This window comes from Enterococcus italicus (assembly GCF_023743875.1).
GTDB classification, from domain to species: Bacteria; Bacillota; Bacilli; order Lactobacillales; family Enterococcaceae; genus Enterococcus_G; species Enterococcus_G italicus.
Genome location: NZ_JAMRVB010000001.1, coordinates 497,883 through 613,225, shown reverse-complemented (window position 1 = coordinate 613,225; position 115,343 = coordinate 497,883). Strand labels below are relative to the sequence as shown.

Below are 115,343 nucleotides of genomic sequence, written 5' to 3'. Positions count from 1 at the left end.
TTCATTTTTTTACCTGTTCGCTGTAACGTCACATCCATGCCGCGTTCAAATGTTCCTGAACAAATTCGCACAAAGGCAATACGGTCACGATGGGCCGGATTCATATTTGCTTGAATTTTAAAGACGAATCCTGAGAATTCTTCCTCATCTGGACGAATCAATTCGCCATCGACTGTCATATTGCTATGCGGCGCAGGTGCGAATTTTAGGAATGTTTCTAAAAATGTTTGCACACCAAAGTTCGTTAATGCCGAGCCAAAAAAGACAGGCGTTTGATTTCCTTTTGCGATTTTTTCAACATCGAATGTATCGCCAGCTTCTTTCAATAATTCAACCTCTTCTAATACTTGATGATATAAGCTGTTCTCAGTTAATGCATGATTGCCTGAAAGTTCACCATTCGCATCTAACTTAACAAAGCGTTGATCCCCATATTGCTCAGGACGATAAAATTCAATGCGCTCATTATAAATATCATATAATCCTTCTAATCCCCGTCCCATACCAATCGGCCAATTCATTGGGTAAGACTCAATATCCAATAGTTCCTCTAATTCTTCTAATAAGTCTAATGGTTCCCGACCATCACGATCCAACTTATTGATGAAGGTGAAAATTGGGATTCCTCTTTTTTTCACGACTTGAAAAAGTTTCTTTGTTTGCGCTTCAATCCCTTTGGCACTATCAATAACCATGACGGCACTATCCACTGCCATCAGTGTTCGATAAGTATCTTCAGAGAAATCCTCATGTCCTGGCGTATCTAAAATGTTCACTTTTTTATCTTGGTAATCAAATTGCATCACTGAACTTGTCACAGAAATCCCACGTTGTTTTTCAATTTCCATCCAGTCAGATTTGGCAAAATTGCCTGTTTTTTTTCCTTTTACAGTTCCTGCTTGGCGAATAGCGCCGCCAAATAATAATAACTGCTCTGTGATAGTCGTTTTCCCAGCATCAGGATGGGAAATAATCGCAAATGTTCGCCGACTATCTACCTGTTCTTTTAAATTTGTATTTTTCATATAGTGTCACTCGTTAAGAGCACTTGCCTCCTCTTATAGCTTGTCTTACTTACACAACTGATTTAGTATAGCATGATTTGAATGGTAAAAAAAGATTCCCTTTAGCAAGTAGCTTTTTCTTTTAAATTTTATTGGCGGTAGTAATAGGTTTCTGGTGAATAGTTTCCGCCTTGTTGCCCTATGACAACTCGTGGTCTAGATGTATCCGAGCGATCGCCGTCAGGATTTTCAAAGCCAATTTTAAATAATCCTAAGGCTGCACCTGTCGTACCATCAGTCAAACTGGCATATGGAATCGTACTCGTTTGATCCGAATTTTCCACGCCATGGACAGTTAAATTCTTATTTGTAGACCCGTCAGAATAAATAATTAACGTATCTTCTGTACCATTTTCCCACGTACCTACTAAAGAAGAAAAATTATTATTGTTAATTTCTTCAATATTTAAATCTGTTTCAGCTTGGTTTTCAGATGGTTCGGTTACCAACTATTGACTACTGGTACTTGTTACTGAGGTAGTTGAAGTAGTGCTAGTCAGTTCACTTTTTGAAGTCGATGAACTCGTTTCTTCGGCACTTTGACAGCCACTTAGTAAAAGTACTGGTACAAATAATAAAAATAGTTTTTTCATGTCCCTTCCCCCTAATTCGTGTTCTTGATTTTACCCATTTAATAAGATTAATCGCCTTATCTTTATTTTACTATATGAGTTGTGATATGGCGAAGTACAAAAAGGACGTGTGACAAACTTCTGTCACACGCCTTAACATACATAACCGATTTATAAAAGCTACTCTTTCAACACTCAGTCGAAAACTTGAGAAGCAATTTTCGGAATTTCGCGATTTATTATTGAAAGCTTACTGGATAAGCCCTAATCTTTCTGCAATTTTTTCATCTTCTTGGCTCGTCATCCTCGAAGTCTTTTTTAAAGAAGCGACGTTCCTCCTCGGGCTCTTCATTTTCCTCTTGAATTTCGCTAAAGACAACTTTTATTTTTAAGACACGGCTTCCTTCCATTTCTTCGGAAGTTAGCGTTATATTATCAACCTTAAATGATAACTTTTCACCTTCATCAGGAATCGTTCCTAATGCTGTAATCAAGTAGCCAGCCATCGTATCAACATCCGACATGTGCAAATTCGTTCCAAATAATTCATTGAACTCATCAATTAACATTCGACCTTGGATAAGGTATTCTCGATCTGATATTTTCTCATATAGATTCTCAACTTCATCTGTTTCGTCGTCAATCTCGCCGACAATTTCCTCTAATAAATCTTCCAACGTCACAATCCCTACTACACCACCATATTCATCTAATAGGATAGCCATTTGGTTTTGTGTTCGCTTCAATTCATATAATAAATCATCAATAAAGACAGTTTCTGGGACAAATAGTGGTTCTTGCAAGATTTCTTGTAGCACTAATTGATCAAAACCAACTTTGTAAGCTGCTTTTAATAAATTTTTGGTATGCAAGACACCAATGACTTTATCTTTGTCTTCATTATAGACTGGAATTCTAGAGAAGTTTTCTTGTAAGACTCTGGTTAAGATTTCACTTACTGAATCATTTATGTCTACCATAAATGCATCCGTACGAGGGACCATTACTTCACGAGCTACTTTTGTATCTAAAGAAAAGACACCTTGTAACATTTCAAGTTCGTCATCCTCTAGGACACCTTCTGTTTCAAGCATATAACGCATTTCATCACGCGTCATTTTTTCGTCTACATCATCAAATTTCATTGGGGTAATTCTAGCCAATAAGCTTGTCGAAGCCGACAGCAACCATACGAATGGTTTCATCACGATTCCTATTGCTTGAATCACTCCTGAGGTAGCCTGTGCAATTTCTTCTGATTTGTTTAATGCCACTCGTTTTGGATAAAGCTCACCAAACACAATTGATACGTAGGTCAAAATAGCTAAAATAATCAGATTTGCAAGACTCTTTGCAGCAGATGTGCCACCTAGCACTGGTGCCAACTTATCCGTCAAACTCTCTGCCAAGGAAGCCCCTGACAAAATGTTTACTAAGGTAATCCCAACTTGGATTGTCGATAAGAAATTGGTGGGATTTTCAAGAATCTTCAACAACTTTTTGGATTTAAGATTTCCCTCTTCTGCTTTTTGTTCCACACGATTTTTGTTGATGGATACAACAGAAATTTCGGCGGCAGCCAGAAAAGCATTGATTAGTGTTAAAACAATCAAAATTAAAATTTGCGCTAAAAGCGACTGACTCTCGGGGTCAGCATTCATAGTTTTTTCTCTCCTTATTCATAAAAAAATAGTAAAAAAAAGCATGGATAAATCCACGCTAAAATCGTATCATAAAGATTCTTTCTTTGCAACAGAATCCTTTTTGCCATCGTCATCTTTATGACTTCTGGCATCTTGAATCATTTTATAAACAAAAACAATAATAGTCCGACAGATTGCATAAAAAGGTACGCCTAGAAAGATACCCAGTAAGCCTGCTAAATTACCAGCTACTAGCAAAACGATGATGATTGTTAATGGGTGAATGGCGAGTGACTTGCCGATAACATTCGGATAGATGATGTTTCCATCTAATTGTTGCACGACTAAAACTACAATACAGCACAACAATGCTTTGAATGGATCATTGAAGATTGTTACCAAAACAGCTGGTAATAGACCGATATACGGACCCAGATAAGGAATCAAGTTAGCAAAACCAGCAATGACCCCAAATAAGAAGGCATAATCGACACCAATCAGCCAATAACCTAAAAAAGTAAAGGTTCCGACAAAAAGACATTCAATCGCTTGACCACTAATATAATTCGAGAGTGTCTTATTAAGCTGTCCCATCAAGTCTGACACTTGGGAGCTACGTTTTGGTGATAAGACTTTTTCGACGTTTGGTACAAATTTATGACCATCTTTTAACATATAAAACAAAATAAATGGCGCGGTAATCACTATCATCGCCGCATTGGCAATTGTCGATACGATTGAGCCCAAGCTACTAGAAAGGCCACTTAAAAAATTTTGCAAAATTGATCCATATGAAAGATTAAATTTATCAAGTTCCTCCATCACATCCACTTTTTTTAACCACTCTGTTTGTGAAATATTATAGAGCCAACTTTCCACATCTGAAACAAATGATGGGATATTTGTCGCTAGTTGGGCAATTTGGTTGACCAAATTCGGAATAACACTGACAACAATCAAGACTAGTGCCACTATTAGTAAAATAAATACTAGGGCAATCGCTAAAATTCGTTTAAAGTGGAACCGCTCTGTTAATAAACTAACCACTGGGTTTAAGACGTAATACAAAAACCCTGCAATTAAAACAGGTATAAATAAGGTAGAAAAAAATGTTCCTACTGGTTGAAATAAAAACCCAATCTTACTCAGTACGTAGATGAGTGTCGCACCAATCAAAATTTCTACAGACCAAAAAAGCAAATGTTGTCTCTTTTTTGAATTTAGCAATAGACTTCCCCCTTTTATAGGCTTTATTATATGTTATTTAGGCATAAAAGAAAACTTTAGAGTCAATTTTCTACTTCTTTACAGTGTGAGAAAAAAAAGTGTATAGTTATCCTAATAAAACGATGAGGTGACCAGATGATCATAAGACAAACAAAAGATACATTAAGCCAAATATATTTGGATGCATTAGCTTTACGAAAAGAAGTCTTTGTAGATGAACAAAAAGTGCCAGTAGAGCTAGAAATCGATCAAGATGAAGCACATGCGATTCATTTCGTATTGTATGAAGCAAGCCAACCGATAGCGACAGCGCGTATTCTAGAAAAAGCGAATGGTGTGGCAAAACTACAACGGATGGCTGTCAAAAAAACTGCTAGAGGAACCGGCAATGGTGCACTACTAATAAAAGAAATCGAAAAAAGATGTGAAGAACTAGCATTTACTCGTATTGAATTAGGCGCACAAGTAACCGCGGAAGGATTCTATCGAGCACTGGGCTTCAAACCCTTTGGTGACTACTTTCAAGATGCAGGTATCAAGCATATTGCTATGCAAAAAGTACTCATGGAGTAAAGTTGATGTGGCTAATTCATCGTATAGCGTCAAAAAAATAGCTATTAGCAAAAAGACCATAGAACCTAAAAGTTTAAGAAACAACTTTCGAATTCTATGGTCTTTTTGCATGTAGCTGAACACTTCTGTCTCAGCCTTCTGGACTACTTTCATAGTCGATTATCTTTGTGACAATTGCTTATAGCGATCATACCAGATATCAACATACCCTTCAGAAAACGGCCCTTCCCCATTATTTATCCAATCAACCAAAATTTTGACATTTTCTTTCAAAATAAAGTCAATATCACGAGGATAGTGCATCATCTTCTTGTGTAACTCGTATTCATCGACGTCAAGTAGGCGCTTTTCACCATCAGGAAATACTTTAATGTCCAAATCATAGTCAATGTATTTTAGTGCTTCTTCATCCAAAAGATAAGGCGAAGCTAGATTGCAATAATAAGAAACACCTTTTTCTCGAATCATCGCAATGACATTGAACCAATATTTTTTATGAAAGTATACAATGGCTGGTTCACGTGTAACCCAACGTCTACCATCTGATTCCGTGACCAACGTATGGTCATTTAATCCAATCATTGAATATTCGCTTGTCTTCAATACCATGGTATCACGCCACGTTCGGTGCAAATTGCCATCGTGTTTGTAGCTTTGAATGCTGACAAACTCTCCTTCTTTCGGAACTCGCATAGCAACCCTTCCCTCAGCGAAACATCAACGCAATAGTTTAGTGGAATCCACCAATATCAGTAATATTATAACAATAAAAAATTTTTTTGCCTAGCACTATTCTTTATTGTTTCCCATTTTTCTTCAATTGCTCGACAAGTTTCTGTTGGGGCTTTGGAAAGACATAATTAGCGAAGTCCTTTTGTTTAACCCAATTTAGCTCTTGGCTTACATCTTGACCAACTTTGCGACCATAAAACAAAAGTACGTGCCATTTTAAGTGACTAAAGATATGGGTCACTTCTCCTAAATGCCGTGTTTGCCAAATGACATCACCATAATCTGAAAATGGCTCAATCGTCTCCTCTGCGACTAGACCTAGATCAAGCTGCTGATCACTTTTATCCCATGTACGCTGAATAGTCCGGTACTCATCCTCTGATACCTCTTGCATTGGAAAGAGCCACATATTGGCTAATAAACCTTCAGATGGTCGCTTCACTAAGGCAAACTCATGGTCCGCATTCTCAATCGCCGCAGCCAAATAATACAGGTTCTTTGGTTTTTGTTTTTTTGATTTAACAGGAAAAGCAGTGGTCTGCTCCGTTTTATACGCATAACAAAAATCGATAAGCGGACAGCGCTGGCAATCTGGAGAAGTCGGCGTGCAAATACTCGAGCCTAAATCCATAAAGGCTTGATTCATCTCTCCAGGTTCCACCGGCGATAATATATCGCGCACATACGCGTCAAACACTTTCCGTGTGCTGGCTTTTGCGATGTCGTCAGTGATGCCAAATAGACGACTGGTGACGCGCATCACATTGCCGTCAATAGCCGGCTCAGCAATGCCAAATGCAATACTTGCAATCGCACCTGTAGTATACGGCCCAATTCCCTTTAATTCACGAATCTCCGCGACCCTTTTTGGAAATTGACCCCCATACTCAGTGACAATTTGTTTGGCCGCGACTTGTAAATTCCTAGCTCGTGAATAATAGCCTAACCCTTCCCAGACTTTTAGTAATTTGTCTTCCGGTGCATTAGCTAAGTCCTGAATGGTAGGAAATTCTTTCATAAAGCGGTAATAATAACCAATGACCGTTTCAACTCTGGTCTGTTGGAGCATAATTTCTGAAATCCAAATCGCATAGGGATCTCGGTATTCCCGCCAAGGTAATTGGCGCTTCTCGCGATGGTACCAAATTAAAAAGGCCTCTTGAAAAGCGCTAATAGTTGCTTGTGACCAGTTCATTTTATTCTGACTCATCTATACATTCCCTATCTATAAACTCTTGAATCTGCTCGATTGCAAATCCTTTCGCATATAAGCCTTGTTTTACTTTTTGTCTTCTTTTAACGAGCGACAAACGCTGATTTTTGCGCCAAAGCAACCAGCCCGCCTTCTCCAACGCCAAGTTTTCTTCTTGTTCATCTTCTTCAATCTCTATCTGTCCCATCACTTGTTCGATAACTTGAGATTGATAACCTTTTTGAAGCAAGCCTAACCGAATTTTTTGCAGTCGTTCGCGATGACTTTTGTGATGAATGCGCTGATTTAATTTCATCGCCGTACGAAGTGCTAAGTCAACTTCACTTTGCTCGTCAAACAATTGGAGCGCATCTTGAATAATTGTTTCTTTTATCCCTTTTTGCTTCAGTTTTTGTTGAATTTGCTTTGGTCCTTTATCGGATAACGCAAGCTGAGTGCGGACATAGCTCTGCGCATAAAAAGTATCGTCAATCACCTGTAGTTCCGCGAGTCGCTCGATAATTTTTTTGCGATTTTCACTGGTAAATTCCTTTTCTTTCAAAAAGCGGTCGACTTCTTGGACTGTTCGCAATTGATAACTAATATAGTTTAAAGCAAGTTGCAACCCGCGATCATAGCTCGCCTTATACACAAGCTTGTCCCACTCGTCTGAGCTAAGTTCATTGTCTTTTATTAAGCGAAATTCCACTAGCAAATCTTCTGAGACAAGTAATGAAACATCATTGTCAAATTCTACTTGGTAGCTATCTTTTTTATGTTTGCTTACCTTTATGACTTTCATGCGCCCAACTCCAATCCTTTTTCAGTGTACCATATTTTTTTCGGCTCGGCATGTATGTTACAATTAGAAGAATACAATTTCAAAGGAGCTTTCAATGATACAAGCAGCAATCAAAAAAGGGCAAACAGTCCAACTAAAAATCAAACGATTAGGCATAAACGGGGAAGGAATCGGGTATTTTCGTAATCTAATTCTATTCATTCCAAACGCCCTACCTGGTGAAGAAGTCGTGGCGACAGTAACCAACGTTTCGCAAAAATTTGCTGAAGGCCAAGTCACTAAAATTGTCAAAAAAAGCCCCAATCGTATCACACCACCTTGCCATGTTTATGAAGAATGCGGGGGCTGTCAACTACAACATCTATCCTACAACAAGCAACTGGTATTTAAGCGGGATTTACTAAAGCAAGCACTGCAAAAATTCAAACCAAAAGGCTACCAAGAATTTGACTTACGACCAACGATTGGCATGGATGATCCTTGGCATTACCGTAATAAAGCTCAATTCCAACTAAGATATTCTAATAAGCGTCAACGAATTGAAGCTGGACTCTATCGTCCGAATAGTCACGAACTAGTGCCGATTGATGATTGCTTAGTTCAAGAGCCGCAAACGCAGCAAGTCCTAAACACAACGGTCCAACTCTTAAACAAATACAACGTACCTGTTTATGACGAGAAGAAAAACAGCGGCATCTTTCGGACATTGATGGTGCGAATTGGTGTCATAACCAATGAACTACAACTTGTCTTTATTACCAATTCAGAAAAATTTCCATCCAAACAAGCACTAATAAGAGAACTGACGACTCGTTTACCAAACGTCGTATCAATCATGCAAAATATCCAAAACAAAAAGACTTCGCTCGTAATGGGTGAGAAAACGGTCAACCTTTGGGGCAAAGATACAATTGAAGAACAAATCAACGAAGTAACGTTTGATTTATCCGCACGCGCCTTCTTCCAATTAAATCCTTATCAGACAAGTGTTCTCTATCAAGAAGCCATTCGTGCTCTTGACTATCAGTCGTCAGATACTGTCATTGACGCCTATTGTGGTGTCGGAACAATTGGTTTAAGTGTCGCCCCATTTGTTAAACAAGTCCGTGGCATGGATACCATTTCGCAAGCAATTACCGATGCCAAAAAAAATGCCCAACGAAAAGGACTTACAAATACGCACTATGAGACTGGCACCGCTGAAGATCTGATTCCAAAATGGGTGAAAGATGGCTACCATGCAGATGCCATCGTCGTTGACCCACCACGCACCGGTTTGGATGACAAATTATTACAAACCCTCTTGCGTCACCCTAGCAAACGGTTGGTCTATGTCTCTTGTAACGTCTCCACCCTTGCACGTGACCTCGTACAACTGGCAAAAGTCTATCGTGTTGATTATTTGCAATCTGTCGATATGTTTCCCCAGACTGCTCGCTGCGAAGTCGTCGTAAAACTAACTAAAAAATAGGTTGTAATAAAAGCGTCTAGCTCCGCGCAATAAGTCAGAAATTCTAAAAATTGCTCTTCAAATTTTTAAGAAGTTTTGACTTATTGCAAAGAGAGCTACTTTTAGAACAATTCTTAATTAGGTTGTGACAATAGCAGTTTTGTACTGCAAAAAAAACCATAAACGCCAAAAGTTTGAGACATAACTTTTTGGATTTTACGGTCTTTTTGCTTCGTGTTGCATCATTCTGTCTTGTTTTTTTACAACATATCAAACAAACTAAGTTGGTTTTCATCTGGTAAATCTTTTAAGACACCATTATCTGTCATGTATTCAATCAAGGTTTTCGAAACTTTCCCCCGATTCGCTAAATCTTCTTTAGATAAGAATGGACCATCCTTACGCGCTTCGACGATTTGCTTAGCAACACTTAGCCCCAAACTAGGAACAGCGCGAAACGGTGCAATCAATGTATCACCATCAATAACAAAGTTTTCAGCATCTGATTTATATAAATCAATCATCCCAAAGTTATACCCTCGCTCTAGCATTTCATTACAAAGTTCAAGTACGGTCAAGAGATTTTTTTCTTTGGTCGAGGCATCCATTCCTTTGTCATTGATTTCTTTCATCAAATCTTTCACTGCTTGTTTTCCCTTACTCATCGCCACCAGATCAAAATCGGCCGCGCGAACTGAAAAATACGCACAGTAATAAAGAATCGGGAAATACACTTTAAAATATGCAACCCGTAAGGCCATCAACACATACGCCGCAGCATGGGCTTTCGGGAACATATATTTTATTTTTAAACAAGAATCAATGTACCACTCTGGCACATTTTGTTTGCGCATCTCTTCTTGCCAATCATCAGGAATACCTTTTCCTTTACGGACACTTTCCATGATTTTAAACGCTAGCCCATCATCCAAGCCCGCATGAATTAAGTAAACCATAATATCATCCCGACAGCCGATGACATTGGCTAAGTTCGCCTCACCACGACGAATCAACTCTTCAGCGTTGCCTAACCAAACATCGGTTCCATGTGATAAACCAGAGATTTGTAATAATTCCGCAAACGTTGACGGATGGGTTTGCTCAAGCATACCTCGGACAAACCGTGTTCCAAATTCAGGAATACCTAACGTCCCCGTCTTTGAATAGATAGCCTCTTGCGTTACACCTAAGACATCTGTCCCTTCAAAAATTTTCATCACTTCGGGGTCATCAGTCGGAATGGTTTTCGGATCAATTCCAGATAAATCTTGTAACATACGAATCACTGTCGGATCATCATGACCGAGAATATCAAGCTTTAAGATGTTGTCATGAATGGAATGGAAATCAAAGTGAGTGGTTTTCCATTCCGAGTGAATATCATCTGCCGGAAATTGAATCGGTGTGAAATCATACACGTCCATATAATCAGGAATAACAATGATTCCCCCTGGATGCTGACCGGTCGTTCGCTTGACACCCGTCGCACCTTTAGCGAGTCGGTCAATTTCCGCACCACGAAAATGCAAATTGTGGTCTCTTTCATAGCCTTTTACAAAGCCATACGCCGTTTTGTCAGCAACCGTACCAATCGTCCCTGCACGATACACATAATCTTCACCGAATAAGACTTTTGTATAATTGTGGGCTTCAGGTTGATATTCACCAGAAAAATTCAAATCAATATCTGGTACTTTGTCGCCATGGAAACCTAAAAAGGTCTCGAAAGGAATATCATGACCGTCTTTTTTAAGTCGTGCATCACATTTCGGACATTTCTTTTCAGGCATATCGAATCCTGAGCCAAACGAACCGTCTTCATAAAACTCAGAGTACTGGCAGTTTGGACAATAGTAATGCGGAGCTAATGGATTCACCTCAGTAATACCAGTCATTGTTGCTACAAAACTAGAACCGACTGATCCCCTAGAACCTACAAGATAGCCATCTTGATTACTTTTATGCACCAATTTTTGAGAAATAAGATAGATAACAGAAAACCCATTACCGATAATCGAATGCAATTCTTTTTCGAGGCGTTTTTCTACGATATCTGGCAAAGGATCACCATACAATTCTTTGGCTCGAGTATAACTTAATTGCGTAATTTCTTCTTCAGAACCAGGAATTTTAGGCGTATACAACTTATCTTTGACTGGCACTACTGTCTCACATCGGTCGACTAACGCATTCGGATTGGTCACAACGACCTCTTGTGCACGCTCACTACCTAAAAAGTCAAACTCTCGCAGCATATCATCAGTTGTACGGAAGTGCACTTTGGGTAGACTATGACGATTTAAAGGATTGGCCCCACCCATGGAATTAATCAGTATTTTGCGATAGATACTGTCTTCTTCATTCAAGTAATGGACATTTCCGGTCGCTACTACCGGTTTATTTAATTCATCACCAATTTGTATTAAGTTAGTAATAATTTCTTCCAAATCAGCTTCGTTTTTTATTAATTCTTGCTCAATTAATGGTGCATACACGGGTTTTGGCATGATTTCAATATAATCATAAAATTCTGCCAGCTTTTTCGCAGCTTCGACCCCTTTTTGCATCATCGCAACAAAGACCTCTCCTTTGTCACAGCCTGATCCGACAATCAATCCTTCACGCAGCTTGACTAATTCAGAGCGTGGAATTCTAGGAACCTTATCATGGAAATAAGTGACATTGGACATTGAGATTAATTTAAATAAGTTTTTCAACCCTTTTTGCGTCTGTACCAAAATCGTCGCATGAAATGGTCTCGCCGCCCGATAACTATTTTCTCCGCCGACATGGCGATTAAGGTCTTCATGTAAAAACATCTTGTGATGCTCCATTGCCTCTTTCACAAAAATCCAAGCCAAATGCCCTGTCGCTTCCGCATCGTAAATCGCACGGTGATGTTGTTCGAGACTTACACCGAATTTTTTTGACAAGACACCTAAACCAAACCGTTTAAATTCCGGATAAAGGTAGCGGGCTAGCTCGAGTGTATCAATCACGGGATTTTCCGCTTCAGGAATACCATATTTTCGATAACTAGTATTCAAAAAGCCCATATCAAATGACGCATTATGTGCGACCAAAACCGCTCCTTCTGAAAATTCGCGAAATAGACGCAATACTTCTTCTTCCGATTTTGACCCACGAACCATTTCATCCGTAATTCCAGTCAAATTGATGGTAGTATTCGATAATGGGTGCCCAGGATCAATAAATTCATCAAAAGATGCTTCTACATTCCCTTTGTGCATTTTCACCGCGGCTAATTCAATAATCGTATCGTAAACAGCTGACAGTCCCGTTGTCTCCACGTCAAAGACGACATAAGTTGCATCGGCTAGTGGCGTTGGTTTTGGATTGTATGCCACTTGGACACCGTCATCGACAATATTTGCCTCTACCCCGTAAATCATTTTAATTCCGGCTTTTTTAGCTGCTTGGTGAGCATCAGGAAAAGATTGTGCGCCTCCATGATCGGTAATAGCGATGGCTTTATGTCCCCACTTAGCTGCTTGGGCCACGAAATCTCCGACTTTATTTGTTGCATCCATTTGGCTCATATTGGAATGCACGTGTAGTTCAACCCGTTTTTGATCCTCAGGTGCACGATCGACTCGTTGTGCATGAGTGACTTCCACCAAATCTTGGGCATTCATGACCAAATCACGCATAAACGTATCTTCTTGGATGCTTCCTCTGACTTTTAGCCATTTTCCAGTTTGAATTGCATCAAATATCTGTTCATCTTTTTCACCAGATGAGAACTTTTTAACAATAAAGGAAGACGTGTAGTCAGTAATTTTTAAAATCAAAATTTTTCTTTTCGATCGTAATTCGCGGACTTCTTTATCGAAAATGTAGCCTTCGATCGTAATTCTACGCTCTTCTTCCAAAATATTGCCCATTGGTGTAATTAATTCTTCTTTCGGAATAGCTCTTCCTAACGCAATCGGACCATCATAGGCTGGACCATCTTTCTCTGCGGCTTTGGCTCTTTGTTCATGCAAAGCAACTGCCTCTGCAGCTTGCTTCATAAAAATTTCTTGTTGGTTTTTTTTGCGTTCCTCGTGCGCCTCTAAATCTTGCAGTGCTTGTGTTTGATCAAATTCTGCGACAAAGCGCAATTTCGGAAAGCCAGCTTGTTGAAACAGCTGAGCTAAGGTTGGAAAATACTGCTGCATTACTAAAGAGATAGCCGATTCATTGGCTACTTTAATGGTCACCTGATCATTTGCAACAGTGGGAATGCAGTCTTTTACTACCTGCTGAATAAACGGTGTAGCAAATGGTTGGTTTTCATTAATAAATTGCCAATACTCAACTAACTGTGTGCCATCATAAGCATGATTTGTCGCTTCTATCTGTAACTCGACCGTTGCGATTTGTTGAAAAGCTAAAGTTAAATTTTGTAAAAAAATCTGATACAGGTCAATCGGTAAAATTTCCGCAAATAAAAGTTGAAACGTCCATTTTCTTGATTCGGTATGGACGAGAACTTGTTTTAATTGTCCGCTTTTTAAGAGCGGTGTGTTTTTAATTGATTCTGGTAGTTGCATTTGCTCCAGAAGTATGTCATATTTTGCTTTTTGATTTTCCAAAAAGTACGCCTCCTTACCATTCTAGTCAAATGCTCAGTATAAACTATACCATTTTTTTGCTTTTAACGTTGCTTTAACGAAAAAAAATTGTCGAATACGGAATCCATACCCGACAGCCTTTCCTTTTCATTCATTGGTGTGAGTTAGAATAGCCAGCGTTGCTACTAACTCTTCCTTGCGTATTTCAAGCGAATCTCCTGACTGATGAAGCTTAATTTCTACAATACCTTCTTTGGCTTTCTTTCCAATCGTAATGCGGATTGGACAGCCTATTAAATCCGCATCGGCAAATTTCACACCTGCACGCTCAACACGATCATCCAACAAAACTTCGTATTCTGCTTGTTCCATTTGCTCAACTATTTCATCGGTAAGTTGCTGCTGATCGCTGTCTTGGTAATCAATTGGAACCACATGAGCATCGAATGGTGCTACCGTATTGGGCCATTGAATTTTATTTTCGTCGCAATGTTGTTCGACAATCAATGAGAGCAAACGACTCACACCAATACTGCAATAACAAATACGAGTGGGTACTGCTTGACCAGTTTCATCAATAAACTGCGCTGAAAGTGCCTGACTATATTCTTTTGACATGGTCATCATATGACCGATTTTCAGCCCTTTTTCAATGCGAAGCGTCTCCTCACCGTCAAGCATTAAGTCCCCTTCTTGTACCATCCGAAAATCACTATAGGACGAAATATGGAAGTCACGAGGACTATTCACATTCAGATAAAGATAGCCCTCTTCATCAGCATAACAAGTCATATTCGTTAAATCTTGTAGATAGGTATCAGCAATAACCGTGATTTCAGGTGACGAATGGACAGGTGTAACCACCCCATTCGTCGCATCGAAATACAGTTGCTTTTGTTCTTTTGAAGCTGGAATAACTTGTTTTTCGGGATAAAATAGCTTGACCTTTTCCAGATTTAACTGATCACTGGCTCGTAATACTATCAGAGTCGGCTGCTCATCAACAAAATATAAATAAGAGCGAATGGTTATTTCTTGGTCCGCTGTTTGTGCTACTTTTTCTAACGGTAGTGGCGGTTGGTCCGACGTTTTCCCTTGGTATTTTGCTTCTGCTAAGTCTAAAGTGGCAACGTATGTACCTTGGTCTGATAAACAAAGTTGTTCATCTCCAAATGATGCTAAGGCCATAAACTCTTTGACTTTTTCAATGCCTACTCGGTTCGTATGGCCCAATACGAGATGATACGTTAGCCCACATCGAGCCAAAATAGTTTTGATGCTTGATTCTACTTGCTGATAGGTTTGCTCCAAGCTCACTGCACCGGCATGAAAGGAATAAAAATCAGTCATTAAAAATTCCCGACTATACAAAAATCCAAACTTTGGCTTCTTTTCATCACGGTACTTCATCTGCACTTGATACAGTTTCAGTGGCAGTTTTCTATAGGATTGCACTTCATTTCTTACTAGCTCAATGAATGCTTTCTCCTGCGAGGGTGCGAGCATGTATTGCCTTTGATTCCGATCACTCACTTCAAATAAAGATGACGTACAAAGACGTCGACAAGCATCATCTTGCCAATAATCCATAGGCAAGATATTCGGCATTTGCATTTCATTTGCACCTATCGCATCTAGCTCATCTTTAATGATCGCAGTAATTTTTTTCATAACTCTTTGTGCAAGAGGCAAATAAGCATATACCCCTGTCGCTATTTGCCGAATATAACCAGCCCTAACCAACAATTGATGGCTACGCACATCGGCCTCACTCGGTGTTTCTCGTAAAGTCGGCACTAATAAGTGTGATTGCTTCATTTTTTTCTCCCTTTATTTCCCCATTAAAAGAAAAAGCGCTGAATATCATTCCAAGTAACCAAAATCATTAATAACATCATAAAGCCAAAGCCAATCAACGTAATGATGCCTTCTTTTTCTTGACTCAACGGTTTTCCACGAACGCCTTCAATGATATTTAAGACCAACTTGCCACCATCTAAAGCAGGTATTGGCAGTAGGTTAAATATTCCAAGGTTCATAGAAATCATCGCCATGACACCGATGATCGTCGTCCAACCTTGCGTAGCAGCTTGTGAAGAAATCTGGTAAATTGCAACTGGTCCGCCGAGTTTATCCAGACTAAAGCTTTTTAAAAGTGAACCCAGAGCAACAAATATTTGAACAAAACTATTGATACTCATAGTAAACGCGCCAATTATCTTATCCATGATACCCGTTTTCATCGATATCCCAACACCAACTTGGTAGACTGTTTGGTCATTCACGGTATTTTTTTTAGGTGTCATGGTCACCGTTTTAGACTGGCTTCCGCTTTTATAGACAACCGTCAGTTCATCAGATCCATTTTTTTGTACAGCTTGCGTAAGCTCTGACCAATTCGATACCGTCGTACCATTAATTTCTTGAATGGTGTCACCTGTTTTTAGGCCAGCTGTGGCGGCCGGACTATCAGTCGCCACACTTCCTATTTTCGTCGACTGAGGATCTTGAACGCCACCTTGCAGCAAAATTAAAATAAAAAACAAAAAGACCGCCAAAATGAAATTATTCATCGGTCCAGCAAAATTGGTTAGCATTCGTTGCCAAAGCTTGGCAGATTGAAACTGGACGTCTCGTGGTGCAATACGGACTTCTGTACCATCCTCTTCAATAATGGTTGCAATGGGTGACACGTAAAATTGTTGCTCATCGGCCTCTTGTCCATTAACATATCCAGTAATGGTTAGCTCATCAACTAAATTTTGTGCAGTGACCTCCACTGGGACGGCATTGGTCAATTGAATTTTTTTACTCGTATTTATTTTTATGACATTGTTTTGCTCATCCAAGACAAGCTGGACAAACATCCCGGGTTTTAATCCATCCTCTTCTTCAAATCCAGCCATCCGCACATATCCGCCTAATGGAAGAATCCGAATTGTATAAGTCGTGCCATCTTTTCCTTGATGAGAAAAAATCTTAGGTCCCATTCCGATTGCAAATTCACGTACTAAAATCCCGGCACGTTTTGCAAAATAAAAATGACCAAATTCATGGACAACGACAACAATTGAAAATATAAAAAGGAACACTAAAAGTGCCTTCATTTTGTATCCTCGCTTTCGATCTTTTTTCTATTCTATGGCAATAGACTATTCAGTTTATTTTATCATACAAAAAAAGAATCACAATCAAACCACTTTTTTGTAATGAGAATTTAACGTTCACTCAAAAAGACCTCAATCACTTGTATACAAGTAACTGAGGCGTTGGTTAAAATATTCCTAACAAGTACATCATTGGAAAAACAAAAATCATGCTATCAAATCGATCCAAGATGCCCCCGTGTCCTGGTAGAATCGTTCCCGAATCTTTTACTTCAAAATGTCGTTTAATCGCTGATTCAACTAAATCACCAAATTGTCCAATAATCGATAAAACAATCGTTAAGCCAATCATGACAAAATAATTGTGCCCAAAATACGTATTCGCTGGAAAGACAAGCAAATAGACAATCGCAATGGCTAGCGCACAAGCAATCCCACCTAAGGCACCTTCAATCGTTTTATTCGGTGAAATTTCTGGCCATAGTTTTCGTTTGCCGTATTGTCTGCCAATCATATAGGCACCAATATCGGTCGCCCAGACAATAAATAAACCAAAAAATAAAACAACTACACTAGATGAACGCGCTAAAGCAAAGGACTCAAAACCAACACCAGCATAAAACATGGCAAGAATTGGATAGGCAGCTTCCTCAATCGTGTAGGTATTTTTTGAAATTACTGATAACCCAAGAAAGAGCATCACAATGAAATAAATCAGTGCGTACTTGGATGTCGTATCTGATAGGAAAGCAAACCAAGGATCTTTAGGTAATACAATTAGTACGGCTCCAATAATCGCCAAAACACCTTCAATACTCACTACCGTCAGTTGTTTCATGCGAAATAATTCATATACGCCGACACCAGCAAATACTGCTGCCATAAGATTCACTGCTTGACCACCAAAATCAAAAAATACAATTGGTAAAAATAGCGCCAACGCCACGACAGCAGTGATCACTCTTTGTCTCATTTCTTTTCCTCCTTCACGCCACCAAAGCGACGATCTCGATGCTGATAAATCGCAATCGCCTCCTCTAATAGCTTATCATCAAAGTCAGGCCAAAACGCCTTTGTAAAGAAGAATTCTGAATAGGCGATTTGCCATAGTAAAAAATTACTAATCCGTTCTTCACCACTAGTCCGAATTACTAGCGAAGGATCTCTCAATTCTATAGGCAAAAAGCCCGTCATTAAATGCTTCGCTAAAACCTCTTCTGAAATACCATCGACAGCCAATTGATTCTCTTTTACTTCTGATGCAATCTCTTGGACAGCTGTAATAATCTCTGCTCTGCTTCCATAGTTTAACGCAAAGTTTAAGACCATACCCGTGTTCATTTTGGTTTGATCAATTGCTCGTTTGACTGCCTTTTGAGTATGCGCAGGTAAATGCTCCTTGTACCCCATGACGTGGACTTTGACGTTTTCTTTGATTAATTCTGGTACAAATTTATCAAAAAAATCGACCGGTAACTGCATCAAAAAATCGACCTCTTCAGTCGGCCGTTTCCAATTTTCTGTCGAAAATGCGTACAGTGTAAGGACTTTAACCCCAAGTTTCGAAGCATGCTTCGTTATTTTTTTTACAGTCTCCATGCCTTCTTTATGGCCAGCTACTCTTGGGAGACGACGATTTTGGGCCCATCTGCCATTACCATCCATAATAATTGCGATATGCTCAGGAACTGGCAGCGTTGGATCAAACGCATGCTCTGCTTCTTCTTGTTTGTATTTCTTCTTTTCCGGAAAAAAACGCAACATCTCTTTCGCTCCTATCACTTGTTAGTCGGCTCTACCTAGTATTTTTTTGATACTTGACGCCAATCGGTATTTAAATGGATTCGTAATAATTGTATAGATACCCAAATATTTGTAAGTATGGCCAGTAAATGACTGCTTAAATCGTAAAACGCCATCAGACCCATCAAACACTCCTTGCACACCATAAAAATTGTATCGCGGAATTTGATGCGCCACAGCATATGACATCATTAGGTGCTGAATACCATAAGGACCATAATATTTTTTAAACTCTTCATTAGTAAAACTAAATAAGTAGGTCACTTCCTGTGGTTGAATAATAAACATCGCACCAGATAAAATGATGGTCTCACCATGCTTTTGGACCAGCTCACTAGCTTCATTGATTCGTTTTTGATGTTGTTTCAACTGGTCTTGTAATTCTTTTAATTGATTTCTTTTCTTTTTGTGATTTGGTTTTTCTTGTAAGTCCGCCTCAAGCTTATCGATGTTTAGTTGAATGGCGCCCATCACTTCGCTTTGACTGGCTTGGTAGTTAACTAGATTTAGTTCCGCTACAATAAACTTCACCTTATCGCCATATGTTTCAAACGCTTCTTGATAATACGCCAAGTCTTTATCTTTAAATCCAATCCGATCAGCGGTCGATTGCGTATATTGCTTAAATAATGGTAATTCCTCATAAGTAAGCTCCCGGTATTGAATACCAAAATCTTTGGTTTTATTTAAGTAATATTTGCCATCTTTTTTATAGGAAGCAATCAAACTTTTTTCGTCTAAATTGGCTAGATCTTTAATAAACTCATAACTAACGATTGGTTGATGCTTGTCATAGACTGCACCAGCCGCCTTAAGATTTTTGTCCGCTTCTTGGCCAAGTTTTTCAATTATCTTTCCTTCATCATCAAACTTTTCCGAATGAAGATTGGGGACAATTTTTAACAATAATCCCTTATTCTTTTTTGCATATTTTTTTAATTCTGCTAAAAAAAACCCAACTAATTGTTCGTTGGAAAAATCCATGACCGGTCCGCCTGCCACTTCAAAAACTTTTCCTAAAAAAATCGAAGTACTATTTAAAAGCGCCGCGGCTATAATTTGTTGCTTTTCTTTCACGCCGACATATTCGGATTTCCAATGACGTTTCTCAACTAGGTCATGTTGGTAACTCGTTTGCATAAACATACCAAGCGGATGAGCTTGTTCAAACGCCATAAATTCTTGTTCTGTTAAGTGTACAAATTCCACTGCGTTCTCCTCACTTATATCAACTTCAAAATTGTCCGTGCTTTCATTTTATGCTATATCTAATTGAAAATAAACCAGTAATACGATCTATTCAAAGAACTTTAGCTATTTTTTTAAGAAAAAAATAAGAAAGTGCAATGAATGTTCTTGAATTAGCTATTATGTACCTCATCAAAAGACATGATGACCAAATAAAAAACACCCGAACGAGAAATAGCAAGATGATCCAAAGGAATGTACCACTTTAAAATGGCACCTAGGCTATTTCGCTAAACGTTCGGATGCTCAATCGATTGCTAAAGGAAGTTAAATTATACTTCTAATAATTCTTCTTCTTTGCTTGCTGCGATTTTATCTAATTCTTTGATGCTTGCATCAGTTAGCTCTTGAATTGTTTTTTCTGATGTACGCAAATCATCTTCCGTGATGTCTCCGGCTTTTTGTTGCTTTTTGTATGAATCCATCCCATCACGGCGCGCATTACGAATAGCAATTTTTGCTGATTCTGTTTCTTTTTTCACTTCTTTGACTAATTCTTTTCGGCGTTCTTCCGTTAATTGAGGAATGACCAAACGAATCACGTTACCGTCACTTGTCGGATTGATACCGATATCAGAAGCTAAAATTGCTTTTTCAATATCTTTTAATGTTGACTTATCAAAAGGTGTAATCATTAAAATACGGGCTTCAGGAATTGTGATTGAAGCCAATTGGTTAATCGGTGTTGGCGCACCATAGTACACCACTGAAATGCGATCAAGTAAGCTTGCATTCGCTCTACCTGCTCGGATTTGTCCAAGTTCACGTTGTAGATTTTCAGCTGTTTTTTCCATTTTTGTTTTAATTTCATTTAAAATTGCATCTGCCATTACTATTTCCCCCTTACAGTTGTTCCAATATGTTCCCCTAAAATTGCACGACGAATATTGCCTGGTTCATTCAAATTGAATACCAATAACGGAATATCATTGTCCATACTTAGTGAGCTTGCAGTCGAGTCCATCACTTGTAGACCTTTGGCAATAACTTCTAAGTGAGTCAATTCTTCAAATTTTATTGCCGCTTTGTCAACTTTTGGATCGGCTGAGTAGACACCATCAACATTGTTTTTAGCCATTAAAATAACATCTGCATTAATCTCTGCAGCTCGTAGCGCAGCTGTAGTATCGGTAGAAAAATAAGGGTTACCTGTTCCACCGGCAAAAATTACTACCCGTGCTTTTTCAAGATGACGTTCAGCACGTCGGCGAATATAAGGCTCGGCAATTTGGCGCATTTCAATCGATGTTTGTACGCGTGTTGGTACACCTTCGTTTTCAAGCGTATCTTGCAAAGCCAGTGCATTCATAACAGTTGCTAACATGCCCATGTAATCGGCTTGAGCGCGTTCCATACCCATTTGAGCACCAATTTGACCACGCCAAATGTTGCCACCACCGACAACGATTGCCAATTCCACACCTAAATCATGAACTTCTTTTAATTCTTTGACAATCTCTTTGATAGTCGGTGGGTTAATACCAAATCCTTCTTCACCTGCTAATGCTTCACCACTTAATTTTAATACTACTCGATTATACTTTGGTTTTACCATGCCTAATTCCTCCGTCTTAATGCTATTTCTATTTTACCATATACTTTTTTTACACGTCTGATTTAATGAACGTTTTAGAAAAAATACTATTTTCTTAAAAAAAAGGGAGCGCATTTCCATGCGTTCCCTTCTGTTTTGAGAACAGAATTATTTTTTCACTTGGCTCATAACTTCTTCAACAAAGTTATCTTCGCGTTTTTCGATACCTTCGCCAACTTCAAAACGGATAAATGATTTTACTGTAGCATTTTTTGCTGCAAGATATTTTGCAACAGTCACGTCTGGATCTTTAACGAATGGTTGGTCTACTAATGAAATTTCAGCTTTGAATTTGTTTAGACGGCCGACAACCATTTTTTCAACGATATTCGCTGGTTTCCCTTCGTTTAACGCTTGTTCAGTTAAAACTTGTTTTTCATGATCAAGTTCTGCTTGAGGAATTTGTGCTTCGTTTACGTAGCGAGGGTTGATTGCAGCAACGTGCATGGCAACATCTTTCGCTAATGCTTCGTCAGTTGTTCCTTCAAGGACAGTTAATACAGCAATACGTCCGCCCATGTGTAGGTAACCACCAAATGCTGAATTGTCATCTTTTTCAACAACTTCAAAACGACGGAAGCTGATTTTTTCACCAATTACTTGTGTTGCTTCGATTAAATCAGATTCGATAGTTCCTTTAGCTGTTGGTAATTTCATAGCAGCTTCTAAGTCAGCTGGTTTGTGTTCTGCAACTAATTCTGCGATTTCTTTAACTAATTCTTGGAACTTTTCGTTTTTAGAAACAAAGTCTGTTTCAGAGTTAATTTCAACGATTGAAGCAACGTTGCCTTTTACTGCTACAGAAGCTAAACCTTCTGCTGCAATACGGTCGTTTTTCTTAGCAGCTTTCGCCATACCTTTTTCACGTAATAAATCAACTGCTTTTTCAATGCTTCCTTCTACTTCAACTAATGCGCGTTTGGCATCCATCATGCCGACACCAGTCATGTCACGTAATTCTTTTACTAATTTTGCTGTTACTTGAGCCATCTTTAGTTTTCCTCCTAAATGTCATTCGTTCTTTTTAAAAAGAGCTGTTTCAAAGGAGCAACAGGCTTACGCCTAGCCTTTGAAACAGCTCCAATGAATATGAATTATTCTGCTGATTCGTTATCGCCTTCAACTACGTCTACGATTTCTTCGATTGAAGTTGCTTCGCCTTCTGATTCAGCTACAAAGTCTTCTTCAACTACTTGATCTTCACCTTGGTTACCTTCGATAAATGCGTCAGCCATTTTAGCAGTGATTAATTTCACGGCGCGGATAGCATCGTCATTTGAAGGAATTACTACATCGATTTCATCAGGGTCACAGTTTGTATCAACCATAGCCACGATTGGAATGTTTAATTTTTGAGCTTCTTGAACTGCAATACGTTCTTTACGAGGGTCAACAATGTACATTACATCTGGAATACGAGGCATGTCAGCGATACCGCCTAAGAATTTTTCTAAACGTTCGCGTTCTTTTTTGATTCCTACAACTTCTTTCTTAGGTAGGACTTCAAAAGTACCGTCTTCTTCCATTTTGTTGATTTGTTTCAAACGAGACACACGTTTTTGGATTGTTTCCCAGTTTGTTAATGTTCCACCTAACCAACGGTGGTTAACATAGTATTGACCAGAACGAATTGCTTCGTCTTTGATTGCTTCTTGCGCTTGTTTTTTTGTTCCTACAAAAAGAGCGATTCCGCCGTCTTCAGCGACTGCTTTCATGTAGTCATAAGCTGCATCTACTAATTTCACTGTCTTTTGTAAGTCAATGATGTAGATACCGTTTCTTTCAGTAAAGATGTATTTCTTCATTTTTGGGTTCCAGCGACGAGTTTGGTGACCAAAGTGTACGCCGGCTTCTAGTAATTGTTTCATAGAAATTACTGCCATTTTTTGTTTCCTCCAATTGGTTTTTGTTTTCCTCTCTTCTCCCATGACTCCTCAAAGAACTGAATATCAGCACCACTTTTCGGACAGGATAAGATGTGGATTTGTGTGAATCTATCACACCTGATAAATTATACTTGAACAATCGACTAATTGCAAGCAATTCTTTTCTTTCTTTTTCTGTTCATTTCAATAAATTTTTGATATGATTTGATAGAATAAAAATGAATTTTTATGCAAAGGAGAACACATATGAGGAAATCCGAACGTCATCAAGTGATTAAACGAATTATTCAAGAAAAAACCGTTCGTACCCAAGAGGAATTATTAGCTGAATTGAAAGAGCTGAATATTACTGCGACCCAAGCGACCATTTCCCGAGACATTCGCGACTTAAAAATCGTTAAGAAGGCCGATAAGGATGGTCTTGTGCGTTTTGAATTGTTTACGGAAGTCTCTGCAACTGAGGAACAGACCGATCACCAAGAATTATTCCGACAAATGAACGAATTTGTGACGAAAGTAGATGTCGCACAATTTTTAACTGTGCTTCACACACTTCCTAATAATGCACAACTCTTGTCCGCAAGTCTCGATGATTACCCGCTTCCGGGCAAAGTTGCGACCATCGCTGGTTTTGACACCATTGTCATTATTACTAAGTCAAATGATGATGCACTAGCCGTCGCCGATTTCTTTAATCAACAAATCGCCTTGTAATCACTAAATAAGTCTAAGATAGAACCGCTAGAAGACAATAGACCCTACCATCCAAATGTTTGCGAAACACCTTCTGGATGGTAGGGTCTATTTGATTGTATCTCAGTCTTACATTTTTTCTGGTGCGTGTAGTCCCAATAAGCGTAAGTCTTCTTTTAATAGTATCGCTACTGCTTTTACTAATGCAAGGCGTGAGTCTTTTTCGCCGTCTTCAGCTAATACTTTCGTGTTTGCATAGTATTTATTGAATGCTTGCGATAATTTGATTGCATGTTTCGCGATGACAGATGGTTCATATTTATCTGCTGCAGCCTGAACAACATCAGGGTACGCTTGGATTAGCTTCACTACTTCCCAGCTAGCATCATCCGCTAGTGCATAGGTTGCATCAGGATTAAACGTAAATGCAGCTTTTGTCAAAATACTCATAGCTCTTGCATGGGTATATTGAACATATGGACCGGTCTCTCCTTCGAAACGAACGACTTCTTCTAATGTGAAATCAAAATTATTTAAGCGATCATTTTTTAAATCATGGAAAACCACGGCACCAATACCGACTTGTTTTGCCACTTCTTCTTTATTGGCTAACGAAGGATTTTTTTCAGCGATTTGCTGTTGCGCAGAGGCTACAGCTTCGTTTAATACTTCCTCTAATAAAACAATTTTCCCTTTACGAGTAGATAATTTTTTACCATCTTTCGTAATTAAACCAAATGGGACATGATACATATCGTCTGACCATTCGAAGCCCATTTCTTTTAGGACTGCTTTTAGTTGTTTAAAGTGATAAGTTTGCTCATTTCCAACAACATAAAGTGATTTTGCAAACTGATACGTCCGTTTGCGATACAATGCCGCTGCCATATCACGCGTAATATAAAGTGTCGCTCCGTCTGATTTACGAATAAGTGCAGGGTTTAAGTCGTATTGACTTAAGTCCACAATATCCGCACCTTGATCTTCTTGCAACAGGTGTTTTTCTTCTAACAATGTAACAATTTCATCCATTTTATCATTGTAGAAGGCTTCACCATTATAAGAATCGAACGAAACTTCAAGCATCGTATAGATTTTATTGAATTCTTTTAGTGATTCTTCACGGAACCATTTCCACAAATGAACGGCTTCTTCATCACTTTCTTCCAATTTTTTAAACCAAGCTCTTGCTTCATCTTCCAAGGCCTTATCTTCTTCGGCGCGCTCATGAAATTCCACATACAGACGTAGTAGTTCATTGATTGGTTGCGCTTTGACCGCTTCTTCAGAGCCCCATTTTTTATAAGCAACAATCAACTTACCAAACTGTGTCCCCCAGTCTCCTAAGTGATTGATCCGGATGGGTTGGTAACCAACTTTTTCTAAAATAAACCCTAAAGAATTGCCGATTACAGTCGAACGCAAGTGACCCATCGAGATAGGCTTGGCGATATTTGGTGAAGACATGTCAATCGGAACACTTTCATGATTTCCTATTGATGAGTCCCCATAATGACTGTCAGCAACTAATGCCTCATGCAAGATGGCTTGACTGATGGTTTTTTTAGACATAAAGAAGTTGATATAGGGTCCAACTGCTTCGACTTTCTCAACATATTCACTCGTTAATTGCTCAGCTAACTCGCCAGCGATGGCTTGTGGCGCTTTACGAAAGGCTTTTGCCAGTAAAAATGTCGGAAAGGCAACATCACCATGATCGACGGATTTGGGATTTTCTAATAGAGCTAGAATTTGATCATAAGATAGTTCATTTTTTAGCTGCTCATGTAATACTTCGGCAACGATTACTTTGTTATTCATTTTGTTCCTCCTTCAGATTTGTTCACAAAAAAAGCTCTAGCAATCATCCAATTGCTAGAGACGAGATTCCCGCGGTACCACTCTACTTGTCTGCTTAACAGACCTACTTTGCTCTAACGGCAGCTACCGTTGATTCTCTAAAGTGCGTTTTCATTCTCTTAGTATTCAGCTTGCACCGGCCTGAATTCGCTCTATGATTAGAATGTACTTCTCTTCGTCATTGAATCATTTATGAAACTGTTACGATTATACCAAAGGACGTATGATTTTGCTACCCTCAAAGTTTTGTGCGGAAATATTTTGGAGGCTAATGGTTTTACGATGAGTAGTTAATTTTTCCCTTTTGGATAACCGACACCTTTATACCAATGGAACCTTTCGTTCACTCAAAGTCTTACTTTTCATATCGCTCAAAAGCAAGACTTGGTTCAGCATTTAATGCTAAGTCCGCAAAGTGTCCTTTTTTTCGTTCAATAGAAGCTGCCGAACCAATCATTGCTGCATTGTCGCCACAAAGTTTTAACGGCGGGAAGATTAATTCGACATTTGGTAAGGTCGTTTTTATCGTTTCTGCTAATCGCTCTCTTAGTCCTTGATTGGCTGCGACACCGCCAGCAACAATTAACTGTTGCACCGGAAACTCTTGACACGCACGAATCGTCTTAGTAACTAATACATCGACCACACTCGCTTGAAAGCTGGCTGCCAAGTTCACTTGATCTAATTCTTCTTGACGCTGTTGCGCATTATGAACCAGATTAATAAAAGAACTCTTCAGTCCGCTAAAGCTAAAATCATACGTATCATCATTCAACATCGCACGCGGAAAATGATAGGTATCTTTTCCTTTGTGTGCGAGTTCGTCAATTTTTTTGCCACTAGGATAAGTTAGTCCGAGGACTCTTCCGACTTTATCGTATGCTTCGCCGGCTGCGTCATCTCTTGTTTCACCGATGATCTCATACACGCCTTCAGCAGGTAGATAGACCAATTCAGTATGTCCGCCACTGACAAGCAACGCCATCGCTGGATATGTCACCTCTGTAACAAAGCGAGCAGCGCAAATATGGCCTGCCATATGGTTCACACCAATCAAAGGTAGGTCATTAGCCCAAGCAAAGGCTTTGGCGGCTGTAATTCCTATTAATAGTGCGCCTACTAAGCCGGGGCCTTTTGTAACTGCAACGGCAGCCAACTCTTCTGGTGAAACATCGGCTTCCTCTAACGCATCCTGAATACAATAACCAATTTGCTCCACATGGTGTCTACTCGCTACTTCTGGCACTACTCCACCGAAGCGCTCATGGCTTTTAATTTGTGAGGCGATAATATTTGTAAGAATGGTCGAACCGTTTTTAACAATTGCCACACTAGTTTCATCGCAACTACTTTCAATTGCTAGAATTAATTCATCCATGGGTCTGTTCCTTCACTCTCTTTCGCAACAACCAAGCATCCTCTACTGGTTGTTCGTAATAATTTTTTCTAATGTGATAACGCTCGAACGAGAACTGCTCATATAATTTAAGGGCTCGCTGATTTGATGCTCTCACTTCTAGTAAGATTTGCTGCACCTTTTGCCTTTGAAGTTGATCCTCCATGCTTTGAAATAAACAAGTCGCTAAGCCTTTTTTGCGAAAATCAGGATGGATGGCAAGTAAAAATAACTCAAACTCATCAAACAGCTGATGGCCGTTGACTAGGCCGATAATGTTTCCGTCTTCTTCTAGCAAAAAATAGCGAGCAAATTGCGAGTGAAAATCACTTATAAAAGCTTGATAATTCCAAGAAACACCCTCAGTAAATGCCGTCTCGACTAGCTCCTCGAGCTGGCGTGCCAGAGCCTCTTGATCTGGGTAATCCGTCAAAGTTTTGATTTTCATAAGCGCTTAAGCATATCCACTCCATCTTCTGCTATTTCTTGATAATAATTTGGCTTAATCTTTTGCGCTTCGAAGCCTAGTCGACGATACAAGCGCTGTGCATCGAGATTACTCACCCGCACCTCTAAAGATACAGTATCACAACCACTTGCTTTGGCATGTCTGATTAATTCTTCCAAGAACCATTTGCCAATTCCTTGATTCTGATGATCTGGGTGCACTGCAATATTAGTAATGTGACCATCACCACCAAATAGCCGAATACCCGCAAAACCAACTAAATGATTTTCGCATTCACAAATTAAATACAAATGCGGTTGCTTGGAATAAAATTCAAGTAAAAAGGCACTCTTCGTCCAAGGTGTCTCACCTGCATAAACAATTTTTTCAAGCTGTAATAATTCCTTAATATCCGACACCATCACTTCCCTAAATTGATAGTGCGCTTGCTTCGTTTTTAGTTCATCTATGTATGGGATTGCTTGTTTGGGTAACAACTGTTTAAAAAAGGCTTTAAACTTTTTCCACATAGCTTTGTTTTTCCTCATTTTGATGATCGATTAACCATTTTTCCTCAGCTTCAACTCGTTTTAAATACTGTGGCACTACTGACAACGGATCAACAGTCACTTCGTTTTTTGCCAACTCGATCAAACGCACTGCTGTCGGGTAATTGGACAACTCATCCGTTGCAAAGATGGCTTTAGGTATGCTCGCTAAAATTTCTTGTTGAAATTTTTTTATATCCTGGCCGACAAAATGGACGTTGTCATAAGCCTTCACTAAATCAATCAGTTGGCTTAATGAGTAGTGTGCTTCGGTAATCACCGCCACTAATTGATCTTCTTGCCATTTATACGCCCCTGCATAGACATTTTGTCTCCGTGCATCAAAGAGCGGGACAATAATAGCATCTTGGACACGCACATTTGCTGCTAAGACTTTTAGACTAGAGATTGCCTTCAATGAGCAATTTAAGCTACTCGCAAGTATTTTCGCTGTCGTAACACCAATTCTTAATCCTGTATACGAACCAGGTCCAATTGCCACAAGGACTTCTTCGATTTGGTTGGGCTTCCAGCCTACACTTTTCACCAAATAATCAATACTAGGCATCAAAGAGACGCTATGATTTTTGTTGCCCATCGTTTGAATTTGACCTAAGATGACTTGTTCTTTTGCAACTGCTAATGCCATTGTCAGATTCGATGTATCAATTGCCAATTGTTTCATTCGTTTGTTCCACCTTCTTCAATTTCTTCCATATTCTACCACACAAAAAGAAAATAGCACAGAACCACTCCTAGAGTCGCCATGTGCTATTTTATTAAAACGTGTGAAACGTACCGTTCAACTGCTGTATGAATCGTTTGTGATCTGCGATTGAAGCATTTGGCATAACCAGTATTCCAAATGCACCCAATGCTTGTACTTCCGTCAATGTTTTTTCAGAGTGAAAGGCGACATACAACTCGTGACCAGAGTCACTTTTTCTTGCTAAGAGCAAGACATCTTTGGAAGCTGTTGCTAGATGAAGCGAATTGTTTGCATCACCGATTTGTTCCCCTTGTTGCAAGGCTTTAATCACGTACTCTGCAGTCTTTAACAAAGCGTGTTGGTTCGTTGCCTGTATACGCAAAACTGGCACTGGCCAATTCAAAGCCGTGACAGCCACCTCGGGAAAGAACGGTAACTTGCATTGAAATTTTGTAGAAGCTTGGTAAATCGGTAACGGATCACTTGCACCTCGGTATTGATCACCAACCCGCTCTTGATTGTTCCCATTGTTTGTCGCCACAAAATAATGTGGAAAAAGCTCCACCAACCGACCTAAATGACTTAACTTGGCGTGCAAGGATAACGACTGCTCTTTTTCAGCAATGACAGTAAATTCTTCAGCAAGTATCTCATCACTTAGATAGTGAAATCCATAAGACTCTCCTTGCAAATTCATCCGAATCATTCGGCGATTGGTATGAATCTCTTCTGTCGTCGCTCCACATGAGCCTTCCATATCAAATCGATAGTCTGCATCAAACGCTTTTTCCATAGCGCCATCTGGTACAATGCATGCTTTGAACTGAGCTTTATCAAATAGTGGTTCATCGATAAGCTCTCCTACTTTTTGAATCGTGCCAGTTATTTTATTTAGCTGATAAAAATAATCTGTCGCTTCTTTGGGACTTTTGGCATAGTATTTTGCAAACAATGCATTCACAACGGAAGTCGGTGGTGTAAGCAAATCTAGGAAATCGACTAACTTTTTTTTCCATTCCACTTCAGATACCTGATCTTGTTTGCTTTGTTGAAAGTAACATTCCGTCAACTGAGCAGCCAACTCTGGTGCCTCATTAGCATTGATTGCATGAACAGGTTGACTTAGTTCACCCGAATAACCACTCATAGTCTTTAGGCGATTGTATAAATAGAGACGATCCATCTCCATCCAACCACCTGTTTGAATGGCTATTGTTGTAAAATCGACAATGACTTGACCCATCTGATCTGTCATATTAGTTTTGGTAACCATTTGGATGTGTATGGTGCCAATTCCAAGCAGTCTCAATGATTTCTTCAATATCTGTTAGTTGAGGGTTCCATTTTAAGACACTTCTCGCCTTGTCAGCACTAGCGACCAAACGGCTTGGATCTCCTGCTCTTCGTGGCGCAATCGTAGCTGGGATTTCTTTGCCGGTCACTTTACGAGCCGCATCAAGCATTTCTTTCACTGAATATCCGGTATTTGATCCTAGATTAAAGGCAGCACTTGGATTACCCGCACTTAAGTAGTCTAATGCTAGCAAGTGAGCCGCAATCAAATCTTCGACATGCACGTAGTCACGGATACACGTACCATCTGGTGTGTCGTAATCATCACCAAAGATTTTTAATTCTTCACGTTGACCCAATGCCACTTGCAAAATAATTGGGACTAGATGTGTTTCAGGTGTATGGTCTTCACCGATTGATGCATCTTGTTTGGCCCCTGCGACATTGAAGTAACGCAAAGCAACATACTTCATGCCATATGCACCATCACACCATTTCATCATTTTTTCCATCATTAATTTGCTTTCGCCGTAGGGATTGGTTGGGTTTGTTGGGTTTGTTTCAGAGATAGGGACTACTTCAGGCTCGCCATATGTAGCTGCCGTTGAAGAAAATACGATTTTTTTCACATTGGACTCATGCATTACTTCTAGCAAAATCTCCATACCAGTAACATTATTGCTAAAGTATTTTAATGGTTTTTCTACTGATTCACCCACAAGTGAGCTTGCTGCAAAATGAAGAATTCCATCAATCGCCTCTTTTGAAAAAACGTCTTGCAAAAAGGCTTTGTCGCGAACATCTCCTTCATAAAATGTTGCCTTAGGATGAACGGCTTTCCGGTGTCCTGTTAAAAGATTGTCGACTACGACTACCTTCTCCCCTTTGGTAATCAATTGGTCTACTGCATGCGAGCCAATGTAGCCAGCTCCACCTAAAACTAAAATCGTCATTTTTTTCCCTCCTAAACATAGTTCACTAAATATCATAGCGCTTTGCGATTGATACATCAATTCTATTTTGCAAATTTTTTTAACATTTTCTTAGCCACGAATGGTTTTCACTTTGCAAAAAATCCCTTTTCATTCATAATAAAAAGTGAGAAAAGTGAGGTGGATGAGATGAAAAAATTTACATCAGGTTTTTTTGCCGGCACATTTGCAACAATCGCCGCAACAGTCGGTGTTGTTTCAGCAATTAAAAAAACAGTCATTGAACCAATCGAAAAGAAAGAAGCAATGATTGAAGCAAATCGTCGCAAAGCAAACCGTAAAAGTCGCGCTAGATAAACATATACTCGCTTCATTTGTGCACAGACACAAGTGAAGCGAGCTTTTTAATATAATTGAATGTTCCATCCATCGCCTTTTTTTTGATAAAAAAACTCAGAAAGAGTCTCTGAGCAAAAAACTTGATACATTTCTAGAAAATCAGGAGCAACTTGGTACTCCTGAATGCGATTTGGCTCTAGCCAAAATACCGGGCCCTCAATCGATTCAGTCAGTTCTCCCACAAATGAATTGGTCCGATAAAATAAAACCATATAGCGAACGCCAGCTGATGTTTTGAATTGTTTTATCCCACAAAGCTTAGGACAAGAAATTGTTAAGCCTGTCTCTTCATACACTTCTCTTACAACAGCATCATGAAATGACTCATCAGGTAAGACATGTCCGCCTGGAAATGTCAGTCCCGGCCAGTCTTTCTTTTTACGAAGTTGGACAACTACTTGTCCCTTTTGATTTTCAATCATGCACATATTGGTTAATTCGACCGTTTCCATCGTTCTTCTCCTTTTCATTGTAGTAAAAAAGCAGCCGAACACACTAGATGCATCTCAGACTGCTTTTTCATTAAGATTTTTGTTTTGTTTTCCCTGTCCAGCTATCATAACCATCTTTTAAGATATAGATATTTTGATAGCCTTTTTTTCGTAATTTATTCGCTGTACGGACACTTAATGCGCGCGTACCATCGTATAAATAAATTGGCATATCTTTTCGAATGGATGCATAAGATTGACTCAAGACCGTGTATGGAATATTTCTAGCCCCTAAAATATGTCCTGCTTGAAAGGCATCTTTTTCGCGGACATCGATGACTTGCGCTTTACGCATCCCCTCTTGAAATTCTTCTTGGGATAACATCGTAGCCGACCGTTTCCCTAAAATATAATAATACAACCAATTTAATCCCATCACTACTAAAATGGTCGCTAAAACAATACTTAATCCATTCAAAAAATTCATTTATCTGACTCCTTTTATTTTTCTACCTTCATTGCTAGTGAGGCTGCACCGATGACACCGGCATCATTGCCTAATTCGGCTAATTTAATTTTGGTTGATTCTCCAACTTGTGGAAAGACAAATTGTAAAAAGTTCTTCTCTACTCTGCTACGCAAAAATTCGCCCGCAGCCGATACGCCACCACCTAATACAATACTTGAAGGGTTTAACGTATTGCCAATGTTGCCTATCGCAAGACCAAGGTAATAACAGACTTTATCTACGACCATATTGGCAAACAGATCACCCGCTTCTGCTGCTACGAAGACATCTTTACTTGTGATCGACTCACCATTGTCCAATTGCTTCTTCAGTTCAGAATCCCCCGCGAATTCCTCTGAAAGATGGCGAGCAACACGGACAACACCTGTCGCACTAGACACAGTCTCTAGACAGCCTCTCTTGCCACATGTGCACTCAAAACCATCTGGATCAACGGTAATATGGCCAATCTCACCCGCAGCACCAGCGACTCCATGAAGCAATTGGCCGTTCATAATTACACCACCGCCAACACCAGTCCCTAAAGTAACGAAGACAACATCGGGATTATTTTCCCCAGCACCTTTCCATTGTTCGCCTAAAGCAGCGACATTGGCATCATTATCGATTGCAAATGGGATACCTGTTTTTGACTCAATTGCTTCTTTAATTGCTTGTGTCGTTTTCCAATTTAAATTGTAAGCACCAATCACTGTTCCTAAATGGCGATCAACACTACCTGGCGTTCCCATGCCAATGCCCAAAAAGTCATCTTTTGTAAGACCATATAGTTCCATATGATGATTGATTGATGCAATAATATCTGGCACAATATGCGTTCCATCATCCAAAATATTGGTAGGAATACTCCATTTTTGTTGAACGTCTCCTTGCGCTGTCAAGATTGCAAATTTTACTGTCGTACCACCTAAGTCAATGCCAATAATTTTTTTATCCATCTACTATTCTCCTCGGCTTTCTTCAATATGATGTTCCCGCTTTAGAATGCGCCATGCTGTTAAGTAAGTGTCCTTATCAATTAAACGACGCTCATAAATATTTTTTACCTCAAGCATCATTAACTCAATATCATAAATTCGTTTGCCAACATAGACGATTATTCCAAACTGTTTTAAAAGTTGCTGCACATCATATAACGTTTTCATCATGTACTCCTTGAATATTATACTCGTTATCCATATTTTTTTAAACCATACATTACACATAATATCACAAAAAATACCAAAATGAGGAGCGACAAAATACGGATATGAATCGAATATTTTTTTGCTGGTTTTGGTAAGCCAATGATATTACCAATCAATACACCACCAATCAAGCCACCGACATGGCCCCAGATGTCAATCAACTGGTCAAACATACCGAAAACAAAACTCAAAATCAAAAATAACGTAAACTGTTTGACCATCCCTTCGATAGCCGGATTGTGGCGCAAATGAAATCCTAAAATTATAAATGACCCAAACAATCCAAACAAGGCCGTACTTGACCCCGCTGAAATAATCCCCGCCGTATTAAAGGCAAAACTCATCAAATTTCCCATTATTCCTGTCACTAAGTAGATGATAAAAAAGCGGGTATGGCCATAAATGGCTTCAATCTGCTCACCCATGTAGTACAATACCACAGAATTAACGGCAAAATGCATTAAGCCAAAATGGAAAAAGATTGGTGTCAAAAAACGCCAATACTGATGTAAAAAGGCAATGGCTGGTCCATATAAAACGCCATTACTTTCTAAAGGGATACTGGGCAAGAAGTACCCAATTAAAAATACCAACGTCTGAATTCCTAAAAATAGCCAAGTAAAAAAAGGCTGACCTCTAAACTGCCGTAAACGATACTCGTTCATCGCTGTTCCTCCCGATTCACTGTTATTATTTTTTGAATAAGCTGATCATGTTCGTCACTAAGCCAGTCGTCCTCTGCTCCAAGCTGGAATGGAAAGGCTAGACTAACTGTTGCTCCACGATAATCCTCAAGATAGCAATCATAGAATCCACCACCATAGCCAATACGCTTACCATCTAATGTGAAACAGACACCAGGGACGACCATTAAATCAATGGCTTCTTTTTCAATTACTTGCTCAGAATCCGGTTCTTCGACTCCGAATGCGGTCAGTGTGAAAAGAGTCGTTGGCAATACACGGACAAACCTCATCTGTCTTGCTTTCCCAGTCTGAGGCAAAACGACTACTTTGCCTTCACGCCATGCTGCAGCAAGTAGACTTTTCGTATTGCATTCATGTGCCATCGATTGATAGAGCGCTATCACTTGTGCATGCTGCCAGCGTTCACTTGTCAGCAATTGATTGATCAGCTGTGCTTCTAACAGTTCTTTTTCTTTCGTCTGATTAGAAAAATGTTTCAGTGCTTGCAATTTTTCTTTTCGTAATTCTTTTTTTGATGTCACACGTTCCACCTCACTTGATTGTTATTCTACCATGTTTGTAAGTAGAAAACGCAAATAGTTTTGTTTTTTCGTCGTCAAGTAAAACTACTTAACAAATTTCGTCAAAAGACTAGCAATCTGCATTAAATCATGCTATGATATTTAAGTCTGAGAGATATCTTAGTTATATTTATTGCTAAGGGAGGGAAATGAACATGCGCGTAAACATTACATTAGAATGTACTTCTTGTAAAGAACGTAATTACTTAACAAGCAAAAACAAACGTAACAACCCTGATCGTTTGGAAAAAGAAAAATATTGTCCACGTGAACGCAAAGTTACTTTGCACCGCGAAACAAAATAATAAAAAAGCCATCGGTGATGGCTTTTTTATTTTGTCTTCGTTGAGTAACCTGTTTGATAATCAATCGTGTAGCCCGGCTGAATATTATAAATAAATACATTCAACTCAATGTCATCATCTTCAATACTCTTCGCTTCCATCTCAACACCGCGAGCAACCAACTCATCACCTTTAAAGTATGGTGTCACACGGTAACGCACGTGATTGCCCGTTTTTCTCAAATACTGCGCAATGGCATTTTCATAGTTGGTCATTTGATCCTGATTGAGCGCTTTTGTTCCAGTAAATAAATTACGGGCATTGGTATTCTCCCCTGTAAATTGAAAGCCAATCAAATGCGAACGATTGTAAAGCATTTGTTGATTACTAATTTTTTTTTGCTTCCAGCCCGTGGGATAGATGGATGAAATGGACTCTCTTTCCTTGGTAGGCATCATACTTTTATGCAAGAGTGCATTGGCTACCCCTACTCGGTTGAGTTGATCTAAATCTGAAAAGGTTTGCCATCCTTTTTTCTCGACTGATAAATCAGCTTGGTCAAAATACGGTTGGTTGTTATTGAGCTTTACAACTTGATTGGTCCCATCGTAGTCAGGTAATTGTACAAGATGGTCATAGTTTTTCGCTAGCTTTTCGCCAGAAAGGACTTGATCCGCAACTTGGATAGCATCATCGATCGACCAATTATCATAAGCAATTTTTCCTGAACTAATGAAAAATAGGAGAAGTCCAATTGCGACATATATCCCTTTTTTCAAGTTTGACTTTGCTTGTTTCTGATTCATTTCTTAACACCTTATTCTCCAGTTAGCGACAAAAAAATCCGAAAAAGAGAACGATGACTTCTGAAGTACTGAAGTCATCGCCTATCAATCGGATTTTGGATGCCATTCGGTTTGTAACAGTCTAACTTTACTTATTTGATTTCGTCAGCATAAAAATCTTCTACTGTCTTTTCAGGATCGATGACAATGTATAGATTTTTAGTTGATTCACTTACTTTTGTAGATTGGTACTCATTGTCTAATCCATCGCCGTCTGTATCTTTGTATGGGAAATAGATCAAGTCAGGTGTGCCTGCTTTATACAAAATTTCCATGCGTTCAATGTCTTGGTATTTAAGTGCTCGTGCAAACATTCCTAATTCTAGTCCACCTAAATTAATATCATGTGTTGCTACATGGTCGCCCTCAGTGAAAATTTCAATTTTGAAACCAGCACAAGGATGAATTTCAACGAATTCGCCGCCGTTGATGCGACCAAAGCTAGAAGTAATTTGTTTAATCCATAGGTCACCGATGAATCGACGCTCTACAGTCCATGTTTCTCCATTACGGAAAAGAAATTTCAATGCTTTCATTTCTCTTGACATTTAAAACACTCCTTACCATTTACTTTTTACACATTTAGTTTAGCACACTCCGGAGCATGTTGCATGTGAAAACGAAGCGTTTTACTAAAAAATTTGCTCACTTTTCACAGATTCCCGCTAAATAGTTCTCAGCCGCTTGTAATAGTTCCACTTTTTGATTCGCCACGGCTCCTTCGACAACTTGTTTTTCCAAAAAATGTAAGGTATCACTTAGCCATTTTCCCGGTTTCTTTTGAAACGTATGTTGCAAGTCATGACCGTTTACTTGTAAGTCTTTTAAAGATTCAATTGGCAATAGTTGGACAAGCTCCTCGATGGCTACAAAGGATTGCTCAAGATTGTAATAAGCTAGTAGCGATTCAACTCGCAATACTACCTCCGCGCCCAAAGTATAGACCATCCAGCGATTCCAAGGAAAGTGTTTGCGAAATTGCAAGCCTTGATATGTTTTTTGAATTTGCTTAATGGTGTCATTAGACAGCTTCCATTCTTTAAAAAATGCCACAAACTGTCTTTCGGGTACATCTAAACAATCCATCAGCAACGTCCAGGCAGCCTCAACCTCAGTCAGTTGCTTTTCAGGTAACTCAATAAATTTTTGAAGTCCTTCAATCTGCTGTTCAAACTGTGGACAATACAAAAAGCAATTGGTTGCTAGAAAAAGGCGTAAAGCTCTATTTCTTGCTCTACCTAATACTAATTTCTCCCACTCAATACGAATACGTTCGATGGAAATAAAAGATAACAGTTGACTATGTTTTTCAATCGCTGCTAGCGTATCGGGTGCCATCGTAAAGTCTAACTGACTAATAAAACGCAAGCCTCTCATCATGCGCAACGCATCCTCATGAAATCGCTCATTGGCATCGCCCACTGCCCGGACAACTTTTTGATTAATATCGCTTAGCCCGTTAAATAAATCAATAATAGTGCCATTTTCCGCTAAAGCTAATGCGTTCATCGTGAAATCACGTCTTTTTAAATCCTCAGCAAGTGAGCGAACAAAAGTAACTTGATCAGGCCGACGAAAATCTTGGTAGGTCGACTCTGTACGAAACGTCGTCACTTCATATTGCTCCTCATGCCAAAGTACCAACACCGTCCCATGCTCAATGCCAATATCAATCGTGCGACTAAAAAGCTCTTTGATTTCACTAGGGTACGCACTTGTAGCAATGTCTACATCGTGAATCGATTGATGCAATAAGACATCTCGTACACAGCCACCCACAAAATAAGCTTCGAAACCAGCTGCTTGTATTTTTTGCAAGACCGGTTGTGCGTTGATAAATTCACTTGGTAAATGTAATTCCGTCATTTTTCTTTTTTCTCTCCTACTCGGCCATCGACACGCTCAAAGCGAAATTGATCTCTTTTTTGGAATTTGTCCATATTTTTTTCAAATGCCTCAGTCAGATCAATGTCCAAAGAATTGGCCATCATTAATAAGACAATTAAGACATCACCCATTTCTTCAGGAATAGCTTTCGCTGGCTCAGTCGCCTTTTTTTGCTTCTCCCCATAGTGATGATTAATTTCTCTAGCAAGCTCCCCCATCTCTTCTGTTAGGCGCGCCATTTGCGCTAAAGGGCCAAAATAGCCGGTTTTAAATTGACGGATATAGTCATCAACTGTTGTTTGCATCTCAGAAAGTGTTATTTTTGATTCCAAGTATTTCACCTCTTTGCTTTATTTCATTTTTTATCCAATTCAAGCAATTGTTTTGAAAAATCATCAAATGATTCACGGTTGTTTGCATCAAGTGCCGCATTAATTTTTTCGATTAGATGATGGCGTTCACTGGCTTTTTCTTGGTTTTCTATGAATAAGTCGACTTCCTCACACGTACCTTCTGTCAAATTATCATTCCAACGACGATAAGGATTATCCTCCAATACTGCTAGGTATTCAGGAAGTTCCCAAGATTTCGGTAGTGGGCATTCCAAAAAAAGAGGTTGTTTCCAATTAAAGCGAACTTCATGGAAAATTTGATCTGGATCATGAAACAGATGGCCATTCAAATAAAGAGTCAAAGCGTCTTCAGATGATTGGTTGGGCATAAGGACTAAGCCACGAGTTGTTGCATCGGCATGCTCCACAATTTTGATATTCGCTAAAATATTGTCGTGATGCAACAAATAGTCTAAAATCCACAAGATTTCACGTCGCTGGAAAGGACCATATGCTAACAACCATTTCAGCCACTGTTTTTTCTCATTTAAATCAACCATTTCTATTCACCTATCTTTCAGATAAATCATCTAGTATCGACTGAATCTCTAAATCACCCGGTTCATGGGCTAGATAATGAGTAAGCAGACCTTTTGCCTCATCTAGGCGGCCTTCTTCTCTTAAGAACAGCCCATATTCCTTCATAAAATCAATTTCATGATGCAAATGATCATTTGCTAGGGCATAGTACTTAGCTGCATCGCCAAATTCTTCTAGCTCATTGTAGGCCTTCGCACGATTCCAAAGAGCAAATGGCTGATCTTGATTTTCCATTTGATCAATGGCTGCGAGTGCTTCTTCATAAAACCCTTCTTCAACGTAAAGATTGCTAAGTAAAAGTAACGTATCATCTGTCCGTTCACCTATTTCAAGCGCATCGGTCAAAAATGTCTCAGCTTTTTTTGTATCGTGTAAACGATAGGCATTTTCAGAAGCAAAATAATACAATTCGACTTGATAAGGATTCTCATGAATACCTTCTTCAATCACGAGTTGGGCCTCGTCAATCTGCTCTTCCTCTTGCAATACTTGCGCCAATTGTAAATAGACGGCTTGGTATTGGGGATTTAAGGTACGTAATTTTTGTAAATAATAGATAGCTTGCTCATTTTCCTTTAGCTGGAGGAGTACGAGAGCGATATGAAATAGTCGTTCATCCGTTTCTTTCACTGTCACTGCTTGCTCTAGAAAGGGAACTGCCGCTTCAAATTCTCCTAGCATGCTTAAACTATAGCCAATTTTTTCATCCAAGAGATCTTCAGATAAATTCGGATTGGTATTTTTTTCTTTGACTTGTTCAAATTCATTTAAAGCTTGTTGGTATTGATCCGTAGACAAATACAATTCACCTAAAGCATAGGCAATTAAGACTTCATTTGGCGCGATTGTCTGTGCTTCCTTTAGTTTCGCTTCACTTACTTCAGGAATAGATAGTAGTTGATACAAATCGGCTGTGACCAATAAAGCATCCAAGTAATTTTCACTTGTTTTTGGTATTTTTTCTAGTTCTTCAAAGGCTAGTTCAATCTCATCATTTTCAATGGCAATTTCTGCTAAAGGCAAAAAATACCCGTCATTTTCAGGATGACTTTTAGCTAAATGAGTAAAGACTTCCTTACTTTCCTCCAAAAAGCCTAATTGCTGCAAGTCTTCCCCTAGTTCTGCCAAACTCGCTTCGGAATCTGACCGCAATGCTTTTTGCAAGGCAACTTGCGCGCTTGCCAAATCATCCTTTTCGATGGCACTTAATACTTTTTCACTTTCTGTCACTCGATGGTTCCTCCTCTATTACATGCTGGTAAAGTTGATACACATCAATAAATTGTTCTTCATTGGGTGCAATGAGCTGATAATTCTTGGTAAAAAAATCCACCTGCACAAGGCGGGGTGTATTTTTGCTTTCCTGGGCTGCTTTGACTAAAAAATCTGAAACGACAAATGAATCAGGCACGTTTATCGGAAAGCCTAATGTCCTCATCCAACCTAAAACATCTTTACATAATTCCGATTTTTCGATTGTGACACAATTCCAGATAAAATGAAAGAGAAACCCTAAATAATGTTTCATTTCAGCTGAAAGAACATGGCTGTTTTCTGTTTCGTACAGTATTTCTTCAAACCAACTCCCATATTGTGTCAATGGGTAAGTATTGGTTGCATAAGATTGAGTAATAAATTCTATGTAGTTCATATACGACTCTTTTACTAGTCGCTCTTTGTTCGGATAGCGCTCCTGTAACTGGGTGTAAACTGTATCATCCGTTAGTGCGATTCGTAAGAGTACGAGAAAATCTGACAGCCTCTCTCCCAATGATACGGCATCTTTTGGTAAGAATACATAACTAGCTTGCGGTAAATTTTCCCAAATTAGACTTTTCAAAAATGGTGGTTGGATTAAAAATCGTTCTTTTGTTAACGCAACTGAAAAGGACTGAAGCGACAAACAAATCGCCAAAAATTCCGAAGAGAGCGGACTAAATTGATGAAAAAAACTAGTCAGTTGAATCGCACCTTTGTTTCCAAATGAAACAAACACATAGGACTCAGATCGATTAAATTTTGCCAAAAATTTTAAGCCTTCAAGCATCTCATTGACCGTGTGACAATTTCGTTGATTTGATAAAATATACCAATCCATGTCAGTATGCTCAAAAAAGGTCGTCGCTTGATTGGCAAATGATTCATAGTATTGTTGGTTGGCAAAGAAGATAAGGTGTTTCCCCTTAAACTGCGTCGGTGTAAATGTTTGAAAGAACGTCTGTCCGTAATGAATCGTCGACTCGAAAGATCCTACAACAAACTGTGTGTCCATCTCCTCACCCCTTTAGCATCAGTATACCATGTTCGCTGCCAAAAACCTTTAAGAATCAAGCATAGTCATTTTGACATCAAAAAAAGCCAAGCGATGATGCACAATCGTCACTTGGCTTTTGCTATGCTATATTATAACACCTAGATTATTTAGCAGCAGAAAAGATTTCGTTTGCTTTTTCCCAGTTTACTAAATTCCAGAAAGCTTCAATATAGTCAGGGCGTACATTTTTGTATTTTAAGTAGTATGCATGTTCCCACACATCTAACCCAAGTACGGGTGTTTGACCTTCCATTAATGGAGAGTCTTGATTTGCAGTTGAAGTCACTTTTAATGTACCGTTATCTAAAACAAGCCATGCCCATCCAGAACCAAAACGGCCTGTAGCAGCAGTTTTAAATTCAGCTTTTAACTCGTCAAAGCTTCCAAAAGTTTCATCAATAGCAGCTTTTAAGTCTCCAGTTGGTTCTCCGCCAGCATTTGGAGCTAAAATTTCCCAGAAGAATGAATGGTTCGCATGTCCGCCACCATTGTTACGTACAGCAGTCTGGATATCTTCAGGAACAGTTGACATTGAAGAAATTAACTCTTCTACCGATTTTTCTGCCAATTCTGGGTGTTTTTCAACCGCTGCATTTAAATTTGTCACATACGTATTATGATGTTTGTCATGATGTAAGTGCATCGTTTCAACATCAATGTAAGGTTCTAATGCATCATAAGCATATGGTAAATCTGGTAAAGTGTAAGTCATAATTTTCTTCCTCCTAAATAGTTGTCATTACTCTTTAAGAATAGCAAATTCAAGCCATTTCCTCAAAAATTTTGCTTAAAAAACACTTATTTTTTATTATTATTAAATATTAATAACTTACTAAAAAAATAATTGGCTATAACGACCAAGACTTGGGTAAACAGTTTTGCTGAAAAATCCGACGTCATCAATACTTTTAGACAGACAAACATGGACGCCATATCAATCAAATAAGATAATCCCCTATAAAAAATAAATTTGGCGGCTTCAATTATCCATGCCAGTTTTGTTTCACTTTTGCTATGAAACACCCACTTTTTGTTCGTCACAAAAGCAAATAAGACCGATGCAATCCAAGACAATGTATTTGCTAGTACAAACTGAAACTGCAACAAATCCCGACAAAAAAAATAAACAATAAAGTTTACTAACGTCGTCATAACACCAAAAAACAAATAACTTACTACTTCCATCGACCAACTCGCTCCTTTTCTTTCTGAAATGATTATACCAGTATAGGAAATGAACGGGTAGTCCTTGTTTTCTCTGCTTGCTTTCGCTAAAATAACCATGAAGCTATTTATAAAGGAGTGTATTCATGTCAATTTACCAAATGTTTCTTGGTTCTTTTTTTCAGTTTAAAAATCTTATATCAGTGCGAAAAAGCCCGTTTGGCAAGGTTATCTTTTATCTGGTACTTCTTAGTTTTGTATACGCCATTCCTTTAACGATTCAAGTGATGAATGTCTTTGGTAATTTACATGCAGATGGCCAAAAAATTGCCGAAAAGTTACCAGATTTTACGATTAAAGACAATCAACTTTCCTCACCTGAGGAAAATTCAGGATTTATCTACCAAAGCAATTATTTAATCTTTACTTTTGATCCGGATAATAAACGCAACGCGACGGATATACAATCAGACTTAAAAGGGAAATTGATGAGCATAGGAATGTTAAAGGACCAATTAATTATTCTTTTCCCTTCCGATGAAACGACACAGTCACTATTAGGTGATACGTCATTTCATTTGACTTACGATCAATCGATTTTCTCATCCTTCAACGGTAAAACAATAAAATCTGTGTTGGCAGAAAAAAGGTTACCTTGGTTTCTTTATGTGATTATTTTCCTAGTGGCTATTTATCCATCTTTTATCAATTTGGTCTTTACTATTCTTTTTACGGCTTTGTTTTCGAGTATTTGGCTAAAAAGAATGGATCGCTCATTGACTTTTTTAGAAACATTAAAGTTGGTAATCGTCAGCGCAACCGTTCCTACTCTATTGAGCACGCTGATAATGCTCTTTCACTATTCATTTAACTCAGGTACATTTTTATTTTTAGCAACCAGTTTTATAGTCTATCAGGCTGTTCGGAAAACAAAGTCATCATCAAAGTAGGCTCACGCCGCTTGATGATGGTTTCTTTTCCTTTAATTAGTGTACACTAGTGCTAAAGGGGGAATTGTTTTGAAATATATCTTATCTAAACGATCATTTCGATCCATCTATCATGAAAAAGTTCAACAACTAGCGCCTGATTACCAGCTTGTTTCGATTAATGAGCTTCCTGATTCTTTTCGATGGGAACAAGTCGTGATTACGATTGGTTGGGATAAAAAATGGGCAGATAAACTTTTGCACTCAGCAACGAATCTGAAATGGGTTCAATCAATTTCAGCAGGAGTAGACTATCTCCCCCTTGAATCCTTTGCTAAGTACGGGATTCTTTTATCCAATGGTAGTGGGATTCATGCCCAATCTATTTCAGATCACCTACTTGGTCTGTTACTTATGAAAACTAGAGGTCTATTTCCAGCTATGCAACAGCAAATGACGCATACTTGGGAATCAGAAACTATACCTTACGATAATTTGAGCGAGCAAGTGATTACGATCGTCGGCACAGGTCAGATCGGACAAGAACTAGCTAGGAAGCTATCCTTATTAGGCTGCTCTGTTCAAGGGATTAATACGACTGGTCGGAAGACACCTTACTTTTCTCAGACGTATCCGTTAACGAATCTTCATGCTTGCGCCCAAGAATCCGATATCGTCATCAATATTTTGCCACTAACTGAGGATACACGGCATCTCTACGATCAACCGTTTTTCCAAGCAATGAAGAAGACGGGCTCTTTTATTAACGTCGGACGTGGGCCGAGTGTTGATAGCCATGCGCTATTGGCAGCCTTACAAGCAAATGAACTAGCCTTTGCATCAATTGATGTAACAGATCCAGAACCATTGCCAAAAGACGATCCACTTTGGGATGCTCCTAATTTACTCATTACCCCACATATTTCTGGACAAACGGCTCACTTTCAGTCTCTATTCATGGAAATTTTTCTTAAAAATTTCAGTTCCTTTACCCAAAATCACTCGCTTACTAAAAACGAAGTATCACTCGAAAATGGTTACTAAGAAAACCTAACCAGAATTATACAGTAATAAACAAACAAGACCACAGAATCCAAAAGTTTAAGATACAACTTCTGGATTTTGTGGTCTTTCAATCGTACCTACTCATTCTCACCGTTTGGAATTAGCAGCACAAATTAGTTACGTTCAAATATTTAAATACCATATGTTACTGCCGCTTGTCCCTATTCTTTTGATTCTTCAAAAACATAGGTTGGTTCATCTAACTTCTTATCGTAATCAACAATTAAATCATAGCGCTTAAAGAACCACTCATCAGTCTCTTCAATAAAAAAGAGCATGTCTGATACTGTTGTTTTCACCAATGGATCTTCAGGGCGATCAACTGACAGTCCGACAGAAAAGCCATCATGGACTTGTGTTTTGCCATAGACTTTCCCGTAAAATCTAATCCCCATTCCAGATTCTAATTGAATTTCTCTTTTAAACCACTCTAGTGCGGATGGTGTGATAGTTAATTGCATACTTACTCCTTCTATTCATTTAATTTTTTATCGAGTAAATCAACGTCTTCTGCATTTCCAATGACTAACAATCTATCATTTTCTTTTACAATTTGGTCCGCAGCAGGTGAAACAATGACTTGTGCATCCGGTCTACGAATCGCAACGACTGTTAAACCATACTTTTGGCGAAAATTTAAATCAAGTAAGGTATGATTAAAGAATTTGGGATTGGATACACGAATTTCTGCTAATGAGAACTCATCAGATAATTCAATGAAGTCCAAAATGTTTTTAGAGACTAAATTATGTGCCAAACGGATTCCCATATCTCGCTCTGGGTGAACCACTCGATCTGCACCAACTTTCTCTAAGACTCTTGCATGGTATTCATTTTGCGCCTTTGCTAGAATATTAGGAACGCCCATTTCTTTTACCATTAGGGTAACCAAAATACTTGCCTGAATGTCTTCACCAATCGCTACAATAACATGGTCAAAATTACGAATCCCAAGTGATTTTAGAACCATCTCATCCTGGGCGTTGCCTACGACCACGTGCGTAGCGATATTCATATACTCATTCACTCGATCCTCATTGGCATCGATAGCTAGTACTTCTTGACCAGATTCGACTAACGTCCGACAGATGCTTCCTCCAAATCGTCCCAATCCAATGATTGCATAGTTTTGTTTCACTAGTGCACTTCCTTCATTTCTTGATTCTCAATTATTATAACAAACTCATTGAGTGTTCACCTAGTAGGTTGTCTTATTTTATATAGCCATGTTTAAATGCATAAATCGCAGCTTGCGTTCGATCTTCTACTTCAAGTTTTGACAATATATTGGATACATGGGTCTTCACTGTTTTTAACGTAATAAATAGTTCATCTGCAATTTCTTGGTTACTCTTTCCATTTGAAATCAGTTGGAGTACTTCTTTTTCACGATTTGTCAGCTCATCATGTAAATGAAAACTTCGATTGCTCGTCTCATTTCGTAGCTTATTTGATACTTGTGGTTCAACTACCCGTCCACCTTGATAAGTCGTACGAATGGCTTGGGCAATATCATGGGCTGCGGAAGTCTTTAGAAGATACCCAGACGCTCCTGCTTCGATTGCCGGATATACCTTTTCATCGTCAATGAAACTCGTCACAATAATAATTTTGGCTTCAGGCCAAGCATGTAAAATTTCTTTGGTCGCTTCGATCCCATCCATCACGTCCATCACTAAATCCATCAAAATAACATCAGGTCGTAAGTCTAGTGCTTTTTCAACACCTATTGCTCCATTTTCTGCTTGTGCGATGACATCAATATCATCTTGAATGGACAAGTACGCCGACACACCAATTCTAACCATCTCATGGTCATCTACTAATAGCACTCGAATCATCTGATACGTTCCCTTCTTTAAAGATTGGTACTTTAATTTCAACACTCGTACCTTGATTGTTAAAACTTATGATCTTCACAGTGCCACCTACTCCTTGTATTCGTTCGCGAATATTGGTAAGTCCATAGCTACCTGCTTTTTCTTTAGAAATGTCAAAACCAATACCATCATCAATAAATCGCAACTGAATTTGTTGATTCACCTCATTTAAATACACTTCCAATTCTTGCGCTTTCGCATGCCGTAGCGTATTGGATAATAATTCTTGAACCACTCGAAATAGCTGATCTTCGATGATAGTAGGCAAATGTAAATCGGCAATTTGCCAGCGAATTTGGATTGTCACTTTTGATTGTAGTTCAATTAATAATTGCACAATACCCGTCTTCAATGATTTTCCTTCCAAATTAACTGGTCGCAAATGGAGCAATAATGCCCTCATTTCTGACTGTGCAGTCGTGATAATATCCGTAATCATTGTCAGTTGTTTTTGCTGGTTTTCTTCGACTTGTTTTTTCCTTGCTTGCTCATTCATCGCAGAAAGCAACATCATAGCTGCAAATAATTCCTGTGAAACCGAGTCGTGCAATTCTCGTGCTAGTCGATGCCGTTCTTCAGTCAAAATTTGTTCTTTTGTCTGACCGTTAAATAGTTTTGGCTGTGCATTGCTCAGTTGCAACTCTTTTGAGACCATCTGAAGCTTATCGCGGATCATTTGAATATCCTCTTGAATACCTTGCATTGGCTGATAATCAATGGAAGATTTAGTAATTTTAAAATCATATTTCCCAGTAGCCAAGTTTTGCAATGGCTGTTCAATCGGTTTTAGTACCATACGCTGACAATAACCTAGAATGAAAAAAAACACCACGCCACTGCTAAAAGCTAATAGCAATAAAAACAGAACCATGGGCATAAATAGAATTTGCATTTGGAGAAATGTAAAAAACCAATCATGGGTATGCGTCACTTGGACGATACTCATGCCAAGCAACAAGAGCGTCAAAAAGGTTGCGACTCCGACAACGCAGGATACAATGATTCGAAGGGGTTTGGTCATATACGAATCACCTCTACCTCTCCTACACAATTAGCAGATAAAATATGTAGCTTGCGTTGACTTTCGTCGTAATCTTTACTATAAATAATTAGTTCTTCATTTTTTAACTGAAAAGATTCCTTTTCAAAGCGCACTGTCCCTAATAAACTATTTTGTTGCAACTTAATCCCAATACCAGTCGGAACCAAAATACGTGTTTTTCCAAAAAGCTTGCGGATCACAATTGTATTCTCTTTTTTAGGTAATAGCGTATTGCCTAGATCAATAATCGTATCCCCTGCAAAAATACTGATCACAATGTCATTCCATTCGAAGATATCAGACCCAATTCGAGTATCACCGATCCATGATTTCTTCGTTCTTTCGGCTGCATGTGTGCTCGGATCAACCGTATCCACAATCACTATTTTCTTTTTATTTAGCCAATTTTGTTGAAAAAGCTCGATACCAGAAATTTCAACACCTTTTAAGCCGACAAATAAAATAGCAAAGATAAGCATCAACCATACAGCAAAGTTATTTAACAAGGAAACAATAACTAGGATACTACCTATAATTTGTAAGAAACGTTTGCTTTTCTTTTTGCGTTTGGTTGCGCCGTAAATACTCAGACAGCCTAAAAAGAAAAGGATTGCTAGTGGCTCTGTATCAAACAACTGCCAAAGTGCAATCACAAATAAAAGACATTCAGCAGTCAAAAAAAAGCGCCATGCATTTTTCATTTGAAAGTTCCTCTCCCATTTTTCTTTAGTGTAACAAATTACTTCTCAGTTGGCATCCAACTTTTGACTGAAAAAAAAACTACCCACCTAACAACGATCATTCCCAAAATAAGACTTTTCAGGAACGCTTTAATTAGGAGGGTAGTTTGTTTCTCTACTTATTTAACACTAATAATTTTCACGGGCATATCGCCACCAGGGGTTGAAATCGTCACTTCGTCATTTAATTTTTTCCCAATTAAAGCTTGAGCAATTGGTGAATCGTTAGAGATTTTCCCAGAGAATGGATCAGCCTCTGCACTACCTACGATTGTATACTCTTCTTCATCACCATCTGGCAACTCAACGAAGGTAACGGTCTTTCCAATTGATACTTCATCTTGATCGACACCATCATTATCAATAATTTGTGCAAAGCGAATCATTGTTTCTAACGTTGTAATTCTTCCTTCCACAAATGCTTGCTCATCTTTTGCTGACTCGTACTCAGAGTTTTCAGATAAATCGCCAAAGCTACGCGCAATTTTGATACGCTCAATAATCTCTCCACGTTTGACTGTTTTTAATTCTTCTAATTCTTGCTCTAATTTTGCTTTACCTTCTAAGGTCATTGGATATACTTTTTCTACCATCGTAATTACTCCTTTATCTACATTTCATCAGACTTTTTTATTGATTGTCTACGTATTTTTCTTTATTCACAAGATGTTCATCATAGGTAGCGGCAAAATACACTTTACCGGTTGATGTATCTGCAACAAAATAGTAATAATTATTAGCCGTTGGATCGAGAACAGCTTGAATCGATTGCTCGCTTGGATTATCAAAAGGTCCTGGGCCATAGCCAGTGTTGGTATATAAATTGTATGGCGAATCCACTTGAGTATCACTAATCATGACGTCCTCTTTGTGTTCACCTAAAGAATACAAAATTGAAATATCTGACTGCAATGGCATATCTGCAGCAATTCGATTAAAGAATACTTGGGCAATATTTTTGCGGTCATCATCTGTCACGCCCTCTTTTTCCACCAATGAGGCTAAGGTTAATACTTCATGAACACTCATATTTTTTTGCTTAATCTGCGTATAATACTTGCTCATCACACTATCTGTCTTAGCAACCATCGCCGTTACTAACTCTTTTAAGGTCATATCGTCATAGTAGTTATAGGTAGCAGGGAATAAATACCCTTCCAATCGATAACGCACATCAGTCGCTTCTGAGGCACTTTGCAGTAAACTCGGATAACTAGCTAATAACGTATTAAAAAAGTCAGTATCACTAATTATTGATAAGAAGTCATTTTTAGTAAATGCTGTTTTTTCAGCAATCACATCGCCAATTTGATCGATGTCGTATCCTTCAGGTATAGTGAGTTTGGCCTGAGCAGTTTTTTCTGTGACATCGCCATTTTTTAATGCTTCACTAATGGCGTCTAAATCCATACTTGCTGAAAATTGATAGGTGCCTGCTTGAAAGCCCGTCAAATTATTAAATTTCGTATAATAATTAAAGACCATCCCACTTTTAATTATTTTTTCTTTTTCTAGTATTTCGCCAATTGCTTTATTTGAAGAGCCATTAGGAATGACGACCTCCACTTTTTGCTCACTTTTTGCGTTTAATGGTTCTAGACTCGAAACAATATAATTATAAATATTAAAAATTAAGACTCCACCGACAATCAAGATGATTAGCAGAACGGAGATTGTAATTTTTCTAACAAGTTTATCTTCTTTTTTACGTAGAGAACGTCGTACATCTCTCGGTGTACCAGAAATAGTCGATTCTTGATCAATATGTTTTTGGTTCTGACTGTTTGCTTGTTTTTTGTTTTTCATTAAAGATTCCTTTGTTTTCTATAATATCTAGCTACTAACCTAACTTGTACTATTATACATGATATAGCTAAAAATAAAAACCGCCAGCAAGTTTATTTTATAAAAAGCAAAACAATCATGAATTAAATATAAAACAAAGAGGATAGAGTAACTATCCTCTTTGCCAATCATCTTCAAAAAGTAAAAGATTACTTCACAGCATCTTTTAATGCTTTACCTGGTTTAAATGCAGGAACTTTGCTTGCAGGAATCTTGATTTCTTCACCAGTTTGTGGGTTACGACCTTTACGTTCAGCACGAGTGCGAACTTCAAAGTTACCAAAACCGATCAATTGAACTTTTTCTCCGTTTGCTAAAGCTTCTTGAATTGATGAGAAGACAGCGTCTACAGCTAAAGTAGCGTCCTTTTTAGTAAGGTCAGTCGCTGCAGCAACTTTTTCGATTAATTCTGCTTTGTTTGCCATGGAATATTTTCACCTCCTGATTCAATACTTGTTCTCTACTAACTTTCTATTACTTGAGTGGTCCAAGTAATAGTAAAAATATTGACTTCTGTCATCAATATTCTGATAATAAGTTATCACAAGAATCCCTTAATATCAAGGATTTTAGGGATTTTTAACCGTTTTTTTTTCGAAATGAACATTTCAATTTGTTTCGCTTAGTTTTCTTTGTAAAAACAGTCATTCTATGGTAAAATCACTATTTTCTTCTGCGAGGGATGATCCGAATCGGCGTCCCTTCAAAGATAAACGCTTTGCGAATTTGGTTTTCTAAAAATCGTGCGTAAGAAAAATGCATTAGCTCTTCTTCGTTCACGAAAATTACAAAGGTCGGTGGTTTGATTGCTACTTGCGTTGCATAGAAAATCTTCAATCTTTTTCCTTTATCGGTCGGCGTTGGATTAATAGCTACCGCATCCATAATGACATCATTTAGTACAGCGGAAGGTACGCGCATAGATTGGTTCATACTTACGGATTCAATCATTTCCGGTAGTTGATTTAGTCGTTGTTTTGTCATCGCTGAGACAAACAATATCGGTGCATAGTCAAGGTATTGGAATTCTTCGCGAATTTCTTTCTCAAAATCACGCATAGTATTGGTATCTTTTTTAACTAGGTCCCATTTATTGACTATAATAATAATGCCTCGACCTTCTTCGTGGGCATAACCAGCAATTTTCTTATCTTGCTCGCGAATACCTTCATCTGCATTCAAGACGACTAAAACGACATCGGAACGTTCAATCGCACGCATCGCACGCATCACACTATATTTCTCAGTAGACTCATAGACTTTCCCACGTTTACGCATACCTGCTGTATCGATCATCGTGAATTCCTGACCAGACTCACTTGTAAAATGAGTGTCGATGGCGTCTCTTGTTGTTCCCTCAACATCAGAAACAATGACGCGATCTTCTCCTAAAATTGCATTAATCAAAGAAGATTTACCGACATTTGGTCGACCAATCAGACTGAAGCGAATCGTCGAATCGTCCTCTTCTTCCGTATCTTCGCCAAAATGTTTCACAGCTTCATCCAACACATCGCCTAGACCAAGGCCGTGGCTTCCTGAAATAGGATAGGGTTCGCCTAAGCCCAATGAGTAAAACTCATAGATTTCTGCGCGCATTTCCGGATTATCTACTTTGTTTACCGCCAAAATGACTGGCTTCTTACTACGATACAATAGATGCGCTACTGATTCATCCGCATCGGTAATTCCTTCACGTGCACTCGTTACAAAGACTATCACATCTGCTTCATCAATCGCAATTTCTGCTTGATGCTTGATTTGCTCCATAAACGGCTCATCACTTAAATCGATTCCACCTGTATCAATAATACTAAAATCTTTTCCAAGCCACTCTCCGGTCGCGTAGATCCGGTCACGCGTAACACCTGGTGTATCTTCGACAATCGAGATTCTTTCTCCAGCAATTCGGTTGAATACTGTCGATTTTCCGACGTTTGGTCGTCCCACGATTGCAATTGTTGGCTTCGCCATAATTATTTCTACCTCCATCTAATTGAATCTTATCTAGTTTACCTAAAGCCTTGACTTGTTGCAAGTATTCTCTCACAACTTCACTCACAAAAAATTCCGGATCAAGTAAAAGATGTCTCCATCTTTAGACTTCATCCGGATAGAATAAAAATTATACTTTTAAGAACCGTCGCATTGAAATGACTGATCCAATCGAACCAATCACCACCCCTATTAAAAGGACACCGACTGCGACTGGTACCATGAATTCATTTGGTGTGACCAGTGAATAGTTCGAACGCAACATAATTGGGTTGGCCACTGCATAGAACTTCTGATAACCAAATACAATAATTAAGACCGGGATCACTGCGCCTAACAAACCAATCCAACCACCTTCTAAGAAGAATGGCCAGCGGATATAACTATTTTTAGCTCCCACTAAACGCATAATTTGAATTTCACGTTGGCGAGACAATATGGTAATCCGAATGGTATTTGAAATTAAAAACATTGCAATGAATAACAGCAAAATGGAGCCTACTAATCCCCACGTACGCACTCCTTTGGCGATGCTAAATATTTTATCAGATAGGTCATCTCCATAGCGAGCATCTTGGACATAGGTAGTTAATTTTTTGGCAGAAGCCGTAATACTTTTAACATATTGCGGATCCGTGGCACTGACAATATAGACATCATGGAGCGGATTGTCTTGTTCGAACAAATCCCATGATTTTCCATAGCTACCTTTGATTTTTTCTAATTGATCATCTTTACTAGAAAAAGTCACCGTTTTGACATGGTCAATGGCTTTTAATTCTTTCTCAAGTTCTTTTTTGTCATCATCGTTCGCACCAGTCACCACAAAAACTGACACATCTACATTGTTTTCCATGTCATCAGCCAACTTAACAGCATTTAAGATAATTGCCGCAAAAATAGCTAATAGACTAAGGGTAATTGCAACTGCACTAATCGATGAAATCGACATCCAGCCATTTCGCTTTAGACTCTTCATACTCTCTAATAAGTGGCGGAAAAACCTTCTAATCATCGTACTCATACTCTCCTTCCGCCTGATCTCGTATAATGCGTCCATTTTCAATAGCAATCACACGGTGACGAATCGTATTTACGATTGTACTATTATGAGTCGCCATGACAATCGTTGTCCCTTGAGAATTGATACGATCTAATAGTCGCATGATTTCCCATGAATTTTCGGGATCCAAATTTCCTGTTGGTTCATCAGCGATTAACACTTTCGGCATATTGACAATTGCTCGCGCGATACTTACACGCTGTTGTTCCCCACCAGAAAGCTCACTCGGAAAGACGCGAACTTTGTGCTTCAATCCGACTAGGTCTAATACTTCCATGACCCGTTTTTTTATTTCTTTTGGCTTTTTGCCAATTACTTGCATGGCATATGCAACATTTTCGTAGACTGTTTTTTTAGATAATAACTTATAATCTTGGAAAACAACCCCTATTTCTCTTCGCAAATAAGGAATGTCGCGATTTTTTATTTTTAATAAGTCATAACCGGCAACTTTCAGCGTTCCTTTGGTTGCTTTTTCTTCTCGATACATCAATTTGATAAATGTCGATTTACCAGCTCCTGATGGGCCTACAACATAGACAAAATCACCTTGATTAATCGATACGGATATATTTCGGATGGCGGTTGTCCCGTTTGAATATTTTTTCAAAACATCCTGCATTTCAATCATGGCTTTTCTCAATTCCTTTCCTTGTACTGAGACAGTATAGCATTGCATTATTGCAACCGATTTTCAGCAAGTTACAATCAGATGTCAATTTGTTAACTTTTTTTACGCTCGATTTAATTTTTGTTTGAGGTAGGCGTCGATGAAACCATCGATGTCTCCATCCATGACCGCCTGTACATTTCCAGTTTCAAAATTGGTACGGTGATCTTTAACCATAGAGTAGGGATGGAAGACATACGAGCGAATTTGTGATCCCCAGCCGATTTCCATTTGTTCCCCTCTCAATGCCGCTGCTTCTTGTTCCTGTTTTTCAACCTCTAACTGATAGAGTTTGGCTTTCAACATCCCCATCGCTTGTTCTCTATTTTTCAATTGCGACCGTTGCGCTTGACTGGCGACCACTGTCCCAGTCGGAATATGCGTAATACGGACAGCAGATTCCGTTTTGTTGATATGCTGTCCACCGGCACCACTCGCACGATAGGTATCGATTTTTAGGTCATCTGAGTTAATCTCAATATCAATGGTATCATCTAGTTCAGGCATGACATCCACTGAACAGAAAGAAGTGTGACGACGATTTGCGGAATCGAATGGAGAAATCCGAACTAACCGATGAACACCTTTTTCTGATTTCAAGTAGCCAAAGGCATTTCGTCCTTTGATTAATAGCGTCACACTCTTAATCCCTGCTTCATCCCCAGGCAAATAGTCAAGTGTCTCTACTTGAAATCCACGCTTATCAGCCCAGCGTTGGTACATTCTTAGTAACATACTGCCCCAGTCTTGGGATTCAGTCCCACCGGCACCAGGATGCAGTTCAATAATCGCGTTGTTATGATCATACGGTCCATCTAGTAACATCGCTAGCTCATAGGCGCTCATTTTACCCAAAAGCTCAGAGGCACGTGTGGCTAACTCTTGCTCCATCTCATCATCTGGCTCTTCTTGAATCATTTCCAGTAAAACTTCCAATTCTTCAAGTTCATCTGCCAATTCATGAAATTGATCGAACGCTTCTTTATTACTATTATTTTCATTAATAACTTTTTGTGCTGACTGTGTATCATCCCAAAATCCAGGCTCAGCCATACGATTTTCTGCCTCGGCAATGTCTTCTTCCAACTTATCTAAGTCAAAGAGACCCCCTAAAACTATTAATTTGTGTTTGCATTGTAGCTAGTTCATTTTTTAATTCTGAAATTTCCATGATGTTTCCTCCAATTATTCTTTGACAAAAAAAAGCTGGACAACGACTGCTGACCAGCTTAATGTGGCGTTTTACATGCCTTTACCGTGACAATTTTTGTACTTTTTCCCGCTTCCACATGGACAAGGATCATTACGACCAACTTTTTGGACATTGACTGGTTTTTGTGGTTCCACCGTTTCTTCTTGTTCTACCTCTGCTTCGCCTTGTGCTACTTGCTCACGTTGAACATTTTGGCGAATCTCAGCCTTCATGAAGAGACGCGTTACTTCATATTCAATTGCACCCACCATTGCTTCAAACATCGAATATCCTTCTGTTTGATACTCAACCAATGGATTATTTTGACCATATGCACGCAAACCAATCGATTGACGCAGTTGATCCATCGCATCGATATGGTCGGTCCATTTCGAGTCAACTACGCGTAAAATAACCACTTTTTCAAACTCAAGCAATTGCTCTGGGCTATTTAGTTGTTCAGACTTGGTATCAAAAATAGCTTTCGCGCGACTGTATAGATCGTCTTTGATTTCTTGTGCTGTTTTCCCTTTTAATTGATCGACACTGATGCTATCTTCATGGACCAATGTACTACTTGCAAAATCAACGATGCCCTCGTAATTCCATTCTTTTTGATCCAACTGAGTATGGCTGTCAACCATTCGATCAATCGTCCGTTTTACCATACCTAATAACTGATCTGAAAGCGTTTTGTCTTCCATAATAACTTGTTGTCTTTGTTTATAAATGACTTCACGCTGTTCACGCATCACATCATCGTATTGTAAGACATTTTTCCGCGTATCATAGTTGTTCCCTTCTACTCGTTTTTGAGCAGCCTCTACTTGTTTGGTCAACATACGACTTTGAATCACGGCATCTTCTTCATCTATTTTTAGACGTTCTAAAAATGATTTGATACGCTCTGAACCAAAACGTTTCATTAAGTCATCTTCTAAAGAAAGATAAAATTGTGATACACCAGGATCTCCTTGACGTCCTGAACGACCACGCAGCTGGTTATCGATTCTTCTTGACTCATGACGTTCAGTACCGATTACTGCTAGTCCACCAACTTCTGCGACACCTAGGCCTAATTTAATATCTGTTCCACGACCAGCCATATTTGTGGCGATCGTTACAGCGCCTTTTTGACCAGCGTTTAAAATGATTTCCGCTTCTTTAAAGTGATTTTTAGCATTTAGGACTTCGTGAGGTACGTTTTCTTTATTCAGTAAGTTTGACAGTAATTCAGATGTTTCGACGGCGACAGTCCCCACTAAAATTGGCTGCCCCTTGCGATAGCGCTCTTTAATATCTTGGACTACGGCAGTAAATTTGCTTTCCAAAGTCGGATAAAGCAAATCAGCACGATCATCCCGGATAACTGGACGATTCGTCGGAATTTGAATCACTTGAATGTTATAAATCTCACGGAATTCTTCTTCCTCAGTCTTGGCTGTACCGGTCATTCCAGCAAGCTTCTTATACATTCTAAAGAAGTTTTGGAAAGTAATTGTCGCCATCGTCTTTGTTTCGTCCTCAATTTCGACACCTTCTTTGGCTTCGATTGCTTGGTGTAATCCATCTGAATAGCGACGACCCTCCATAATACGACCAGTAAATTGATCGACAATTAAAACTTGATTTTCTTGCACGACATAGTCAATGTCACGAATCATAATAAAGTTGGCACGTAACGCTTGATCCAAGTGATGCGTTAATGCAGTGTTTTCGATATCGTATAAGTTAGTCAAGCCAAAGTTTTCTTCTGCTTTTTCGATACCTTGTTCAGTAAACGCAATGGTTTTGGATTGCAAATCGATTTTAAAATCGTCTTCTTCTTTTAACTTTTTAACGAAATTGTCTGCACGAATGTATAGTGCCGTTGATTTTTCTGCTTGACCAGAAATAATCAATGGTGTACGTGCTTCATCAATTAAAATCGAGTCAACTTCATCGACAATTGCATAATTTAATGGTCTTTGAACCATTTGATGACGATAAACAACCATGTTATCACGCAAATAGTCAAATCCTAATTCATTGTTTGTACTATAAGTGATATCGCAAGCATATGCAGCTCGTTTTTCTTCTGATGACAACGAATTGATATTTAATCCGACTGTCATTCCTAAGAAATTATACAATTCCCCCATCTCGGTAGAATCCCGTGTTGCCAAGTATTCATTCACAGTTACGACGTGCACGCCTTTTCCAGATAAAGCATTTAAGTATACCGGCATTGTCGCTGTTAAAGTTTTCCCTTCACCAGTACGCATTTCAGGAATATTGCCATCGTGTAAAACAATCCCACCCATTAATTGCACATGATATGGGTACAAGCCAAGTACACGCTTGGCAGCTTCACGCACAACTGCAAATGCTTCAGGTAATAATTGATCCAATGTCTCTCCGTCTTTAAAACGTTGACGAAATTCGTTAGTCTTGGCTTGCAATTGTTCATCTGATAGAGCAGCGATTTGCTCAGCAAATGATTCAACTTTTTTAGCAATATGGTCTAATCTTCGAAGTTCTTTTTTATCATTTTCAATAATTTTCTTTAGCAAATTGGCCATTCGTATATAAGTCTCCTTCAATCCTTTTTCAATTTCATATGAAAGTCTCCAAACCATTTTATCATTACTTGTCAAGAATTGAAATATTTTCTATCGATTAAGTGCTTGATACTTAAAAAAAAGGCATCACCCAACTAACTGGGGATGCCTTTGCTCAATAGTAAGTGTTAGTTTGTTTCGATGAGACCATATTTACCATCTTTCCGACGATAAACAATGCTTGTGCCATTCGAATCTGCATCTTCAAAAATAAAGAAATTATGACCTAACATATTCATTTGTAAGACCGCTTCTTCACTATCCATTGGTTTTAATGATAGTCGTTTCGTACGCACGATTTCTAGTTCAGACACTTCTTCTTCTTTTTCATTCGAAGGGATGACTGGTGTTTCAGGAATAACGACTGCTCGAGATTTCCGGTTTATTTTTGTTTTAAATTTTCGTATTTGACGTTCCAATTTATCAACAACTAAGTCTACACTTGCATACAAATCTGGAGAAGTTTCTTCAGCTCTTAATACAAGATATGGAAGTGGGATCGTTACTTCAACTTTTGCAGTTTTATCGGAATAGACTTTCAGGTTAACATGTGCAGTAGCATCCGGTGCATCGCTAAAGTAGCGTTCCAATTTGCCAACTTTCTTGATTACATACTCTCTGATTGCTTCTGTAACCTCGATATTTTCTCCACGAACATTATACTTAAACATAACAATTGCCCCTTTCATCTACCAATTAAAAAGAAATAAAGGACCACTCTTATTCCTTTCTACAATAATAGTATAACTAAAAGAATAAGAAAAGTAAAAGAAATCGTTAACATTTTTCAAAAACTATCTCGCCAAGGTAAGCGTTGTGATTTTTATCTTTGGATACGTCCAAAAACAACTCGTTGCATGCAAAATTGTTCGACCGGTCGTATAGACATCATCGACAATCAATATCGTACGGGCATCTGAATTTATCTCCTTAGCCAAATGAAAAGGCTGCCCCATATTTAACCGTTCGACTCGGCTCTTTTCACTTTGCGGTGATACATTTTCATTTTTGGCTAATAACAGTTGATATGGAATGTTTGCTGCCTTTAGTAGTTCTTCTACTTGATTGTAGCCTCTCATATTCTTCCGTTCTTCAGCTAAAGGAATTGGGCAAATAATATCAACTTTTTGCCTTATAATTGCCTTCCTTAAATCTTTAGAAAATGTGCCTGCTAACTGAATATCTCCTAAAAATTTAAACCGATGCATCCATTCTTTCATTCCTTGATTGTATTGATAGAGCGCGGTATGCTGTAGATTGATCTCCGGATATACACGTAACCACGCCTGACAATCTAGGCATACACTGCTTGAGTCTTGACTTCTAGAGCACATCGGGCAGTGAGTGATTGGAATTTTTTGAAATTTCCTTTGGCAATCAAGACAAAGTTCAGCAGACGATCTAATCGGAAGCAAATACTCAAGGATGGTTAGATTACGAATAATAGGTTGTCTGCAATTGCTACATTCCACCCTCTTCACCCTCCCTTGCTAATTGATTCATCAGCTTTATTTCAGCTAAGGCCTCTTTGATAGCCCCTGATTTACGATTATACATAAAAACTAGTTCGCCATTTTGATGCTCTCCTTTTCGGTCAACACGGCCAGCTATTTGTACCAAACATGACTTCGTATAGATACGATGATTCGCACCAATCACAATGACCGATACTCGTTCAAACGTCACGCCACGCTCGAGAATTGTCGTTGTCAATACTATCTGATACGCTCGTTTTCTTGCATTTGCTACTTTCAGTTTTCGATCTGAATCCTCAGAATGAACAGCAATCAACTCACTTTCTCCATATACTTTTAGTAATTCTTGATATAGCTGCCTCATATAGGCAATGCTTGGACAAAAAATAAGCACAAAAGAATCCACAATCAGTCTTTCAAGTAATTGTATGAGTTGCTTCTTAAAAAAATAATTTTGACAGTTTTCCCAGTGATTTTGCCAAATAAGCTGCGGCAAAGGTAATGGTCGCCCATGATACCGCCTTGGCAGTTTCAATATTTCTGTATCAGCTGCCAGACTTTGACTTAAAAAGCGTGAAGGGGTAGCAGTCAAAAACAAATTTCTACCCGTTTTTTTAAGCGCTGTTTTTCGTGCATAATGTAACATTTCATCGCCTTCATAAGGAAATGCGTCGGCTTCATCAACAACAAGCAAATCAAACGCATGGTAAAAATGTAGTAACTGATGCATGGTACAGACAGTCAAATTAGAAAAACGGTAAGACTCTTCGGAATTACCATGGAGAAGCAAAACATTTTCATCTGGAAATACTGCTGCGATACGAGGAAACAACTCTCGACAAACATCAATTCGTGGCGAGCACACGGCCACTCTGCCACCTGAGGATAAAACATGATTGATAATAGGAAAAATCATTTCTGTCTTCCCCGATCCAGTCACCGCCCATACCAAACTATCTCGCTTATCTTGATAAACTGTAATTAATTTTTCGGCAATTTTTTTCTGTCCAACCGTTAATTGTCCTTCCCACCTGTAAGTTATATTTCTAGGAGCAATTGTTTCTTCTTGCCATACTAAATAATCAGTCGTAGTTAACCGACCATAATGAATACACGCAGGACAATAATATTTCCCACTTGCTGGCAAAAAATGGCTAGTCGCTAGTGATTTGCTGCCACAACGATGGCAAAGGAGCCAATCAGTCCTCTTTTCGACTGCCACACAATTGAATCCTTCTGATGGTATCTCTGATTGCTCACACCTAGTTAGCCTTCCAACTTCTATCATGCGCACCCCTCCATAAAAAAATACGCAAAAAAAAAAAAGAACACCCTGTGCTCTTCTTTATTTCATCACCAATCCCAATAATGCCATCGCTTTGGATAAAATCGTTTCCCCATCTAACAATCCATAATCTTTCATATCAATAATCGAAAGTGGAATTTGATCATTTTTCGTTATCGTCTCTAACTCTTTTTTCATATAGCGAACTTGTGGACTAAGTAAAACGATATCTGGTTTCAACTCATGATACTCAGTGAGCGCTTGGGCACCACTGACCGCCGATACATCAATAGCTAAATTTTTTGAAAAAATGATTTTGACTATTTTTGCAACCAATATATCCGTTGTTAATCCCGTACTACAGACCAACATCATCTTTTTCAATTACATTTCCTCCAAACTATTTCTTTTCAGTAAAGAACCAATTTGATTTTAATAATGGAATAAACACCACGTACTCTTTTTCTAAATTAATATGAATCACTTCGTATTTTGCGTTTAACCATGCGTACGCGCCATTTTCCGGATGACGATAATCATTTGCCCACCATTCCACTGAAGTTCGAGCAGTTTTAGGTAGACCAACTGAAGGAAAAAGAAGCTCATCAAATTGAGTAAACGTCAACGTAATCTGACTTCCTCCATTATGTTTTAAATAGTTTGTGATTACATCATACTTCTTTTTTCGCTCCATTCTCTCGTCACCTCCTTACTCATTTCAAAATTCTACCCTCTTACAAAGTTGAAAACTAGCAACTGATTGACTATACTTACTTGAAAGGAGGAGAACTGTTGAATACTAATTATATTACTATTGCCAAAGATGAAACAGATGAGCAACTAATAAAAAAATCACGATTTATTTGCACAGTTCATCGCATTGAATCCGAAGATGAAGCTAGATCGTTCATTGCAATGACTAAAAAGGCACACCCAAAAGCAAATCATAATTGCTACGCGTTCATTGTAGGACAGACGCCTGAAACTCACCGCTCAAGCGATGATGGCGAGCCAAGTGGAACTGCCGGTATCCCAATGCTAGACGTGTTGAAAGGTCAGAAGCTGACAAATACCCTTGCCATCGTCACACGTTACTTTGGCGGAACGAAGTTAGGGACAGGAGGATTAGTACGTGCATATGCACATAGTACCAAGTCGGCAGTAATAAAAGCTGGCCTAATCGAAAAACGGCTAGAATCAGCTGTCACTATATTTATCGACTATTCTAATCTCAATCAAACCAACTATTTTCTGGAAGCAAAAAAAATCAACACACTTTCAACCGAATTTTTACAAGAAGTTGCGCTTACAATTTCGACAGAACATCCTGAAATAATTAAAGCTGAGCTAATTGAATTATTAAATGGTCGCGTCCGTATTGAGGATGGTCCGAAAACATTTTATGACTATCCTATTTTACAAGCTGATTAAGCTATTTTTCTAAATAAAATTCAAAACGCGAGCCAACATATTGTGTACGCACATACTCGAACGGCCGACCGTCATCAAAGAAAGAGACTTGTCTTAGTCGCAACACCGCGTCACCACGTTTGATATTTAAAAATTCAGCAATCTTTTCTGATGCTTCAGTCGCAGAAATTGTTTGGTTAGCACGCCCAATTTTAAATCCTTCATCTTCCAATATCCGATAAAATGAATTCGTGATGCTCTCTTTCGTAAACTGATTGATTAGCGTTTCTGGGATGGAGGCGAGTTCAAAACAAATTGGTATCCCATCCGCGTATCGAATTCTCTCCATTCGTAAGACAAGTTGCTTTTCACTTAAAGCTAATTTTTCTATTTCACTTGAGCTGGGAGAGGTCACAAAATAAGAAGTCACCTTGCTTGACGGCTGTCTTCCTTGGGACAACATAATTTCAGTAAAACTTGTTGTTCCAGTCATCTTTTCCTGAACTTTTCGATTGGCTACATACGTGCCAGAACCTACTTTTCTTTCCAAAATACCTTCATCAGACAAATTCTGAATCGCTTGCCGTAAAGTCATCCGACTAACGCCAAAATGCAAAGATAATTCCCGTTCGGATGGTATACGATCCCCTACTTGCCAGATATTTTCTTCTATTTTTCGTTTGATATCATCATGTATTTGAATATATATAGGTAATTGCTCTGCCATTTGTTTTCTCCCTAAGCTCAATCTCTTAAAAGTGAATGACTATTATTTATTTTTTGCATGCCATTTAATTGTTTGTTGTTTTAATCGTGATCTTGTTCCTGCTACCTTTTTTCCTTTTGACTCATTGAAGTCCTTCTTCGATAAGTCGTACACTTCCAATGCAGCTTCTCGAATCGCCAATTTAATTTTTTTCGTCATTTTCATAATAATTCCTCCTTTAAAATAACAACACTATAAAAAAATAAAGAGAGTATCGAAACATTCGATACTCTCTTTATTGCAAGACTGGGGTAGCTGGATTCGAACCAACGCATGAGGGAGTCAAAGTCCCTTGCCTTACCGCTTGGCTATACCCCAATGGTGGAGGAGAGTGGATTCGAACCACTGAACCGAAAGGAACGGATTTACAGTCCGCCGCGTTTAGCCACTTCGCTACTCCTCCAATGTTGTCTGAATAACCCGACCTCGTTATAATACAACATTATATAACGCATTGCAAGTAGAATATCAAATTTTTTTAATCTTGTAAATTCCATTGACGAATAAACAATTCTAATGCGTCATCCATTGTTTTGGCACTTCCGCAATTTTCATCGCCAATAAAAACCTGAAAGTCTTTGGTTGCATAGGTCAAGATTTCACCAATTTTCTTCTTGCCTAAGTATAGTTCCCCAACTTCATATTTTTGACCGTTGATTACTTTTGTTGTCTCTTGGAATTGAATTTCCGTGTCTTTATTTTTTCGCATTTTCCCACCTCATGAATAGTGTAGCATAACTTTTGCATAAAAAAAACAGGTGACCGTCGCAACAGTCACCACAGTTAGAATTTATTTGACATTCGTTAATACCGCATCGACAACTTGATAGCCCGCGTCTTCAAATAATTCACGAATCTTAATTACTTGTTTAGAAACAACTTGGAACTCAACAATGGTGCCATCTGATTTTCTGTTGACGACAATCGTTGATATACTCATTTGATGATCGGCTAAAATTTTTGATAAATCAGCAATTACACCGGACTTATCCTTAGAAATATTGACGCTAATTCTCGTGCCACCTTCGTGATAGCCAGTAATCTTTAAGAAAGCATCAAAAATATCATTATTCGTAATAATTCCAACCAAATTCCCATTGTCTAAAACAGGTAAAACGGCTACACTATTCGTCCGCATTTTTGCGATAGCATCTTCCAATAAGGCTGTCGGTTGAATAGTTAAAACATCTTTAATCATTATATCTGATACGTTTGTTTTGTTAATTAAATAATTTAATTCATAGACACTTAGTGACGTAGCCTTTGATGGCAATGCAGATTGAATCACGCCTTCAGTAATCAATCCGACTAAGTGCCCCTCTTCTACCACCGGAAGACGGTGAATATTATGAGCTTTCATTACATCTATCGCATCAAATACAGGTGTAGCTGGCGTAACTGTTACAACTTTTTTTGTCATGAAATCACTAACACTCATTGTTTACCCTCCCAAGTATGCTTTCTTCACAGCTTCACTGGCTAATAATTCTTGACCAGTACCTTCAAGAACGATTTTCCCAGTTTCTAAAACATAACCTCGATTCGCAATGGATAAAGCCATTTTCGCATTTTGTTCAATCAATAGAATCGTTGTTCCTTGCTTTTGAATTTCCTGAATAATCGAAAAAATTTCTCGAATGAAGATTGGCGCCAAGCCCATTGAAGGCTCATCTAAAAGCAATAACTTTGGCTTAGACATTAAGGCTCTTCCCATTGCTAGCATTTGTTGCTCCCCACCTGACAATGTGGCTGCATCTTGATTTTTTCTCTCTTTCAATACTGGAAATTTCGAAAAGACTTGTTCATAATCTTGTTTGACTTCCTTATCTTTCCGTAAAAATGCCCCCATCTCCAAATTTTCTTGAACCGTTAACCCTGGAAATACATGACGGCCCTCAGGTACTTGAGAAAGTCCTGATGCGACAATTTTTTGGGGTGCTTGTTTTTCAATCCCTTTGCCCTCAAAAGAAATTTTTCCTTTCGAAGAACGAGTCAAACCTGATATCGTTCTAAGGATGGTTGTTTTTCCTGCTCCATTGGCACCAATTAATGATACTATTTCACCTTTTTCGACATGAAAAGACACATCGTGAACGGCTTGAATCATACCATAGTGGACAGATAAATTTTCGATCTCTAACATTATAAATCTCCCCCTAAATATGCTTGAATGACCCTAGGATTATTTTTAATTTCTATGGGGGTACCATGTGCAATGACTTGACCATATTCTAATACATAAATTCGCTCACATACATCCATAACCAAGCTCATGTCGTGCTCGATTAAGACAATAGTAATTTGAAATTCACGTTGGATTTTTCGGATCAGCTGGGTCAACTCTGCAGTTTCTTGAGGATTCATGCCCGCTGCCGGCTCATCTAAAAATAAAATTTTTGGTTGCGTTGCTAAGGCACGAACGATTTCTAATCTCCGTTGTTCCCCATAAGGCAGATTTTTTGCTAGGGTATCCATCTTAGAATCAAGACCAAAAATCTGAAGAAGCTCTTTTACTTTTGTGGTCATCATTTCTTCTGTACGATAAAATTTAGGTAACCTGAAGACACTTGTTAAGAAACCTTCTTTATTTTTTGAGTTCATTGCAATTAAAACATTGTCTAATACTGTTAAGTCTTTGAATAAACGAATATTTTGAAATGTCCGAGACAAGCCAAGATCAGCAACCTTATAAGGTTTTATGCCATTTAATCGTTCTTCTTTGCCACCAACTTTTAATAACACATCACCTGAACTAGGCTCGTATACACCCGTCAATAAGTTAAATAATGTCGTTTTTCCTGCTCCATTCGGACCAATTAATCCTATTAATTCATTTTCTTCAACTGACATGGAGACATGGGAGACGGCCGCCAGACCACCAAAATTTTTCGTTAAATTATTTACCGTTAGAAGTGCCATCTAAGTCGCCTCCCTTTTTGCTAAAACGATTGAACAAGCGTTTGATTGAGAACTCCCAAGTGCCTAATAATCCACTTGGTTTAAAAATCATAATACCAATTAATGCTAATGCGTAAATGATCATTCGCAAGCTACCAAAATCTTGCAGGTACATATTTAAAACACCTAAAACAATAGCTGCCAATACAGAACCAGTCGTACTTCCTAAACCACCAAATACCGCAATAATTAAAATATCAATGGATTTATTAAAGGTGTAATCACTTGGGAATACAGATTGTTGATAACTAGCATAGAGTGTCCCGGCCAAGCTTGCCAACATGCCACCAAACACAAAGGCAATTACTTTAAATTTGGTTGTATTGACTCCCATCGATTCTGCAGCAATCTCATCTTCTCGGACTGAAAGAGTCGCACGACCTCCACCGCTATTAATGAAGTTTGAAACAAATACAACAGTCAATACAGCAAAAATAAATACCAACTGCCAATTACTGAATTCTGGAATACCAAAAATTCCTGAAGGTCCATTTGTTAACCAACTATTGTTTACTATAAGAATCCGAATAATTTCAGAAATACCTAGTGTTGCAATGGCAAGGTAATCCCCTTTTAAACGCAATGTTGGTGTTCCGACTACAAATGCGACAACGCCTGCAATAATCATACCTACGATAATCGCTAGCAAAAAGCCACCAAAAGTAGGATTCTTAGTCGTAATAATCGCACTAGCATATGCGCCAATTGCCATAAATCCAGCATGTCCTAATGAGAATTGACCAGAAAAACCAATAATTAAGTTCAAGCTGACTGCCAAAATAATATTAATACCGATATTGACAATAATCGCATCTGTAAAAATATTTATAAAGCCACCATTATACAAACCAAATAAACCAAAATAGATGACCAACGTAAGTAGCAACCATGTTAGATTGTATTTCAAGTTTTTTTTCATTTATGCCACCTACACTTTCTCTTTAATATTTTTACCCAAAATACCAGCTGGGCGAATAAGTAAAATAATGATTAAGACGCCATAAACAAAAGCATCTTTATAATCTGAAAAACCGAGTGCAGTGGAAATTGTTTCAATCAACCCAATGACAAAACCACCAATGGCTGCCCCAGGTATAACACCGATTCCACCTAATACAGCTGCTACGAAAGACTTCAATCCGGGTACTACACCCATCATTGGATCAATCGAATTGTAATACAAACCAATCAACATCCCACCTGCTGCAGCCAATGCTGACCCTAAAGCAAAAGTGAATGAAATTGTCCGATTGACATTAATCCCCATCAATTGGGCTGCATCTGCATCCACACTGACTGCACGCATCGCTTTACCCATACGTGTTTTTTGAATAATAACTTGTAATAAAATCATTAAAAATAGCGAAACCCCTAAGATTAACAATTGAATATTACTAACGGAAATAAACCCCAACTGATAAGTCTGACGTGCAATGACTTGCGGAAAAGGTCGCGTATCTGGTTTGAAAAAATAAATCATTAAGTTTTGCAATAAGTATGAAACCCCAATTGCTGTGATTAACGCAGAGATACGTGTCGATTTTCGTAAAGGACGATAGGCTAAAAATTCAATGACCACCCCTAAAATAGCACAACCCACCATGGCAATTATCATAGATGGGAAAAAGCCAAAACCTAATTGTTTAACTAAAAAATATCCAATAAAACTACCAATCATGTAGATTTCACCATGAGCGAAATTGATTAGTTTGATAATACCATAAACCATCGTATATCCTAATGCCATTAATGCGTAAATACTTCCTAAAAAAAGACCATTCACGACTTGTTGTAGTAATACTTCCATCTCATCACTTCCAATTTTTTATTATCAACGAAAAAGGCTAAGACAAAACCCTATACGATTTTGCCCCAGCCCCACTTACCTTACTTATGGATTGATCGTCTCTGCTGAGCTTTCTTTTCCATCCGTATATTTGATGATTACCACTGATTTTTCTGGATTATGGTCTTTATCAATCGTGATATTACCAGTAACACCTTCAAAATCTTTCAAACTTGCTAACCCTTTTGTAATTGCCGCTGAATCAGCTGAATTTTGATTGATGATTGCTTGCTTGATCATGTTCATTGCATCATACGCCAATGCATTAAATGTTGAAGGTTCAGTTCCATATTTTTCCTTATATGCATCTATGAACGGTTGTACAGTATCGTTTGCTGGAGCTAGAATTGAAAAGTGTCCGGTATAGTAAACATCAGTAACATTGCTTGCTCCCGCTAATTGAACAATCTTTTCATCTCCGAAGCCATCTGCACCAATAATTGGTTGGGTAATTCCCATTTCTCGTGCTTGTTTGATGATTAGACCAGCTTCTTCATAATAACCAGGTACATATAAAACATCGAAGTCTGAGTTTTTAATTTTTGTTAAAACTGCTTGGAAATCTTTGTCACCACTCGTAAAGTTTTCTTCAATAGCAATATCGCCTTTGTATTCAGATTTAAATGCTTTTGTTAATCCAATCGCATAATCACTTGAATTATCACCCAAAATGGCCACTTTTTTCGAATCTAGCTTTTCCGTTGCATATTGTGCTAAAACTTTCCCTTGGAAACTATCTTGGAAGCTTGAACGGAAGACATATTCTTGCACTTTTCCATTACTCATTGTAACAGAATCATCTGTTCCAGAAGGAGTAATAAACGGTACTTGTGCTTTTGTTATGTTCGGAATAACAGCTTTCGATGCACCAGACGTTGCAGGACCAATAATTGCCACAACATCATCGTTGGTTGCTAAGTTGGCAGCAGCAGTTGCAGCTTCGTTGTTATCAGATTTATTATCTTTAACAACTAATTCAACTTTTTTACCTAAAATTCCACCGTCATTATTAATTTGTTCTACAGCTAATTCAATACCGTCTTTTTCTTGTGATCCATAACCGGCAACTGCGCCAGATAATTCTAAATTCACACCGATTTTAATGGTATCTCCGGTTTGTTTGTTTCCGCCATCTGCGGAACTACTCGATTTTCCAGTCGGGCTAGCACTACAAGCACCTAGGATAAATAGACTTGCAAACAAAAATGCCAACTTCTTTTTCATCATTACTTCCTCCCTTAAATTCCCCTGAATATGAATCATAATATACCTAAAATAATAACAATTGTCAACGAATTTTCAGAATATTTTATTTATTCTGTCATAGATAGCTTACTTTATGTATTTAATTTGTCTAAATTGTGAAATTTCACCCAAAAAAAAAGAAAACACTCAAATTAAGAATGTTTTCTTTTCATAATATCTTGATAGTTAGGCTCAACTCTATCGACCCTATTTCTAACCAATGAAAATTTTGTTGGTACATAGTCAAGGCCTCCATGAACGAATGGATGGCACCGCAATATTCTAGAAATGCCCATTACCGCACCTTTAAAAAAACCATGTACCGTAACTGCTTGAATCATATAATTTGAACAAGTAGGATTATAACGGCAACTTGGTGGTGTCAACGGAGAGATAAATTTTTGGTAACCTCTGACAAGCCCAATAAGTATTTTTTTCATATATGACCTCTCTACAGATGAACGATTTGTTCAAAGATTGTAGACCAACAATCAACTATAGGAAAAATTCAAAAATATGTTGCCACAATTTTCCACTAAACACACCAGTCGGGTTTCCGTCACCAATGTAGCCGTAGCCGACCATTAAGCCTACAAAAAATAAAATCATCGCAATCAAAATAACTAGTACTATTTTAAATAAAGACATAAGTATTGTTGAAGTGTTTTTCATTGTATTCACATCCTAATTAAAATGAATAAGCGGCCACTTTTTCGTTCGAACTATCATTGATTCGTTCAATTTTTGCACCTAGTTTTTGTAATTTTTGATGGAATTGATAATACCCACGATCTAAATATTTTAAATTCCGCACTCGTGTAATACCTTCAGCACATAGTCCAACTAAAACCAATGCTGCCGCAGCACGTAAATCTGTCGCATGCACGATAGATCCTTGCAAGTCATTTGGTCCATCGATTACGGCTACATTTCCATCAATCTTCACTTTAGCATTCATGCGCACCATTTCTTCTAAATGTTGGAATCGGTTTTCAAAAACCGTTTCTGTCACAATACTTCTACCGTGCGCTAACATTTGGATAGCTGTCATTTGCGCTTGCATATCGGTGGGAAAACCAGGATGGGGTAGGGTTTTAATATCTGTCGCTTTTAAGATTTTAGGTCCTACAATCCGAATTCCTTCATCATTTTCTGAAATTTCTGCACCCATCTCCGCCAATTTGGATAAAAGCGGACGATTGTGTTCGGCAATTGCATTTTCAATTAGAACATCACCTTGCGTCATCGCGGCTGCTACCATAAAAGTACCTGCTTCAATCCGGTCCTGTACGATAGCGTGCTCTACAGCGTGAAGTTTTTCCACACCTTCAATGCGCATCGTTTCAGTACCCACACCAAAAATCTTGGCACCCATTTTGTTTAAGATATTTGCTAAATCAACTATTTCAGGCTCGCGGGCAACATTACTAATCACAGTCGTTCCCTTAGCCTTCACTGCAGCCATCATAATATTTTGCGTGGCTCCGACACTTGGAAAATCCAAATAAATATTCGTCCCAATCAACTGATCGGCAATCGCTTCGATATAGCCATCCTTTTGAATGATTTGTGCGCCTAATGCTTGAAACCCTTTTAAGTGCAAATCAATTGGCCGCTTACCTATAGCACAGCCACCTGGCATAGCTACTTTGGCATGACCATTTCTTGCCAATAATGGTCCCATGACTACTATTGATGCACGCATTTGGCTTACGTATTCATAGGGTGCTTCTATATTTAAATCGGCTGTCGCATCGATAGTGACTTGCTTTTGTTCTTCATCAAATTTTACTTGCGCATTTAATTGACGGATTACCTCATTCATTGTAAATACATCTGATAAAATTGGTACATTATGTAAGTTGGTTGTTCCTTCATCTGCTAATAAACTAGCTGCAAGTATCGGTAAGACTGCGTTTTTTGCTCCTTCAATCTTAACTGTACCCTTTAATTGATTACCGCCTTTAACGATAATTTCATCCATTATTGTTCCCTCCAAAGCATAGGCTTAACTGTATCTTTCATTCATCCTCAAATTCCACTTAAAAATAAATTTTTGCTCAATGCAATCAATTCTAAAAAGAAGCTACTGGCAGTATAACCAATTGTGATTGAGAGCAATACCATTAATGTACGAATTTGCGGGGTTTGTAATGATCGGAACAAGATATCCAATCTCAGGGCTTTTAAGCTCCAAAAAGTTAAATAAATAAAAGCAAGATGGCTCGTAATACGAATGATGACATCTATTCCGTATACTTGCAACACCTTCACATCCCTTCCGCTAAAAACCCATAGGCACATAATACCATAAGTTTTGCAATTAAAAAAATATCTAGTATATAAGAATTTATCAAATAAAAAAAGTCTCTAACAAAATCAGAGACTTCTTTTATAATTGTTACAAATGTTTCGAGACATTGATACGGTTTATTGCTCTATGTAGTGCAACCGTTGCTCGACGAAGTTCATCAACGTCATCTTTCTGTTTAGCTTCTTCAATCATTCGTTCGGCACGAATTTTCGCCCGTTCAGCACGTGAAACATCGATGTCTCTTTCACGCTCTGCACTATCAGCCACTATCGAAACAACACTGTCACGAACTTCCATAATGCCACCATTGACTGCAATCCAATCAACATGTCCATCATCGTCTTTACGACCTACTTTAACTTCATCTATTAGAAGTGGTGCGATCACAGGGATGTGATTAGGCAAGATTCCTAGCTCGCCATCCGTCGTTTTAGCGACGACAATCGATGCATGATGGTCATAGACTAGTCCGTTTGGCGTTACCACATTTACAGTTAAGTATTGACTCATGGTACACCTCTTTCTAGTAGCCTAGTTTTTTAGCCTTCTCAACGGCTTCTTCAATTCTTCCGACACTACGGAAGGCTTCTTCAGGTAGCTCATCGTATTTGCCATCTAGAATATCTCTAAACCCTTGAATCGTTTCTGAAACAGGTACATATGACCCTGGTTGGCCTGTAAATTGTTCAGCAACGTGGAAGTTTTGAGATAAGAAAAATTGAATTCTTCTAGCACGAGAAACTAATACTTTTTCATCTTCTGATAACTCGTCCATACCTAAAATAGCGATAATATCTTGTAATTCACGGTAGCGTTGTAAGGTATGCTGTACTTCCGTCGCTACTTGATAATGTTGTTCACCGACAATTTCTGGCGCCAAGGCACTAGATGAAGATGCCAGTGGGTCAACAGCTGGATAAATCCCTTGTTCTGTCAATTTCCGTTCCAAGTTAGTCGTTGCATCCAAATGAGCGAACGCTGTGGCTGGCGCTGGGTCAGTATAGTCATCCGCTGGTACATAGATGGCTTGAATCGATGTTACTGATCCTTTTTTGGTAGAGGTAATTCTTTCTTGTAATTGCCCCATTTCAGTGGCTAGTGTTGGTTGGTATCCTACCGCTGATGGCATCCGGCCAAGTAAGGCGGATACTTCTGATCCGGCTTGAGTAAAACGGAAAATGTTATCGATAAACAACAATACATCTTGCCCTTCCACATCACGGAAATATTCCGCAATTGTCAATCCAGTCAAGGCGACACGCATCCGCGCACCAGGTGGCTCATTCATTTGACCAAACACCATTGCTGTTTTTTCAATTACGCCAGATTCACGCATTTCATTGTAAAGGTCATTTCCTTCACGCGTACGTTCACCAACCCCTGTGAAAACAGAAATACCACCGTGTTCTTGGGCAATATTATGAATTAATTCTTGGATAAGGACGGTCTTACCAACACCGGCACCACCGAAAAGTCCAACTTTCCCACCTTTTAAATAAGGGGCTAGTAAATCGATGACTTTAATCCCTGTTTCCAAAATTTCAGTACTTGTACTTAATTCATCAAAGTTTGGTGCTGGTTTATGAATCCCACTACGTTGCGCATCTTTAGGAAAAGGTTCTTGTAAGTCAATTGTTTCACCTAGCACGTTAAATACTCGGCCTAACGTTTCTTTTCCGACGGGCACAGAAATAGATTCGCCAGTATCAACGACTTCCATTCCTCTTTGAAGTCCATCTGTTGACTCCATTGCGATAGCACGAATCACACCATCACCTAGCTCTAAAGCTGCTTCTAATACAACTTTTGTTTTAGAAGCATCATTTTTATAGACAACAAGCGCATTGTTGATATCTGGTAATGACTCATCTAATGAGAATTCTACGTCAACAACGGGTCCAATGACTTGGACAATTTTGCCTGAACTCATTTATTTTCCTCCATTCATTCACGAAAATTATTCGAGTGCAGCTGCACCACCAACAATTTCGGTAATTTCTTGGGTAATTGCCCCTTGACGTGCACGATTGTAACTAATCGTCAAATCATCAATAATATGTTTGGCATTATCCGTTGCAGTTTTCATCGCAGTCATTCCTGCCGCGTGTTCAGCTGTTTTTGCATCCACAATTGCACCATAAATCAAACTTTCCGCATATTGAGGAAGTAGCTGATCCAAGATGGCTTCTCTTGAAGGCTCGAACAGATACTCTTGCTCATATTTTTTGGCTTCACTTGGATCTAAGTCTATAATTGGCAGCATCTTTTCAACTCGGAATTGACTGGTCAATGAATTGACATGATGGTTGTAGCAAACATATAACTCATCAAAGACTTCTGTTTGATACATTGACGTTGCCATATTGACGATTTTGCGTACCTCTTCAAAACTTGGTTGATCAGAAAGATTTCTTAGTTCATATGCAAGTGGAATTCCGCGCGTTTTAAAGAAATCAGCCCCAGTTCCCCCAATGGAAATCATGACATAATCATTGGAATTTTGGTGATCGTCTTTGATCATTGTCATCATTTGTTTCAAAATTGAACTATTATACCCACCAACTAACCCCCCATCGGAAGTTATTACAATATACCCTGTTTTTTTCACAGGTCGACTGATAAGCATGCTGTTGTAGTTGATTCCCTTTTTGCTATCTGGTGTACCCGCAAGGTCAGTTAGTTGCTGTGCTGCCAAGTGGGTAACGATTTCTCGAACTTTAGATGCATAGACCTGAAATTGTCTTGAATGGGCTTCAGATTTTGTAAGCTTTGCCGCAGAAACCATCTGCATTGCCTTTGTAATTTGGCTTGTTTTTTTTGTGGAAGCAATTCGTTGCTTTATTTCATTTAGAGAAGCGCCCATTGCGATTCACCTCTTCCTTACACTTATGCATTTTCAATTGTTGACAATTTGTCTTCAGTTGAACTAGTCGGTTGATTTAATGAAGCAGCAAACAGGTCTTTACAATCTTTGATTGCCTTATTTAGCGCATCTTCCGATGGTAAATCTTTTGTTGTACGAATTGTTTCAAATAAATCTGGTTGATTCGCTTCAATATAGTCAAATAATTGAGCTTCGAAATCTAACACTTTATCAACAGGAATACTATCAATAAATCCATGAGTAAGTGCATAAAGACTTACGACTTGTTTTTCTACAGCTAATGGTGAATGTAGTTTTTGTTTCAAGATTTCAACTGTTCTTCGACCACGATTAAGTTTAGCCTGAGTAGCGGCATCTAAATCTGACCCAAATTGGGTAAAGGCTTCTAATTCACGGAAACTTGCTAAATCAAGACGTAATGTTCCAGCAACTTTTTTCATTGCTTTAATTTGTGCTGAACCACCAACCCGAGACACTGACAATCCTGCATCAACGGCTGGACGAATTCCAGAGTAGAATAAGTCACTTTCCAAGAAAATTTGGCCATCGGTAATTGAAATAACGTTTGTCGGAATGTAAGCGGAAATATCTCCTGCTTGCGTTTCGACAAATGGTAAGGCCGTCATCGATCCGCCACCTAATTCATCACTTAACTTCGCAGCACGTTCTAATAAACGAGAATGCAAGTAAAAAACATCCCCAGGATAAGCTTCACGACCTGGTGGACGACGAAGTAGTAATGACAGTTCACGATACGCAACTGCTTGTTTTGATAAATCATCATAAACAATTAATACATGTTTGCCATTATACATAAATTCTTCACCCATTGCTGCACCAGCATAGGGGGCGATGTATAACATTGGCGCTGGTTGGGAAGCGCCAGCAGACACAACAATTGTGTAATCCAATGCACCAAATTTTCTTAGTGTTTCGACTTGCGTTCTTACTGTTGAGTCTTTTTGACCAATCGCGACATAGATACATATCATATCCTGTCCTTTTTGATTAATAATTGCATCGATAGCGATTGATGTTTTCCCAGTCTTTCTGTCACCGATGACAAGTTCACGTTGGCCACGGCCAATTGGAACTAACGCATCAATCGCTTTTAAACCAGTTTGCATTGGTTCATGGACTGATTTACGTTGCATTACTCCAGGAGCGGCAGCTTCTACTGGGCGCGTTTTATCGGTTTTGATTTCACCTAATCCATCAATCGGTTGACCTAATGGATTTACCACACGTCCAATTAGTGCTTCGCCAACAGGAACTTCCATAATTTTACCTGTTCGTTTTACCTTATCGCCTTCACGAATGGATTCAAATTCACCAAGGATAATAATCCCTACATCATTTGACTCTAAGTTTTGTGCCATACCATATGAACCATTTGAAAATTCAAGGAGCTCTCCACTCATCGCATTTTCTAAACCGTGTGCGCGGGCGATTCCATCACCTACATATGTCACCGTTCCGATTTCTTCAACGGAAAGTTCATTTTTATAATTTTTTATTTGCTCTTTAATCAAGGCACTGATTTCTTCTGCTTTGATAGCCATTCGGTTCACCTCTCATCTCTTGTTTATCTCGCTAGCTTAGCACGGAGATAATCTAATCGACTTTTTACACTACCATCAATCACTTGATGATTGGCTTCGACAATTACACCGCCGATAATCGTAGGATCGATTTTTTCTTCTAACTTCGCTTGCTGGTAATGCAACAATGAGGCTGTCTTACTTTCCAACGCCTCTTTTTGCTGACTATTTAAGGGCACAGCAGTCGTAACTGTACCAATGACTAACCCTTTTTGATCGTCATAGCGGCGTTCAAATTCAGCAAAGATCAGTAAAAAATCATCCATGCGATTGTATTCAAATACAATTTCTAAAAACCGTAACATTAAGCCAGAAAATGGCTCAACCAATGTGTCCATCAGTTGTCTCTTTTCATTTTTATCCAAGCGAACATCACTTAGTAAATCGCCTAATGTTGGAATTTCTTTATAGATATTTCGTAAGCTAAGCAAGTCTTGATAAATTTCGTCTGTTTGGCCATCTTCGACCGCCAATTCAAAGAGGGCTTTTGCATATCGTTTGCCAACAGTGGCTTTATCAAGCTTCATGGCTTCCTAGTCCTTCGATATACTCATTGATTAATGATTCATGGGCTTCAGGCGACAATTCTTTTCCTAGAATTTTCTCTGCGATTTGAAGTGATAGTGAGGCTACCTCATTCTTCACTTCAAGAAATGCAGCATCTTTTTCAATAGAAATATCAGATTTTGCCTTAGCTTTTAATCGTGAAGCTTCCTCCTTTGCATCAGTAACTATTGCTTGGCGGGTTACTTCTCCAATATCTTTCGCATTTTGAATAATCGAAGCAGCTTCTGAACGTGAATTCATCAGCTGATCTTGTCTTTCTTTTTCAAGCGCAGCTGCTTTTATTCGAGATTGCTCTGCAGAGTCAATGTCATTGGCAATTTTTTCTTCACGCTTTTTTAACATTTCGCTGATAGAACCCCATGCAAAATGTTTCAAAAGCAAAAGTAAAATAAGCATAGCCCCACTTACGACAATCATGTTGCCCCAAGTGGTATTTTTTACTGCAGCTGCTATAACTAAGTGATTTAGCATTGCGCAACTTCCTTTCAAGGATGTAACCAAAAATTACAAATCCACTATTCTTTGATTTGATTATCTGAAAACTAGTAATAACGCAATAACGACCCCTAGAATCGGCACAGCTTCAACAAGTGCTACCCCAATAAACATCGTAGAACGCAATTGGCCTGTCATTTCAGGTTGGCGAGCCATTGATTCAATTGTTTTTGAAATAACTTGACCATTACCATATCCTGCTCCAATTGCTGCTCCGATAATTGCTAATCCTGCTGCGATAAAATTCATGTTGTTTTCCTCCTAATAAGTTTTCACTTTTTTTAATGTTCTTCCACAATTTTGTGGCTTAAAAATACCATGAATAAGGTGACAAAGACATATGCTTGAATTGCTCCGATAAATAATGAAAAGGCAATCCAAATCATTTCAAGCGGTATTACGATAGGTAGTGACCACCACCCTATAGAAATTAGCATTTTTGCAATTAACCCTAGTAACACTTCACCAGCAAAAATATTCCCATATAACCGTAGTCCCAATGTAATGATATTCGTAAACTCTTCAATAATCTTAATAGGTAATAAAAATCCTACTGGTTTTAGATAAGCATTTACTAAATATCGCTTAAATCCTAACTTTTTCACACCAAAGAAATGGGTCATAGCAATCGCCATTAATGCAAGTGTCAAAGTTACGGCTGGATTAGCAGTTGGTGACTTCCAAAGAGTCAAATCTTTTTCAACAACTATTTTGGTTACTAATCCAATTTCATTGGCAATAAAAATAAATAAAAACAAAGTCACGGCAATTAAATGATACGTACTGACATCCTTACCTGGTAAATTATCACCAACAATTTTTCGAACAAATTCAATAATCCATTCGATAAAATTTTGTTTACCAGTCGGTTTTAATTTCAAGTTCCTTGTGCATAGGAACACAATAAGAAAAACCAATAAACATGTAATAGCCGTCATAATCAAAATAGTCCCATCAAACCATAGCGGCCCAATACGAAACAATAAAGATTGTTCTTCCAAATGGTCTCACCTCTTTTCGACAAAGATCAACCAACGATGATCTTGTGATATTTTAATCATTCTTAGCGACAACGGTATCATACCACCACTAGTAGAAAATTTCAAAATATTTTCAAAAAAATTTAGACATATTCTCAAAACTGTTCAATGAATTTCAAGTGTTGGTACTAACCTCAATAAATAAGCCGCCTTCAAACCAATCCTATCAGACAATGACGTGAATTTAAAGTAAGATTAACAAAATTTCACAAAAATCCATGATACGTTTAAAAGTTTTTCAAAACACGACTAATTTGTCGTTCTTGGTCTTTTCTTTTCAATGTTTCGCGTTTATCATACTCTCTTTTCCCTTTGGCTAACCCAATCAAAACTTTTGCAAAGCCATCTTTTATATAGACTTTTAATGGCACAATTGTTGTCCCCGGATTTTTTGCTTCGTTAGCAAGCTTTTGGATTTGCTTTTTATGCAAAAGAAGCTTTCTTGTTCTTAAGGGATCGTGATTAAAAATGTTTCCTTGGTCATACGGACTTATATGGACATTGTACAGATAAGCTTCGCCATTACGAATACGAACGAACCCATCTTTTAGATTAATGCGACTGTCCCGCACAGATTTGATTTCCGTACCTTGCAATACCACTCCCGCCTCGATTGTCTCAAGGATGCTATAATCGTGACGGGCTTTTTTATTTTGAGCAATGAGTTTTCCTTCACCTTTTGGCATAAGATCCTCCTCTTAACGAGTTTTTTTCTTTGTTTTTTTCTTTTTTGCTACTTCTTTATAAAATGGCTTTTTCTTTGGCTTTGCTTTTGGTTGTTTTTTATTTTTTGCTGTTTTTTTCTTTGATTGAAACTCTTGGCTTTTCGGTTGACGTCTTTTACTTCGATTTTGTTGAGTGAGATTTGGTAGTGCCTCTACTTGCTCAGAATGAATCAGCTCGAAATCAATCTCACGAGTATCAGGATCTGACTTTGTTACTTTCACTAGGACTTTTTGACCAATTTTAAAGGTTCTACCAGTCCGTTCGCCCACTAACGCCAAATGTGTATCAATAAAATGATAATAATCGTCTTTTAACTCATTAATATGGATTAAACCTTCCACAGTGTTTTCAAGTTCAACGAAAAACCCAAACTTCACTATAGAACTAATCATTCCTTCGAACTCTTCGCCAATATGATCTGCCATAAATTCTGCTTTCTTCAAAGCATCTACTTCACGTTCTACCTCCACAGCCTTGCGTTCCATTTGTGAGCTATGGTTAGCAATATCAGGAAGTTTTTCAGCCCATTTTTGCTGATTTTCCTTGGACCGATCATTGTCATACGAACGAATCAAGCGATGGACGATTAAATCTGGATACCGTCTAATCGGTGAAGTAAAGTGCGTATAGTAGTCCGCTGCTAAGCCATAATGTCCTTCATTACTCTCAGAATACTTTGCTTGTTGCATACTACGTAATAACATGGTGCTAATAACAGGTGCTTCGGGTTTTCCAGCGACACTTTCAAGAACATTTTGTAAATCTTTTGGAGAGATACTTCCTTTTGTCTGCTTGACGATGAGACCTAGGGCAGCTGCGAACGTAAAGAAACGTTGCACTTTTTCTTCTTTTGGATCTTCATGAATCCGATAAATAAACGGTAGCTGCTTCGTCTCAAAATGCTCTGCAACTGTTTCATTAGCCGCTAACATAAATGACTCAATCATGCGTTCACCAATCCCACGAGAACGAAAGACAATATCTACTGGATGTCCTTGTTCATCAACAAGGACTTTCGCTTCAGAATCCTCAAAAGATACCGCACCTCTTCTCCTGCGCATGTCAGTCAAGATATGGTGTAATTCAGCCATCTCATGAAACATTGGTACTAGGTTTTTGTAGTGTGCTATCGTTTCTTGTTCTTGATTCTCCAAAATATCATTAACGGCAGTATACGTCATCCGTTCTGTCGTTTGAATCACACTTTGAAAAATAGCGTAATTTTGGACTTTCCCAGTCGAGTCAATCTCCATTTCACAACTCATTGCTAATCTAGGAACCCGTGGATTTAATGAACAAATGCCATTAGACAAGCGTTGCGGTAGCATCGGTATTACACGGTCGGTCAAGTAGACACTCGTACCTCTTTCAAAAGCTTCCTGATCCAGCGCAGAATTTTCACGAACGTAATAGGAGACATCAGCGATATGCACTCCCAAAAAATAGTTACCATTCGCTAATTTACGTACTGTCACCGCGTCATCTAAGTCCTTCGCATCTTCCCCATCAATCGTGACAATCACTTCATCTCGTCGATCTTTGCGACCTGATAGTTCTTTTTCATCGATGGAATCACTCGTTTGATCTGCTTCTTTTTGAACTTCTTCAGGAAAGGTTGTTGCTAATCCATGAGAAACAACAATGGACATAATATCCATGCCAGGGTCGTTTTTGTGACCGAGAACAGAAAGTACGACACCCTCTGCACTTGTAGCATATCCAGGCTCAGGATAATGACTAATCGTCACTTTCACAATGGCGCCCTCCACCGGTCGAATACCGACAGCAGAAATAAAAATTTTAATGCCATTTAATTTTTTATCTTTTGGCGTAACATAGCCGTATAGATCAGTCTCTTGAATTTCCTCTTCCTCATACAAGTGAAACTCTCCCACGACCTCAGAGAATGCCCGTTGAATGATTTCTTGGACTTTTCCTTCTGCACCTTTATCACTACCAGGTAACGCGGGCTTCGTGATGTCTATCGCGACAGTATCACCATCCATCGCATAACCCGTCGCTCCTTGAGGAATATAAATATCCTCTTCTTCATCAGGAATGCTCACAAAGCCAAAGCCTCGCTCATTTGCACGAAAGGTTCCCTCAACCAAGATTTGTGGACTTGGAAGTTTCACTTTCCCTTTATTTGTAAACTCGATCGCTTTGTCGCGCTCCATACTTGCTAAAGTTTGTACGAGCAACTTAAAGTCTGCACTTTTTTGTAAACCTAACCCCGTTGCCAATTCTTCGACTGAAAAGGTTCGTTTCTTTTGATTCAGCAAATACTGATTGACGTGCTCTTTGATTTTATTGGTCATGCATTTCCTCTTTCCAAGGTAAACTCTCGATAAACGAGAGTACGTCTCTTTCAAATTCTTTGTGTTCTTTCCCAACTGTTACTACATGTCCACTATTAGGATACCATTGTAATGTAAATTTTTGGCTTTTTATTTTTTGAATCACTGTAAACACACTATCCGGTGAAATCATCTCATCCAATGCTGCCTGAGCAATAAAATAAGGTGCATCCATTTGTGAGAGTTGCTCATACGTCCTTCTCCCATGGGTATGGATGTTTTCAAGTTGTGTGTCTACCAGTGAGGGAATGGCCTCTAAACGACGTTGCTGCTCTTCTGGTGTATCATCAGAAAAAGTATCTAACATGAATTGGGCATAACGGTAAAAATTTTCAGGTACATTGGTCTTTTCAGGTAATAATGGAGAACAAAAAGCCCCACCGCCAATTAAGCCACTAATTTTTTCTTCTAAGGCTCTCGTGGCGAATAAACCACCCATTGATAAACCAAATATAGCAATCTCTTGAAATCCTTCCTGTTTTAAAAAGGCAATCGCCGCTTGTGTATCTTGCCACCATTGATCTGGCTCTTCATTTAAGATATCTTCTGGATTCCTTGTGCCGTGACCTGTGAACATTGGCGTATAGACTGTATAATTTGCCTGCTCTAGAAAGCGTGCCAACATCCGCACATCATTAGGGCTACCAGAGTACGCATGTAGTAAAATAATGGCTCGACTAGTTTTTTTAACATAAATTGGTTTAGGATTCATAAATTTTTTCTTCATAGTTCACCTCGGCTATTTTTTATACATATCTAGCAAAAAACCTCTCATTTCTGAGAGGCTTCAAGATTATTTTGATGATAAGAAAGCTAGCACAAATAGTAAGATGATCCAAATCGCTCCTAAAATTGCTGTTGAGCGTTGCATTACTGCTTCAAATCCTCGTGCTTTTTGCTTTCCAAATAATTGATCTGCTCCACCCGTAAAGGCGCTTGCTGCACTATTTTGTTTGCTTGGTTGCATCATAATCGTTGCTATAATAACAAATGACAACACAATGACTACACCTAAAATGAAATCGTACATGCTTAAAAAACCTCCCTAGTTGCCGAAAATATCTCATTACTACTCTAGCATATTTAAGCAAAACTTACCACAAAAATTTATTTAGCTCAAAACGAAAAACCTCTCTACAAGTGTAGAGAGGCCCCCATCATCAAATGAATGATTATTTGTTTTTTAAGTTGTAGAAAGATTTCAAACCTTTGTATTCAGCAACTTCACCTAATTGGTCTTCGATACGTAATAATTGGTTGTATTTTGCAATACGGTCAGTACGTGAAAGAGAACCAGTTTTAATTTGGCCAGCGTTTGTTGCTACAGCGATATCAGAGATTGTTGAATCTTCTGTTTCACCAGAACGGTGAGAAACAACTGCAGTGTAGCCAGCTTCTTTAGCCATTTCGATTGCATTAAATGTTTCAGTTAATGTACCGATTTGGTTCACTTTGATTAGGATTGAGTTACCAATTCCTTGTTCGATACCTTTTTCAAGTTTTTCAGTGTTTGTAACGAATAAATCATCACCAACTAATTGAACTTTGTCGCCTAGACGGTCAGTTAATAGTTTCCAACCATCCCAGTCGTTTTCATCCATACCATCTTCAATTGTGATGATTGGGTATTTGTTAACTAATTCTTCAAGGTAGTCTACTTGTTCAGCAGCAGTACGTTTAACGCCTGTTTCACCTTCAAATTTAGTATAGTCATATACGCCGTTTTCGTAGAATTCAGATGAAGCACAGTCAAAACCAAGATATACATCTTTACCTGGTTCTAAGCCAACTTTTTTAATAGCAGCTAAGATTGTTTCAACTCCGTCTTCAGTTCCTTCAAAACGAGGAGCAAATCCACCTTCGTCACCAACAGATGTTTCTAATCCGCGGTCATGTAGGATACCTTTCAAAGCGTGGAAGATTTCAGCACCCCAACGTAATGCTTCTTTAAATGTAGGTGCGCCTACAGGTAAGATCATGAATTCTTGGAAAGCGATTGGTGCATCTGAGTGAGAACCACCATTTACAATGTTCATCATTGGTGTAGGTAATACTTTTGTATTAAATCCACCTAAGTAATGGTATAAAGGTACTTCTAGATAGTCTGCAGCAGCACGAGCAACAGCGATTGAAACACCTAGAATAGCGTTCGCACCTAATTTTCCTTTATTAGGAGTACCATCTAAAGCGATCATTGCTTTATCAATTGCCATTTGATCACGAACATCGTAACCGATAATCGCTTCTGCAATCACGTTATTTACGTTGTCAACTGCTTTAGTAACACCTTTTCCACCATAACGAGCTTTGTCACCGTCACGTAATTCGACAGCTTCGTATTCACCAGTTGAAGCTCCAGAAGGAACCATTCCGCGTCCAAACGCACCTGATTCTGTATAAACTTCTACTTCGATTGTTGGGTTACCACGTGAGTCTAAGACTTCGCGAGCGTAAACATCAGTAATAATTGACATGATTTTGTCTCTCCTTTAAGTGTTGTTATATTAAAAAGGAATATTCCTTTTTCTAACATCTTTATTGTAATGAATTTTTGTGTATCCTGCAATTGAAATTACAGTTTGCTACCAAATTTATTTTACAGCATCTAATAATGCTAAGAATGAATCAGCTTCCAAGCTTGCGCCACCAACTAATGCACCATCAACATTTTCTTTTGCCATGTATTCAGCGATATTTTCTGGTTTTACTGAACCACCGTATTGGATACGGACTTTAGATGCTACGTCATTACCGTATAATTTTTCTACAGTCGAACGTACCACGCCACAGATTGTATCTGCAATCGTTGCATCCGCAGATTTACCAGTTCCAATAGCCCAGATTGGTTCATACGCAATCACCATGCTACTTACTTGTTCAGCAGATAAATCAGCTAAGCCAGCTGTAATTTGTCCTTCGATCCATTCAGCTGTTTTTTCAGCTTCATATGTTTCAAGAGATTCACCACAACATAGGATTGGTAACATACCGTTTGCAAAAATTGCTTTGGCTTTTTTGTTGATTTCTTCATCTGTTTCGTGGAAGTATTCACGACGTTCAGAATGGCCAATAATTACATATTGAACACCAAGGTCTGCTAAGGCTGCTGGTGAAGTTTCACCAGTGAATGCACCAGCATTTTCCCAGTAGCAGTTTTGAGCAGCAACTTTTAAGTCAGTTCCTTTAGACTCAGATACCAAAGTTTCTAAAAATAATGCTGGTGAACCAACAACTGAATCTACCTTGTCGTTGCTAGGGATTTTTGTTGCTACTGCTTGAGCAAAAGCTTTTGCTTCAGAAGCAGTTTTGTTCATTTTCCAGTTTCCTGCGATAATTGGTTTACGCATGTTTGACACTCCTCTATAAAAAACATTCACTATATTTACTAATTTAGATTATTTATCGTTAATAGCAGCTAATCCTGGTAAAGTCTTGCCTTCTAATAATTCAAGACTCGCACCACCACCAGTAGAGATGTGGGTAAATTTGTCAGCAAAGCCTAATTGTTCAGCTGCAGCAGCAGAATCGCCACCACCAATAATTGTGATTGCATCTGGTAATTCAGCAATTGCTTTACATACACCAATAGTCCCTTTAGCAAAGTTAGACAGTTCGAATACGCCCATTGGACCATTCCATACAACTGATTTTGCGCCTTGCAATTCTTTTGTAAATAGTTCAACGGTTTTTGGACCGATATCTAGACCTTCTAAGTCATCAGGAACATTTTTTTCATGAATTTCTGTGTGAGCATCGTTGCTAAAGTCATCTGCACAAACAGTATCGATTGGTAAGATAATTTTGCCATCTGCTTTTTCTAATAAGCTTTTAGCTAAGTCTACTTTATCTAATTCACAAATAGATTTACCTACTGAATGGCCTAATGCCTTGTAGAATGTGTAAGTCATTCCACCACCAATAAGAATTTTATCAGCTTTATCGATTAAGTTTTCGATTACACCAATTTTATCTGATACTTTTGCTCCACCTAAGATAGCCACCATCGGACGTTTTGGATTTTCAACTAATCCACCAACAAAGTTGATTTCTTTTTCCATTAAGAATCCAGCAACAGTCGGAATACCAGTAGAAGCAATACCAACATTAGAGGCGTGTGCACGGTGAGCTGTACCAAATGCATCATTTACAAATACATCACCTAAAGAAGCCCAGTATTTGCCTAATTCTGGATCATTTTTGCTTTCTTTTTTGCCGTCGATGTCTTCAAAACGAGTGTTTTCAAATAAAACAACATCTCCGTCTTTCATCCCAGCGATTGCAGCTTCTAATTTTTCACCACGTGTTTCTGGCACAAATGTTACTTCTTTGCCTAATAATTCACTTAAACGTTTAGCAACTGGTGCCAATGATTTTCCAGCTTTATCTTCTTCTGTTTTTACACGACCCAGGTGAGAGAACAAGATTGCTTTACCATCATGATCTAATACATACTTAATTGTAGGTAGTGCTGCTTTAATTCTTGTATCGTCAGTAATTACTCCGTCTTTCAATGGAACATTGAAATCCACACGTACCAATACTTTTTTGTCTTTTAAGTCAAGATCTTCAATAGTCATCTTTGCCATTGAATATACCTCCTAGCTATTATACAACAGTTATTTTCTAAAAAAAAAAGCGGAGAAGCGCGCTGCTCCCCCGCTCATACAATGCAAAATTAGATTTTATGACTACAAATCTTATAATTTAGCGAAGTATTCTAAAGTACGAACTAATTGTGAAGTGTAAGACATTTCATTGTCATACCAAGCAACTGTTTTAACCAATTGTTTGTCGCCAACTGTCATAACACGAGTTTGTGTTGCATCGAATAAAGAACCAAAGTTGATTCCAACAATATCAGATGAAACGATTTCGTCAGTTGTGTAACCAAATGATTCGTTAGATGCTTTTTCCATTGCAGCATTTACTTCGTCAACAGTTACTTGTTTTTCTAATACAGTAACTAATTCAGTTAATGAACCAGTTGGAACAGGAACACGTTGTGCAGCTCCATCTAATTTGCCGTTCAATTCAGGGATTACTAAACCGATTGCTTTAGCCGCACCTGTTGAGTTAGGAACGATGTTTGCAGCAGCAGCACGCGCACGACGGAAGTCGCCTTTAGGGTGTGGTCCGTCTAAAGTCATTTGGTCACCTGTGTAAGCATGGATAGTTGTCATTAATCCTTCAACAACACCAAAATCGTCATTTAAAGTTTTAGCCATTGGAGCTAAACAGTTAGTAGTACATGAAGCACCAGAGATTACTGTTTCGTCTCCAGTTAATGTTTCATGGTTTACGTTGTAAACGATTGTTGGTACATCGTTACCACCAGGAGCAGAGATAACTACACGTTTCGCACCAGCTTTTAAGTGTAATTCTGCTTTTTCTTTAGAAGTGAAGAATCCAGTACATTCTAAAACGATATCAACACCTAATTCACCCCAAGGTAATTCTTCAGGGTTACGGTTAGCTAATACTTTAACTTCTTTTCCGTTAACATTGAAAGATCCTTCGTGAACTTCAACTGTACCATTGAAACGGCCTTGTGTTGTATCATATTTTAACAAGTGAGCTAACATTTTAGCATCTGTTAAGTCATTGATAGCAACTACTTCGATTCCTTCTACATCTTGGATACGACGAAATGCTAAACGTCCAATACGTCCAAATCCATTAATACCTACTTTAACTGTCATTTAAGATTTCCTCCTTATGAAAATCATAAAAATTTTATTTTAAAGGGTTACCCCTTTTAAAATCTCATTAGCAGCAGCTTCATCAGTGATGAGCCACGTTTGTTTTGGTGCATTTTGCATGTAAGCTCGAATTGCTTTGGCCTTTCCTCGTCCACCTGCAACTGCAAATACATAGGGAATATGTTGAATATCTTTCAATTGTAACCCAATTCGAGGGATTTTATAAATAATCTCTCCTTGTTCATTGAAAAAATACCCAAATGACTCAGCAACCGCATGCTTTTGTTTTAGCATTAAAATATCGGTCTCTGGCATTTTCCTTCTTGCTGCCATGTGCAGTGCTCGTCCAATCCCGTGAATCACACAATTTGCCTGTCCAATCAAATTTAATACTTCTTTAATCGAAGGCTCTTGTAGTAGTGAATCATATGTTGTGGAGCTCAATTGTTCTGGAACGAACAACGAACGATAATCACCATGCGATTTCATCGCCATTACGGCGCTGACTGAATTGGCTTGTACATTTACAGATTCCCCAATTCCTCCGCGAGCTGGTACAAATAAATTGTGTCGGCGATCAGTTTCCAAACTTCTCAATTCTTCCGCAGCCATCGCCATGGTTGTACCACCCATTACAGCAATGATATTGCTTTTTTCTGGAAGCTTTGCATCAAGTGCTTCATTAAGCAATCTTCCAAATGAACTGATCACTTTTCTTTGTTGGTCAGAATCTCCATCAGCAATTAAACATTTGTCAATACCAAAATAGCTTGCCAATTGCTTTTCTAGCTGTCTCATCCCAAAAAGACGATCTACTAGTGAACCCAACTGGGAATATAACTGCTCCCCTTTTTTGGTGAGTAACATCCCACTTTTTGATGAAGAAATCAGATTTAAGTTTTTCAACCCATCTGTTTCAGTTCTCAAAACTCGTTCAGTCAAGCCAAGACTTTCTGATAAGCTTCTACGTCCTACCGGTTGCATCCAGTAAATATGCTGGAGAATACGATATCGTTCTTGTAAAACGGTCAAGATATCCGGAACGATTTCCTCTAACACTTTAAAATCATCTTGCTTTTGCATAAAAACCTCCGGCGGACAAAAAACGTCCAACATAGACTTAATACGACCCGTTGAGGATAAAAATTTTTGAAGAGCATCTAATAACTCTTACAAATGAATGATAGCACGATTTGAATTATGATGCAACCATTAGCTGTTCAACATTTTAATGAATAAGAAATCTTAACACTTTATTCATAAGGAAACACTTCATAATCGCTCTACATAGCGGTTATGAAGTGTTTAAAAATTTTAATCAAAACGTTTTCTTTTAGAGGAGCCTAAAATACCTAATTCTTCACGATACTTCGCAACCGTCCTCCTAGAAAGATTGATTCCTACACTCTTCATTAGCTCTACTACCTTTTGATCAGATAGTGGCTTCCTTTTATCCTCATTACGAATAAACTGAACAAGATGCTCTTTTGCTTGTTGTGTAGATATCGCTTCACCACTTTCACTTGCAAGTTTTGCGACAAAAAAATGCTTTAATTCAAAAATACCAAAACTTGTTTCAAGATATTTATGATTTACTGACCGACTCACAGTTGATTCGTGAATCGCTAACTCATCAGCAATTTCTTTTAGGGTTAGTGGCCTCAACGGATGTGTTTCTTCTAAGAAAAAAGCCTTTTGATGACGTACAATACATTCTCCAACACGCAAAATTGTATTGCCTCTTTGATCAATTGTTTTTTTCAGCCATTCGTAGTTTTGTTTTTTTTCTTTTAAAAATTTTTTGACATCCAGATCCGTCGTCTCCTTGAATTGATCAAAATACTCTTCATTTAACTTTAATGGTGGCTGAATGGAGCGCGTAGATTTTAACACAATCTCATTTCCCACGATATCGACTTTTAAATCGGGAATAATGTATAATCCCTCGTCCTTTTGAAAGAATCCTCCTGGCGCTGGTGATAAAGTCTGAATATAGTCAAAAACCTTTTGGACATCTTCTAGCGTTACCTCCAACTGCTTACTAATCTCAAGCCATTTTCTTTCAACTAATTGATCAAAATAGCTTTCAAGAATTATATAAGCAATGGACGGTGCATAGTTATCTCGCTCTGTTTGAAGCATGAGACATTCTTGTAAATTTCTCGCACCTACTCCGGCTGGATCCAGTTGTTGAATTAAAGTCAACGCATCCAACAATTCAATATAGCTTTTTTGAAGTTCATCACTAATGTCATGCAAAGATGTTCGTAAAAATCCATCATTGTCCAAATAGCTGATTAATGTTATGACTATTTTTCTCAATGGTGTGTCGCGGTAATTCAAATGAACTTGTGCTAACAAATATTCAAAAAAAGAATGGTGCGTATCGGCTATTTGACCAAAATTTGTCTCTACCGGTGTTGAGGTGTTTCCCAATGTATTTTTTCGGGCTAATCCATTGTAGTATTGGCTATTTAATTCAATTAATGGGTTTTCAAGAGTTTGCTGATTAATAAATTCAAAAAGTTCTTCACCACTAAATTGCAAAACTTTAAGTGACTGCTGTAACTGCTGTGTCAGCGCTAGTTGTTGCACCTGGCGTTGCTTCTGGGAAAGTTGCTGTTCAAATTTCATGTTTACCCCCTTGTTTTTTTCAAAATATTCGTTATACTAATTAAGTGCTTGCACCCTTAGTGTAGTGGATATCACACAAGATTCCGGTTCTTGAGACAGGGGTTCGATTCCCTTAGGGTGCGTAGTGTCATCTGTAATAGCTTACAACAGATTGTTCTAGAACTCAATCTGGATTGGCTAATGATTTTCGATAAAAAAACACCCAGCTCAAATTGAGCTAGGTGTTTTTTGTTTAGACTATTCTTCATCGTCTTCGTAAAGTTCTTCGTCGTCTTCATCGTCTTCGATAATTGTTAAGTCTTCTTCGATATTTTCAGGAACTTGTTCCTCATCGTCTTCTGATGCATCTGCTCCAATTTCTTGTAAATCAGAGTTGTATGCCGAAATTTCTTCATCGTCATCATCATCATCTTCAAATAAATCATCGTCGTCATCTGACAAATCTGCATCTTCTGGATCATCATCATTGTAATCAATTGCATCATCATCACCATTAATAAAGGCGTTGACTTTTTTACGCTTTCTACGACGTGGCGCATCTTCATCATCTTCATCTAAGCCATGGTTTAATTCTTCATCAATTGAATCAATTGCATACCAAGATCTTAGTCCCCAACGGTTGTCGCCTAAAGAAATGAAACTTCCATCAATATTCAAATCTGTATAAAACTGAGCCAAAGAATCACGAATTTCACCATCCGATTTTCCAAGGTAGGTTTGAATCTGATTGACTAAATCTGAAAAGTCCATCACATCACCACGTTGTTCTAAAATCGCATGCGCCACTTCTATCATGGATAATTCGCTCTTATCTTTGCCTTCAAATACATTAATTTCCAATCGGGACACGTCCTTTCAAAGTCTACGTCTAATCATACAAAAACCGAGGCAAAAAAGCAATTTTTTCTTTCATTATTTCAAAAATTACGCTGTAAATGTTAAGGAAAGTGAGTATTCTCCTATTTTTTTCTCAGCCATATATAAATCGTACGAAAGCGAAACTGCTCCCGCGATGGGCTTATCTGTCAGGCTAACGTGCAAATCATGGGTATGGGTACTAAAAAATAGCATACCAAATGGTGCTTTATATTGGCTCTCATTTCTTTCCTTATAAGTAAATTTCAAACGCAAACGCATTTCACCCGCGCGAATTAATTGTATGCTGCCATCCGGAAGTATTTTAATTGTGACCGGAATTTCTTCGGTCGAATCCGTTGCTTCCTCTTTGTAACGAATATATAATGTATCGCCAATTTTTACAATCTGGCCAGCCACATCAAAGACAAAGTCCTGACGTGTTCCTTCTTGTACTGTGACAGTCTCTAAATGGATAGCAATTGGTAATGCTTGTGTTAAATCCACAAATGTTCCTCCTTTAACTTACTAGCTCCATTGTTCATTTTTTTTGCTGTTTTGTCAATTTATCTACAATTTCAATCGGCTCCTTCCTTTTCACCCAAATTATCGTATATAATAAGTACAGAATACTTATGAGGAGAGATAATTATATGACTGTGTATCTTTTTGATCAAAGTGCTTCTCAGTCCATGACTTCTTTTTCACCCTTTGCCATCACTGATGTCTTTACGCAAGAGGCTGGTGAAACAAAAAATGCGTTTCTACATTTTTGGCAACTTGATCGTACGCTGATTCTAGGAATGAAAGACATGCGTGTCCCTTATTTGCAAAAAGGCTTACAATCTGTAATCCATTCAGGTTACCAGCCAATTGTTCGCAATGCTGGTGGGCTAGCCGTCATTGCTGATGAAGGCGTACTTAATATTTCATATATATTTCCAAAAAGTGAGCAACTTCGGCTGACAGATGAGGCATACCAGGTGATGTATCAGCTCACGAAAGAAGCGTTACCTGAGTTAGTGATTGAAGCATTTGAAATTAGTGATTCTTATTGTCCAGGAACGTTTGATTTATCTGTCAATGGCAAAAAAATAGCTGGCATTGCTCAGCGGCGTGTCAAAAATGGCATTGCAGTGATGATGTATTTAAGTGTCAATGGCGAGCAACAGCGTCGTGGTGAGCTTGTCCGAGCTTTCTACCAAAGTGGACTTCAAGAGCAGTTCGGCCAAGATGGTTATCCATCTGTCAATCCGGATAGTATGACAACTTTAAGCCAATTACTCAATACTGAGATGACTGTTGATCAAGTGAAAGGCCGTTTTGTCGCCTTGTTTGATGACCCTACAGTCATTTCATCGCTATCCGATTGGCTAGATCAGAGAGCGTCGGCAGACTTATATCGCACCAAAGAAAATAGTATGATTGATCGCAACGATCAAATAAAGGAGCTATTACATGACAACAGCCTATAAGCAACAGATGCTTCCCATTGAGAAGGTGTTTCGTGATCCGGTTCATAATTATATTCATGTGCAACATCAAGTGATTTTGGATCTGATTAATTCTCGAGAAGTCCAACGCTTACGTAGAATCCATCAGCTTGGTACATCTTCATTTACCTTTCATGGAGCAGAGCACACTCGCTTCTCGCACTCTTTGGGTGTTTATGAAATTGCGCGTAGAATTTGCGACATTTTCGAGCGAAATTTTTCAATCAAAAAAATGGGAGCAGCCGGTTGGGATGATTCTGAACGATTGGTAGTCTTGTGTGCTGCGCTCTTACATGACATTGGGCATGGGGCTTACTCTCATACCTTTGAACACATTTTTCAAACCAACCATGAAGCCATTACGGTAGATATCATTACCTCTCCTACTACGGAAGTGTACCAAATTTTGAACCGGGTAGAAGAAGGTTTTCCAGAAAAGGTAGCTAGCGTTATCACCAAACAATATCCAAATCCACAAGTAGTTCAAATGATCTCTAGTCAAATTGACGCCGATCGTATGGATTATTTATTGCGTGATGCCTACTTTACAGGTACGGAATATGGAACATTTGATATTACACGAATTTTGCGCGTAGTCAGACCCTATAATGATGGCATCTGCTTCGCAATGAACGGGATGCACGCAGTGGAAGATTACATAGTGAGTCGCTACCAAATGTACGTGCAAGTATATTTCCATCCTAGCTCGCGCGGAATGGAAGTCGTCTTACAACATTTATTAAATCGTGCCAAAGAATTGTATCCAGAAAACCAAGAGTGGTTCGAACGTCATTCCGAATTAATCGTTCCCTTTTTAAATGACGAATTCAAATTAGAAGATTACGTCCGCTTAGATGATGGCGTCTTGAATACCTATTTCAATCACTGGACCGATTCTTCTGATGCAATTTTAAGTGATTTGGCGAATCGATTCCTGAATCGAAAACCACTGAAATCAGCAAGTTTCCAGCCTGAGATTGATGAGCAGCTGATTCAACTTTTAAGAAAAGATGTCAAAAAAGTCGGCTACAATGACGAGTATTATACAGCTATTAATTCTAGTTTTGATTTGCCTTATGATTTTTACCGACCAAAATCAAACAAGCACCGTACTCAAATTGAGCTACAACAAAAAGATGGTAGCTTAGTAGAATTATCAAAAGTCAGTCCGCTTGTGGCTGCACTAGCTGGCCAGACGCAAGGTGACAACCGTTTTTATTTCCCTAGAGAAATGATTCATAACCAGCAACAAACAAACTACAATTTATTCAGCGAAACCTATGAGTCATTTCTTTCTCATATTCATAACGGTCACTTGCAATAGAAAGGAAAAGACAAATGACAATAAAACTAATCGCAATCAACATTGATGGTACTCTCTTAAACAGCCATCATCAAGTAACGGAAGCTGTCAAAGAAAGCTTAAAATTGGCACAAACAAAAGGAATTAAGATTGTCCTTTGTACTGGTCGTCCCTACTTAGGTGTCGAAAAATTAATTCAAGAATTAGACTTAACAAATGAAGACGACTATGTCATCAATTTTAATGGGTCGCTCGTGTTAAACTGCAAGACAAAAGAAAAAATCTCGCTATTTGGCTTATCGCATGAAGATTACCTAGCGATTGAAGTCGAGGCAAGAAGATTAAATTGCCCATTATTGACTGAAACGGAAGAAGCTATCTACACAGCCAATCGCGACGTTAGTCCTTATACTGTGCATGAAGCGTATTTGTCAACTATGCCCTTAAAGTATCGGACACCCGAAGAAATGACCTCTGACTTGAGCATTGTCAAAATGATGCTTATTGATGAACCGGAAAAATTAAATCGAACAATCAATCACCTATCGCGAGACTTCTATGAACGGTTTACAATTGTCAAAAGCGCCCCTTTCTTCCTTGAAGTACTCAACAAAGAAGTTAGTAAAGGCTTAGCATTAAGTCGTTTGAGTGAGCATTTAGGCCTTACAGCAGATGAAGTGATGGCCATTGGTGATAATGAAAATGATGTATCGATGTTGCAATATGCAGGACTAGGTGTCGCTATGGGCAATGCGACAGCAGCTATTCAAAAGCATGCCCAACACGTGACCAAATCAAATGATGAAGATGGCGTTGCCTATGCCATCCATACTTACGCGCTATAAAGAAGTAACAATTCGTACACAATTATTTTGTGCTGCTAAACTGATTAAACCCGCATGGTAGAAGTACCAGCTACACAAAAAACTAGCCAACCCAAAGTTTTTCAAAACAACTGTTGGATTGGCTGGTCTTTTTGCTTGATGGTGACTCAGCTTTTTTTCTTTATTCATTCATCCATTTTTGCAATGCCCAACGATGGCTCCCTCTCTTTAATAAGAGCATGGCATCTTCTGGCGTAGTCCAAAGCAAATGATTCGTTTTTTCTGTAGGTTCCGCGATTTTGGACCAATGATCCACAACATAGAAAAATCCTGGGTGTTCATAATAAATATCGCGGTGACTCGAGTAAAAGTACTCGACTGCAGTACCTAAAAACTCGCCCACAAATACCTCAAAGCCAACCTCTTCTAGCATCTCTCTACGAATGGTTTCAAGATGCGTCTCGTTTGCTTCAATTTCGCCTCCAGGTAAAAAGTATGCTCCGTTTGGCGCCTGAACCAAAATGACTTCTTGTTTTTGATTACGGCTAATAACGACATAAACCCCCACTCGTTTTTTGTATTGTCTACCGTGTTCTTTCTTTCCAAAAACTGGCTCACTCTTCATATTAGACCGTCTCCTTTTACGAAAATTCTACTCGTTTTCGATTTTAAATACAAGCAGAATCTAGGCGAAATCATTTTTCATTTTCTCACACTATGTTATGATATACCTATCAAAGAAATGGAGGATGAACATTATGAAAATGGCCCATACTTGTGTTCGAGTAAAAGACTTGGATGCTTCACTTGCTTTCTATCAAAAGGCATTTAATTTTGAAGAAAGTCGCCGTAGAGATTTTCCAGATGCAAAATTTACGCTAGTCTATTTGACACTACCGGATGATGACTATGAATTAGAGTTGACGTACAATTACGACCATCCGGGTTATGATTTAGGAGATGGCTATGGTCATATTGCCATCGCGACTGAAGACGTTGCCGCTTTGCATGAAAAGCATGTAGCAGAAGGGTTTGATGTAACGGATCTGAAAGGACTACCCGGTACCCCTCCTTCTTATTACTTCATTAAAGACCCAGATGGATACAAAATTGAAGTCATTCGTGTACGCTAAAAATTATCATTGCTACGTCGAAAAATAAGGAAAACTTAGTTAGTTACTAGAGGGTGTTTCTTTCTAACTCGACTGCAGTATTGTTTTGAAAGGAACGACCACTATGAAAAAAAGAATTGGTATTATCGGAAACGAACGGTCAACATATGACGAAAAAGATCAACATACGTATTATTTTTCCTATACGCCTAGAGATTTTATTCAAGGTTTTTTACGCGCAAATAGCTTGCCAGTAATCCTACCTGTAGGAATTGTTGAGGATGCAGTCGCCTATATCGAGCAAATTGATGTATTAGTATTAGCTGGTGGTCAAGATATCGATCCAAAATACTTTCATCAAGCGCGACATCCCCTACTAGGAGAAGTCTTTGAGGCGCGCGATGAATTTGAGTTAGCATTAATCAAAGAAGCTGTGAAGCAAGGAAAATCAATTGTCGGTGTATGTAGAGGCATGCAAGTCCTTAACGTGGCTTTTGGTGGTACGTTGTATCAAGATACATCATTGACGGATTACACATTGAAACATGTCCAATCACCGATTTCTTTGGAGCATCCGACGCATGACGTGACGATCAAAGAGACAAGTTTGCTTCGTCAATTTTTACCTGAGACGTACAAAGTAAATTCGTATCATCATCAATTTGTTGATCAAGTTGCCAATCACTTTACAGTGACCGCTCATACAACTGACGGCGCTATTGAAGCCATCGAAAGTACTTATTATGGCAATACAATTATTGGTGTACAATGGCATCCGGAGCAATCCTGCCATACCCACCCACTAGATCAAGAATTTTTTAAGTACATTGTTGAAAACTTATAAAAATTGGTTCATTCGGTTGACAATGTAACTATCTGGTGGGCATCGTACTCATAAACAAAGCTGAGATAGCAGTAGATACAAGTAAAAAGCCCATGAAATCCCGAAGTTGATTCTCGTAATTTTGGCTTGCATGGGCTTTTGCTTGTAGTTACTGCTATCTCAAAATTTTTATTCTTGCTTATCTGTAGCTTTCTGTTCATGAAGTTTTTGGTAAAGAGTTTCAGCTACTGGTCTTGGAAGTCCGACTTGTTGGAGTTCCTCGATGGTCGCTTCTTCGATTTTTTTCAATGATTTAAATTGTTTGAGTAATTCTTTTTTTCGCTTTGGTCCAAGTCCGGCAATATCATCCAATCGAGAAGCAAAACTATTTTTGCTTCTAAGTTGACGATGAAAGGTAATTGCAAAGCGGTGCACTTCATCTTGGATCCGTTGCAACAGAAAAAACTCCGCTGAATTTCGTGGCAATGGAATTACTTGTAGTGGTGATCCGAATAGTAACTCGCTCGTTTTGTGCTGATCATTTTTAGCAAGACCAGCGATGGGGATGTCTAGACCTAATTGGTTATCTAAGACATCTTTGGCGACATCGACTTGGCCTTTTCCACCATCAATAATAATCAAATCAGGTAGCGGCAAATTTTCCTTTAAGACACGGGCATAGCGTCGGTAGATAACTTCACGCATAGATGCATAATCATCCGGACCAACGACGGTCTTGATTTTGTATTTCCGGTATTCTTTTTTTGCTGGTTTGCCATCTACAAAGACAACCATCGCCGAAACAGGATTGGTCCCCATAATATTGGAATTATCAAAGGCTTCGATACGGATTGGCTTAGGAATATTCATCGCTTGACCGAGCTTATCAATTGCACCAATCGTCCGCTCTTCCTTACGTTGGATTAATTCAAATTTTTCTGTCAGTGAAATCTTCGCATTCTTTCCCGCCAAATCGACTAACTTTTTCTTTTCTCCCCGTTGTGGCTGCGTAATTCTTGTCGGAACAATGGCTTTTACACTCTCCTGATCGATGTCAGCAGGAATTAATACTTCTTTTGGGATAAAATGGGCATTCTCTTGATAAAATTGGCCAATGAATGTCAAAAAATCTTCTGGTGCATCATTATAAAAAGGAAACATCGAGACATCACGTTCGATTACTTTTCCTTGTCGAATAAAGAATACTTGCACGCACATCCAGCCATTTAAAATGTCGTAACCAAAAACATCTCGATCAACAAGGTCAGTCTGTGTCATTTTTTGTCGCGTCATCACTGTCTCAATCGCCTGAATCTGGTCTCGATATTCGGCTGCCTTCTCAAATTCAAGACGCTCAGCAGCATCTTCCATCCGTTGTGTTAGCATTTTTTGAATTTGTGCATGGCCACCATTTAAAAAGCGCCGAATTTCAATTGCCATTTTCGTGTATGTCTCTTTCGGAATATCAAAGACACACGGCGCTAAGCATTGCCCCATATGGTAATACAAGCAGACATCTTTGGGTAACACTTTGCATTTTCTAAACGGAAACAGCCGGTCAAGTAATTTTTTTGTCTCATTCGCTGCACGCACATCCGGGTACGGACCAAAGTAAAAGGCTTTGTCTTTCAGTACTTTTCTCGTAATTAGTAATCTTGGATAGGCCTCATTTGTGATTTTTATAAACGGATATGAGGTATCATCTTTTAGCATAATATTATATTTAGGATTATTTTGTTGGATTAAATTAATTTCTAAGACCAACGCTTCAATATTTGATTCTGTAACAATGTATTCAAAATCGACAATTTCACTCACTAGCCGCTCTGTCTTGGTGTCATGGCTTCCAGTAAAATAGGAACGGACACGATTTTTTAAGATTTTTGCTTTTCCAACATAAATGATTGTTCCATTCTTATCCTTCATCAGATAACAGCCAGGTTGATCGGGTAATAAGGCTAGTTTATGTCGAATCTGCTCATTCATTTGCTCACCTTCTTCTTCATCAGTATACCATAATCAAAAAATCAAGAAGGGAGTGTGACACACATCCGTCACACTCCCTTAAACACAAATAGTATTACAAAAGCAACTTACACGAACTAAATGCTTTTTGTCACAACTGCAATCAATTATTGGTAGCTTTTTACCAATTCTTCTAGTTGATCTTTCGTATGAACGCCCACCACTTTTTCCACCATTTGGCCATCTTTTTTTAGAACCAATGTTGGGATACTCATAATGCCAAATGATGCCGGAGTTTCTGGGTTTTCATCAACATCCATTTTGACAATTTTCAATTCTTCTTCATCGAATTCATTTGCTAATTGCTCTAAAATCGGTGCTTGCATCCGGCAAGGGCCACACCATGTTGCCCAAAAATCAATTAATACAAGACCTTTATCTGTTTCTTCAGTAAATGTAGCATCGGTAATATTTGTTAGCATAATTAATTCCTCCATTTATTTACTACTAGTAGTATAGCATCAAGTTCTCAGAACAAAAAAATATTTGCTTATCATTTGTAAGAATTACTTAAACTGAACGATGGTTGCCCCATTGCCACCTTGGTTGGCTGGTGCGAATTCAAAGTGTTTGACACTTCGATGATTCTTTAAGTAGTTCACGATTCCTTGACGCAATGTACCAGTCCCTTTTCCATGAACGATGGTGACTTGTGGATAGTTAGCAAGAATGGCCGCATCCAAATATTGATCGACTTGGGCTAAGGCTTCCTCGTAGCGTTTTCCTCTTAGGTCAAGCTGCGGCGATACGTGTGCTGCTTGTTGGGAGCGCACAGTATGAACCGTTCGTTGCGTCGGTTGCTTTGGCGCAACGAGGGCTTCGATATCTGTGTCGTCAATGGTCATTTTTAAAATACCCATTTGGACTTGCCACTGGTGATTACCGACTTTTTTAATCAGTTCCCCTCGTTGACCATAAGAAATAACGCGGACTTCATCGCCTACTTTCAAGGACTTGGCGGCTTTCGCCTTTTTCAATACTTTATTTTTCTTCAATGCGTCTTCTTGGTGGAGACTCGCCATCTTGGTCTTCGCTGCAATCAAACGATGTTCTTTGATTGGTGTCGCTTGACCTTCCAGTTGCATTTGTCGTAATTCTTTAATAATGCGGTCAGATTTCTCCTGAGCCTCTTCAACTAGCTCATTGGCTTTTTTGCGGGCTTTTGCGAGTTCATCGTCGCGCTCTTGGTAAAATAATTCCGTCGCTTTGGTCAGCTCTTTTTGCAACTTCTCAGATTCTTGCAATTGTTGACGTAATTCCAAATATTCGGTTTCCGTCATTTTTCGTTGATTTTCTAAATCAGCAATCATTTCATTAATATCTTGGCTTTCTCCGCTCATAATTTGCTTTGCTTCCTCAATTATGGTGGTATCTAAGCCCAAGCGTTTTGAAATTTCAAAGGCATTACTGCGACCAGGTACCCCAATTAACAGCCGATACGTTGGGCTTAGGGTATCTACATCGAATTCCATCGACGCATTGATTGTCTTCGCGCGATTGTAGCCATATATTTTTAATTCTGGATAATGGGTCGTTGCCATAACATAGGATGATTTCGCTCCGACTGCATCCAAGATTGCAATGGCCAAGGCTGCCCCCTCTTGTGGATCGGTCCCCGCACCTAGCTCATCGAATAATACCAAACTTTTCTCATCAATTTTGTCTAAAATAGACACGATGTTGGTCATATGGGAAGAAAATGTCGATAAGTTCTGTTCAATAGACTGTTCGTCGCCAATATCAGCAAAAATTTCAGCGAATACGCCTATTTGGCTGCCTTCCTCTACTGGAATAGGCAATCCGGCCTGAGCCATTAGCTGCAATAAGCCAAGGGTCTTCAAAGTGATTGTCTTCCCACCTGTATTGGGGCCAGTAATCACGATAGCTTGATAGTCTTTTCCAATCATAATATCATTTGCCACAACGACTTCTTGATCAATCAATGGATGGCGAGCTTTTAGTAATTGCACTTCTCTGTCTATACTCATCGTCGGCACGATGGCTTTCATCAGTTTGCCGTAACGGGCTTTTGCATTCATGACATCAAATTGTCCTAGCACATAGGAATTATGCGCAATTTCTCTACGATGAGGAACTAGTAGTGCAGATAATTCTGAAAGAATACGCGCCACTTCATTTTTTTCTGCAATTTGCTGTTGACGCAAGCGATTGTTGAGTTCAACAATCTGCTTAGGCTCAATAAATAAAGTCTGGCCAGATGCACTTTGATCATGAACGACGCCGCCGAAAATACCTCGGTATTCTTGCTTCACTGGCAAAACATAGCGATCATTTCTCATCGTGACTAACGCATCACTCAAATACTTCGCATGGCTTCCTCGTACTAGCTGATCGAGTGCTTCTCGAATGTTTTGTTCCATACGGCGGATTCCTTGACGAATCCCTTTCAATTCAGGAGAAGCTTCATCTGTTACCCGACCATCTTCATCGACAGCACGTGTCATTTGCTTTGTTAACTCAGGTAAAACAACCAGTTGTTCTACCCAGTCATACAAGCGATGAAAGTCAATTTCGAGCTCTTGTAACTCACTAAAAAAAGCTGAGACCTGATTCGTCGAGCTTAATACTCTAGCAATTTGCGCCACTTCAAGACCATTCAGATCAGCACCGATTTCGATCCGTTTTAAGTGAGGAGCAATATTTTCTAATTTTGGAACAGGAATGCCACCACGCAATCGTAGTACATGTATGGCATCCTCGGTCTCAAAAAGACGTTCTTGAATTTTGTTTTCTTTATTTGAAGGCAAAAGGTCAGTCAATGCAATCTGGCCCTGAGCCGTAGTTAAGAATGGCTTCACTTGATTTTTTACTTGTTGAAACTCAAGTGTCTGCAATATTCTTGGATTCATTTTTTCACCTACAATCTTTGTAATAAATAATAAAGAACCGAATAACGCCCACTTTTTCCAACTATATATTGGAAAAACGAGCAATTATTCGGAACCACTCTTGCAATGTTGTCCATCATACATCTAACCTATAATATCAGTAATCCACATTTGATAATAGTAATCCGAAAGAACTGGTGTGTTTTTGAAAATGAAGTGTCCGATAGTGCCTTTGTCCATTAAATTTTGTAAAAAGTCGATCGGTATCAATGCAAGCAAAAATACGATGAAAAAGAGTAAGACATAGACCATCCCCACATTTAGTAGTCCACTAATAATCCAGTCAATCTTACCGAAAAGCTTGGTATAGCGGAGGCCTATAAAGAAGACCGCCAAAAATTTCACAACAAACCATGCAAGAATCACGAGACAAATATACGCGAACGCGGCATAAAAGGAGTGATCCAAATCAAACGACTGTTGCTGCGTAAAAAACACCATTTTCGTATCCTCAGTCACGGACATGTACGGAACATATAATTCAATTTTTTTGCCGATAGCTTCATACATGTTTTTTGCAATAAACAAACTTATGATAAAGCCAATGAGATGAATGCCTTGCAATGCAGTTCCTCTTCTTGCGCCATTGTAGAAAGCAAGTACAAACACTACCAGTAATAAAATTCCTATCATTCAACGTCCCTCGCTTTTATGTGTGTGCCGTTTTTTCTTTGATCGTGCGTTTACGCTCTTCATTTAAAATTTGTTGTGCTTCTAAATGGTTGTGAATCGTTGTATCTTTTTGACCATTTTTTTCTAGGACGGCCTTCGCTTCTTGCTCAATGGCCTCGATTCGTTTTAACTTGTTTTCTAGTTCAGTCGCCCGGATGGCAGTTTTCTTTAATTCAGCCAATTGTTGTTTTAGTACCAAAATTTCTTCTTGCTTCATCAATTGGTCTGAAATTGCATTAACCGCCATTAAGATAGCTGCCTGTTCCTTCTCCATTTGAGGGGCAAGCGCATATAGCTCCTGTAATTGATCATTGACTAATTGGGTCACCATATCCATATGCTGGGTACTTTGTGTACCAATTATGGTATACGTTTGTTGATCAATAACTGCTTTATATCGTTTCTTTTGCACCGCCATGTTTTCTTTTTCCTCCTAAACAACAATGAGATTGATACTCTCTCATCACAACTGCTTTCTATTATAATGGAAAATGTTCATTTTTAATAGTCATATCTTTTGACTTGCTAGTCCTTGTTGGGATGATTTAAATCCGTTTCTCTAATTAGATAAACTGGTCTTTTTTTCACTTCTAAGTAAATTTTCCCGATATATTGTCCTAATATGCCTATAAAAAATAGTTGTAATCCTCCTAAAAAGAGGATAATTGATACCATTGAAGGCCAACCAGAAGTCGGGTCACCGAATACGAGCGTTCGAATAACGATCACTACAATAATAAGGACTGCTAAAAAACAAGAAAAGATGCCACCCCAAGCGGCCAATTGCAAGGGCACATTTGAAAAGTCAATAATTCCTTCTAAAGAATAGCGAAAAAGACTCCAAAACGACCAAGAAGTTTCCCCAGCAACTCGTTCTTTGTTCTTATAAGTCAAATACGTGGTTTTAAAACCGACCCAACTAAAAATCCCTTTCGAAAAACGATTGTACTCACCCATCTGCAAAATCGCATCTACAACTTGGCGAGTCATTAAACGAAAGTCTCTCACGCCACTGACCATTGACGTTTTCGAAATTTTATTTATTAGCCAATAAAAGCCTTTCGCAAAGAAGCTGCGGATTGGTGGTTCGCCGTCTCTACTTTTGCGACGCGTGCCGACGCAGTCATACCCTTCTTCCGTTATAAGTCGGTACATCTCCGGTAATAGCTCTGGTGGGTCTTGTAAATCCGCATCCATCAGTGTCACAAGATCCCCTGTCGCAGCTTGTAGCCCAGCATAGATGGCCGCCTCTTTACCAAAATTTCTTGAAAAGTCAATGAAATGGACGATTGTTGGTTCTTGTTTATGCATTTTCTTTAGCTCTGACAATGTTTGGTCCGTCGATCCGTCATTAACAAAGATATATTCGGGTGTGACAGCAAGTTTCTGTAATTGCTTTTGCGTCTCTGCAAAAAATAATGGCAATGATTCTTGTTCATTATAACAAGGTATAATAATGGATAATTTCATATAGACACTCCTTTAGGTATCGCACTTGGTTTCAGTAATCTCACTAAATGATATCATTTCTTGCAACTTTTGACATCAAAATAAAAATATGGCATGATGCATACGTTAAAGGAGCGCAAAACGATGAAAAAAATTGCAATCATTGGCGGCGGTATCATTGGTACTACGGCTGCTTTTTACCTAAGTCAATTAACAAATGATCACATAACGGTTTATGATTTTCCACAAGGGCAGGCGACACGAGCAAGCGCGGGGATTATTTCACCTTGGCTATCCAAACGAAGAAATAAAAAATGGTACCAATTAGCCAAAGATGGTGCCCATTTTTATCAAAAATTAGTCGTGGATTTGTCTTTACCTGATACCATCTTTTCCAAATCAGGTGTCCTTCTTGTGCGACCTGAAGATTCACTTTCCTCACTAGAAGACTTGGCACATGAGCGGATAAAAGACGCTCCTGATATGGGAGAGATTCAACTTTTAACTGGTCAACAGACAAAGCGTTTGTTGCCAGTTCTAAAAGAAATGCCTGCTCTTTATCTGACGGGAGGCGGTCGCTTAGACGGTGCCGCCTACTTGCAACACGTCAAACAAAAAGCTACGGCCAATCAGGTCACGTTTGTCGATTCATATGCCACACTTGAAAAAGCATCAGATTTCTGGCAAGTCAAAACGGATCGTCACACGGCCACATATGATACCGTCCTATTAAGCCCAGGTCCTCACCTAAAAAAATTGTTATCACCGCTGGGTTACGATGTTGATATTCGACCCCAAAAAGGACAACTACTTTGTTTTCAAACACCCTTTAAAGACTCATCTCAATGGCCAGTTGCCATGCTTGATGGCGAGGCTGACTTCATTCCATTTGGGCACGGCAAGCTACTCGTCGGTGCGACTCACGAGAATGAGGCTGGCTGGGATTTGACACCAACTAGCGAAGCGTATCAATCTTTAGCGACTGGTATCACACCATTCATCGATGATAGGCTAACACTTGAAGACTATCCAGTAACCTATCAAGTCGGCACACGCGCCTATACAGCAGATTTTGCCCCATTTTTTGGCGCACTTGATGAAGAACCCACGCTTATCGTAGCTAGTGGGCTAGGGTCATCTGGTCTAACCACCGGACCTTATATAGGTTATTTATTGGCGCAAGCAATTGCCCAAGCTAAACCACAAATGGACCCCTATCAAAAACCTCTAACGAACTATCTAAATAAGAGGTTGTGACTAAAGCGACCAGCTCCGAGCAACAAGATCAAAAATAGCGAAAATTGCTCCTCCAATTTTTGACTAGTTTTGACTTATTGCAAAGAGAGCTGCTTTTGAACACCGTTTATAAGAGGTTGTGACTAAAGCGAATAGCTCTGAGCAAAAAGGGGATGACTAAACTTTTTTGCTACTAGATTCAAACAAAACTAGCGCTACAAAAAAGCCATAAATCCAAAAGTTTGAAAAACACCTTCCGGATTTATGGCTTTTTTGTGGCTGAATGATTCTGTCTCAACCTTTATTATTTCGGTAAAACTTGAAAATTTTGATTCGCTTTAGCTTCTATTACTGGATTTTTGCGTAGGTATTCAGCAATTAATTCGGTCATATCGATTTGGACCTCACGAACAATTTTTTCCGGTCCAAACATGTCGTAGTTTCCTCCACCGACTGCTCGGTATTGATTGGTAACGACTTCGACCTCTTGGTTATCAGCCAAATCTTTCCCTTGGTATTGCAATCGTACGATTCGTTGACCACTTGGTTTCGTAAAGTCAATTGTGTAGTCAATGCCTTCATACATATCATAATTATAGTACTGCGGTTTTGGTTCGATATAGATTGGATTAAAAACAATGTTTCCATCTTGTAAAACAAAGAAATCTGCCGTTTTCTCTAATGCGGCTTTCAATTCTTTGCCAGATAATTTAAGGACGGCTAATGTATTAGGATAAATATAGTTTGTAATCACATCGCGCATCGTAATTGTCGAACGGAACCCTTTCCCTTCATTGTTAAACAAAGCTGTCGCCGAGATCGGTGCACCACTTGCCTCCATCTGAACACGATTAATAAATTCCACATATGGATGCTCAATTAATCGCGCTTGGTTCGGATCCTGAATGGTCATGTCGCCATTTACCGTTCCCAATGTTTGATCTAGCCATTGCTCGGTTTCATTACTGACATCAGCAATCAAACTCACGATTTCTTTTGCGGGTTCTTCTTCGCCAGTCGCTACGATTACTGCTTGGCTATCAGTCACTTTGTAGCCATCAGCTGCTTCTTCTACCGTTAGTTCAATTTTACCTACGAATGCGCCGCGGTACCCCGGTTGGATATAAGGTACGCCATTTAGTTTACCCGCCAGTTCGCGATGCTGATGACCAGTAACCAACGCATCAATCCCTGGAACATGTTGCAACAATTCATAGCCTTCATTTTCCCCCGTAAGTAGCTCAGTCGGCTTCCCGGTCTCTAGGTCACGTTCAAAACCACCGTGATAGCTCACAATAACGACATCTGCTTGCTCTCTTAAGATTGGCACATATTTTTGAGCTGTTTCTACTAGGCTTAAGAAGTGTAAGCCTTTAATTGTAGCTGGCTGTTCCCATTTAGGAATGTATTGAGTGACGACACCCAGTATCGCAATCTTGACTCCTTCTTTTTCAATGATGACATACGGATCACCAAGTACATGCTGGCCGTCGTCATCGACCACATTCGCTGCTAAAACGGGATAATTATAGCTAGTAATAGCTTCTTTTAAGTATTCTTGTCCGTAGTTAAATTCATGATTGCCCACAACACCAACATCATAGCCTAGCTGATTAGGAACTGCTGTTAATGCTTGAACGCCAATGGATTCATTCTTTCGAATAAAATAGCTGAGCGGTGATCCTTGAATAAAGTCGCCGTTTTCAATTTGAATAACCGGCCCTTTTGCTTGTCGCTTTAATTGATCGAGCACGGTTGCGACTTTGGCTGTTCCAAATGGTAGATTCATTTCTTTCTCAGAAAAATTGGTTGGCATGATATAGCCGTGCATATCACTTGTTGCAAGAATTGTTACGTTCATTTTTTCACCTCTAGATTTAATAAAAAAAGATGGCCAAAAGCTATGCTCTTGAACCATCTTTCGCTTTTAAAAAGATTATTGATTCCACACTTGTTCTAATTCTGAAACAGAATCTTTAATAATTTTGTCTTCATCTTTAAATGGATTTGCATAAATATTTTCCATGATGACTCTCATTTCGCTATAAGCAGAATCCGCATTTTCTTCAACCGGAATTGAAAATAGTTTTTTCGTTGCATCGGCAATTGCAGCTGGCACTTTCATATCAGAAGCATTCTTATAAGAATCGCTGTTCATGACAGAATCGACAACTGGCATGTAACCTGTAGCTAACGCCCATTCAGATTGAACATCTGGTGACGCTAAATATTTCATAAATTCAAAGGCAGCTGTACGTTGTTCTGCAGACGCATTGGCAAACATATAAATATCTGTTCCTTGTTGTAAGTTGTATTCACTTGGTCTTGCAGCAACACCGTATTCAAATTTACCTTTTGTATCTTTGGCTGTATAAGCTTCGCCTGCACTAGAACCAATATACATAGCAATTTTTTTGTTTGCAAAAGGACCAGAAAGGTATTTATCCGAGCCAGCAACACGGAAGTAGCCTTTATCAATGCCTTCGCCATAGTATGAGATTACTTCTTTTGATGCTTTACTTGTTAGTTTCAAATCTTTATTGAAATCAACGCCTTCATTTTTCATACCGATTGCATAATAGTTATTAAGTGAATCAAAACCAGCTCCGACAACTTCGCCATTTGATTTTTCATAAATGGTCTTAGCAGCTTCTTTTAATTCTTCCATTGTCGTGGGTACTTCCACACCATATTCTTTTAGCATGTCCGCATTATAAAAGAGCATTTCCGTTGATTTGTTAAATGGGATACCATATTGTTTGCCTTCAATTTGGGCACCTTCAAGTAAAGATGACGTGATTTTTTCTTGGTCGCCCCAACCAATTGTATCATTGGAAATATAAGAATCAAGATCGACTAGCATATCATCCGATGCTGCACTGTATAACCAACCCGGATACGCTTGGGTAATCGTTGGTAAGTCTTTTGGCGATTGAAGAGTAGAATTGATTTTCGCTTGTAAATCACTGTATGAAGATTGGTTTTGTAGCGTAACTTTAATAGATGGATTTTTTTCCATAAATTCTTTCGTGATTTTTTCTAACGCTTCCCCTTGGCCACCTGCCATTGCATGCCAAAAGGTAATGGTGGTCGTGCCATCTAATTTAGTAACAATTTTGTCCCCAGATTTCTCTGCTGAATCACTTGATTCAGTTTTGCTCCCACATGCTGCTAACGAAACTGTTGCAATTGCTGTAAGTGCGATTGTTGCCAAACTTTTGATTTTCATTTTTCTCTCTCCTTAAAAATTATAAGTATAGTGACTCACCACGGTGTGGCAGTATTCTTTCACCAAACGGATTCTCCAGTTTTTCTGGATGAAGCGTATGGATAGGAACCAAACATTTGGGTTCAATCCATGCAATGATTTGTTTTAAATCATCTGGAAATGCATGTCCTGAACAAGCTAACCGAACAAATTCGATTTGATGACTTGACAGTAAATCAAGGAAAATTCGATAATTTGGATCAAACTCTCCCAATGGCTGCGCATCACTATGAATATATAATCCATTTGGAAGTAATTCCTCAAAATGATCGACTACTTGCCATAAATACTGGCTTTGGTCATTTCGCAATACTTCGTAGGAAATTTCAAGTTTCTTATCTAAATGGGTAATTTCTTTATCATGTGGCAAGTAATAGTACGCGACTTGCTTCCCCAACACCTCTAAGATTAATGCCGCCATTTTTGCTTCAAGCACGACTGTTCTTGGACTAGCATCGACAATTTTTTCAAAGCGCAACACATTTGCCGGATACCCATTAAAAGTGATTTGTCGATTTTGATTGGCATCAACTAGTCGCACCATCTGCTGAACGAGATCTTCTTCACTCATGATTTTGATTTGTTTTGGATCAGTCGGTCTTTCAGGGAAGCTAATGCTTACCCCCTCCATCATCAAGATATCTGTGTGTTTCGCCTTTTCACAAAAACGCTTCGTGTCTTCCGAGTTATGACCATGAAGTCGTAAATCACCCGTATAAGTAATAAATGAATCTGGAGTGTGGATTAATAACGCACTCGCACCATATGCATCATGATCAACGGGCACGACTTCAACTTGAATTTCTCCAACTTGAATCATCGCACCTTTTTCCAATCCAATCATTGGCCGGGTGTAATTAGTTTCCTCGAATGGAGAAGGTAAAAGAAATTCACCCTCTCGATTCAGGAAAGTAAGAATATCTTTGGATTCCTTTAAGGTGTACAACGGAATCGCCGGATCTAAATAGTTGATCATCTTGGAATGATCCAAGTGTACATGCGATAAAAAGACCGCTGTATGGCGAAATGTCTGATTTTCTTCACCTTGATAGCTATAGGCTAATCTCGGGTCATAGATATTTTTTAACTGTGGGACTAAGCCATTGTCCACCAGTGTCTGTAACTGTTCATCTGGCAATGCCAACTCTGGTCGAAATTCAGTACCAAAATCAAAGAAAATATGCGCATCTTTATAGGCAATCTCAATGACCGTACCACCAATGGTCAAAATACCACTATGGAAGGTAATTTTTGTTTTATCCTTTAATTCCATTTTTTGCGACTCCTCGTATGATTTCTTTTCTGAAGATAAGATAGATGATTAATATTGGAACTACGGTAATTGTTGCCGCCGCCATTTGTAGTTGCACATCACTTCCACTTTCTGTTGCAAACGCAGATAGTCCATTATTTAACAGACGTAAGTCACTACTATTTGTTACCAATAATGGCCACAAGAAAGAGTTCCAACTAGAAATAAATGTCAAGATTGCCACTGTAACAAGAGCTGGTTTAGACATGGGTACTAGTATTCTCCAAATGAACTCTAAGTCCGAAGCCCCATCTATCTTAGCTGCCTTATAATACGTGTCAGGAATTCCTTTTAGATACCCCATCAAGTAGTATATATAAAAAATACTTGTTAAAAATGGAATAATCAATGCCGTATACGTATCTAACAGGCCTAATTGGGCAATTGTATTATAGTTCGTAAAGATAATGGATTCATAAGGTACCATTAATAAAGAAACCATCACACCGACTACTAGACCCTTAAATCGAAACTTAAGACTACTCAATGCAAATGCTGCAAAAATCGATGTCAGTACCGTTGCAACAGTGGTCGCTAGTGATACGATTACAGTATTAATAAAGTAACGAAGGAACGGTGCCTTTTCAAATACTTCCGCATAGTTTGCCCATTGGAAATTTTTGGGTATCAAGGTTGGCGGAATACTTGTCACCTCGCTATATGACATCAGACCAGCTAATAACATATAAACGAATGGAAACAATGTCGTAATCCCCAATAAGAAAATAAATAGATAACTAGCAATTGTAATTATTTTTTTCATCTTAGCGCCCCACTCTCTTCATTAGTTTATTTTGTAAGAAAGTAACAACTAAAATCAAAAGAAATAAAATCACAGTGGCTGCCATTGCTATACCTGGTCGATTGGCAACATGGAATTTATCATAAATGTAATAGACGGCCGTTGTTGCACTATTGGCAATGCCAGCTTTTCCTCCGAACAAAGCATAAACTTGCGTATATACCTTAAATGATCCGATTAAGTTAACAGTCAAAAGAAAGGTAATCGTTGGGACTAATTGCGGAAAGGTAATTCTTCGGAAAATCTCTCCATCAGTTGCGCCGAACATTTTAGCAATTTTGTAGTGCTCTTCGTCAATATTTCGTAAGCCAGATAATAAGATAATGATATTAAAAGCCAAACTCGTCCATACCCCGAAAATAATTAACGTCGGCATACTCATTTGGATACTATCCAACCAATTTACAGCTGGAATACCAAAAATACCTAAGATGTAATTAATAATTCCGTAATCCCCGTTAAAAAAATAGCGAAAAACAATCCCAATGGCAATCGTGCTAGTCACATATGGCATAAAGAATATTGTCTCAAAAAAGCTTTTAAATTTTACTTTTTCAAAAATGACCCAAGCAATACCTAGTGACAAAATTAGTGCAATCGGTACGACCGAAAACGCGTAAATGGCTGTATTTCTAATTGCTTTAAAGAATACTGGATCTTTTAGAACCATTTGGTAATTTTGTAAGCCCGCGTACTCTTGATTAATCAGCGTTCCTTTTTGAAAACTCATAAATAAAGAGCGAAATAATGGGTAAATACTAAACAACACAATAACCAACAAAGAAGGCAACAGGAAGAACCATGCCTTGGGTTGGTTTTCCGGATTATAATTTTTCTTCTTCATTAGTGTATTCGTTCTCCATTTTCTTTAAAAATAAATAACTTGTTATATGCAAAATCAAATGTAACAACATCGCCTTCATTGACATCGGTTTCGATGCTTACGATAGACTTCATTCGAATATCTTGGCCGTCGAAATTGAGAATTCTTTCTCGCCCAATTAATTCAACTGATACGATTTCACGCTGAAAGATTCCATTATCAACTGTGGTTAGCAGCACATCTTCAGGACGAATACCAATAAAATATTGTCCATCAACAATAGGTTCTTTCAAACTTTCATCTGAAAAATGATTAGTCGACAATTCAAAAAGATCATGTTTCATTCGCCCATTTTCAACAGAAACTGGTAAGACATTAATAATCGGATTCCCAATAAATTGAGCGACGAACAAATTAGCAGGATCTAAATATAAGTTTTGTGGATCATCGTTTTGTTGAATGACACCTTCATTCAACAAGATAATCTTATCACTGATTGATAGAGCTTCCTCTTGGTCATGAGTCACGAAAATCGTGGTAATGCCCACTTCCTTGACCAAGCGGCGAATTTCTTCCCGAATTTTTAAACGGAGACGCGCATCTAAGTTACTTAATGGCTCATCTAGTAACAAGACATCTGGTTTCTGTACCAATGCTCTAGTAATTGCCACCCGTTGTTGTTGGCCACCGGATAATGTACCTGGTTTTTTATTACTTAATTCTTCAATATTGGTTAGTTTCATATATTCTTCAGCAATTTCTTTTGCTTCAGCTTTGGACAACTTCTTTTTCCCTACTGTTAAAGGGAACATAATATTTTCTAGTACAGTCATGTGTGGGTAAAGGGCATAGTTTTGGAAAACAAAGCCAATATTTCGATCTTTTGGTTCTGTTTTTACAACAGAAAATCCATTAAATTTTATCTCGCCATTAGTTGGTGTAAGTAATCCAGCAATCAAATTCAAAATTGTTGATTTTCCACATCCACTTGGGCCTAATAAACAGACCAAATCCCCTTTTTCTATTGTAAAACTTACTGATTTTAATGCTTCGAACCCATTATCGAACATCTTATTTAAGTCGATAACTTCAATCATGTGACACCCTCCAAATTAATCGTGATAAAACGTGTTAAAAATACGAACAATGAACAAAAAAACATTTTTATAATCCGTTAATGAATGCTTCTAACTAAAAACAAGCAAAAAAAATTAATGATTATTCGTCAAAAAAGTCTAATTGTTAAGAAAAACAACGCAAAAAAGCTGAGCAACTTTATTGTCTAGATATACGAAAACATCACCACTTTCAAGTATTATCTAGGCAATATTACCCAGCTTACATCGAATAAATCCTCGTCAATTACGAATGAATTCCTGTAAGATTTCATTTTCTCATTAAAGAAGCACTCTTTCAAGTACCTTTTTTTAGTTTTTCATACCAAATATGTAAATTTTGTAAAGTTTTTCTTACATCCATACCCAATTTCCACTAATCATCGTTCGTAAAACCGAACAATCTGACCATTCATTGTCTTGAAGAGCCAATAAATTTTTCGATAACACGCATAAATCTGCTTTTTTTCCTGATGAAATTTCTCCTAGATCTTCCCGGCTTATCGCCTTCGCAGCTCCTAGCGTATGTGCTACGATAGCTTGTCCAACTGTTAATTTTTCATGTGGCATCAACGGTTGTTCAGGAAGACCATTCTTCCCGCGTCGTGAACTAGCATAGTAGATTGTGTCCATCGGTGTGACATCAACAACGACGGGTGAATCCGTACCAAAAGCTAGACGACCGTTCGCACGTAGCAGTGAATGAAATGGAAACATCTTACTTGCACGATCTGGTCCCACTTCTTCATCAAGCGTTTCATATCCAACTAGCAAATGACTTGGTTGTACCGAAATAACTAAGTGTTCTTGATCCGTAAGTGGTAGATCATTTGGATCCATTACTTCAAGATGTTCCAATGTATTGTAAACACCGGATTTTAAAGGATACATCTGCGCGCTTTCTTGATAAAAACATAAGGCACTGTGGATTGCTTGATCTCCAATTGTATGAATCCGAATAGGCCAACCCATTTGATTGGCTTGCAAGATTAACGCGCGCATTTTTTCGATAGGCAAAAGTGGGCCACCAACATCATTTTTAAAATACGGTGTCGCATATTCTTGCTTTAAGTAAGCAGTATGCGTACTGGTAACACCATCAAAAAATTGCTTAACACCGCCAAATTGAACCCAGTCATCCTGAAATTGATGTGCTAATTGAGTCAAATGCGTGGTTTCTTGACGCATCGCTGGGTAAAAACTAACCCGAACCGTCGCTTCGCCTTTAATGGCTTCATAAATCTCCGGATAAATAAATTCATCCCAGCTCTCACCGGACAGTGCTACGTCTGCAATTGATGTAATACCTATTTGATTCAATCGCTTCATATACGTAAGATAATCTTTTGCAGCAGATTTCTTAAATGGCTGCAAAACTTTCGCTAAATAGTGAATGGCAATCGCCTCAGTAAAGCAACCCGTCAGACCATCTTGATCCTGTAGCGCTTCACCACTTAGGTCTGTTGGTAGAGCTTGGGTAGTAATAGCTAATGAATCAAGTGCGCTCTGATTAAACCAGACACTATGCGCATCGCCAGAAATCAGCATCACAGGTGTATCATTACACACTTTATCAATTGAATGATGCGTTGGATAAATATTTTGCCCAAAATCGCTACTAAACCAACCAATACCAATTTTCCAACCATTCACTGTCGCAATGGTGTCCACTTGATTGGCTACCTCGACCTCGCTTTGACCAGTGATGCTTTTGATCTTGCCACTGTGGAGCAAAGCAGAAAGGTAGAAATGAATATGGGCATCGATAAAACCTGGGACAATCATGTTGTCGCCGAACTCAAAAAATTCACCGGAAAAATCATCAGTCCAATCCTTTTGGTTAACCACAGCTTCAATCACATCGTTCATAACGACAATATACCCGTTAAATATTGTTTCCGTATGCACATCAAATATTGCATTGGAATGAATAATTTTTCTCATTTTCCCCTCCACCAGTTTCCTATCATTAGTTAAGAAATAATATTTTGACGAATCAAGTCGATATTGGTCACAATCATTTTTCGATCTTGCATCTTAATTGCTTGTTCTTCACGCAAACGCTGAATCATACGATTGACACTACTAGCAGAAGTAATCCCACAGAATCGCGCAATTTCTTCATTGGTTACTTCAAAGTCAATTAAGATTCCTTCTTCTACTGGTCTGCCAAATGTCTCATATAATTCATTAATTTGCGTACAAACAGCACCGAATTTTCCATTCATTAACATTTGTTGCATTTTTTTCATCGTATACATCAAGCTAATCCGGTAATATTCCTTAACATAATGCTGCAAAGGCATCTGCCGATTGACATCTATCCAAAATTGATCACGTTCAATTTTGTAGAGGTGAGCTTCTTCAGATTCTACTCTTACATTAAAGGGAGCATCGACCATTTGAGAACTTTCATCCTTGAATAAAGAGACAATTTCAAAATTATTCATATAACGTAAATTAAATTCACGGCCTTCTTTTGAAATGACGCTAGTCTTGATAATGCCTTTTTTCAAAATGTAGACATAGCGATCTTCTATTCCTTCATAAGTCAAATAACTTTTTCTTTTCTTAGTAATTACTGGAAAACCGCCCGTTTCTAAATAATCTCGTAATACTTGTTTATCCATAAAGTCCCTACTCTCATTCGCTTTCAATATGGTCATTAAACGGCATTCTTAGTGAAAAAGCAATAACATTTGTTGATGTTTTTTGTTTTTTTTAAAAGAGGTTATCTTTTTGCAATTACATAACAGCATTTTTATTTCTGAAATTTTCAGTATATTATTCTCACTAACGAGTTTCACATTAATCCTATTAATGGCAACAGTTTGGAAAAAGAAAAAAGAAAGAGGCAGAAACATGAAGGAACATTCGGAAGACAAGCTATTCAATAAAGGATTTATTACAATTACATTAATTAATTTTATCGTTTTCCTGATCTACTATTGCTTTGTCGTTATCACAGCAAAATACGCATCACAAGAACTAGGTGCATCAACCGCTCAAGCTGGTTTTGCAGCCGGGATTTATATCATTGGGACACTGATTGCTCGGCTATATATAGGAAAAATATTAGAGCTTAGAGGTCGTCGCATTATCCTTCGATTAGGAGCTGTCCTTTACGTTGTGACTACTGCAGCCTATTTATTTTCTGCAAATATCGTCATTCTCGATACAGTTCGCTTTTTGAATGGATTTGCATATGGGATGGTTTCTACTGCAGCTAATGCAATCGTAACTGCCTATATCCCAGCTTCTAAGAACGGAGAAGGCATTAACTATTATGGCTTAAGTACCAGTTTAGCAGCCGCTGCTGGACCATTTATCGGTATGCTTTTATTACCTTCTTTTGGGTTCCAATTTATTATTATTTTTGCAACAGTCCTAGCATTCTTAACAGGTATTGCTTGTTTCTTATTCCCAGTAAAAAATATCGAGTTAACTCCAGAACATCGAGCTTCATTGGAAAAATGGTCGTTGGATAGCTTTATCGAGAAGAAAGTCGCTTTCATTTCCTCGATTGGTTTCTTAATCGGTCTTGCATACTCTAGTGTCTTAGCTTTCCTTTCAATTTATGCTGGTCAATTAGGATTAGAATCAGCCGGAGCATTCTTCTTCGTTGTCTATGCGTTATCAGTTACGTTTACTCGCCCAATGACTGGTCGTCTCTTTGATTCAAAAGGTGCGGATTCTGTCATGTATCCTAGCTTTATCTTCTTAGCACTTGGTTTATTTTTATTAAGTGTTACCTTTAATAGTGTCATGTTATTAGTCGCTGGTGCATTAGTTGGTCTTGGTTATGGAACATTTATGTCAAATGGTCAAGCTGTATGTTTAAAAACAGTGGATCAAAGTCGAATTGGTGTCGCCCTATCGACTTATTTTATCGGTCTTGATTTAGGACTTGGTGTTGGCCCTTACTCACTTGGTGCGCTTCACTCTGTATTAAATTACCAAGGCATTTATATTTTTTGCGGTATCATCCCAATTATCGTAACTGTCTTGTATCGCGTCTTTTATAAAGCAAAAAATCTTGAAGAAAAAATTGAAGTGAATATCCTTTCAAAAGAAGATTTACATGCAAAATAGTTAATAGAAATGAGGATGAAAGATGAATACAGATGAAAAGATTCTTCTTACATTGCAACAATTACTTGGTAAAATAGATGAACTAAACACTCGTCTAAATACAATGCAAGAAACGACAAATCACTTAACACATGAACAAGAGATAGCAGATCATGAGCTACAATTAATAAAATTAGCCGTGGTAAACGACAACTTTATCGGTTAAAAATTGTTCCGCTAGAAATAAAAAAACAGCACATCCTGTTCTGCACCCCAAATCTTAGACTTAAAAATCTAAGATTTGGGGTGTTTTTTTATGGCAAAATATTCTTTTGAGTTT

122 protein-coding genes and 3 tRNA genes (1 of these 125 only partly in view) are annotated in these 115,343 nt (G+C 38.6%); 17 read left to right on the top strand and 108 right to left on the bottom strand.

From position 1 onward, the window contains the following. The 5 genes from NE257_RS02965 to NE257_RS02945 all read right to left on the bottom strand — a co-directional run. On the bottom strand, nt 1-1,025 hold the 5' portion of the coding sequence (locus tag NE257_RS02965; RefSeq protein ID WP_251851368.1) for a peptide chain release factor 3. The gene continues 556 nt to the left of window position 1, outside the view; the window shows 1,025 of its 1,581 coding nt (coding positions 1-1,025); its start codon is at nt 1,023-1,025; the stop codon falls past the left edge of the window. A gap of 128 nt (nt 1,026-1,153) precedes the next feature. After that, the gene (locus NE257_RS02960; RefSeq protein ID WP_251885749.1) at nt 1,154-1,513 is read right to left on the bottom strand and encodes a DUF6287 domain-containing protein; all 360 of its coding nucleotides are present in this window, start codon (nt 1,511-1,513) and stop codon (nt 1,154-1,156) included. Further along, on the bottom strand, nt 1,514-1,657 hold the full coding sequence (locus tag NE257_RS02955; RefSeq protein ID WP_251851365.1) for a lipoprotein: 144 nt from the start codon (nt 1,655-1,657) through the stop codon (nt 1,514-1,516). A gap of 263 nt (nt 1,658-1,920) precedes the next feature. Further along, nucleotides 1,921-3,297, bottom strand: coding sequence for a hemolysin family protein (locus tag NE257_RS02950; protein ID WP_251851364.1), 1,377 nt, complete (start codon nt 3,295-3,297; stop codon nt 1,921-1,923). A gap of 69 nt (nt 3,298-3,366) precedes the next feature. Beyond that, a complete protein-coding gene (locus NE257_RS02945; protein WP_251851363.1) occupies nt 3,367-4,506 on the bottom strand; it encodes an AI-2E family transporter in 1,140 nt (379 codons plus the stop codon). A 135-nt stretch (nt 4,507-4,641) separates the two neighbouring features. Here NE257_RS02945 and NE257_RS02940 point away from each other — a divergent pair, with 135 nt between their 5' ends. Further along, nucleotides 4,642-5,079: a GNAT family N-acetyltransferase gene (locus NE257_RS02940; RefSeq protein ID WP_251851362.1), complete on the top strand. Its 438-nt coding sequence runs from the start codon at nt 4,642-4,644 to the stop codon at nt 5,077-5,079. Nucleotides 5,080-5,238: 159 nt separating this feature from the next. On the opposite strand, the gene ntdP is transcribed toward NE257_RS02940, so the two are convergent. The 3 genes from ntdP to recX all read right to left on the bottom strand — a co-directional run bounded on the left by ntdP (nt 5,239) and on the right by recX (nt 7,805). After that, nucleotides 5,239-5,772 carry a nucleoside tri-diphosphate phosphatase gene (gene ntdP / locus NE257_RS02935; RefSeq protein ID WP_007208608.1) on the bottom strand — a complete coding sequence of 178 codons (534 nt, stop codon included), beginning with the start codon at nt 5,770-5,772 and terminating at the stop codon, nt 5,239-5,241. 103 nt (nt 5,773-5,875) lie between these two features. Further along, nucleotides 5,876-7,021 (bottom strand): A/G-specific adenine glycosylase, encoded by a 1,146-nt coding sequence (gene mutY / locus NE257_RS02930; protein ID WP_251854399.1) that lies wholly within the window; start codon nt 7,019-7,021, stop codon nt 5,876-5,878. Continuing rightward, on the bottom strand, nt 7,008-7,805 hold the full coding sequence (recX, locus tag NE257_RS02925; protein ID WP_007208610.1) for a recombination regulator RecX: 798 nt from the start codon (nt 7,803-7,805) through the stop codon (nt 7,008-7,010). The genes mutY and recX overlap by 14 nt, the downstream gene beginning before the upstream one ends. Nucleotides 7,806-7,899: 94 nt before the next feature. Here recX and rlmD point away from each other — a divergent pair, with 94 nt between their 5' ends. Next, nucleotides 7,900-9,276, top strand: coding sequence for a 23S rRNA (uracil(1939)-C(5))-methyltransferase RlmD (gene rlmD / locus NE257_RS02920; RefSeq protein WP_007208611.1), 1,377 nt, complete (start codon nt 7,900-7,902; stop codon nt 9,274-9,276). Nucleotides 9,277-9,515: 239 nt separating this feature from the next. On the opposite strand, the gene NE257_RS02915 is transcribed toward rlmD, so the two are convergent. The 10 genes from NE257_RS02915 to rpsB all read right to left on the bottom strand — a co-directional run bounded on the left by NE257_RS02915 (nt 9,516) and on the right by rpsB (nt 23,467). Further along, complete coding sequence (locus NE257_RS02915; protein WP_251854397.1) at nt 9,516-13,853, bottom strand: PolC-type DNA polymerase III; 4,338 nt, start codon at nt 13,851-13,853, stop codon at nt 9,516-9,518. A gap of 126 nt (nt 13,854-13,979) precedes the next feature. After that, complete coding sequence (proS, locus tag NE257_RS02910) at nt 13,980-15,650, bottom strand: proline--tRNA ligase (RefSeq protein ID WP_251851358.1); 1,671 nt, start codon at nt 15,648-15,650, stop codon at nt 13,980-13,982. A 23-nt stretch (nt 15,651-15,673) separates the two neighbouring features. Continuing rightward, nucleotides 15,674-16,939 carry an RIP metalloprotease RseP gene (gene rseP, locus NE257_RS02905; protein WP_007208614.1) on the bottom strand — a complete coding sequence of 422 codons (1,266 nt, stop codon included), beginning with the start codon at nt 16,937-16,939 and terminating at the stop codon, nt 15,674-15,676. A gap of 166 nt (nt 16,940-17,105) precedes the next feature. Next, nucleotides 17,106-17,912: a phosphatidate cytidylyltransferase gene (locus tag NE257_RS02900; protein ID WP_007208615.1), complete on the bottom strand. Its 807-nt coding sequence runs from the start codon at nt 17,910-17,912 to the stop codon at nt 17,106-17,108. After that, on the bottom strand, nt 17,909-18,703 hold the full coding sequence (locus NE257_RS02895; RefSeq protein ID WP_040366788.1) for an isoprenyl transferase: 795 nt from the start codon (nt 18,701-18,703) through the stop codon (nt 17,909-17,911). Before NE257_RS02895 ends, NE257_RS02900 begins: the two co-directional genes overlap by 4 nt. Nucleotides 18,704-18,724: 21 nt before the next feature. Next, nucleotides 18,725-19,951 carry an aminoacyltransferase gene (locus NE257_RS02890; protein WP_251885748.1) on the bottom strand — a complete coding sequence of 409 codons (1,227 nt, stop codon included), beginning with the start codon at nt 19,949-19,951 and terminating at the stop codon, nt 18,725-18,727. Between the two features lie 311 nt (nt 19,952-20,262). Further along, nucleotides 20,263-20,820, bottom strand: a complete 558-nt coding sequence (gene frr, locus NE257_RS02885) for a ribosome recycling factor (RefSeq protein WP_007208618.1) — start codon at nt 20,818-20,820, stop codon at nt 20,263-20,265. Nucleotides 20,821-20,822: 2 nt separating this feature from the next. Further along, nucleotides 20,823-21,545: a UMP kinase gene (pyrH, locus tag NE257_RS02880; RefSeq protein ID WP_251885747.1), complete on the bottom strand. Its 723-nt coding sequence runs from the start codon at nt 21,543-21,545 to the stop codon at nt 20,823-20,825. Between the two features lie 147 nt (nt 21,546-21,692). Beyond that, nucleotides 21,693-22,574, bottom strand: coding sequence for a translation elongation factor Ts (gene tsf, locus NE257_RS02875; protein WP_007208620.1), 882 nt, complete (start codon nt 22,572-22,574; stop codon nt 21,693-21,695). A gap of 104 nt (nt 22,575-22,678) precedes the next feature. Further along, the gene (gene rpsB, locus NE257_RS02870; protein WP_040366793.1) at nt 22,679-23,467 is read right to left on the bottom strand and encodes a 30S ribosomal protein S2; all 789 of its coding nucleotides are present in this window, start codon (nt 23,465-23,467) and stop codon (nt 22,679-22,681) included. Between the two features lie 249 nt (nt 23,468-23,716). Here rpsB and NE257_RS02865 point away from each other — a divergent pair, with 249 nt between their 5' ends. After that, on the top strand, nt 23,717-24,184 hold the full coding sequence (locus NE257_RS02865; RefSeq protein ID WP_040366795.1) for an arginine repressor: 468 nt from the start codon (nt 23,717-23,719) through the stop codon (nt 24,182-24,184). Between the two features lie 108 nt (nt 24,185-24,292). On the opposite strand, the gene argS is transcribed toward NE257_RS02865, so the two are convergent. From argS to galE, 7 genes are all read right to left on the bottom strand, one after another. Then, a complete protein-coding gene (gene argS / locus NE257_RS02860; RefSeq protein ID WP_007208623.1) occupies nt 24,293-25,984 on the bottom strand; it encodes an arginine--tRNA ligase in 1,692 nt (563 codons plus the stop codon). Nucleotides 25,985-26,378: 394 nt separating this feature from the next. Next, on the bottom strand, nt 26,379-27,401 hold the full coding sequence (tsaD, locus tag NE257_RS02855; protein WP_007208624.1) for a tRNA (adenosine(37)-N6)-threonylcarbamoyltransferase complex transferase subunit TsaD: 1,023 nt from the start codon (nt 27,399-27,401) through the stop codon (nt 26,379-26,381). Further along, nucleotides 27,394-27,867 carry a ribosomal protein S18-alanine N-acetyltransferase gene (gene rimI / locus NE257_RS02850; RefSeq protein ID WP_007208625.1) on the bottom strand — a complete coding sequence of 158 codons (474 nt, stop codon included), beginning with the start codon at nt 27,865-27,867 and terminating at the stop codon, nt 27,394-27,396. The genes tsaD and rimI (NE257_RS02850) overlap by 8 nt, the downstream gene beginning before the upstream one ends. Continuing rightward, nucleotides 27,864-28,397 (bottom strand): ribosomal protein S18-alanine N-acetyltransferase, encoded by a 534-nt coding sequence (rimI, locus tag NE257_RS02845; protein ID WP_040366800.1) that lies wholly within the window; start codon nt 28,395-28,397, stop codon nt 27,864-27,866. The genes rimI (NE257_RS02850) and rimI (NE257_RS02845) overlap by 4 nt, the downstream gene beginning before the upstream one ends. After that, nucleotides 28,381-29,100 (bottom strand): tRNA (adenosine(37)-N6)-threonylcarbamoyltransferase complex dimerization subunit type 1 TsaB, encoded by a 720-nt coding sequence (tsaB, locus tag NE257_RS02840; RefSeq protein WP_007208627.1) that lies wholly within the window; start codon nt 29,098-29,100, stop codon nt 28,381-28,383. Before tsaB ends, rimI (NE257_RS02845) begins: the two co-directional genes overlap by 17 nt. 94 nt (nt 29,101-29,194) lie before the next feature. Then, complete coding sequence (locus NE257_RS02835) at nt 29,195-30,379, bottom strand: hypothetical protein (RefSeq protein WP_143139647.1); 1,185 nt, start codon at nt 30,377-30,379, stop codon at nt 29,195-29,197. A gap of 1 nt (nt 30,380) precedes the next feature. Then, nucleotides 30,381-31,370, bottom strand: coding sequence for a UDP-glucose 4-epimerase GalE (gene galE, locus NE257_RS02830; RefSeq protein ID WP_040366802.1), 990 nt, complete (start codon nt 31,368-31,370; stop codon nt 30,381-30,383). Nucleotides 31,371-31,538: 168 nt separating this feature from the next. Between galE and NE257_RS02825 the strand changes: the two genes are divergently transcribed. Further along, nucleotides 31,539-31,706, top strand: coding sequence for a DUF3042 family protein (locus NE257_RS02825; RefSeq protein WP_071859015.1), 168 nt, complete (start codon nt 31,539-31,541; stop codon nt 31,704-31,706). A gap of 47 nt (nt 31,707-31,753) precedes the next feature. Here NE257_RS02825 and NE257_RS02820 read toward each other — a convergent pair whose 3' ends face one another. The 6 genes from NE257_RS02820 to NE257_RS02795 form a co-directional block, all read right to left on the bottom strand. Beyond that, a complete protein-coding gene (locus NE257_RS02820; RefSeq protein WP_412338722.1) occupies nt 31,754-32,200 on the bottom strand; it encodes an 8-oxo-dGTP diphosphatase in 447 nt (148 codons plus the stop codon). Nucleotides 32,201-32,270: 70 nt separating this feature from the next. Continuing rightward, a complete protein-coding gene (locus NE257_RS02815) occupies nt 32,271-32,666 on the bottom strand; it encodes a rhodanese-like domain-containing protein (protein WP_007208632.1) in 396 nt (131 codons plus the stop codon). Nucleotides 32,667-32,680: 14 nt separating this feature from the next. Continuing rightward, nucleotides 32,681-33,646, bottom strand: coding sequence for an ROK family glucokinase (locus NE257_RS02810; protein ID WP_251885746.1), 966 nt, complete (start codon nt 33,644-33,646; stop codon nt 32,681-32,683). Nucleotides 33,647-33,649: 3 nt separating this feature from the next. Further along, nucleotides 33,650-33,853, bottom strand: coding sequence for a YqgQ family protein (locus tag NE257_RS02805; RefSeq protein WP_040366804.1), 204 nt, complete (start codon nt 33,851-33,853; stop codon nt 33,650-33,652). Nucleotides 33,854-33,879: 26 nt separating this feature from the next. Further along, complete coding sequence (locus tag NE257_RS02800; RefSeq protein ID WP_007208635.1) at nt 33,880-34,560, bottom strand: rhomboid family intramembrane serine protease; 681 nt, start codon at nt 34,558-34,560, stop codon at nt 33,880-33,882. After that, a complete protein-coding gene (locus tag NE257_RS02795; protein WP_040366807.1) occupies nt 34,557-35,123 on the bottom strand; it encodes a 5-formyltetrahydrofolate cyclo-ligase in 567 nt (188 codons plus the stop codon). The genes NE257_RS02800 and NE257_RS02795 overlap by 4 nt, the downstream gene beginning before the upstream one ends. Nucleotides 35,124-35,317: 194 nt before the next feature. On the opposite strand from NE257_RS02795, the gene rpmG reads away from it, so the two are divergent. Then, on the top strand, nt 35,318-35,467 hold the full coding sequence (gene rpmG / locus NE257_RS02790; protein WP_040366810.1) for a 50S ribosomal protein L33: 150 nt from the start codon (nt 35,318-35,320) through the stop codon (nt 35,465-35,467). 26 nt (nt 35,468-35,493) lie between these two features. Here the strand turns inward: rpmG and NE257_RS02785 are convergent, their stop codons facing one another. The 9 genes from NE257_RS02785 to NE257_RS02745 all read right to left on the bottom strand — a co-directional run bounded on the left by NE257_RS02785 (nt 35,494) and on the right by NE257_RS02745 (nt 42,609). Then, nucleotides 35,494-36,252 carry a DNA/RNA non-specific endonuclease gene (locus NE257_RS02785; RefSeq protein WP_251885745.1) on the bottom strand — a complete coding sequence of 253 codons (759 nt, stop codon included), beginning with the start codon at nt 36,250-36,252 and terminating at the stop codon, nt 35,494-35,496. 131 nt (nt 36,253-36,383) lie between these two features. Beyond that, nucleotides 36,384-36,839, bottom strand: coding sequence for a hypothetical protein (locus NE257_RS02780; RefSeq protein ID WP_007208639.1), 456 nt, complete (start codon nt 36,837-36,839; stop codon nt 36,384-36,386). A 97-nt stretch (nt 36,840-36,936) separates the two neighbouring features. Then, the gene (locus NE257_RS02775; RefSeq protein ID WP_251854329.1) at nt 36,937-38,157 is read right to left on the bottom strand and encodes a CCA tRNA nucleotidyltransferase; all 1,221 of its coding nucleotides are present in this window, start codon (nt 38,155-38,157) and stop codon (nt 36,937-36,939) included. Beyond that, a complete protein-coding gene (locus NE257_RS02770) occupies nt 38,154-38,483 on the bottom strand; it encodes a nucleotide pyrophosphohydrolase (protein ID WP_040367366.1) in 330 nt (109 codons plus the stop codon). The genes NE257_RS02775 and NE257_RS02770 overlap by 4 nt, the downstream gene beginning before the upstream one ends. A 50-nt stretch (nt 38,484-38,533) precedes the next feature. Beyond that, nucleotides 38,534-39,070, bottom strand: coding sequence for a YpiB family protein (locus NE257_RS02765; RefSeq protein WP_007208642.1), 537 nt, complete (start codon nt 39,068-39,070; stop codon nt 38,534-38,536). A 10-nt stretch (nt 39,071-39,080) separates the two neighbouring features. Next, nucleotides 39,081-40,340 carry a tetratricopeptide repeat protein gene (locus NE257_RS02760; RefSeq protein WP_251851347.1) on the bottom strand — a complete coding sequence of 420 codons (1,260 nt, stop codon included), beginning with the start codon at nt 40,338-40,340 and terminating at the stop codon, nt 39,081-39,083. Next, on the bottom strand, nt 40,327-41,382 hold the full coding sequence (locus NE257_RS02755) for a hypothetical protein (RefSeq protein WP_251885744.1): 1,056 nt from the start codon (nt 41,380-41,382) through the stop codon (nt 40,327-40,329). Before NE257_RS02755 ends, NE257_RS02760 begins: the two co-directional genes overlap by 14 nt. 145 nt (nt 41,383-41,527) lie before the next feature. Next, a complete protein-coding gene (locus NE257_RS02750) occupies nt 41,528-42,136 on the bottom strand; it encodes a superoxide dismutase (RefSeq protein ID WP_251851345.1) in 609 nt (202 codons plus the stop codon). 86 nt (nt 42,137-42,222) lie between these two features. Further along, nucleotides 42,223-42,609, bottom strand: a complete 387-nt coding sequence (locus tag NE257_RS02745) for a GtrA family protein (protein WP_251885743.1) — start codon at nt 42,607-42,609, stop codon at nt 42,223-42,225. Nucleotides 42,610-42,734: 125 nt separating this feature from the next. On the opposite strand from NE257_RS02745, the gene NE257_RS02740 reads away from it, so the two are divergent. Both NE257_RS02740 and NE257_RS02735 read left to right on the top strand, forming a co-directional pair. Then, nucleotides 42,735-43,538: a DUF1189 domain-containing protein gene (locus NE257_RS02740; protein ID WP_251854325.1), complete on the top strand. Its 804-nt coding sequence runs from the start codon at nt 42,735-42,737 to the stop codon at nt 43,536-43,538. Between the two features lie 69 nt (nt 43,539-43,607). Next, nucleotides 43,608-44,561 (top strand): phosphoglycerate dehydrogenase, encoded by a 954-nt coding sequence (locus NE257_RS02735; protein WP_251854324.1) that lies wholly within the window; start codon nt 43,608-43,610, stop codon nt 44,559-44,561. A 182-nt stretch (nt 44,562-44,743) separates the two neighbouring features. Here NE257_RS02735 and NE257_RS02730 read toward each other — a convergent pair whose 3' ends face one another. The 18 genes from NE257_RS02730 to NE257_RS02645 form a co-directional block, all read right to left on the bottom strand. After that, complete coding sequence (locus tag NE257_RS02730) at nt 44,744-45,043, bottom strand: HesB/YadR/YfhF family protein (protein ID WP_007208649.1); 300 nt, start codon at nt 45,041-45,043, stop codon at nt 44,744-44,746. A gap of 11 nt (nt 45,044-45,054) precedes the next feature. After that, the gene (locus NE257_RS02725) at nt 45,055-45,720 is read right to left on the bottom strand and encodes a potassium channel family protein (protein WP_251851342.1); all 666 of its coding nucleotides are present in this window, start codon (nt 45,718-45,720) and stop codon (nt 45,055-45,057) included. A gap of 73 nt (nt 45,721-45,793) precedes the next feature. Further along, nucleotides 45,794-46,423, bottom strand: coding sequence for a response regulator (locus NE257_RS02720; RefSeq protein WP_251851341.1), 630 nt, complete (start codon nt 46,421-46,423; stop codon nt 45,794-45,796). Next, nucleotides 46,398-47,483 (bottom strand): sensor histidine kinase, encoded by a 1,086-nt coding sequence (locus tag NE257_RS02715; RefSeq protein WP_251854323.1) that lies wholly within the window; start codon nt 47,481-47,483, stop codon nt 46,398-46,400. The genes NE257_RS02720 and NE257_RS02715 overlap by 26 nt, the downstream gene beginning before the upstream one ends. Next, on the bottom strand, nt 47,480-48,205 hold the full coding sequence (liaF, locus tag NE257_RS02710) for a cell wall-active antibiotics response protein LiaF (protein ID WP_251851339.1): 726 nt from the start codon (nt 48,203-48,205) through the stop codon (nt 47,480-47,482). Before liaF ends, NE257_RS02715 begins: the two co-directional genes overlap by 4 nt. Nucleotides 48,206-48,363: 158 nt before the next feature. Then, nucleotides 48,364-48,837: a transcription elongation factor GreA gene (gene greA, locus NE257_RS02705; RefSeq protein ID WP_007208654.1), complete on the bottom strand. Its 474-nt coding sequence runs from the start codon at nt 48,835-48,837 to the stop codon at nt 48,364-48,366. 37 nt (nt 48,838-48,874) lie between these two features. Continuing rightward, complete coding sequence (gene mltG, locus NE257_RS02700) at nt 48,875-50,050, bottom strand: endolytic transglycosylase MltG (RefSeq protein ID WP_251885742.1); 1,176 nt, start codon at nt 50,048-50,050, stop codon at nt 48,875-48,877. Nucleotides 50,051-50,238: 188 nt separating this feature from the next. Next, nucleotides 50,239-50,514 (bottom strand): HU family DNA-binding protein, encoded by a 276-nt coding sequence (locus NE257_RS02695; RefSeq protein WP_007208657.1) that lies wholly within the window; start codon nt 50,512-50,514, stop codon nt 50,239-50,241. A gap of 238 nt (nt 50,515-50,752) precedes the next feature. Next, a complete protein-coding gene (gene der, locus NE257_RS02690) occupies nt 50,753-52,063 on the bottom strand; it encodes a ribosome biogenesis GTPase Der (RefSeq protein WP_251851338.1) in 1,311 nt (436 codons plus the stop codon). Between the two features lie 151 nt (nt 52,064-52,214). Next, on the bottom strand, nt 52,215-53,099 hold the full coding sequence (ftsX, locus tag NE257_RS02685) for a permease-like cell division protein FtsX (RefSeq protein ID WP_007208659.1): 885 nt from the start codon (nt 53,097-53,099) through the stop codon (nt 52,215-52,217). Continuing rightward, on the bottom strand, nt 53,092-53,778 hold the full coding sequence (gene ftsE, locus NE257_RS02680; RefSeq protein ID WP_040366823.1) for a cell division ATP-binding protein FtsE: 687 nt from the start codon (nt 53,776-53,778) through the stop codon (nt 53,092-53,094). The genes ftsX and ftsE overlap by 8 nt, the downstream gene beginning before the upstream one ends. A gap of 102 nt (nt 53,779-53,880) precedes the next feature. Next, nucleotides 53,881-54,988, bottom strand: a protein-coding gene (gene prfB, locus NE257_RS02675) for a peptide chain release factor 2 (RefSeq protein WP_143139649.1) whose coding sequence is annotated in 2 segments (ribosomal slippage) — nt 53,881-54,915 and nt 54,917-54,988 — 1,107 coding nt in all. Because the reading frame shifts where the segments join, the coding sequence is not laid out codon by codon here. 71 nt (nt 54,989-55,059) lie between these two features. After that, nucleotides 55,060-57,570: a preprotein translocase subunit SecA gene (gene secA, locus NE257_RS02670; protein WP_040366826.1), complete on the bottom strand. Its 2,511-nt coding sequence runs from the start codon at nt 57,568-57,570 to the stop codon at nt 55,060-55,062. Between the two features lie 167 nt (nt 57,571-57,737). After that, nucleotides 57,738-58,280: a ribosome hibernation-promoting factor, HPF/YfiA family gene (hpf, locus tag NE257_RS02665; protein ID WP_040366828.1), complete on the bottom strand. Its 543-nt coding sequence runs from the start codon at nt 58,278-58,280 to the stop codon at nt 57,738-57,740. Between the two features lie 123 nt (nt 58,281-58,403). Beyond that, nucleotides 58,404-59,081 carry a ComF family protein gene (locus tag NE257_RS02660; protein WP_040366831.1) on the bottom strand — a complete coding sequence of 226 codons (678 nt, stop codon included), beginning with the start codon at nt 59,079-59,081 and terminating at the stop codon, nt 58,404-58,406. Continuing rightward, nucleotides 59,071-60,372 (bottom strand): DEAD/DEAH box helicase, encoded by a 1,302-nt coding sequence (locus NE257_RS02655; protein WP_251854321.1) that lies wholly within the window; start codon nt 60,370-60,372, stop codon nt 59,071-59,073. The genes NE257_RS02660 and NE257_RS02655 overlap by 11 nt, the downstream gene beginning before the upstream one ends. 57 nt (nt 60,373-60,429) lie before the next feature. After that, on the bottom strand, nt 60,430-60,744 hold the full coding sequence (locus tag NE257_RS02650) for a PTS sugar transporter subunit IIB (protein ID WP_245785515.1): 315 nt from the start codon (nt 60,742-60,744) through the stop codon (nt 60,430-60,432). A gap of 25 nt (nt 60,745-60,769) precedes the next feature. After that, a complete protein-coding gene (locus tag NE257_RS02645) occupies nt 60,770-61,063 on the bottom strand; it encodes a DUF7662 domain-containing protein (protein ID WP_007208667.1) in 294 nt (97 codons plus the stop codon). Nucleotides 61,064-61,161: 98 nt separating this feature from the next. On the opposite strand from NE257_RS02645, the gene NE257_RS02640 reads away from it, so the two are divergent. Then, nucleotides 61,162-61,800 (top strand): YigZ family protein, encoded by a 639-nt coding sequence (locus NE257_RS02640; RefSeq protein WP_251851335.1) that lies wholly within the window; start codon nt 61,162-61,164, stop codon nt 61,798-61,800. 1 nt (nt 61,801) lies between these two features. Here the strand turns inward: NE257_RS02640 and NE257_RS02635 are convergent, their stop codons facing one another. The 33 genes from NE257_RS02635 to rpoN form a co-directional block, all read right to left on the bottom strand. Then, entirely contained in the window at nt 61,802-62,506 is a 705-nt protein-coding gene (locus NE257_RS02635) for a GntR family transcriptional regulator (RefSeq protein WP_251851334.1), read from the bottom strand. 42 nt (nt 62,507-62,548) lie between these two features. Beyond that, the gene (locus NE257_RS02630) at nt 62,549-62,710 is read right to left on the bottom strand and encodes a hypothetical protein (RefSeq protein WP_251854320.1); all 162 of its coding nucleotides are present in this window, start codon (nt 62,708-62,710) and stop codon (nt 62,549-62,551) included. Nucleotides 62,711-62,791: 81 nt separating this feature from the next. After that, nucleotides 62,792-62,863 (bottom strand) — tRNA-Gln (locus NE257_RS02625). Nucleotide 62,864: 1 nt separating this feature from the next. Continuing rightward, nucleotides 62,865-62,948, bottom strand: a tRNA-Tyr gene (locus NE257_RS02620). Nucleotides 62,949-63,023: 75 nt separating this feature from the next. Next, nucleotides 63,024-63,254, bottom strand: a complete 231-nt coding sequence (locus NE257_RS02615; RefSeq protein ID WP_251851332.1) for a DUF2969 family protein — start codon at nt 63,252-63,254, stop codon at nt 63,024-63,026. An 81-nt stretch (nt 63,255-63,335) separates the two neighbouring features. Continuing rightward, entirely contained in the window at nt 63,336-63,983 is a 648-nt protein-coding gene (locus tag NE257_RS02610; protein ID WP_007208672.1) for a CBS and ACT domain-containing protein, read from the bottom strand. Nucleotides 63,984-63,986: 3 nt separating this feature from the next. After that, a complete protein-coding gene (locus NE257_RS02605) occupies nt 63,987-64,688 on the bottom strand; it encodes an ABC transporter ATP-binding protein (protein ID WP_007208673.1) in 702 nt (233 codons plus the stop codon). After that, entirely contained in the window at nt 64,688-65,464 is a 777-nt protein-coding gene (locus NE257_RS02600; protein ID WP_007208674.1) for an ABC transporter ATP-binding protein, read from the bottom strand. Before NE257_RS02600 ends, NE257_RS02605 begins: the two co-directional genes overlap by 1 nt. After that, on the bottom strand, nt 65,442-66,422 hold the full coding sequence (locus NE257_RS02595) for a branched-chain amino acid ABC transporter permease (RefSeq protein ID WP_007208675.1): 981 nt from the start codon (nt 66,420-66,422) through the stop codon (nt 65,442-65,444). The genes NE257_RS02600 and NE257_RS02595 overlap by 23 nt, the downstream gene beginning before the upstream one ends. A gap of 9 nt (nt 66,423-66,431) precedes the next feature. Further along, the gene (locus NE257_RS02590) at nt 66,432-67,310 is read right to left on the bottom strand and encodes a branched-chain amino acid ABC transporter permease (RefSeq protein WP_251885741.1); all 879 of its coding nucleotides are present in this window, start codon (nt 67,308-67,310) and stop codon (nt 66,432-66,434) included. Between the two features lie 84 nt (nt 67,311-67,394). After that, on the bottom strand, nt 67,395-68,573 hold the full coding sequence (locus tag NE257_RS02585) for an ABC transporter substrate-binding protein (protein ID WP_251885740.1): 1,179 nt from the start codon (nt 68,571-68,573) through the stop codon (nt 67,395-67,397). Between the two features lie 173 nt (nt 68,574-68,746). Continuing rightward, nucleotides 68,747-69,034, bottom strand: coding sequence for a membrane protein insertion efficiency factor YidD (yidD, locus tag NE257_RS02580; RefSeq protein WP_251885739.1), 288 nt, complete (start codon nt 69,032-69,034; stop codon nt 68,747-68,749). Between the two features lie 55 nt (nt 69,035-69,089). Further along, nucleotides 69,090-69,266, bottom strand: a complete 177-nt coding sequence (locus NE257_RS02575; RefSeq protein ID WP_007208678.1) for a DNA-directed RNA polymerase subunit beta — start codon at nt 69,264-69,266, stop codon at nt 69,090-69,092. 16 nt (nt 69,267-69,282) lie between these two features. Continuing rightward, entirely contained in the window at nt 69,283-70,578 is a 1,296-nt protein-coding gene (murA, locus tag NE257_RS02570) for a UDP-N-acetylglucosamine 1-carboxyvinyltransferase (protein WP_007208679.1), read from the bottom strand. Nucleotides 70,579-70,625: 47 nt separating this feature from the next. Further along, nucleotides 70,626-70,859, bottom strand: coding sequence for a DUF1146 family protein (locus tag NE257_RS02565; RefSeq protein WP_040367376.1), 234 nt, complete (start codon nt 70,857-70,859; stop codon nt 70,626-70,628). Between the two features lie 136 nt (nt 70,860-70,995). Next, a complete protein-coding gene (locus tag NE257_RS02560) occupies nt 70,996-71,418 on the bottom strand; it encodes a F0F1 ATP synthase subunit epsilon (protein WP_007208680.1) in 423 nt (140 codons plus the stop codon). A 13-nt stretch (nt 71,419-71,431) separates the two neighbouring features. After that, nucleotides 71,432-72,838 carry a F0F1 ATP synthase subunit beta gene (gene atpD / locus NE257_RS02555; RefSeq protein ID WP_007208681.1) on the bottom strand — a complete coding sequence of 469 codons (1,407 nt, stop codon included), beginning with the start codon at nt 72,836-72,838 and terminating at the stop codon, nt 71,432-71,434. A gap of 27 nt (nt 72,839-72,865) precedes the next feature. After that, nucleotides 72,866-73,771: a F0F1 ATP synthase subunit gamma gene (locus tag NE257_RS02550; protein WP_007208682.1), complete on the bottom strand. Its 906-nt coding sequence runs from the start codon at nt 73,769-73,771 to the stop codon at nt 72,866-72,868. Nucleotides 73,772-73,794: 23 nt separating this feature from the next. Then, nucleotides 73,795-75,354 (bottom strand): F0F1 ATP synthase subunit alpha, encoded by a 1,560-nt coding sequence (atpA, locus tag NE257_RS02545; RefSeq protein WP_007208683.1) that lies wholly within the window; start codon nt 75,352-75,354, stop codon nt 73,795-73,797. Nucleotides 75,355-75,377: 23 nt separating this feature from the next. After that, a complete protein-coding gene (gene atpH / locus NE257_RS02540; protein WP_007208684.1) occupies nt 75,378-75,920 on the bottom strand; it encodes an ATP synthase F1 subunit delta in 543 nt (180 codons plus the stop codon). Then, on the bottom strand, nt 75,910-76,431 hold the full coding sequence (gene atpF / locus NE257_RS02535; protein WP_007208685.1) for a F0F1 ATP synthase subunit B: 522 nt from the start codon (nt 76,429-76,431) through the stop codon (nt 75,910-75,912). The genes atpH and atpF overlap by 11 nt, the downstream gene beginning before the upstream one ends. A gap of 60 nt (nt 76,432-76,491) precedes the next feature. Further along, on the bottom strand, nt 76,492-76,704 hold the full coding sequence (atpE, locus tag NE257_RS02530) for an ATP synthase F0 subunit C (protein ID WP_007208686.1): 213 nt from the start codon (nt 76,702-76,704) through the stop codon (nt 76,492-76,494). A gap of 32 nt (nt 76,705-76,736) precedes the next feature. Continuing rightward, nucleotides 76,737-77,456 (bottom strand): F0F1 ATP synthase subunit A, encoded by a 720-nt coding sequence (gene atpB, locus NE257_RS02525; RefSeq protein ID WP_007208687.1) that lies wholly within the window; start codon nt 77,454-77,456, stop codon nt 76,737-76,739. A gap of 266 nt (nt 77,457-77,722) precedes the next feature. Further along, complete coding sequence (gene smpB, locus NE257_RS02520) at nt 77,723-78,181, bottom strand: SsrA-binding protein SmpB (protein WP_007208688.1); 459 nt, start codon at nt 78,179-78,181, stop codon at nt 77,723-77,725. A gap of 12 nt (nt 78,182-78,193) precedes the next feature. Continuing rightward, nucleotides 78,194-80,539: a ribonuclease R gene (gene rnr / locus NE257_RS02515; RefSeq protein ID WP_251885738.1), complete on the bottom strand. Its 2,346-nt coding sequence runs from the start codon at nt 80,537-80,539 to the stop codon at nt 78,194-78,196. Continuing rightward, complete coding sequence (locus NE257_RS02510; RefSeq protein ID WP_251885737.1) at nt 80,529-81,305, bottom strand: alpha/beta hydrolase; 777 nt, start codon at nt 81,303-81,305, stop codon at nt 80,529-80,531. The genes rnr and NE257_RS02510 overlap by 11 nt, the downstream gene beginning before the upstream one ends. Nucleotides 81,306-81,371: 66 nt before the next feature. After that, a complete protein-coding gene (secG, locus tag NE257_RS02505; RefSeq protein WP_007208691.1) occupies nt 81,372-81,608 on the bottom strand; it encodes a preprotein translocase subunit SecG in 237 nt (78 codons plus the stop codon). Between the two features lie 142 nt (nt 81,609-81,750). Continuing rightward, entirely contained in the window at nt 81,751-83,052 is a 1,302-nt protein-coding gene (eno, locus tag NE257_RS02500) for a surface-displayed alpha-enolase (RefSeq protein ID WP_007208692.1), read from the bottom strand. A 117-nt stretch (nt 83,053-83,169) separates the two neighbouring features. After that, nucleotides 83,170-83,925, bottom strand: a complete 756-nt coding sequence (gene tpiA, locus NE257_RS02495; protein WP_251851326.1) for a triose-phosphate isomerase — start codon at nt 83,923-83,925, stop codon at nt 83,170-83,172. A 48-nt stretch (nt 83,926-83,973) separates the two neighbouring features. Next, complete coding sequence (locus NE257_RS02490; RefSeq protein ID WP_007208694.1) at nt 83,974-85,164, bottom strand: phosphoglycerate kinase; 1,191 nt, start codon at nt 85,162-85,164, stop codon at nt 83,974-83,976. A gap of 111 nt (nt 85,165-85,275) precedes the next feature. Further along, on the bottom strand, nt 85,276-86,277 hold the full coding sequence (gap, locus tag NE257_RS02485) for a type I glyceraldehyde-3-phosphate dehydrogenase (RefSeq protein WP_007208695.1): 1,002 nt from the start codon (nt 86,275-86,277) through the stop codon (nt 85,276-85,278). A 39-nt stretch (nt 86,278-86,316) separates the two neighbouring features. Continuing rightward, nucleotides 86,317-87,360 carry a sugar-binding transcriptional regulator gene (locus NE257_RS02480; RefSeq protein WP_040366839.1) on the bottom strand — a complete coding sequence of 348 codons (1,044 nt, stop codon included), beginning with the start codon at nt 87,358-87,360 and terminating at the stop codon, nt 86,317-86,319. Between the two features lie 231 nt (nt 87,361-87,591). Further along, the gene (gene rpoN, locus NE257_RS02475) at nt 87,592-88,911 is read right to left on the bottom strand and encodes an RNA polymerase factor sigma-54 (RefSeq protein ID WP_251854312.1); all 1,320 of its coding nucleotides are present in this window, start codon (nt 88,909-88,911) and stop codon (nt 87,592-87,594) included. Nucleotides 88,912-88,961: 50 nt separating this feature from the next. Here rpoN and NE257_RS02470 point away from each other — a divergent pair. Then, nucleotides 88,962-89,033: transfer RNA gene (locus NE257_RS02470), tRNA-Arg, on the top strand. Nucleotides 89,034-89,148: 115 nt separating this feature from the next. On the opposite strand, the gene rpoE is transcribed toward NE257_RS02470, so the two are convergent. Both rpoE and NE257_RS02460 read right to left on the bottom strand, forming a co-directional pair. Beyond that, nucleotides 89,149-89,751, bottom strand: a complete 603-nt coding sequence (rpoE, locus tag NE257_RS02465) for a DNA-directed RNA polymerase subunit delta (protein ID WP_251851323.1) — start codon at nt 89,749-89,751, stop codon at nt 89,149-89,151. An 84-nt stretch (nt 89,752-89,835) separates the two neighbouring features. Further along, on the bottom strand, nt 89,836-90,273 hold the full coding sequence (locus NE257_RS02460; protein ID WP_251854311.1) for a YwiB family protein: 438 nt from the start codon (nt 90,271-90,273) through the stop codon (nt 89,836-89,838). 146 nt (nt 90,274-90,419) lie between these two features. On the opposite strand from NE257_RS02460, the gene NE257_RS02455 reads away from it, so the two are divergent. From NE257_RS02455 to yidA, 3 genes are read left to right on the top strand one after another with little or no spacing between them, the layout of a single operon-like run. After that, entirely contained in the window at nt 90,420-91,241 is an 822-nt protein-coding gene (locus tag NE257_RS02455; protein ID WP_251885736.1) for a lipoate--protein ligase family protein, read from the top strand. Beyond that, on the top strand, nt 91,225-92,583 hold the full coding sequence (locus NE257_RS02450; protein WP_007208701.1) for an HD domain-containing protein: 1,359 nt from the start codon (nt 91,225-91,227) through the stop codon (nt 92,581-92,583). The genes NE257_RS02455 and NE257_RS02450 overlap by 17 nt, the downstream gene beginning before the upstream one ends. Before the next feature lie 14 nt (nt 92,584-92,597). Beyond that, nucleotides 92,598-93,407, top strand: a complete 810-nt coding sequence (gene yidA, locus NE257_RS02445) for a sugar-phosphatase (protein WP_251885735.1) — start codon at nt 92,598-92,600, stop codon at nt 93,405-93,407. A 160-nt stretch (nt 93,408-93,567) separates the two neighbouring features. Here yidA and NE257_RS02440 read toward each other — a convergent pair whose 3' ends face one another. Continuing rightward, entirely contained in the window at nt 93,568-94,011 is a 444-nt protein-coding gene (locus NE257_RS02440; RefSeq protein ID WP_007208704.1) for an NUDIX hydrolase, read from the bottom strand. 133 nt (nt 94,012-94,144) lie between these two features. Here NE257_RS02440 and gloA point away from each other — a divergent pair, with 133 nt between their 5' ends. Beyond that, nucleotides 94,145-94,519 carry a lactoylglutathione lyase gene (gene gloA, locus NE257_RS02435; protein ID WP_007208705.1) on the top strand — a complete coding sequence of 125 codons (375 nt, stop codon included), beginning with the start codon at nt 94,145-94,147 and terminating at the stop codon, nt 94,517-94,519. 103 nt (nt 94,520-94,622) lie between these two features. Further along, on the top strand, nt 94,623-95,342 hold the full coding sequence (locus NE257_RS02430; protein WP_007208706.1) for a gamma-glutamyl-gamma-aminobutyrate hydrolase family protein: 720 nt from the start codon (nt 94,623-94,625) through the stop codon (nt 95,340-95,342). A 168-nt stretch (nt 95,343-95,510) separates the two neighbouring features. Here NE257_RS02430 and uvrC read toward each other — a convergent pair whose 3' ends face one another. The 6 genes from uvrC to NE257_RS02400 all read right to left on the bottom strand — a co-directional run bounded on the left by uvrC (nt 95,511) and on the right by NE257_RS02400 (nt 102,397). Continuing rightward, the gene (gene uvrC, locus NE257_RS02425) at nt 95,511-97,307 is read right to left on the bottom strand and encodes an excinuclease ABC subunit UvrC (protein WP_251870233.1); all 1,797 of its coding nucleotides are present in this window, start codon (nt 97,305-97,307) and stop codon (nt 95,511-95,513) included. 146 nt (nt 97,308-97,453) lie between these two features. Then, nucleotides 97,454-97,768, bottom strand: coding sequence for a thioredoxin (trxA, locus tag NE257_RS02420; protein ID WP_251885734.1), 315 nt, complete (start codon nt 97,766-97,768; stop codon nt 97,454-97,456). A gap of 84 nt (nt 97,769-97,852) precedes the next feature. Beyond that, the gene (locus NE257_RS02415; RefSeq protein ID WP_251885733.1) at nt 97,853-100,216 is read right to left on the bottom strand and encodes an endonuclease MutS2; all 2,364 of its coding nucleotides are present in this window, start codon (nt 100,214-100,216) and stop codon (nt 97,853-97,855) included. A 123-nt stretch (nt 100,217-100,339) separates the two neighbouring features. Beyond that, nucleotides 100,340-100,888: a CvpA family protein gene (locus tag NE257_RS02410; protein ID WP_251851316.1), complete on the bottom strand. Its 549-nt coding sequence runs from the start codon at nt 100,886-100,888 to the stop codon at nt 100,340-100,342. Nucleotides 100,889-100,904: 16 nt separating this feature from the next. After that, nucleotides 100,905-101,345 carry a cell division protein ZapA gene (locus NE257_RS02405; RefSeq protein ID WP_251851315.1) on the bottom strand — a complete coding sequence of 147 codons (441 nt, stop codon included), beginning with the start codon at nt 101,343-101,345 and terminating at the stop codon, nt 100,905-100,907. Nucleotides 101,346-101,452: 107 nt separating this feature from the next. Further along, on the bottom strand, nt 101,453-102,397 hold the full coding sequence (locus NE257_RS02400; RefSeq protein WP_251885732.1) for a glycosyltransferase family 2 protein: 945 nt from the start codon (nt 102,395-102,397) through the stop codon (nt 101,453-101,455). A gap of 123 nt (nt 102,398-102,520) precedes the next feature. On the opposite strand from NE257_RS02400, the gene NE257_RS02395 reads away from it, so the two are divergent. After that, the gene (locus NE257_RS02395) at nt 102,521-103,633 is read left to right on the top strand and encodes an NAD(P)/FAD-dependent oxidoreductase (RefSeq protein WP_251885731.1); all 1,113 of its coding nucleotides are present in this window, start codon (nt 102,521-102,523) and stop codon (nt 103,631-103,633) included. A 283-nt stretch (nt 103,634-103,916) separates the two neighbouring features. On the opposite strand, the gene NE257_RS02390 is transcribed toward NE257_RS02395, so the two are convergent. The 8 genes from NE257_RS02390 to NE257_RS02355 all read right to left on the bottom strand — a co-directional run bounded on the left by NE257_RS02390 (nt 103,917) and on the right by NE257_RS02355 (nt 113,562). Next, entirely contained in the window at nt 103,917-105,473 is a 1,557-nt protein-coding gene (locus tag NE257_RS02390; RefSeq protein WP_251854303.1) for a bifunctional metallophosphatase/5'-nucleotidase, read from the bottom strand. Nucleotides 105,474-105,548: 75 nt separating this feature from the next. After that, nucleotides 105,549-106,841 (bottom strand): ABC transporter substrate-binding protein, encoded by a 1,293-nt coding sequence (locus NE257_RS02385; protein ID WP_007208715.1) that lies wholly within the window; start codon nt 106,839-106,841, stop codon nt 105,549-105,551. Nucleotides 106,842-106,860: 19 nt separating this feature from the next. Next, nucleotides 106,861-108,153 carry an MBL fold metallo-hydrolase gene (locus NE257_RS02380; protein WP_251854302.1) on the bottom strand — a complete coding sequence of 431 codons (1,293 nt, stop codon included), beginning with the start codon at nt 108,151-108,153 and terminating at the stop codon, nt 106,861-106,863. Then, nucleotides 108,137-108,955, bottom strand: a complete 819-nt coding sequence (locus tag NE257_RS02375; protein WP_251851310.1) for a carbohydrate ABC transporter permease — start codon at nt 108,953-108,955, stop codon at nt 108,137-108,139. Before NE257_RS02375 ends, NE257_RS02380 begins: the two co-directional genes overlap by 17 nt. A gap of 1 nt (nt 108,956) precedes the next feature. Beyond that, nucleotides 108,957-109,838 carry a carbohydrate ABC transporter permease gene (locus NE257_RS02370; RefSeq protein ID WP_251854300.1) on the bottom strand — a complete coding sequence of 294 codons (882 nt, stop codon included), beginning with the start codon at nt 109,836-109,838 and terminating at the stop codon, nt 108,957-108,959. Continuing rightward, nucleotides 109,838-110,914: an ABC transporter ATP-binding protein gene (locus tag NE257_RS02365; RefSeq protein ID WP_251854299.1), complete on the bottom strand. Its 1,077-nt coding sequence runs from the start codon at nt 110,912-110,914 to the stop codon at nt 109,838-109,840. Before NE257_RS02365 ends, NE257_RS02370 begins: the two co-directional genes overlap by 1 nt. A gap of 372 nt (nt 110,915-111,286) precedes the next feature. Continuing rightward, entirely contained in the window at nt 111,287-112,876 is a 1,590-nt protein-coding gene (locus NE257_RS02360; protein ID WP_251885730.1) for an amidohydrolase, read from the bottom strand. Between the two features lie 29 nt (nt 112,877-112,905). After that, nucleotides 112,906-113,562, bottom strand: coding sequence for a Crp/Fnr family transcriptional regulator (locus tag NE257_RS02355; RefSeq protein WP_251885729.1), 657 nt, complete (start codon nt 113,560-113,562; stop codon nt 112,906-112,908). A gap of 232 nt (nt 113,563-113,794) precedes the next feature. Between NE257_RS02355 and NE257_RS02350 the strand changes: the two genes are divergently transcribed. Next, nucleotides 113,795-115,024, top strand: coding sequence for an MFS transporter (locus tag NE257_RS02350; RefSeq protein WP_251854296.1), 1,230 nt, complete (start codon nt 113,795-113,797; stop codon nt 115,022-115,024). Nucleotides 115,025-115,046: 22 nt separating this feature from the next. Next, the gene (locus tag NE257_RS02345) at nt 115,047-115,229 is read left to right on the top strand and encodes a hypothetical protein (protein WP_251885728.1); all 183 of its coding nucleotides are present in this window, start codon (nt 115,047-115,049) and stop codon (nt 115,227-115,229) included. Nucleotides 115,230-115,343: the final 114 nt, after the last annotated feature.

Excerpts from the sequence above, each read along its gene's own strand:
- NE257_RS02400 (WP_251885732.1), bottom strand. The coding sequence starts at position 102,397 with ATGAAATTATCCATTATTATACCTTGTTATAATGAACAAGAATCATTG.
- gap (WP_007208695.1), bottom strand. The coding sequence starts at position 86,277 with ATGACAGTTAAAGTAGGTATTAATGGATTTGGACGTATTGGACGTTTA.
- NE257_RS02715 (WP_251854323.1), bottom strand. The coding sequence starts at position 47,483 with ATGACCAAACCCCTTCGAATCATTGTATCCTGCGTTGTCGGAGTCGCA.
- NE257_RS02745 (WP_251885743.1), bottom strand. The coding sequence starts at position 42,609 with ATGGAAGTAGTAAGTTATTTGTTTTTTGGTGTTATGACGACGTTAGTA.
- NE257_RS02610 (WP_007208672.1), bottom strand. The coding sequence starts at position 63,983 with ATGAGTGTTAGTGATTTCATGACAAAAAAAGTTGTAACAGTTACGCCA.
- secG (WP_007208691.1), bottom strand. The coding sequence starts at position 81,608 with ATGTACGATTTCATTTTAGGTGTAGTCATTGTGTTGTCATTTGTTATT.
- NE257_RS02390 (WP_251854303.1), bottom strand. The coding sequence starts at position 105,473 with ATGAACGTAACAATTCTTGCAACAAGTGATATGCACGGCTATATCATG.
- NE257_RS02405 (WP_251851315.1), bottom strand. The coding sequence starts at position 101,345 with ATGGCGGTGCAAAAGAAACGATATAAAGCAGTTATTGATCAACAAACG.
- rseP (WP_007208614.1), bottom strand. The coding sequence starts at position 16,939 with ATGAAGGCACTTTTAGTGTTCCTTTTTATATTTTCAATTGTTGTCGTT.
- NE257_RS02480 (WP_040366839.1), bottom strand. The coding sequence starts at position 87,360 with ATGCAAAAGCAAGATGATTTTAAAGTGTTAGAGGAAATCGTTCCGGAT.
- greA (WP_007208654.1), bottom strand. The coding sequence starts at position 48,837 with ATGGTAGAAAAAGTATATCCAATGACCTTAGAAGGTAAAGCAAAATTA.
- atpD (WP_007208681.1), bottom strand. The coding sequence starts at position 72,838 with ATGAGTTCAGGCAAAATTGTCCAAGTCATTGGACCCGTTGTTGACGTA.
- rpoN (WP_251854312.1), bottom strand. The coding sequence starts at position 88,911 with ATGAAATTTGAACAGCAACTTTCCCAGAAGCAACGCCAGGTGCAACAA.
- NE257_RS02410 (WP_251851316.1), bottom strand. The coding sequence starts at position 100,888 with ATGATAGGAATTTTATTACTGGTAGTGTTTGTACTTGCTTTCTACAAT.
- NE257_RS02820 (WP_412338722.1), bottom strand. The coding sequence starts at position 32,200 with ATGGAAACGGTCGAATTAACCAATATGTGCATGATTGAAAATCAAAAG.
- NE257_RS02630 (WP_251854320.1), bottom strand. The coding sequence starts at position 62,710 with ATGAAAATGACGAAAAAAATTAAATTGGCGATTCGAGAAGCTGCATTG.
- pyrH (WP_251885747.1), bottom strand. The coding sequence starts at position 21,545 with ATGGTAAAACCAAAGTATAATCGAGTAGTATTAAAATTAAGTGGTGAA.
- atpH (WP_007208684.1), bottom strand. The coding sequence starts at position 75,920 with ATGAAGCTTGATAAAGCCACTGTTGGCAAACGATATGCAAAAGCCCTC.
- murA (WP_007208679.1), bottom strand. The coding sequence starts at position 70,578 with ATGGATGAAATTATCGTTAAAGGCGGTAATCAATTAAAGGGTACAGTT.
- trxA (WP_251885734.1), bottom strand. The coding sequence starts at position 97,768 with ATGCTAACAAATATTACCGATGCTACATTTACTGAAGAAACAGATAAA.
- ftsX (WP_007208659.1), bottom strand. The coding sequence starts at position 53,099 with ATGATTAGAAGGTTTTTCCGCCACTTATTAGAGAGTATGAAGAGTCTA.
- NE257_RS02450 (WP_007208701.1), top strand. The coding sequence starts at position 91,225 with ATGACAACAGCCTATAAGCAACAGATGCTTCCCATTGAGAAGGTGTTT.
- hpf (WP_040366828.1), bottom strand. The coding sequence starts at position 58,280 with ATGTTTAAGTATAATGTTCGTGGAGAAAATATCGAGGTTACAGAAGCA.
- NE257_RS02730 (WP_007208649.1), bottom strand. The coding sequence starts at position 45,043 with ATGCAATTAACTATCACACCATCCGCACTAGAGTGGTTTAAAAGAGAA.
- NE257_RS02825 (WP_071859015.1), top strand. The coding sequence starts at position 31,539 with ATGAAAAAATTTACATCAGGTTTTTTTGCCGGCACATTTGCAACAATC.
- rpsB (WP_040366793.1), bottom strand. The coding sequence starts at position 23,467 with ATGGCAGTAATTTCTATGAAACAATTACTAGAAGCCGGCGTACACTTT.
- frr (WP_007208618.1), bottom strand. The coding sequence starts at position 20,820 with ATGGCAGATGCAATTTTAAATGAAATTAAAACAAAAATGGAAAAAACA.
- NE257_RS02650 (WP_245785515.1), bottom strand. The coding sequence starts at position 60,744 with ATGATGTTGGTCTGTAGTACGGGATTAACAACGGATATATTGGTTGCA.
- NE257_RS02575 (WP_007208678.1), bottom strand. The coding sequence starts at position 69,266 with ATGAAAAACACTTCAACAATACTTATGTCTTTATTTAAAATAGTACTA.
- mutY (WP_251854399.1), bottom strand. The coding sequence starts at position 7,021 with ATGAGTCAGAATAAAATGAACTGGTCACAAGCAACTATTAGCGCTTTT.
- mltG (WP_251885742.1), bottom strand. The coding sequence starts at position 50,050 with ATGAAAAACAAAAAACAAGCAAACAGTCAGAACCAAAAACATATTGAT.
- NE257_RS02865 (WP_040366795.1), top strand. The coding sequence starts at position 23,717 with ATGAGGAAATCCGAACGTCATCAAGTGATTAAACGAATTATTCAAGAA.
- NE257_RS02615 (WP_251851332.1), bottom strand. The coding sequence starts at position 63,254 with ATGCGAAAAAATAAAGACACGGAAATTCAATTCCAAGAGACAACAAAA.
- rlmD (WP_007208611.1), top strand. The coding sequence starts at position 7,900 with ATGATACAAGCAGCAATCAAAAAAGGGCAAACAGTCCAACTAAAAATC.
- secA (WP_040366826.1), bottom strand. The coding sequence starts at position 57,570 with ATGGCCAATTTGCTAAAGAAAATTATTGAAAATGATAAAAAAGAACTT.
- NE257_RS02635 (WP_251851334.1), bottom strand. The coding sequence starts at position 62,506 with ATGGCAGAGCAATTACCTATATATATTCAAATACATGATGATATCAAA.
- NE257_RS02550 (WP_007208682.1), bottom strand. The coding sequence starts at position 73,771 with ATGGGCGCTTCTCTAAATGAAATAAAGCAACGAATTGCTTCCACAAAA.
- NE257_RS02605 (WP_007208673.1), bottom strand. The coding sequence starts at position 64,688 with ATGTTAGAGATCGAAAATTTATCTGTCCACTATGGTATGATTCAAGCC.
- NE257_RS02900 (WP_007208615.1), bottom strand. The coding sequence starts at position 17,912 with ATGAGACAAAGAGTGATCACTGCTGTCGTGGCGTTGGCGCTATTTTTA.
- NE257_RS02590 (WP_251885741.1), bottom strand. The coding sequence starts at position 67,310 with ATGGAAGTATTACTACAACAAGTCGTGAATGGTCTTTTTTTAGGAAGT.
- NE257_RS02365 (WP_251854299.1), bottom strand. The coding sequence starts at position 110,914 with ATGATTGAAGTTATCGACTTAAATAAGATGTTCGATAATGGGTTCGAA.
- NE257_RS02895 (WP_040366788.1), bottom strand. The coding sequence starts at position 18,703 with ATGTTGCGTTTTTTTCCGGAAAAGAAGAAATACAAACAAGAAGAAGCA.
- rpmG (WP_040366810.1), top strand. The coding sequence starts at position 35,318 with ATGCGCGTAAACATTACATTAGAATGTACTTCTTGTAAAGAACGTAAT.
- yidA (WP_251885735.1), top strand. The coding sequence starts at position 92,598 with ATGACAATAAAACTAATCGCAATCAACATTGATGGTACTCTCTTAAAC.
- NE257_RS02695 (WP_007208657.1), bottom strand. The coding sequence starts at position 50,514 with ATGGCAAACAAAGCAGAATTAATCGAAAAAGTTGCTGCAGCGACTGAC.
- liaF (WP_251851339.1), bottom strand. The coding sequence starts at position 48,205 with ATGAAAAATGCATGGCGCTTTTTTTTGACTGCTGAATGTCTTTTATTT.
- rimI (WP_007208625.1), bottom strand. The coding sequence starts at position 27,867 with ATGAAAATCAAAACTTTGACGGATTACCCAGATCAAGAGGCTCTGGCA.
- NE257_RS02385 (WP_007208715.1), bottom strand. The coding sequence starts at position 106,841 with ATGAAAATCAAAAGTTTGGCAACAATCGCACTTACAGCAATTGCAACA.
- NE257_RS02440 (WP_007208704.1), bottom strand. The coding sequence starts at position 94,011 with ATGAAGAGTGAGCCAGTTTTTGGAAAGAAAGAACACGGTAGACAATAC.
- uvrC (WP_251870233.1), bottom strand. The coding sequence starts at position 97,307 with ATGAATGAGCAGATTCGACATAAACTAGCCTTATTACCCGATCAACCT.
- eno (WP_007208692.1), bottom strand. The coding sequence starts at position 83,052 with ATGTCAATTATTACTGATGTTTACGCTCGCGAAGTCTTAGACTCACGT.
- galE (WP_040366802.1), bottom strand. The coding sequence starts at position 31,370 with ATGACGATTTTAGTTTTAGGTGGAGCTGGCTACATTGGCTCGCATGCA.
- NE257_RS02955 (WP_251851365.1), bottom strand. The coding sequence starts at position 1,657 with ATGAAAAAACTATTTTTATTATTTGTACCAGTACTTTTACTAAGTGGC.
- NE257_RS02490 (WP_007208694.1), bottom strand. The coding sequence starts at position 85,164 with ATGGCAAAGATGACTATTGAAGATCTTGACTTAAAAGACAAAAAAGTA.
- NE257_RS02775 (WP_251854329.1), bottom strand. The coding sequence starts at position 38,157 with ATGACGGAATTACATTTACCAAGTGAATTTATCAACGCACAACCGGTC.
- atpA (WP_007208683.1), bottom strand. The coding sequence starts at position 75,354 with ATGGCTATCAAAGCAGAAGAAATCAGTGCCTTGATTAAAGAGCAAATA.
- NE257_RS02835 (WP_143139647.1), bottom strand. The coding sequence starts at position 30,379 with ATGACAGATCAGATGGGTCAAGTCATTGTCGATTTTACAACAATAGCC.
- gloA (WP_007208705.1), top strand. The coding sequence starts at position 94,145 with ATGAAAATGGCCCATACTTGTGTTCGAGTAAAAGACTTGGATGCTTCA.
- NE257_RS02940 (WP_251851362.1), top strand. The coding sequence starts at position 4,642 with ATGATCATAAGACAAACAAAAGATACATTAAGCCAAATATATTTGGAT.
- recX (WP_007208610.1), bottom strand. The coding sequence starts at position 7,805 with ATGAAAGTCATAAAGGTAAGCAAACATAAAAAAGATAGCTACCAAGTA.
- NE257_RS02355 (WP_251885729.1), bottom strand. The coding sequence starts at position 113,562 with ATGGATAAACAAGTATTACGAGATTATTTAGAAACGGGCGGTTTTCCA.
- tsf (WP_007208620.1), bottom strand. The coding sequence starts at position 22,574 with ATGGCTCAAGTAACAGCAAAATTAGTAAAAGAATTACGTGACATGACT.
- NE257_RS02395 (WP_251885731.1), top strand. The coding sequence starts at position 102,521 with ATGAAAAAAATTGCAATCATTGGCGGCGGTATCATTGGTACTACGGCT.
- NE257_RS02810 (WP_251885746.1), bottom strand. The coding sequence starts at position 33,646 with ATGGATAAAAAAATTATTGGCATTGACTTAGGTGGTACGACAGTAAAA.
- NE257_RS02805 (WP_040366804.1), bottom strand. The coding sequence starts at position 33,853 with ATGAAAACGTTATATGATGTGCAGCAACTTTTAAAACAGTTTGGAATA.
- rnr (WP_251885738.1), bottom strand. The coding sequence starts at position 80,539 with ATGACCAATAAAATCAAAGAGCACGTCAATCAGTATTTGCTGAATCAA.
- NE257_RS02655 (WP_251854321.1), bottom strand. The coding sequence starts at position 60,372 with ATGATAGAAGTTGGAAGGCTAACTAGGTGTGAGCAATCAGAGATACCA.
- NE257_RS02645 (WP_007208667.1), bottom strand. The coding sequence starts at position 61,063 with ATGGAGCGAAAAAAGAAGTATGATGTAATCACAAACTATTTAAAACAT.
- ntdP (WP_007208608.1), bottom strand. The coding sequence starts at position 5,772 with ATGCGAGTTCCGAAAGAAGGAGAGTTTGTCAGCATTCAAAGCTACAAA.
- NE257_RS02600 (WP_007208674.1), bottom strand. The coding sequence starts at position 65,464 with ATGGCACTTCTAACGGTAAATAATTTAACGAAAAATTTTGGTGGTCTG.
- NE257_RS02375 (WP_251851310.1), bottom strand. The coding sequence starts at position 108,955 with ATGAAAAAAATAATTACAATTGCTAGTTATCTATTTATTTTCTTATTG.
- der (WP_251851338.1), bottom strand. The coding sequence starts at position 52,063 with ATGGCGAAGCCAACAATTGCAATCGTGGGACGACCAAACGTCGGAAAA.
- NE257_RS02360 (WP_251885730.1), bottom strand. The coding sequence starts at position 112,876 with ATGAGAAAAATTATTCATTCCAATGCAATATTTGATGTGCATACGGAA.
- NE257_RS02370 (WP_251854300.1), bottom strand. The coding sequence starts at position 109,838 with ATGAAGAAGAAAAATTATAATCCGGAAAACCAACCCAAGGCATGGTTC.
- NE257_RS02585 (WP_251885740.1), bottom strand. The coding sequence starts at position 68,573 with ATGAAAAAGAAGTTGGCATTTTTGTTTGCAAGTCTATTTATCCTAGGT.
- NE257_RS02755 (WP_251885744.1), bottom strand. The coding sequence starts at position 41,382 with ATGGACACACAGTTTGTTGTAGGATCTTTCGAGTCGACGATTCATTAC.
- NE257_RS02350 (WP_251854296.1), top strand. The coding sequence starts at position 113,795 with ATGAAGGAACATTCGGAAGACAAGCTATTCAATAAAGGATTTATTACA.
- NE257_RS02950 (WP_251851364.1), bottom strand. The coding sequence starts at position 3,297 with ATGAATGCTGACCCCGAGAGTCAGTCGCTTTTAGCGCAAATTTTAATT.
- tsaB (WP_007208627.1), bottom strand. The coding sequence starts at position 29,100 with ATGAAACAATTGGCAATTGATACATCGAATCTGACAATGGCATTAGCA.
- ftsE (WP_040366823.1), bottom strand. The coding sequence starts at position 53,778 with ATGATTGAAATGCAGGATGTTTTGAAAAAATATTCAAACGGGACAACC.
- NE257_RS02750 (WP_251851345.1), bottom strand. The coding sequence starts at position 42,136 with ATGACTTACACTTTACCAGATTTACCATATGCTTATGATGCATTAGAA.
- NE257_RS02780 (WP_007208639.1), bottom strand. The coding sequence starts at position 36,839 with ATGTCAAGAGAAATGAAAGCATTGAAATTTCTTTTCCGTAATGGAGAA.
- yidD (WP_251885739.1), bottom strand. The coding sequence starts at position 69,034 with ATGAAAAAAATACTTATTGGGCTTGTCAGAGGTTACCAAAAATTTATC.
- NE257_RS02455 (WP_251885736.1), top strand. The coding sequence starts at position 90,420 with ATGACTGTGTATCTTTTTGATCAAAGTGCTTCTCAGTCCATGACTTCT.
- NE257_RS02595 (WP_007208675.1), bottom strand. The coding sequence starts at position 66,422 with ATGAAAAAAAACTTGAAATACAATCTAACATGGTTGCTACTTACGTTG.
- tpiA (WP_251851326.1), bottom strand. The coding sequence starts at position 83,925 with ATGCGTAAACCAATTATCGCAGGAAACTGGAAAATGAACAAAACTGCT.
- NE257_RS02785 (WP_251885745.1), bottom strand. The coding sequence starts at position 36,252 with ATGAATCAGAAACAAGCAAAGTCAAACTTGAAAAAAGGGATATATGTC.
- proS (WP_251851358.1), bottom strand. The coding sequence starts at position 15,650 with ATGAAGCAATCACACTTATTAGTGCCGACTTTACGAGAAACACCGAGT.
- NE257_RS02765 (WP_007208642.1), bottom strand. The coding sequence starts at position 39,070 with ATGGTTGATTTAAATGAGAAAAAACAGTGGCTGAAATGGTTGTTAGCA.
- NE257_RS02815 (WP_007208632.1), bottom strand. The coding sequence starts at position 32,666 with ATGAATTTTTTGAATGGATTAAGTATTGTTTTAGCGACCATTTTAGTA.
- argS (WP_007208623.1), bottom strand. The coding sequence starts at position 25,984 with ATGAATAACAAAGTAATCGTTGCCGAAGTATTACATGAGCAGCTAAAA.
- rimI (WP_040366800.1), bottom strand. The coding sequence starts at position 28,397 with ATGTGGAAAAAGTTTAAAGCCTTTTTTAAACAGTTGTTACCCAAACAA.
- atpF (WP_007208685.1), bottom strand. The coding sequence starts at position 76,431 with ATGCTAAATCACTTAGTTATAGCAGCTGCAGTAAAAAATACCACTTGG.
- NE257_RS02415 (WP_251885733.1), bottom strand. The coding sequence starts at position 100,216 with ATGAATCCAAGAATATTGCAGACACTTGAGTTTCAACAAGTAAAAAAT.
- tsaD (WP_007208624.1), bottom strand. The coding sequence starts at position 27,401 with ATGGATGAATTAATTCTAGCAATTGAAAGTAGTTGCGATGAAACTAGT.
- NE257_RS02345 (WP_251885728.1), top strand. The coding sequence starts at position 115,047 with ATGAATACAGATGAAAAGATTCTTCTTACATTGCAACAATTACTTGGT.
- NE257_RS02510 (WP_251885737.1), bottom strand. The coding sequence starts at position 81,305 with ATGAAGAAAAAATTTATGAATCCTAAACCAATTTATGTTAAAAAAACT.
- NE257_RS02380 (WP_251854302.1), bottom strand. The coding sequence starts at position 108,153 with ATGGAATTAAAGGATAAAACAAAAATTACCTTCCATAGTGGTATTTTG.
- NE257_RS02720 (WP_251851341.1), bottom strand. The coding sequence starts at position 46,423 with ATGATTCGAGTGCTATTAGTAGATGACCATGAGATGGTTAGAATTGGT.
- NE257_RS02560 (WP_007208680.1), bottom strand. The coding sequence starts at position 71,418 with ATGAGTCAATACTTAACTGTAAATGTGGTAACGCCAAACGGACTAGTC.
- NE257_RS02430 (WP_007208706.1), top strand. The coding sequence starts at position 94,623 with ATGAAAAAAAGAATTGGTATTATCGGAAACGAACGGTCAACATATGAC.
- NE257_RS02800 (WP_007208635.1), bottom strand. The coding sequence starts at position 34,560 with ATGAACGAGTATCGTTTACGGCAGTTTAGAGGTCAGCCTTTTTTTACT.
- NE257_RS02740 (WP_251854325.1), top strand. The coding sequence starts at position 42,735 with ATGTCAATTTACCAAATGTTTCTTGGTTCTTTTTTTCAGTTTAAAAAT.
- atpE (WP_007208686.1), bottom strand. The coding sequence starts at position 76,704 with ATGAATTTTATCGCAGCAGGATTAGCAATTATCGGAGCAGCAATTGGA.
- NE257_RS02770 (WP_040367366.1), bottom strand. The coding sequence starts at position 38,483 with ATGCAAACAACAGTTGATGACTATATCCGTCAATTTAAAACCGGCTAT.
- smpB (WP_007208688.1), bottom strand. The coding sequence starts at position 78,181 with ATGCCAAAAGGTGAAGGAAAACTCATTGCTCAAAATAAAAAAGCCCGT.